Source organism: Curtobacterium sp. PhB190 (assembly GCF_004365385.1).
GTDB lineage: Bacteria > Actinomycetota > Actinomycetes > Actinomycetales > Microbacteriaceae > Curtobacterium.
The window spans coordinates 392,094-504,437 of sequence record NZ_SODN01000002.1 but is presented as its reverse complement, the minus strand read 5'-3'; the positions used below and the strand labels follow the sequence as shown (position 1 = coordinate 504,437).

The 112,344-nt window shown below is 71.7% G+C and carries 111 protein-coding genes and 2 pseudogenes (1 of these 113 cut by a window edge); 41 read left to right on the top strand and 72 right to left on the bottom strand.

Translation table 11 applies throughout. From position 1 onward, the window contains the following. Positions 1 to 292: the start of a 5-oxoprolinase subunit PxpA gene (locus tag EDF47_RS05190; protein ID WP_133937764.1), read on the bottom strand. It extends 470 nt beyond the left edge of the window; the window shows 292 of its 762 coding nt (coding positions 1–292); the start codon lies at positions 290 to 292; the stop codon falls past the left edge of the window. Positions 293 to 464: 172 nt separating this feature from the next. On the opposite strand from EDF47_RS05190, the gene EDF47_RS05185 reads away from it, so the two are divergent. Next, positions 465 to 647, top strand: a complete 183-nt coding sequence (locus EDF47_RS05185; protein ID WP_123939346.1) for a hypothetical protein — start codon at positions 465 to 467, stop codon at positions 645 to 647. A gap of 132 nt (positions 648 to 779) precedes the next feature. Here EDF47_RS05185 and EDF47_RS05180 read toward each other — a convergent pair whose 3' ends face one another. Continuing rightward, positions 780 to 1,364, bottom strand: coding sequence for a TetR/AcrR family transcriptional regulator (locus EDF47_RS05180; RefSeq protein ID WP_133937762.1), 585 nt, complete (start codon positions 1,362 to 1,364; stop codon positions 780 to 782). Positions 1,365 to 1,496: 132 nt separating this feature from the next. Here EDF47_RS05180 and EDF47_RS05175 point away from each other — a divergent pair, with 132 nt between their 5' ends. From EDF47_RS05175 to EDF47_RS05165, 3 genes are all read left to right on the top strand, one after another. After that, positions 1,497 to 2,861 carry an MFS transporter gene (locus tag EDF47_RS05175; RefSeq protein WP_123939344.1) on the top strand — a complete coding sequence of 455 codons (1,365 nt, stop codon included), beginning with the start codon at positions 1,497 to 1,499 and terminating at the stop codon, positions 2,859 to 2,861. Between the two features lie 99 nt (positions 2,862 to 2,960). Continuing rightward, on the top strand, positions 2,961 to 3,794 hold the full coding sequence (locus tag EDF47_RS05170) for a sugar phosphate isomerase/epimerase (protein ID WP_133937760.1): 834 nt from the start codon (positions 2,961 to 2,963) through the stop codon (positions 3,792 to 3,794). Next, positions 3,791 to 4,942, top strand: a complete 1,152-nt coding sequence (locus EDF47_RS05165; RefSeq protein WP_123939342.1) for a Gfo/Idh/MocA family oxidoreductase — start codon at positions 3,791 to 3,793, stop codon at positions 4,940 to 4,942. The genes EDF47_RS05170 and EDF47_RS05165 overlap by 4 nt, the downstream gene beginning before the upstream one ends. A 102-nt stretch (positions 4,943 to 5,044) precedes the next feature. Here EDF47_RS05165 and EDF47_RS20040 read toward each other — a convergent pair. The 4 genes and pseudogenes from EDF47_RS20040 to EDF47_RS05150 form a co-directional block, all read right to left on the bottom strand. Continuing rightward, positions 5,045 to 5,167, bottom strand: a pseudogene (locus EDF47_RS20040) (DivIVA domain-containing protein); the annotation flags it as partial. Between the two features lie 36 nt (positions 5,168 to 5,203). Beyond that, positions 5,204 to 5,299: pseudogene (locus EDF47_RS20035) on the bottom strand (DivIVA domain-containing protein); the annotation flags it as partial. Between the two features lie 75 nt (positions 5,300 to 5,374). After that, a complete protein-coding gene (locus EDF47_RS05155; RefSeq protein ID WP_123939340.1) occupies positions 5,375 to 5,719 on the bottom strand; it encodes a hypothetical protein in 345 nt (114 codons plus the stop codon). A 146-nt stretch (positions 5,720 to 5,865) separates the two neighbouring features. Further along, positions 5,866 to 6,696 carry an alpha/beta hydrolase fold domain-containing protein gene (locus tag EDF47_RS05150; protein ID WP_133937758.1) on the bottom strand — a complete coding sequence of 277 codons (831 nt, stop codon included), beginning with the start codon at positions 6,694 to 6,696 and terminating at the stop codon, positions 5,866 to 5,868. Positions 6,697 to 6,760: 64 nt separating this feature from the next. Here EDF47_RS05150 and EDF47_RS05145 point away from each other — a divergent pair, with 64 nt between their 5' ends. Beyond that, complete coding sequence (locus EDF47_RS05145) at positions 6,761 to 7,369, top strand: LppP/LprE family lipoprotein (protein ID WP_166673186.1); 609 nt, start codon at positions 6,761 to 6,763, stop codon at positions 7,367 to 7,369. On the opposite strand, the gene EDF47_RS05140 is transcribed toward EDF47_RS05145, so the two are convergent. After that, positions 7,360 to 8,025: a hypothetical protein gene (locus tag EDF47_RS05140; protein ID WP_133937754.1), complete on the bottom strand. Its 666-nt coding sequence runs from the start codon at positions 8,023 to 8,025 to the stop codon at positions 7,360 to 7,362. The two genes, EDF47_RS05145 and EDF47_RS05140, sit on opposite strands and share 10 nt — an antisense overlap. Beyond that, on the bottom strand, positions 8,022 to 8,705 hold the full coding sequence (locus tag EDF47_RS05135) for a hypothetical protein (RefSeq protein ID WP_133937752.1): 684 nt from the start codon (positions 8,703 to 8,705) through the stop codon (positions 8,022 to 8,024). Before EDF47_RS05135 ends, EDF47_RS05140 begins: the two co-directional genes overlap by 4 nt. 57 nt (positions 8,706 to 8,762) lie before the next feature. Here EDF47_RS05135 and EDF47_RS05130 point away from each other — a divergent pair, with 57 nt between their 5' ends. Next, on the top strand, positions 8,763 to 9,794 hold the full coding sequence (locus tag EDF47_RS05130) for a putative sulfate exporter family transporter (RefSeq protein ID WP_133937750.1): 1,032 nt from the start codon (positions 8,763 to 8,765) through the stop codon (positions 9,792 to 9,794). Positions 9,795 to 9,814: 20 nt separating this feature from the next. Here the strand turns inward: EDF47_RS05130 and EDF47_RS05125 are convergent, their stop codons facing one another. Genes EDF47_RS05125 through EDF47_RS05080 form a run of 10 tightly spaced genes read right to left on the bottom strand, consistent with a single transcriptional unit; the run spans position 9,815 to position 21,007 of the window. Continuing rightward, the gene (locus EDF47_RS05125) at positions 9,815 to 10,633 is read right to left on the bottom strand and encodes a GntR family transcriptional regulator (protein WP_131846589.1); all 819 of its coding nucleotides are present in this window, start codon (positions 10,631 to 10,633) and stop codon (positions 9,815 to 9,817) included. Continuing rightward, positions 10,630 to 11,274, bottom strand: coding sequence for a TetR-like C-terminal domain-containing protein (locus EDF47_RS05120; RefSeq protein WP_133937748.1), 645 nt, complete (start codon positions 11,272 to 11,274; stop codon positions 10,630 to 10,632). The genes EDF47_RS05125 and EDF47_RS05120 overlap by 4 nt, the downstream gene beginning before the upstream one ends. Continuing rightward, a complete protein-coding gene (locus tag EDF47_RS05115; protein ID WP_133937746.1) occupies positions 11,271 to 11,894 on the bottom strand; it encodes an isochorismatase family protein in 624 nt (207 codons plus the stop codon). Before EDF47_RS05115 ends, EDF47_RS05120 begins: the two co-directional genes overlap by 4 nt. A gap of 46 nt (positions 11,895 to 11,940) precedes the next feature. Beyond that, the gene (locus EDF47_RS05110; protein ID WP_165932389.1) at positions 11,941 to 13,398 is read right to left on the bottom strand and encodes an MFS transporter; all 1,458 of its coding nucleotides are present in this window, start codon (positions 13,396 to 13,398) and stop codon (positions 11,941 to 11,943) included. A 43-nt stretch (positions 13,399 to 13,441) separates the two neighbouring features. Next, positions 13,442 to 15,118 (bottom strand): amidase, encoded by a 1,677-nt coding sequence (locus EDF47_RS05105; protein WP_133937744.1) that lies wholly within the window; start codon positions 15,116 to 15,118, stop codon positions 13,442 to 13,444. Continuing rightward, on the bottom strand, positions 15,115 to 16,026 hold the full coding sequence (locus tag EDF47_RS05100) for a carbon-nitrogen hydrolase family protein (RefSeq protein ID WP_133937742.1): 912 nt from the start codon (positions 16,024 to 16,026) through the stop codon (positions 15,115 to 15,117). Before EDF47_RS05100 ends, EDF47_RS05105 begins: the two co-directional genes overlap by 4 nt. Next, positions 16,023 to 17,123, bottom strand: a complete 1,101-nt coding sequence (rutA, locus tag EDF47_RS05095) for a pyrimidine utilization protein A (RefSeq protein WP_133937740.1) — start codon at positions 17,121 to 17,123, stop codon at positions 16,023 to 16,025. The genes EDF47_RS05100 and rutA overlap by 4 nt, the downstream gene beginning before the upstream one ends. Before the next feature lie 55 nt (positions 17,124 to 17,178). Then, positions 17,179 to 18,216, bottom strand: coding sequence for an ABC transporter permease (locus EDF47_RS05090; protein WP_133937739.1), 1,038 nt, complete (start codon positions 18,214 to 18,216; stop codon positions 17,179 to 17,181). Continuing rightward, positions 18,216 to 19,829, bottom strand: a complete 1,614-nt coding sequence (locus EDF47_RS05085) for a sugar ABC transporter ATP-binding protein (protein ID WP_243834010.1) — start codon at positions 19,827 to 19,829, stop codon at positions 18,216 to 18,218. Before EDF47_RS05085 ends, EDF47_RS05090 begins: the two co-directional genes overlap by 1 nt. Further along, a complete protein-coding gene (locus EDF47_RS05080) occupies positions 19,826 to 21,007 on the bottom strand; it encodes a sugar ABC transporter substrate-binding protein (RefSeq protein ID WP_131921419.1) in 1,182 nt (393 codons plus the stop codon). The genes EDF47_RS05085 and EDF47_RS05080 overlap by 4 nt, the downstream gene beginning before the upstream one ends. A gap of 631 nt (positions 21,008 to 21,638) precedes the next feature. Here EDF47_RS05080 and EDF47_RS05075 point away from each other — a divergent pair. Further along, the gene (locus EDF47_RS05075) at positions 21,639 to 22,154 is read left to right on the top strand and encodes an NAD(P)H-dependent oxidoreductase (protein WP_133937737.1); all 516 of its coding nucleotides are present in this window, start codon (positions 21,639 to 21,641) and stop codon (positions 22,152 to 22,154) included. Continuing rightward, positions 22,151 to 22,654, top strand: a complete 504-nt coding sequence (locus EDF47_RS05070) for a flavin reductase family protein (protein WP_123673676.1) — start codon at positions 22,151 to 22,153, stop codon at positions 22,652 to 22,654. Before EDF47_RS05075 ends, EDF47_RS05070 begins: the two co-directional genes overlap by 4 nt. 120 nt (positions 22,655 to 22,774) lie before the next feature. On the opposite strand, the gene EDF47_RS05065 is transcribed toward EDF47_RS05070, so the two are convergent. The 5 genes from EDF47_RS05065 to EDF47_RS05045 form a co-directional block, all read right to left on the bottom strand. Further along, positions 22,775 to 23,851, bottom strand: a complete 1,077-nt coding sequence (locus EDF47_RS05065; protein ID WP_133937735.1) for an ABC transporter permease — start codon at positions 23,849 to 23,851, stop codon at positions 22,775 to 22,777. Continuing rightward, positions 23,848 to 24,729, bottom strand: a complete 882-nt coding sequence (locus EDF47_RS05060) for an ATP-binding cassette domain-containing protein (protein ID WP_123341174.1) — start codon at positions 24,727 to 24,729, stop codon at positions 23,848 to 23,850. The genes EDF47_RS05065 and EDF47_RS05060 overlap by 4 nt, the downstream gene beginning before the upstream one ends. 373 nt (positions 24,730 to 25,102) lie before the next feature. After that, positions 25,103 to 25,807, bottom strand: a complete 705-nt coding sequence (locus tag EDF47_RS05055) for a response regulator transcription factor (RefSeq protein ID WP_123291748.1) — start codon at positions 25,805 to 25,807, stop codon at positions 25,103 to 25,105. Then, positions 25,789 to 27,063: a sensor histidine kinase gene (locus EDF47_RS05050; protein ID WP_243834009.1), complete on the bottom strand. Its 1,275-nt coding sequence runs from the start codon at positions 27,061 to 27,063 to the stop codon at positions 25,789 to 25,791. The genes EDF47_RS05055 and EDF47_RS05050 overlap by 19 nt, the downstream gene beginning before the upstream one ends. 10 nt (positions 27,064 to 27,073) lie before the next feature. Further along, positions 27,074 to 27,748 (bottom strand): peroxiredoxin-like family protein, encoded by a 675-nt coding sequence (locus EDF47_RS05045; RefSeq protein ID WP_131880360.1) that lies wholly within the window; start codon positions 27,746 to 27,748, stop codon positions 27,074 to 27,076. A gap of 147 nt (positions 27,749 to 27,895) precedes the next feature. Between EDF47_RS05045 and EDF47_RS05040 the strand changes: the two genes are divergently transcribed. Next, positions 27,896 to 28,234: a YciI family protein gene (locus EDF47_RS05040; RefSeq protein WP_131880362.1), complete on the top strand. Its 339-nt coding sequence runs from the start codon at positions 27,896 to 27,898 to the stop codon at positions 28,232 to 28,234. On the opposite strand, the gene EDF47_RS05035 is transcribed toward EDF47_RS05040, so the two are convergent. Next, complete coding sequence (locus EDF47_RS05035) at positions 28,140 to 29,393, bottom strand: MFS transporter (protein WP_166673185.1); 1,254 nt, start codon at positions 29,391 to 29,393, stop codon at positions 28,140 to 28,142. The genes EDF47_RS05040 and EDF47_RS05035 overlap by 95 nt on opposite strands. 23 nt (positions 29,394 to 29,416) lie before the next feature. Here EDF47_RS05035 and EDF47_RS05030 point away from each other — a divergent pair, with 23 nt between their 5' ends. Further along, positions 29,417 to 29,977: a TetR/AcrR family transcriptional regulator gene (locus EDF47_RS05030; protein ID WP_131880366.1), complete on the top strand. Its 561-nt coding sequence runs from the start codon at positions 29,417 to 29,419 to the stop codon at positions 29,975 to 29,977. Positions 29,978 to 30,096: 119 nt separating this feature from the next. Further along, positions 30,097 to 30,990: a hypothetical protein gene (locus tag EDF47_RS05025; protein ID WP_207913263.1), complete on the top strand. Its 894-nt coding sequence runs from the start codon at positions 30,097 to 30,099 to the stop codon at positions 30,988 to 30,990. A 118-nt stretch (positions 30,991 to 31,108) separates the two neighbouring features. On the opposite strand, the gene EDF47_RS05020 is transcribed toward EDF47_RS05025, so the two are convergent. Genes EDF47_RS05020 through EDF47_RS05010 form a run of 3 tightly spaced genes read right to left on the bottom strand, consistent with a single transcriptional unit; the run spans position 31,109 to position 32,730 of the window. Next, the gene (locus EDF47_RS05020) at positions 31,109 to 31,591 is read right to left on the bottom strand and encodes a RimK/LysX family protein (protein WP_123939327.1); all 483 of its coding nucleotides are present in this window, start codon (positions 31,589 to 31,591) and stop codon (positions 31,109 to 31,111) included. Positions 31,592 to 31,624: 33 nt separating this feature from the next. Further along, positions 31,625 to 32,257: an RES family NAD+ phosphorylase gene (locus tag EDF47_RS05015; protein ID WP_133937733.1), complete on the bottom strand. Its 633-nt coding sequence runs from the start codon at positions 32,255 to 32,257 to the stop codon at positions 31,625 to 31,627. After that, on the bottom strand, positions 32,254 to 32,730 hold the full coding sequence (locus EDF47_RS05010; RefSeq protein WP_133937731.1) for a hypothetical protein: 477 nt from the start codon (positions 32,728 to 32,730) through the stop codon (positions 32,254 to 32,256). Before EDF47_RS05010 ends, EDF47_RS05015 begins: the two co-directional genes overlap by 4 nt. A gap of 349 nt (positions 32,731 to 33,079) precedes the next feature. Between EDF47_RS05010 and rimK the strand changes: the two genes are divergently transcribed. From rimK to EDF47_RS04990, 4 genes are read left to right on the top strand one after another with little or no spacing between them, the layout of a single operon-like run. Continuing rightward, complete coding sequence (gene rimK / locus EDF47_RS05005; protein ID WP_133937729.1) at positions 33,080 to 34,258, top strand: 30S ribosomal protein S6--L-glutamate ligase; 1,179 nt, start codon at positions 33,080 to 33,082, stop codon at positions 34,256 to 34,258. A gap of 53 nt (positions 34,259 to 34,311) precedes the next feature. Beyond that, complete coding sequence (locus EDF47_RS05000) at positions 34,312 to 35,418, top strand: 3-oxoacyl-ACP synthase III (RefSeq protein WP_111084764.1); 1,107 nt, start codon at positions 34,312 to 34,314, stop codon at positions 35,416 to 35,418. Continuing rightward, positions 35,415 to 38,129 (top strand): alpha/beta fold hydrolase, encoded by a 2,715-nt coding sequence (locus EDF47_RS04995; RefSeq protein WP_243834008.1) that lies wholly within the window; start codon positions 35,415 to 35,417, stop codon positions 38,127 to 38,129. Before EDF47_RS05000 ends, EDF47_RS04995 begins: the two co-directional genes overlap by 4 nt. After that, positions 38,126 to 39,112, top strand: coding sequence for an NAD-dependent epimerase/dehydratase family protein (locus EDF47_RS04990; RefSeq protein WP_133937727.1), 987 nt, complete (start codon positions 38,126 to 38,128; stop codon positions 39,110 to 39,112). The genes EDF47_RS04995 and EDF47_RS04990 overlap by 4 nt, the downstream gene beginning before the upstream one ends. On the opposite strand, the gene EDF47_RS04985 is transcribed toward EDF47_RS04990, so the two are convergent. The 11 genes from EDF47_RS04985 to EDF47_RS04935 all read right to left on the bottom strand — a co-directional run bounded on the left by EDF47_RS04985 (position 39,088) and on the right by EDF47_RS04935 (position 45,371). Further along, a complete protein-coding gene (locus EDF47_RS04985; RefSeq protein ID WP_243834007.1) occupies positions 39,088 to 39,738 on the bottom strand; it encodes a gamma-glutamylcyclotransferase family protein in 651 nt (216 codons plus the stop codon). The two genes, EDF47_RS04990 and EDF47_RS04985, sit on opposite strands and share 25 nt — an antisense overlap. Positions 39,739 to 39,811: 73 nt before the next feature. After that, entirely contained in the window at positions 39,812 to 40,003 is a 192-nt protein-coding gene (locus tag EDF47_RS04980; RefSeq protein ID WP_111084762.1) for a hypothetical protein, read from the bottom strand. A gap of 38 nt (positions 40,004 to 40,041) precedes the next feature. Further along, positions 40,042 to 40,458 carry an MFS transporter permease gene (locus EDF47_RS04975; protein ID WP_123291760.1) on the bottom strand — a complete coding sequence of 139 codons (417 nt, stop codon included), beginning with the start codon at positions 40,456 to 40,458 and terminating at the stop codon, positions 40,042 to 40,044. Then, complete coding sequence (locus EDF47_RS04970; RefSeq protein ID WP_133937725.1) at positions 40,455 to 41,537, bottom strand: Asp23/Gls24 family envelope stress response protein; 1,083 nt, start codon at positions 41,535 to 41,537, stop codon at positions 40,455 to 40,457. The genes EDF47_RS04975 and EDF47_RS04970 overlap by 4 nt, the downstream gene beginning before the upstream one ends. A gap of 76 nt (positions 41,538 to 41,613) precedes the next feature. Continuing rightward, positions 41,614 to 41,787, bottom strand: coding sequence for a CsbD family protein (locus EDF47_RS04965; RefSeq protein WP_133937723.1), 174 nt, complete (start codon positions 41,785 to 41,787; stop codon positions 41,614 to 41,616). A gap of 98 nt (positions 41,788 to 41,885) precedes the next feature. After that, positions 41,886 to 42,449, bottom strand: coding sequence for a hypothetical protein (locus tag EDF47_RS04960; RefSeq protein WP_133937721.1), 564 nt, complete (start codon positions 42,447 to 42,449; stop codon positions 41,886 to 41,888). Continuing rightward, a complete protein-coding gene (locus EDF47_RS04955) occupies positions 42,446 to 43,021 on the bottom strand; it encodes a DUF6286 domain-containing protein (protein WP_133937719.1) in 576 nt (191 codons plus the stop codon). The genes EDF47_RS04960 and EDF47_RS04955 overlap by 4 nt, the downstream gene beginning before the upstream one ends. Positions 43,022 to 43,030: 9 nt before the next feature. After that, positions 43,031 to 43,348, bottom strand: coding sequence for a hypothetical protein (locus tag EDF47_RS04950; protein ID WP_123291765.1), 318 nt, complete (start codon positions 43,346 to 43,348; stop codon positions 43,031 to 43,033). Next, on the bottom strand, positions 43,345 to 43,536 hold the full coding sequence (locus tag EDF47_RS04945) for a DUF2273 domain-containing protein (RefSeq protein WP_123291766.1): 192 nt from the start codon (positions 43,534 to 43,536) through the stop codon (positions 43,345 to 43,347). The genes EDF47_RS04950 and EDF47_RS04945 overlap by 4 nt, the downstream gene beginning before the upstream one ends. Then, complete coding sequence (locus EDF47_RS04940; RefSeq protein WP_133937717.1) at positions 43,533 to 44,000, bottom strand: Asp23/Gls24 family envelope stress response protein; 468 nt, start codon at positions 43,998 to 44,000, stop codon at positions 43,533 to 43,535. Before EDF47_RS04940 ends, EDF47_RS04945 begins: the two co-directional genes overlap by 4 nt. 162 nt (positions 44,001 to 44,162) lie before the next feature. After that, positions 44,163 to 45,371, bottom strand: a complete 1,209-nt coding sequence (locus tag EDF47_RS04935; RefSeq protein ID WP_133937715.1) for an AraC family transcriptional regulator — start codon at positions 45,369 to 45,371, stop codon at positions 44,163 to 44,165. Positions 45,372 to 45,485: 114 nt separating this feature from the next. On the opposite strand from EDF47_RS04935, the gene EDF47_RS04930 reads away from it, so the two are divergent. The 4 genes from EDF47_RS04930 (at position 45,486) to pgi (ending at position 50,153) form a co-directional block, all read left to right on the top strand. Next, complete coding sequence (locus tag EDF47_RS04930; protein ID WP_111084793.1) at positions 45,486 to 45,776, top strand: metal-sensitive transcriptional regulator; 291 nt, start codon at positions 45,486 to 45,488, stop codon at positions 45,774 to 45,776. A 65-nt stretch (positions 45,777 to 45,841) separates the two neighbouring features. Continuing rightward, complete coding sequence (locus tag EDF47_RS04925) at positions 45,842 to 46,030, top strand: heavy metal-associated domain-containing protein (RefSeq protein WP_133937845.1); 189 nt, start codon at positions 45,842 to 45,844, stop codon at positions 46,028 to 46,030. Beyond that, positions 46,027 to 48,264 carry a heavy metal translocating P-type ATPase gene (locus EDF47_RS04920; RefSeq protein ID WP_133937713.1) on the top strand — a complete coding sequence of 746 codons (2,238 nt, stop codon included), beginning with the start codon at positions 46,027 to 46,029 and terminating at the stop codon, positions 48,262 to 48,264. The genes EDF47_RS04925 and EDF47_RS04920 overlap by 4 nt, the downstream gene beginning before the upstream one ends. A 167-nt stretch (positions 48,265 to 48,431) precedes the next feature. Then, complete coding sequence (gene pgi / locus EDF47_RS04915; protein ID WP_123938439.1) at positions 48,432 to 50,153, top strand: glucose-6-phosphate isomerase; 1,722 nt, start codon at positions 48,432 to 48,434, stop codon at positions 50,151 to 50,153. Positions 50,154 to 50,337: 184 nt separating this feature from the next. Here the strand turns inward: pgi and EDF47_RS04910 are convergent, their stop codons facing one another. Next, positions 50,338 to 51,237, bottom strand: coding sequence for a LysM domain-containing protein (locus tag EDF47_RS04910; RefSeq protein ID WP_133937711.1), 900 nt, complete (start codon positions 51,235 to 51,237; stop codon positions 50,338 to 50,340). Between the two features lie 140 nt (positions 51,238 to 51,377). On the opposite strand from EDF47_RS04910, the gene EDF47_RS04905 reads away from it, so the two are divergent. The 4 genes from EDF47_RS04905 (at position 51,378) to EDF47_RS04890 (ending at position 54,922) form a co-directional block, all read left to right on the top strand. Continuing rightward, positions 51,378 to 51,932, top strand: coding sequence for a hypothetical protein (locus tag EDF47_RS04905; protein ID WP_132099831.1), 555 nt, complete (start codon positions 51,378 to 51,380; stop codon positions 51,930 to 51,932). Then, positions 51,929 to 52,732 carry a zeta toxin family protein gene (locus tag EDF47_RS04900; protein WP_132099832.1) on the top strand — a complete coding sequence of 268 codons (804 nt, stop codon included), beginning with the start codon at positions 51,929 to 51,931 and terminating at the stop codon, positions 52,730 to 52,732. Before EDF47_RS04905 ends, EDF47_RS04900 begins: the two co-directional genes overlap by 4 nt. Positions 52,733 to 52,772: 40 nt before the next feature. Then, positions 52,773 to 53,306, top strand: coding sequence for a hypothetical protein (locus tag EDF47_RS04895; RefSeq protein WP_123938435.1), 534 nt, complete (start codon positions 52,773 to 52,775; stop codon positions 53,304 to 53,306). A 158-nt stretch (positions 53,307 to 53,464) separates the two neighbouring features. After that, entirely contained in the window at positions 53,465 to 54,922 is a 1,458-nt protein-coding gene (locus tag EDF47_RS04890) for a sugar porter family MFS transporter (RefSeq protein WP_133937709.1), read from the top strand. Positions 54,923 to 55,074: 152 nt separating this feature from the next. On the opposite strand, the gene EDF47_RS04885 is transcribed toward EDF47_RS04890, so the two are convergent. The 3 genes from EDF47_RS04885 to EDF47_RS04875 are packed head-to-tail and all read right to left on the bottom strand — an operon-like array spanning position 55,075 to position 56,993. Further along, positions 55,075 to 56,049 carry a zinc-binding dehydrogenase gene (locus EDF47_RS04885; protein ID WP_166673188.1) on the bottom strand — a complete coding sequence of 325 codons (975 nt, stop codon included), beginning with the start codon at positions 56,047 to 56,049 and terminating at the stop codon, positions 55,075 to 55,077. Positions 56,050 to 56,075: 26 nt separating this feature from the next. Next, positions 56,076 to 56,498: an organic hydroperoxide resistance protein gene (locus EDF47_RS04880; protein WP_133937705.1), complete on the bottom strand. Its 423-nt coding sequence runs from the start codon at positions 56,496 to 56,498 to the stop codon at positions 56,076 to 56,078. 21 nt (positions 56,499 to 56,519) lie between these two features. Then, the gene (locus tag EDF47_RS04875; protein ID WP_185020884.1) at positions 56,520 to 56,993 is read right to left on the bottom strand and encodes a MarR family transcriptional regulator; all 474 of its coding nucleotides are present in this window, start codon (positions 56,991 to 56,993) and stop codon (positions 56,520 to 56,522) included. Positions 56,994 to 57,074: 81 nt separating this feature from the next. On the opposite strand from EDF47_RS04875, the gene mvk reads away from it, so the two are divergent. The 5 genes from mvk to EDF47_RS04850 are packed head-to-tail and all read left to right on the top strand — an operon-like array spanning position 57,075 to position 62,388. Further along, on the top strand, positions 57,075 to 58,070 hold the full coding sequence (gene mvk / locus EDF47_RS04870; RefSeq protein ID WP_123338490.1) for a mevalonate kinase: 996 nt from the start codon (positions 57,075 to 57,077) through the stop codon (positions 58,068 to 58,070). After that, entirely contained in the window at positions 58,070 to 59,095 is a 1,026-nt protein-coding gene (mvaD, locus tag EDF47_RS04865; protein ID WP_243648866.1) for a diphosphomevalonate decarboxylase, read from the top strand. Before mvk ends, mvaD begins: the two co-directional genes overlap by 1 nt. After that, positions 59,092 to 60,174, top strand: a complete 1,083-nt coding sequence (locus EDF47_RS04860) for a phosphomevalonate kinase (RefSeq protein WP_123291779.1) — start codon at positions 59,092 to 59,094, stop codon at positions 60,172 to 60,174. Before mvaD ends, EDF47_RS04860 begins: the two co-directional genes overlap by 4 nt. Continuing rightward, entirely contained in the window at positions 60,167 to 61,231 is a 1,065-nt protein-coding gene (locus EDF47_RS04855) for a hydroxymethylglutaryl-CoA reductase (protein ID WP_123291780.1), read from the top strand. Before EDF47_RS04860 ends, EDF47_RS04855 begins: the two co-directional genes overlap by 8 nt. Further along, positions 61,228 to 62,388 (top strand): hydroxymethylglutaryl-CoA synthase, encoded by a 1,161-nt coding sequence (locus tag EDF47_RS04850; protein ID WP_133937703.1) that lies wholly within the window; start codon positions 61,228 to 61,230, stop codon positions 62,386 to 62,388. Before EDF47_RS04855 ends, EDF47_RS04850 begins: the two co-directional genes overlap by 4 nt. Positions 62,389 to 62,559: 171 nt before the next feature. Here EDF47_RS04850 and EDF47_RS04845 read toward each other — a convergent pair whose 3' ends face one another. After that, on the bottom strand, positions 62,560 to 63,543 hold the full coding sequence (locus EDF47_RS04845) for an SRPBCC family protein (RefSeq protein WP_123938428.1): 984 nt from the start codon (positions 63,541 to 63,543) through the stop codon (positions 62,560 to 62,562). Then, positions 63,543 to 63,887 carry a metalloregulator ArsR/SmtB family transcription factor gene (locus EDF47_RS04840; RefSeq protein WP_123291783.1) on the bottom strand — a complete coding sequence of 115 codons (345 nt, stop codon included), beginning with the start codon at positions 63,885 to 63,887 and terminating at the stop codon, positions 63,543 to 63,545. Before EDF47_RS04840 ends, EDF47_RS04845 begins: the two co-directional genes overlap by 1 nt. A gap of 158 nt (positions 63,888 to 64,045) precedes the next feature. Here EDF47_RS04840 and EDF47_RS04835 point away from each other — a divergent pair, with 158 nt between their 5' ends. From EDF47_RS04835 to EDF47_RS04820, 4 genes are read left to right on the top strand one after another with little or no spacing between them, the layout of a single operon-like run. Beyond that, a complete protein-coding gene (locus tag EDF47_RS04835; protein WP_123938427.1) occupies positions 64,046 to 64,435 on the top strand; it encodes a hypothetical protein in 390 nt (129 codons plus the stop codon). Next, positions 64,435 to 65,340 (top strand): hypothetical protein, encoded by a 906-nt coding sequence (locus EDF47_RS04830; protein ID WP_133937701.1) that lies wholly within the window; start codon positions 64,435 to 64,437, stop codon positions 65,338 to 65,340. The genes EDF47_RS04835 and EDF47_RS04830 overlap by 1 nt, the downstream gene beginning before the upstream one ends. Positions 65,341 to 65,344: 4 nt before the next feature. Beyond that, entirely contained in the window at positions 65,345 to 66,487 is a 1,143-nt protein-coding gene (locus tag EDF47_RS04825) for an alpha/beta fold hydrolase (protein WP_133937699.1), read from the top strand. Between the two features lie 8 nt (positions 66,488 to 66,495). Continuing rightward, positions 66,496 to 66,891, top strand: coding sequence for an ATP-dependent DNA ligase (locus EDF47_RS04820; protein ID WP_123291787.1), 396 nt, complete (start codon positions 66,496 to 66,498; stop codon positions 66,889 to 66,891). A gap of 398 nt (positions 66,892 to 67,289) precedes the next feature. Here EDF47_RS04820 and EDF47_RS04815 read toward each other — a convergent pair whose 3' ends face one another. The 3 genes from EDF47_RS04815 to EDF47_RS04805 form a co-directional block, all read right to left on the bottom strand. Next, positions 67,290 to 69,080 (bottom strand): sulfite reductase subunit alpha, encoded by a 1,791-nt coding sequence (locus tag EDF47_RS04815; protein WP_133937697.1) that lies wholly within the window; start codon positions 69,078 to 69,080, stop codon positions 67,290 to 67,292. Beyond that, positions 69,077 to 74,644, bottom strand: coding sequence for a glutamate synthase-related protein (locus EDF47_RS04810; RefSeq protein ID WP_133937695.1), 5,568 nt, complete (start codon positions 74,642 to 74,644; stop codon positions 69,077 to 69,079). The genes EDF47_RS04815 and EDF47_RS04810 overlap by 4 nt, the downstream gene beginning before the upstream one ends. A gap of 328 nt (positions 74,645 to 74,972) precedes the next feature. Next, on the bottom strand, positions 74,973 to 76,259 hold the full coding sequence (locus EDF47_RS04805; RefSeq protein ID WP_228505851.1) for a bifunctional glycosyltransferase family 2/GtrA family protein: 1,287 nt from the start codon (positions 76,257 to 76,259) through the stop codon (positions 74,973 to 74,975). 131 nt (positions 76,260 to 76,390) lie between these two features. Between EDF47_RS04805 and EDF47_RS04800 the strand changes: the two genes are divergently transcribed. Next, positions 76,391 to 77,221 carry a helix-turn-helix transcriptional regulator gene (locus EDF47_RS04800; RefSeq protein WP_133937691.1) on the top strand — a complete coding sequence of 277 codons (831 nt, stop codon included), beginning with the start codon at positions 76,391 to 76,393 and terminating at the stop codon, positions 77,219 to 77,221. Positions 77,222 to 77,274: 53 nt separating this feature from the next. On the opposite strand, the gene EDF47_RS04795 is transcribed toward EDF47_RS04800, so the two are convergent. The 9 genes from EDF47_RS04795 to EDF47_RS04755 form a co-directional block, all read right to left on the bottom strand. Beyond that, positions 77,275 to 77,763: a hypothetical protein gene (locus EDF47_RS04795; RefSeq protein WP_133937689.1), complete on the bottom strand. Its 489-nt coding sequence runs from the start codon at positions 77,761 to 77,763 to the stop codon at positions 77,275 to 77,277. 273 nt (positions 77,764 to 78,036) lie between these two features. Next, the gene (locus EDF47_RS04790; protein ID WP_133937687.1) at positions 78,037 to 78,306 is read right to left on the bottom strand and encodes a hypothetical protein; all 270 of its coding nucleotides are present in this window, start codon (positions 78,304 to 78,306) and stop codon (positions 78,037 to 78,039) included. Positions 78,307 to 78,414: 108 nt separating this feature from the next. Further along, positions 78,415 to 79,989, bottom strand: coding sequence for a HAMP domain-containing sensor histidine kinase (locus EDF47_RS04785; protein ID WP_133937685.1), 1,575 nt, complete (start codon positions 79,987 to 79,989; stop codon positions 78,415 to 78,417). Next, positions 79,986 to 80,708, bottom strand: coding sequence for a response regulator transcription factor (locus EDF47_RS04780; protein WP_131880413.1), 723 nt, complete (start codon positions 80,706 to 80,708; stop codon positions 79,986 to 79,988). The genes EDF47_RS04785 and EDF47_RS04780 overlap by 4 nt, the downstream gene beginning before the upstream one ends. Positions 80,709 to 80,743: 35 nt before the next feature. Beyond that, the gene (locus EDF47_RS04775) at positions 80,744 to 82,924 is read right to left on the bottom strand and encodes a glycosyltransferase family 39 protein (protein ID WP_243692414.1); all 2,181 of its coding nucleotides are present in this window, start codon (positions 82,922 to 82,924) and stop codon (positions 80,744 to 80,746) included. A 189-nt stretch (positions 82,925 to 83,113) separates the two neighbouring features. Further along, positions 83,114 to 83,926: a fructosamine kinase family protein gene (locus tag EDF47_RS04770; RefSeq protein WP_131880415.1), complete on the bottom strand. Its 813-nt coding sequence runs from the start codon at positions 83,924 to 83,926 to the stop codon at positions 83,114 to 83,116. Between the two features lie 45 nt (positions 83,927 to 83,971). Next, positions 83,972 to 84,538, bottom strand: a complete 567-nt coding sequence (locus tag EDF47_RS04765; protein ID WP_132099842.1) for a PIN domain-containing protein — start codon at positions 84,536 to 84,538, stop codon at positions 83,972 to 83,974. Positions 84,539 to 84,566: 28 nt separating this feature from the next. Then, positions 84,567 to 85,001, bottom strand: a complete 435-nt coding sequence (locus EDF47_RS04760) for an excisionase family DNA-binding protein (protein WP_133937683.1) — start codon at positions 84,999 to 85,001, stop codon at positions 84,567 to 84,569. A 74-nt stretch (positions 85,002 to 85,075) separates the two neighbouring features. Next, entirely contained in the window at positions 85,076 to 85,924 is an 849-nt protein-coding gene (locus tag EDF47_RS04755; RefSeq protein WP_131880419.1) for a LysR family transcriptional regulator, read from the bottom strand. A gap of 71 nt (positions 85,925 to 85,995) precedes the next feature. Between EDF47_RS04755 and EDF47_RS04750 the strand changes: the two genes are divergently transcribed. Both EDF47_RS04750 and EDF47_RS04745 read left to right on the top strand, forming a co-directional pair. Further along, complete coding sequence (locus tag EDF47_RS04750; protein WP_111084731.1) at positions 85,996 to 86,919, top strand: DMT family transporter; 924 nt, start codon at positions 85,996 to 85,998, stop codon at positions 86,917 to 86,919. Beyond that, entirely contained in the window at positions 86,916 to 87,785 is an 870-nt protein-coding gene (locus EDF47_RS04745; RefSeq protein ID WP_243692415.1) for a UbiA family prenyltransferase, read from the top strand. Before EDF47_RS04750 ends, EDF47_RS04745 begins: the two co-directional genes overlap by 4 nt. Before the next feature lie 30 nt (positions 87,786 to 87,815). Here EDF47_RS04745 and EDF47_RS04740 read toward each other — a convergent pair whose 3' ends face one another. Next, entirely contained in the window at positions 87,816 to 88,997 is a 1,182-nt protein-coding gene (locus EDF47_RS04740) for an NAD(P)/FAD-dependent oxidoreductase (RefSeq protein ID WP_131880421.1), read from the bottom strand. 35 nt (positions 88,998 to 89,032) lie between these two features. After that, positions 89,033 to 89,605: a TetR/AcrR family transcriptional regulator gene (locus tag EDF47_RS04735; RefSeq protein ID WP_131880423.1), complete on the bottom strand. Its 573-nt coding sequence runs from the start codon at positions 89,603 to 89,605 to the stop codon at positions 89,033 to 89,035. Between the two features lie 109 nt (positions 89,606 to 89,714). On the opposite strand from EDF47_RS04735, the gene EDF47_RS04730 reads away from it, so the two are divergent. Continuing rightward, positions 89,715 to 90,620 (top strand): SDR family oxidoreductase, encoded by a 906-nt coding sequence (locus tag EDF47_RS04730; RefSeq protein WP_131880425.1) that lies wholly within the window; start codon positions 89,715 to 89,717, stop codon positions 90,618 to 90,620. A gap of 265 nt (positions 90,621 to 90,885) precedes the next feature. Here the strand turns inward: EDF47_RS04730 and EDF47_RS04725 are convergent, their stop codons facing one another. The 3 genes from EDF47_RS04725 to EDF47_RS04715 form a co-directional block, all read right to left on the bottom strand. Then, positions 90,886 to 92,184 carry an NAD(P)/FAD-dependent oxidoreductase gene (locus tag EDF47_RS04725; protein WP_111084726.1) on the bottom strand — a complete coding sequence of 433 codons (1,299 nt, stop codon included), beginning with the start codon at positions 92,182 to 92,184 and terminating at the stop codon, positions 90,886 to 90,888. 103 nt (positions 92,185 to 92,287) lie between these two features. Then, positions 92,288 to 92,836, bottom strand: coding sequence for a dihydrofolate reductase family protein (locus EDF47_RS04720; protein WP_132099845.1), 549 nt, complete (start codon positions 92,834 to 92,836; stop codon positions 92,288 to 92,290). Between the two features lie 19 nt (positions 92,837 to 92,855). Beyond that, a complete protein-coding gene (locus EDF47_RS04715; RefSeq protein ID WP_133937681.1) occupies positions 92,856 to 93,350 on the bottom strand; it encodes a hypothetical protein in 495 nt (164 codons plus the stop codon). 83 nt (positions 93,351 to 93,433) lie between these two features. Here EDF47_RS04715 and EDF47_RS04710 point away from each other — a divergent pair, with 83 nt between their 5' ends. Further along, on the top strand, positions 93,434 to 94,180 hold the full coding sequence (locus EDF47_RS04710) for an alpha/beta hydrolase (RefSeq protein ID WP_347812765.1): 747 nt from the start codon (positions 93,434 to 93,436) through the stop codon (positions 94,178 to 94,180). A gap of 169 nt (positions 94,181 to 94,349) precedes the next feature. Here the strand turns inward: EDF47_RS04710 and EDF47_RS04705 are convergent, their stop codons facing one another. Together EDF47_RS04705 and EDF47_RS04700 are read right to left on the bottom strand one after the other, a co-directional pair. Next, the gene (locus EDF47_RS04705; protein WP_243834006.1) at positions 94,350 to 94,736 is read right to left on the bottom strand and encodes a VOC family protein; all 387 of its coding nucleotides are present in this window, start codon (positions 94,734 to 94,736) and stop codon (positions 94,350 to 94,352) included. A gap of 117 nt (positions 94,737 to 94,853) precedes the next feature. Continuing rightward, positions 94,854 to 95,861 (bottom strand): LacI family DNA-binding transcriptional regulator, encoded by a 1,008-nt coding sequence (locus EDF47_RS04700; RefSeq protein WP_132099846.1) that lies wholly within the window; start codon positions 95,859 to 95,861, stop codon positions 94,854 to 94,856. A gap of 164 nt (positions 95,862 to 96,025) precedes the next feature. Between EDF47_RS04700 and EDF47_RS04695 the strand changes: the two genes are divergently transcribed. From EDF47_RS04695 to EDF47_RS04685, 3 genes are read left to right on the top strand one after another with little or no spacing between them, the layout of a single operon-like run. Continuing rightward, positions 96,026 to 97,015 (top strand): ABC transporter permease subunit, encoded by a 990-nt coding sequence (locus tag EDF47_RS04695; RefSeq protein ID WP_243834005.1) that lies wholly within the window; start codon positions 96,026 to 96,028, stop codon positions 97,013 to 97,015. Next, complete coding sequence (locus EDF47_RS04690; protein ID WP_133937679.1) at positions 97,012 to 97,938, top strand: carbohydrate ABC transporter permease; 927 nt, start codon at positions 97,012 to 97,014, stop codon at positions 97,936 to 97,938. Before EDF47_RS04695 ends, EDF47_RS04690 begins: the two co-directional genes overlap by 4 nt. A gap of 5 nt (positions 97,939 to 97,943) precedes the next feature. After that, positions 97,944 to 99,566, top strand: a complete 1,623-nt coding sequence (locus EDF47_RS04685; protein ID WP_131880433.1) for a hypothetical protein — start codon at positions 97,944 to 97,946, stop codon at positions 99,564 to 99,566. A 158-nt stretch (positions 99,567 to 99,724) separates the two neighbouring features. Here EDF47_RS04685 and EDF47_RS04680 read toward each other — a convergent pair whose 3' ends face one another. Further along, on the bottom strand, positions 99,725 to 100,378 hold the full coding sequence (locus EDF47_RS04680; protein ID WP_131880435.1) for a CatA-like O-acetyltransferase: 654 nt from the start codon (positions 100,376 to 100,378) through the stop codon (positions 99,725 to 99,727). Then, a complete protein-coding gene (locus tag EDF47_RS04675) occupies positions 100,375 to 101,067 on the bottom strand; it encodes a maleylpyruvate isomerase family mycothiol-dependent enzyme (RefSeq protein ID WP_131880437.1) in 693 nt (230 codons plus the stop codon). The genes EDF47_RS04680 and EDF47_RS04675 overlap by 4 nt, the downstream gene beginning before the upstream one ends. Positions 101,068 to 101,107: 40 nt before the next feature. Between EDF47_RS04675 and EDF47_RS04670 the strand changes: the two genes are divergently transcribed. Continuing rightward, complete coding sequence (locus tag EDF47_RS04670) at positions 101,108 to 101,662, top strand: YbaK/EbsC family protein (protein ID WP_131880439.1); 555 nt, start codon at positions 101,108 to 101,110, stop codon at positions 101,660 to 101,662. Here the strand turns inward: EDF47_RS04670 and EDF47_RS04665 are convergent, their stop codons facing one another. The 7 genes from EDF47_RS04665 to EDF47_RS04635 form a co-directional block, all read right to left on the bottom strand. Then, entirely contained in the window at positions 101,663 to 102,031 is a 369-nt protein-coding gene (locus EDF47_RS04665; RefSeq protein WP_123292292.1) for a VOC family protein, read from the bottom strand. Positions 102,032 to 102,050: 19 nt separating this feature from the next. After that, complete coding sequence (hrpA, locus tag EDF47_RS04660; protein ID WP_131880441.1) at positions 102,051 to 105,908, bottom strand: ATP-dependent RNA helicase HrpA; 3,858 nt, start codon at positions 105,906 to 105,908, stop codon at positions 102,051 to 102,053. Between the two features lie 18 nt (positions 105,909 to 105,926). After that, on the bottom strand, positions 105,927 to 107,771 hold the full coding sequence (locus EDF47_RS04655) for a DUF255 domain-containing protein (protein WP_131880443.1): 1,845 nt from the start codon (positions 107,769 to 107,771) through the stop codon (positions 105,927 to 105,929). Positions 107,772 to 107,861: 90 nt separating this feature from the next. Further along, positions 107,862 to 108,401 (bottom strand): ATPase, encoded by a 540-nt coding sequence (locus tag EDF47_RS04650; RefSeq protein ID WP_131880445.1) that lies wholly within the window; start codon positions 108,399 to 108,401, stop codon positions 107,862 to 107,864. 2 nt (positions 108,402 to 108,403) lie between these two features. After that, a complete protein-coding gene (locus tag EDF47_RS04645; protein ID WP_131880447.1) occupies positions 108,404 to 109,471 on the bottom strand; it encodes an NAD-dependent epimerase/dehydratase family protein in 1,068 nt (355 codons plus the stop codon). Positions 109,472 to 109,502: 31 nt separating this feature from the next. Next, positions 109,503 to 110,375 carry a rhodanese-like domain-containing protein gene (locus tag EDF47_RS04640; protein ID WP_165932391.1) on the bottom strand — a complete coding sequence of 291 codons (873 nt, stop codon included), beginning with the start codon at positions 110,373 to 110,375 and terminating at the stop codon, positions 109,503 to 109,505. A 344-nt stretch (positions 110,376 to 110,719) separates the two neighbouring features. Continuing rightward, complete coding sequence (locus tag EDF47_RS04635) at positions 110,720 to 112,261, bottom strand: MFS transporter (protein WP_123291813.1); 1,542 nt, start codon at positions 112,259 to 112,261, stop codon at positions 110,720 to 110,722. Positions 112,262 to 112,344: the final 83 nt, after the last annotated feature.

Below are 112,344 nucleotides of genomic sequence, written 5' to 3'. Positions count from 1 at the left end.
TGGCGGCCATCGCGCCGAGCTGGTGCACGACGTCGGCGTGGAGTTCGTCCGGGGTGACGTGCACCGGACGGCGGCCGAAGCCGGCGAGGTCGCGGTAGGCGACGTGCGCACCGATCGCGACCCCGCGCTCGGCGGCAGCGCGGGCGGTGGCGAGCATGATCGTCGGGTCACCGGCGTGGAATCCGCAGGCGATGTTGGCGCTCGACACGACGTCGAGCATCGCGGCGTCGTCGCCCATCGTCCAGGCGCCGAACCCCTCGCCGAGGTCGCTGTTCAGGTCGATCGTCGTCACGGGGACTCCCTGTCGTCGCGGGTTGTTGAACAATCTACCGAGCGGCGACTCCGCTGTCGACCGATCGGGGCACGCGGCTGGTGGGTGGATTCCGAGCAGCGGCACGTAGCGTCCGAGGTCAGCACCTGCCGGGGGCGTCGCCCTCGGTTCGACCACTGCACTGGAGCAGACCATGACCGACAGCAGCAACACGCACGACGACGACGCCAAGGCCCCCGTGAACGACTCCGAGGGCACCGAGAAGCCGGGCGGGCTCGGCGACGACAACACCATCCCCAACGACCCGGACGGCCTCGCCGCTGGGCACGTCGGGGACGACTCGCACTTCAACCCGGAAGAGGACGGCGAGGAGTAGGGGTCGTTCGTCGACTCGGAACGACGTCCTCGTTGTCGTACGACGACGAGGACGTCGTTCCACGTCGACCCGGTGTCGTTCCGAGTCGACCCGGTGTCGTTCCACGTCGACCCGCGACCGCCCGAAAGCCCCCTACAACACCCGCTCCAGCAACCGCAGCGTCCCCGCGATGTCCACGTTCCGGTCCAGCAGCCACTGCACCTGCAGCCCGTCGAACGCCGCGATGATGAGCGACGCCACCTGCTCGAGGTCGGCGTCCGAGTGCCGCCCCGACGCCGCGAGCTCGTCGTGCAGCTGGGCGACCAGGTTCCCCCGTGCCTCGGCGAACCGTGCGGCGAAGAACTCCCGCGCCGTCTCGTTGCCGGACTCCACCGACGCCCCGAGGAGGGTCGTGTAGAGCGTCACGAGTGCCGGCTCGCTGACGTTCCGGTCGGCGACGAAGGCCAGCCGGGTGAAGACCCCGGCCGTGTCGCCGAGTGCCCGGTCCGAGGCGGCATCGCGTTCCCGCAGGACCTCGACCAGCAGCGCTTCGCGGGACGAGAAGTAGTGCTTCAGTGCCGCGTGCGAGACCCCGATCGCATCGCCGATGGCGCGCAGCGAGGTGCCGTCGATCCCGCGCGAGGCGACGACGTCGAGCGTCTGGTCGAGGATCTCCCGCCGACGCTGCACGCCCTTGGCGTAGGGGCCCCTGGTGCCGATTCCATCGTTGGAGGTCACGAGTGCCAATGTACCGGCGCAACAATCGGGCCAAAAACTTCCGGTCGGAGGTTTCCGGTGCTACAGTCCCGATCACCTAGCAGCACTAGGTATTCGAGGGCCCCGAAGCCCCCTATGACTCGAGGAGGAGTCATGTCGACACCGACGTCGAAGGAAGAACCCACCCGCGGCATCGCCGGGACCGCATCACCAGCGGTCACCGCAGCCGCCGGTGCCACCGCCTCGGACGCCGCGGCGCCCCGAGCGTTCTCGGTCGAGGGGATCACGCAGTCCGTCAGCACGATGCGTGTGGGCCGCGGCTACCTCTGGGGCCTCAGCTTCGCCCAGTTCGGCCTGTTCGTCGCCCTGCTCACGCCGGTCTTCGTGAGCATGTCGATCAAGGCGACCGAGCTCAACCCCACGAGCCCCGAGACCGTGGTCGGCTCCGTCCTGCCGTTCGGTGCCCTCGGCGCGCTGTTCGCCAACCCGCTGTTCGGTGCGATCTCCGACCGCACCCGCAGCCGGTGGGGACGCCGACGCCCGTGGATGCTCGGCGGCGTCATCGTCTTCGTCGGTTCGCTCGCCTGGCTCGCGTTCTCGCCGAACGTCCTGCAGCTCACGCTGGCCTGGGTCCTCGCGCAGGTCACGGCGAACGCCGTCCTCGCCACGCTGACCGCGAGCTTCGCGGACAACGTGCCGGAGTTCCAGCGCGGCAAGGCCTCGAGCGTCATCGCCCTCGCGCAGAACATCGCCATCCTCGCCGGCCTGTACCTGGCCGTGTACCTGGTCGGGAACCTGCCGGTCCTCTTCATCGCCCCCGGCGTCCTGGCGATCATCGCGATCCTCGTCTACTGCTTCGTGGCACGCGACGACCTGCCGACGACGCCGGTCAAGCCCTTCAGCTGGATCAACCTGATCAGCTCGTTCTGGACGAACCCGTTCAAGCACCGCGACTTCGGACTCGCCTGGTGGGGTCGCTTCCTCATCACCTTCGGCACGTTCATGTTCACGACGTACCGCCTGCTCTACATGCAGGACCGCATCGGTCTGCCGCAGGCCGAGGCCGTCGGGGTCGTCGCGTTCGGCGTCCTGCTCTACACGGTCGCCCTGCTCGTCAGCGCCGCCGTCTCCGGTTGGGTGTCGGACCGCGTCCAGCGCCGCAAGGTCTTCGTCTGGGGCTCCACCGCACTGACCGCGGTCGGCCTCGTGATCCTGGCCCACGTCGACACCGTCGGCGGCTTCTACTTCGCCGAGATCGTCCTCGGCTTCGCCTTCGGCATCTACGCCGCCATCGACACCGCCCTGATCGTCGACGTGCTGCCCGACCCGGAACGCCCCGGCAAGGACCTCGGCGTCATCAACATCGCGAACGCCCTGCCGCAGTCGCTCGCTCCGGCCGTCGGCCTGTTCCTGCTCGGCATCGGCGGTGGTCAGAACTACACGCTCATGCTCTGGGGTGCCGGCGTCGCCGTCATCCTCGGCGCCCTCGTGATCCTGCCGATCAAGTCGGTCCGGTAGGCAACGCACCAAACCAGCGGCCGGGAGGCGCGACTCGCGTCCGCAACGCGAGTCGCGCCTCCAGGCAGTCACCTGTACCACCCCCGGAAAGGACCCGACATGGCTCCCGCCATCTCCCTGCAGCTCTACACGGTGAACGCCGCGCTGGAGCCCGACCTCGACGGCGGCGTCCGCCGCCTGGCCGAGATCGGCTTCGACACCGTCGAAGCGTTCGCGTTCGTGGACCGAGCAGCGCAGCTCAAGTCCGCGTTCGACGCCCACGGCATCACCGCGAAGACCGGCCACGCGTTCCTGGTCGAGGAGACCATCCCGCTGCCCGACGGCACCGTGATGACCGCTCCGTCGCACGCCCACACCTTCGCCGCGGCGAAGGAACTCGGCCTCGAGATCGTCATCGACCCGTTCGTCGGGCCCGACGCGTGGACGACCCGCGAGGGCGTCGAGCGCGTCGCCGCACGGCTGAACGCCGCCGCCGTCGAGGCCGCCGAGCACGGTCTGCGCGTCGGCTACCACAACCACGACCACGAGCTCCGGCCGCAGATCGACGGCCAGCCTGCGCTGCAGGTGCTCGCGTCGCTGCTCGACCCGGCCGTGGTGCTCGAGCTCGACCTGTACTGGGCATCGGCTGCGGGCATCGACGTCGTCGCGTTCATCGAGGAGCTCGGTGACCGCATCGTCGCCGTGCACGTCAAGGACGGTCCGATGCGCGACGACATCTCCACCGCGACGATCCCCACCGACCAGACCCCGGCCGGCCAGGGCGACGTCCGGCTCGCCGAGGCCCTCCGTGCGGCGACGGCGCTCGAGTACGCCGTGATCGAGTTCGACGGGTTCGACGGGGACGTCTTCGACGGTGTGCAGCAGTCGTACGAGTGGCTCGCGGCGCAGCTCGCGCCGGCCGGTTCGTCGTCCGCATCGGAGGTGTCCGCATGACCCGCACCGGACGCGTCGGCATCGGCTTCATCGGCGCCGGCATGATCAGCGAGCAGTACCTGGCGAACCTCACGACGTTCCCCGACGTCGAGGTCGTCCGGATCGGTGACATCGACACGGAGCGCGCCGCGGCGTCGGCTTCGAAGTGGGGTGTCGCGGCCTCGGGCGACGGCGCATCCGTGCTCGCAGACCCCGACGTCGAGATCGTCATCAACCTGACGCTCCCCGCCACGCACGTCGCCGTCTCGATGGACGCACTGCGTGCCGGCAAGCACGTGTGGAGCGAGAAGCCGATCGGCGTGGACCGTGCCTCGGCCGCGTCGCTCGTCGAACTCGCCGACTCCCTCGGCCTGAAGCTCGGCATCGCGCCCGACACCGTGCTCGGCCCGGGGTGGCAGACCGCCAAGCGCGCTATCGAGGCCGGTGCGATCGGCACCCCGCTCACCGCGGTCACGAGCATGCAGTGGCAGGGGCCGGACGTGTTCCACCCGAACGCGTCGTTCCTCTACGCCAAGGGCGCGGGCCCGCTGTTCGACATCGGCCCGTACTACTTCACGGCGCTCGTGCACCTGCTCGGACCGATCGACTCCGTCGTCGCGACTGGGTCTCAGTCGCGGTCGACGCGGCAGCTGGTCGTCGGACCGAACGCGGGCGACTCGTTCCCCGTCGAGGTGCCGACCCACGTCTCCGTCCTGACCTCGTTCGAGCAGGGCGGCAACGCGCAGTCGCTGCTGTCGTTCGACACCCCGCTGTTCCGGCACGGCGTGTTCGAGGTCAACGGGACCGAGGGCACGATCGTCCTGCCCGACCCGAACACGTTCGGTGGCGGGCACCCGATCCGGATCGCGCGACCGCTGACCGCGGACGCGACGTTCCCCTTCTCGCAGGAGTGGGACGTGCTGCTCGACGAGGAGCCCACCGTCGGCCGTGGGCTCGGCGTGCTCGACATGGCGCGGGCCATCCGTGGTGGTGGCTCGCACATCGCGACCGGTGAGGTCGGGTACCACGTGCTCGACACCATGGTCGCGGTCGAGGAGTCCATCGCCGCCCGCTCGTTCATCGAGGTCGAGTCGACCGTCGCGCCGATCGCGTCGCTGCCCGAGGACTTCGACCCGCTCGCGGCGACGCTGGAGGGCGCGCAGGTCTGAGGGCTGGATCGACTGCCGGGATCGACCCGGAACGACATCCCCGTTGTCGCACGACGACGGGGATGTCGTTCTGCGTCGGTGTCGGTCTCAGCGCACCGCGTGTTGGCGGAGGGCGATGACGACCTCGTCGAGGAAGTCGTCGACCTGGTCCTGGTCGTAGCCCTCGCGGAACTTCGTGGGCTGGAACCGGGCGGCGGACACCTGCTCCGGTGTGAGCGGATCCACCGGCCGCCCCTGCTCGTACCCGGCGAGGGTGGTCTGGATCCGGTCGAGGAACGCATCGACCTCGCCCTGGTCGTAGCCCTCCCGCCACTTCGTCGGTCGGAACCGCTTGTCGGACACGTCCTTCGCGAGCATCTGCTCCCCCTTCTGCATGCCCGTCATGCTCTCACGGGCCTGCGAACGGGCAGGGGCAGCGGCGGTACTGGCAGCTCAGCGCTGTGGGAGCCGGCGGCCGAACACGGCGTCGAGGAACCGCGCGAAGCGGGACTCTGACGGCGGCGCGGTCGGGACCGCGCGCGTCGGCGACCGGAACGCCAGGTCGTGCAGCATGTTCCGCTTCGAGCCGTCCCAGTTCGCGAACAGGTAGGTGCCGCCGATGAACGACATGCTCCGGACCGGTGTGCGCTTCCAGGAGTCGGCAGCCACGTAGTAGCCGGTGTGGCCGGAGCGGATGTGCTGGATCACGGTGTCGACGTCGATGACGCTGGTGGTCGTCACGACGGCGGTGATGCCCGTGCGGTCACGGGCGACGTACTCGATGAGGTGTTCGGTCACAGTAGGACTCTTCGTCACAGAGGCGGGACGCCACGACGGTGAACGTGGCGAAGGGTGTTCGGAACCGCCGTTGCTTCCGACAGCAGAATACGTCCGGTTCGTCGTGGCGTCACCGGAATGTCCGACGGTCGCACACGCTCGAACGTTCAGACGGGCCGACGGACCATCCACGAAGCGATCAGGTCGACGGCAGCCGCGAAGTCGATGCTGTCCGGTCGGTTGAGGAAGGCGTGCCGGCTGTCGGGCAGGACGTGACGTTCGAGATCGACCCCCGCGGCACCGAGTTGCCGTGCGAACCGGTCGCCGGATGCGCGCATCGTGTCCCGCTCGGCGTCGAGCATCAGGGCGCGCGGGAACGTGCTGAGGTCCTCCGGTGCCGGGAACGCTCCGGCGCCGAGCGGCCCGGCGTAGGTGCGGTTCGCGGCGTCGAGCAACAGTGGAGCGTGCGTGATCCGCCGGTGCCCGCGCACGAGACGCTGCACCGCTGGGTCGCAGGGGATCCGCGCGTGGAAGAACCCGTACGCGAGCACGGCGCCGGCCAGCGCGGGTCCGGACGGGATCGCGGTGGTGGCGAGGCACGCTCCAGCGCTCGCGCCACCCAGCACCAGACCGGCCGGACACTCCTCTGCGAGCGAGTGGAGCACCGCCACGACCTCGTCCCGCGCGTGCGGTGCACGTCGGCGTGCTCGTGGACCCGTCCGCCCGATCCAGGGCATGCCGGGCAGCGGACCGAGGCGGTAGTCGACGGTGACCACCGGGATGCAGCGGGCGCTGAGTGCCCGGGCCACAGCGTCCGACTCAGGCAGGTCCAGGTCGCCCCGGAAGAACCCACCCCCGTGCAGCCAGACCAGGGTCGAAGCGGCTGCGGGTTCCTGCGGGCGGTAGCGCCGGATCGGGACCGGTCCGTGCGGGCCGGGGAGCACGTCGTCCATGACGTCGACCGTCCCCACCGACGCCCCGATGCCCTCTCCCCGCATGCCAGCAGACTACGGGCCGGTAACGATGCGAGCGCCGACACCGCCGCCGGTGCACCGTGGAGTGGTGCGCACCTCGAAGACTGCTCTGTTCCTGACCGGCGCGGCCGTGGCCGCCCTGCTGACCGGCTGCTCCGGTGGCGGGGACGGTGGCGACGCGACCCCGACCGTCACCGAGACCGTGACCGCGGCGCCGACGGACACGGCAGCCACCCCGACGCCGACGAGCACGCCGACACCGACGCCGACCCCCACCCCGACCTGTGGTCCCGCGACCGGCTCCGAGGCAGCAGCCGCCGGGATCGCTGCGCTGCCGTCACCCGCCGGCCTCGAGGACACCAAGTGGGACGCCGCGAACGCCGACTACACCGGCTACGACGCCTGCGCCTCACTGTCCTGGTCCGTCGTCGCGCCCGAGTTCGGCACCGCTGGCTCGCCGTACGCGATCCTGCTCTTCCACCAGGGCCGGTACCTCGGCACCGCGACCTCCGAGCAGTACGCGTTCGAGCCGGTCGTCGAACGATTGGCCGACGCCTCGATCAAGGTCACCTACACGTACGCGAAGGAGAACGAGGCGAACGCTGACGCCTCCGGTCGCACCACCGCGACGTACATCTGGAACGACGGCACCGAGCGCGTCGACATGACCGGCGAGGTCCCGCCCGCTCAGGGCTGATCGGCGGCAGCACCCCGACCGCCGAGCTCGCGCTGCAGTGAGCGGAGGACCCGAACGATCGTCGCGAGTTTGTCCGGGCCGCCCTCGAACCCGCGTCCGAGCGCTGGTCGTGGCTCCACCACGACGTCCTCGCCGACCGTCGTGCTGATCCAGACGCCGAAGTCGACCCGTTGTCCGCGTGCGTCCTTCGTGGCCACGGAGAACTTCCGGATGTGGGTCCAGGGCAGGTCGAACACCGGCTCCGCCCGCGACGGCGCCCACGCGTGCAGACCGGACGCGTCGACGGTCCAGATCTCGGGTCGGGGGCCCGGCAGGTTGTCGGTTGCCCGAAACCCCGACGCGGAGACCGGCAGGTGGAACCGGGGCGTGTGGCGTTCCCGGATCCGTGCCAGGGTGCGGCGATCGGTCCGACCGGCGCTCCAGGTCACCACCGCCAGCAGCAGGCCGAACCCGGCGACGAACAGCGGCCACAGGACGAAGTTGGCCTGTGTGCGGGCGCTGTCGAGACCGCGCAGGAAATCCGGCGACGCGAACTCGGCGACGAGCACGCCGAGCCCCGCGGCCGTCGTCACCGCGGCCACGAGCAGGACCGGCCCCCGCTTCGGCATCTCGCCGTCACGCAGCCGCTGCACCCACTGCTCGTCGGGTGTCGTCATCGATCGGCCGGGGCTCGACCGGAGCGCCCGGTGTCGTGGCGCGGATCGAACTCCCGCCGCAGCGACCGGAGCACCTGCATCAGGATGTGGATCTTCGTCACGCTCGCGCCGAACGGCCGCCCGATGACTGCGCGCGGCAGCAGCACGAACCGGCCCACCGCCTCGGTGACGATCCAGATCCCGGTGTCGGTGCGTTGTCCGCGGACGTCCGTCGAGGCCAGCTCGATCGTCCTGACGTCGTCCCACACCAGGTCGAACACGGGATCGTCGCGCTCGGGGGACCACGCGTGGAGGCCCGCCGCGTCGACCGTCCACAGCTCCGGCCTCGGGTCCGGGAAGTCGTCGGCGGCGTACGGGCCCGTGCGGAGGACGGGCAGGTGGAAGCGCGTCGTGGTCCCGTTCCGGCGGATCCGGTCCAGCACCACGCGGTCGCGCCGCCCGCGCAACCAGGACAGCACAGCGGCCACGGGCCCGAACCCGAGCAGCAGCACCGAGAACAGCGGGACGGCGAAGGGGCGTCGGGCGTCCGAGTGCAGGATGCCGTCGAGGTGGGTCGCCGAGAAGTACACCCCGATCCCGCCGGCCACCGTGACGATCGTGAGGCCGACCAGGAACGGCCACCGCTTCGGGGTCTCCCCGTCGCGCAGCCGCTGCACCCACCGCTCGCCCGAGTACTCCACCGCACCATCCTGCCCGGCTGGACCGCACGACGGCCGCGAGCACGAGATGCTGTTCCCATGCAGTTCGCCCGCACCGCCGCACCCGGTGTCGCCCTCGCCGTCGCGATCGGCCTCGTCGCGACCCTGATCGGATCGGTCGTCCCGGTCGTGGGCGGACCCGTCCCCGCCGTCCTGATCGGCGCGGTGCTCGGTTGGCTCGTCCGTCGGCGCACCGGCGGCACCCTCGCCGTGCTCGCTCCCGGCGTGAAGTTCTCGTCGAGCCGTGTGCTGCAGTTCGCGGTGGTGCTGCTCGGCGCGCAGCTGTCGATCGGCGAGGTCCTGCGCATCGGCGGCGAGACCCTGCCGGTCATGCTGACGACCCTCGTGGTGTGCCTCGGTGCCGCCTGGGGGATCGGCCGGCTGCTGCGGGTGTCGAGCGCCCTCCGCACCCTGATCGGCGTGGGGACCGGCATCTGCGGGGCGTCCGCGATCGCGGCCGTCACGCCCGTCATCGGTGCGGTCAGCGCGGACGTCGCCTACGCGATGTCGACGATCTTCCTCTGCAACATCGCCGCGGTGTTCGCCTTCCCCCTGCTCGGCCACGCCCTCGGCCTCAGCCAGCACGCCTTCGGCGTGTTCGCGGGCACTGCGGTGAACGACACGTCGTCCGTCGTCGCCACCGCGACGGTCTACGGTCGCCAGGCGACCGACACGGCGGTCGTCGTGAAGCTGGTGCGGACCCTGATGATCATCCCGATCGTCATCGGGCTGGCCGGACTGGAGGCCCGACGCGCCTCCCGCGAGCAGCTCGCGCCCGACACGGGGTCGCGCAGCGGGTTCCGCCTGTTCCGGTTGGTCCCGTGGTTCCTGATCGGGTTCCTCGTGGTGGTGCTGCTCCGGACCGTCGGGGTGCTGCCGGCTGACGCTGCACCGGGGTTCTCGACCGCGGCGTCGTTCCTCATCACGGTGGCCCTGGCGGCGATCGGGTGCTCGACGGACTTCGCGGCGCTGCGACGTGCCGGCTTCCGTCCGATGCTGCTCGGCATCGCGCTCTGGGTGCTCGTGGCGGGCACGAGCCTCGGCGCGCAGGCGGTCTTCGGCCTGCTGTAGGACGCGGAGCCGCGCCGGGGTCAGATGATCCGCGAGTCGATCACCGCCCGGTCGCCGCGGTACCGCGAGAACCCGTACTCGACGGGCGTCCCGTCCGCCAGGCACATCAGCCGCTCGATGTGGAAGATCGCCTGCCCGGGGTCGATGTCGAGCAGGTCGGCCGTCCACTGGTCGGCGTTCACGGTGCTCAGCAGCAAGCGTCGAGCCTCCGGACGCGCACCGGCCTTCCGGACCAGCACGTCCGGCACGTACTCGGTGAGCGGTTCGGCGACCAGGTCGGGGAAGCGCTCGTGCGGGACCCAGCTCGTCCGGACCCGGCTCGGTTCGCCGTCGAACGAGATGAGGCTCTCGACGAAGAACGCGCTGCTGCCGGTCATCTGCAGGTTGCGTCGGACGGTCTCCGGCGCGGTCACCTGCTGCACGCACAGGTGCACGATGCTGAGCCGGGGTGACTCGAACACGCTGCCGCCGGCCGTCTCGCCGTAGATCGTGACCTCGTCGGACGTGCGGGCCAGGCTCACCGAGGCGACGGGCCGGACACCGAACGTGCCGGATCGCGGTGCACGGGTGAGCAGTCGCTGTTCCTTGAGCAAGGTCAGCGCAGCCCGCAGGACGTTCCGCGTCGTGCCGTACAGGTCGAGCAACTCCCACTCGTACGGCAGCGGGCCGGTGAACCGGCCGGCGACGATGTCGGCCCGGATCAGATCGGAGACCTGGCGCGCTGCGTCGGAGCGTCGGTTGAACCCGATCCAGTGCCCCGGCGCCGACGGGGTCGTCCCGACGCCCATGTCGGTCCAGGCCGCGGTCGGGGCGAACTCCTCCGGCACGATCCCCGTCACGAGGCCACCCCCACCGTCGAGACGTCGCCGGTCCAGCCGGCCCAGCGCAGGAACTCCCGGGCCAGGCGCACCGGGTAGTCGGGCGCCTGGATGTCGAGTGAGACGAACACGCGTCGGTAGAACGTCGGTCCGCCGAGCAGGTCGACGGCGATGCCGAGGTCGACGTCCGGACGCAGGTCGCCGGCGTCCATCGCCCGCTGCAGCATCGCGTTCACCCGCAGCCGCCGGTCCAGGTGCCACTCGGTGACGGCTTCGGCGACGCGCGGCTCGTGCGACGCGGTCTCCACGATGAGCGGGAGTGCGCGGCCGACCGGCGTCGCGACCAGGGCGTGCACCCACCCTCGGGTGAGCCCGAGGACCCCCTCGGCGATCGGGGCGTCCTGGATCGTGGGGATGTGCTCCTCCATCAACCGGATGACGGTCTCGGTGAGCAGCACCTCCTTGCTCGACCACCGCCGGTAGATCGTCGCCGCCCCCACCCCGGCCGCGTCGGCGACGGCCCGGATCGTGAACGCGCGCGGGTCGCCCTCGGCCAGGATCTCCACGCACGCCGTGTAGACGGCCTCGCCGACGGCGGCGCTCCGGGGCCGACCGCGGGCCGGCGCCTCGGTGCCCGTCGCGGTGCTCGTCGCGGGGCTCATACCGCGTCCCAGTGCTCGAGGACCCGGTCCATGCTCCAGACCTCGCCGATCTTGGCGGCGATGTCGAACAGGTTCGCCTCGTGCACGCTCGGCAACCGGTCGCCCACCGCCTCGCGCACGACGATCGGGACGAACCCGTGCTGCATGGCGTCCGTGGCTGTCGCGCGGATGCACCCGCTCGTCGACAGCCCCGCGATGAACAGGGTGTCCACACCGCGGGCGACGAGGTCGGCAGCCAGCGAGGTGCCGAAGAACGCACTCGGGTACTGCTTGGGCACCAGGGTGTCCCCGTCCTGGGGCTCGAGCCCGTCGACGAACGCCCCCGTGGACGCCCCCGGCAGGTACGCGGCGAGCGCCGGCACCTTGCGGAAGAACACCCCGGCGTTCGACCCGTCGGCGGACAGCGCCATGGTGGTGATCGCCACGTGCACCCCGGCGGCGCGGGCAGCGGTCGTGAGCTCCCGCATCCGCTCGACGGGTTCCTCGACCCCGGCGTAGAGCCCGCAGTCGGGGTCGACGTAGGCGCGGACCGGGTCGACGACGACGAGCGCAGCGCGTCGTCCTGGCTGCAGCGCGCCGGTGAACCCGGACGCCGCGTAGTCCTGGTGGTCGTCGGTCATGGGGTCCTGCTTCCGTCGTGGGTGGTCGTTGCCAGGGTGGGGACGGTCACGTGGACGCCCCCGGCTCGGGGACCGGACCCGACCTGTCGGGCCGGAGTGGTGCCTCCCGGTCGGGTGGTCCGAACGGACCGAACGCGACGATGAGCGCACCGAGGGCCGCGCAGCCGGCGAAGGTGAGCGCTGCGGCGCGGACGCCGTCGACGAACACCTGGACGTCGCCGGCCGGCAGGCCGAGCAGGCTGCCGTCGTAGGCGGCTGCCGCCTGGGAGGCGGACAGGCCGCCCGTCGCGATCGCGAGTCCGAGGGCCGTCGAGAACAGGAAGCCGGCGTTCTGCAGGGCGGAGCGGATGGCGTTGGCGATGCCGCGTCGGTGTTCCGGGACCCGGGTCATCAGTGCGGACGTGCTCGGCGTCATGAACACGCCCGTCCCGACCCCGACCGCGCCGAGGCCCGTGGCGGTGACGACGTAGGCGCTGCCGTCGGCGAGGGAGACCGCGAGCACCGCGGCGCCGAGGGCGATGAGGAGCATGCCGATGGTCGACAGGGTCCTGGCGGCCACGCGACGGGCGAGGAACCCCGCGGTCACGGCGGCGACGGTCGTGCCGATCGGGGTCGGGAGCACCCAGAGGGCGGCCTCGACGGCGTCCTTGCCGTCGACGGCCTGGAACGACAGGGACGCCAGCAGCACCAGTGCGTAGCTGGACAGGGCGCAGAGCCCGGCTGCGGAGAACAGGGTGATGGTGGCGCGGTCGCGGAAGATCGCCGGGTCGACCAGGGGGTGCGCGACCCGGCGCTGGGTCCACACGAACACGCCGCCGAGGACGACCGCGCCCGAGGCCATCGCCACGACGGGCACGGCCGACCAGCCGATCGACCCACCCATCGAGACGGCACCGACGAGCAGGCCGACGGCCGCGACCGACAGGATCGACCCCGGCACGTCGAGGCGCTCGCCGGAACGGGGGCGGGTGCTGTGCGGGATCAACCGGAGCGACCAGACGAGTCCGGCGAGCGAGATCGGCACGCCGGCGAGGAAGATCCAGCGCCACCCGAAGGACTCGGCGACCAGCCCGCCCACGACCGGGCCGATGACCTGCCCCACCGCGGCGACGGTGGCGTTCAGGCCGAGGCCGAGCGACAGGATCGACTCCGGGAAGACGTCGGTGAGCAGTGCGGTCGTGTTCGTGACGATGGCGGCCGCACCCACGCCCTGCACGAGCCGGGCACCGAGCAGGACGGCGGCGTCCGGGGCGAACCCGCACGCGAGCGAGGCGAGCAGGAAGACGAGGATGCCGGCGATGTACAGGCGGCGCCGACCGACGAGGTCGGCGATCCGTCCGAAGACCAGGATCAGGGTGGTCGTGGTGAGCATGTAGCTCAGGAGCACCCAGCTGGACTGCACCGCGCTGGCGTCGAGGTCGCGGCTGACGTCGGGGAGCGCGACGAGCAGGGCGCTCGAGGAGATGAAGACGAGGACGACGCTCAGGCTCGAGGCGCAGAGCACCTGCCAGGCGCGTCGGCGGGCGGCGCCCTCGTCGATGGTGCGGCTACTGATCGGTCGGCCCTCGCACGGCGGACGACGGCGGCACCAGGCGGTGGTGCGTCGTGACCCGCTGGAAGGCGGCGGCCGCGGACAGCACCAGGCGGTCGTCCCACGGCCGCGCGACGAGCTGCACGCCGACGGGCAGACCGTCGGGCGCGGTGCCCGCCGGCATCATCAGTGCCGGGAACCCCACGTAGTCGAACAGGCGGGTGTTCCGGGGGATGACGTCGTGCAGGTTGAACTGCTCGCCGTCGACGGACATCGTCAGGTCGTCGAGTCGCGGAGCGGTGGCCCCGATGCCGGGGGTGAGCACCACGTCCACGCCGGCCTCGTCCATCCGGGCGACCATCGCGGCCTGCACGAGCGGGCGGCGGCGGAGCGCCCGGAGGTAGTCCGCCGCGGTCGGGAGGAACGACACGTCGAAGCGCGCTCGGGTCCCGGCGTCGAACAGGTCGGCCGTGGCGGCGTTGGCCTCCTGGTTCGCGGCGAGTTCGCCGTAGAAGACGGTCCAGCACTCCGCGTCGATCGACTCGAGGTCGTCGAACTCGATCGGCACGAGGGTCGCCCCGAGGTCGCGGAACTGCTCGGTCGCGGCGGCGTGGGCGTCGAGCACCGCGGTGTCGACGCGTTCGGTGAACCAGCCGCGCGGCACCCCGATGCGGAGCCCCTCGACCCGTTCCGGTTCCGCCTCGATGAGCGGGACGGCGGTGAACGTCGTCGGGTCCTCGCCGTCGGACCCGGCGATGACCGCCAGGACGAGCGCGAGGTCCTCGGCGGAGCGGGCCATCGGTCCGACGTGGTCGAGGGTCCACGACAGGCTCGCGACCCCGGTGCGCGGCACGAGGCCGTAGGTCGGCTTGATCCCGGTGGTGCCGCAGAGTGCGGACGGCACGCGGATCGACCCGCCGGTGTCCGATCCGAGCGCCAACGGGACGATCCGGGCGGCGAGCGCCGAACCCGACCCGGTCGACGAGCCACCGGTCCAGCGCTCGGGGTCCCAGGGGTTCCGCACGGCACCGTAGCGGGCGTTGTGCGGCCCCCCGCAGGCGAACTCCGTCGTGGCCGCCGTGAACACGGGGATCGCGCCGGCTGCACGGAGTCGGGCCACGACGGTCGCGTCGGCCGGGGCCACACGGTCGCCGGTCTGGAGCGAGCCGCTCGTGACGATCGTCGCCGCGACGTCGATGATGTCCTTCACTGCGAACGGGATGCCCTCGAGCGGCCGGGCCTCGTCGTCCGCCCAGCGGCGGGTGGACTCGGCGGCGGCTGCCTCGGCTCCGTCCACCAGGCGCAGGACCGCGTCCGACCAGACGTCGTCGCTCGTCCAGTGCGGAGCGAGTGCGGCCAGGACGGCGGACGGGGTGGTGGTGCCGGAACGGTAGGCGTCGAGGAGCTCGACGACCGTGGCAGCGGCGGGGTCGGCGGCGGCGGGGCGGGACGCCGACGGCGCGTCTGCGGGCCGGGCCGGGGTCGTGTCGGCGCCCGTGCCCGGTGTCGCCGCCACGGCCGGCGCCGCGTCGATCGCTGCGCCCAGGAGCCGACCGAACAGCTGCGCACTGTGTGCCGGTTCCGCGCGCAGCGCCGACGGGGCTGCCGGCAACGGGTTCGCGCGGCTGACGGCCAGCGCCCGGTCGAGCTGCGGGGCGATGGTGCCGCGGACCACGGCGGCGACGTCCGTCACGCGGGGACCGCCGCCGGTGCGTGGGCGTCGGCGAGGTACCGGAACACCCCGGGCTGGCGGTCGCGTCCGAGCGGGAAGTCGTGGCGTGCCGCGGCGACCTCGCCGACGTCGACGGTGGCCCGGATGATCGGCCCCGCCTGGTGGGCCGGTGCCGAGACGACCAGGTCGCCCCGCGGTGAGACGACCGACGACCGACCGAAGTAGCTCACGGTCTTGCCGTCGACGGTCTCCTCGCCACCGCGGTTCGGGGCGACGATCCACGTCTGCGTCTCGAGCGCGCGGACCTGCAGTTCCTGGGTGAACAGGGTCTCGCGGAAGCCCATCGACGACACGAGCACGAGCATCACCTCGGCACCGGCGGCCCGCGATGCGAGCCAGTACTCCGGGAAGCTCCGGTCGTAGCAGATGAGCATCCCGAAGCGGGTGCCGAGCGCGTCGAACACGACCGGCCCGGAGCCGGCGGCGAAGTAGTGCTTCTCGTCGACGTCGGAGATCGCGTTGGTCGGGATCGAGGTCTTGCGGTACGACGCCACCTGCTCGCCGTGCACGTCGGTGCCGTGCACGAGCGTGCCGTCGGCGTCGATGAGCACGGCGCTGTTGTACTGCGCGTCGCCCGCGTCCTCGTACAGGCCGAAGGCGACGGCGGTGCCCAGACGCTTCGCCGCGGCGGCGAACCGTGCGGTCGCGGGACCGGGGACGGGCTGCGCCCAGGCCTTGCGGCTGTCGTTGACCACGCCGCAGAAGTAGGGCGTGGTGCAGAGCTCGGGGAACACGACGAGGTCGGCGCCCTCGGCCGCCTGTTCGAACAGGGCGATGAGTTCGTCGAGCGCGGCGTCGCCGTCGGCCGGGGTCTGTCCGGCCTGGACGACGGCCACCTGGATGACCGGTCGGCTCGCTGCGGAGTTCATGCGGTGACCGAGCTCGGAGCAACGGACTCCACGCCCTCGCGGGTGCGCATCAGCGGCTGGATGCGGGTGCCGAAGTCGTCCATGCCCTGCAGGAAGTCGTCGAACACGACCATGATGCCCTTCGTGCCCTCGACGACGGCGGCCTCGTCGAGCATCGCAGCGACCTGCTCGTACGAGCCGACGAGCGTGCCCATGTTCATGTTCACGGCGCCTTCGGGCAGGGAGATCCGCTTGGCGGTGTTGCCCTCCTCGCCCTCGGTGTCGGTGAGTGCCTGGCCCGTCATCCACGAGATCGCCTCGACGTCGACGCCGTCGTTGTAGAGCGCCCACTTGGCCTGGGCGGCCTCCTCGGTCTCGTCGGCGATGATCATGAACAGCACGTACGAGCCGACGTCGCGACCGGTCTTCGCCCGCGCCTCGATGAGGGCCTTGTTCTGGTCGGCGTAGGCGGTCGGGGTGTTCACGCCGACGCCCATCGAGAAGTTGTAGTCGGAGTACTGGGCGGCGAACGCCATGCCCTGGGACGACTGGCCGGCCGAGACGATCGGGATGTGTCCGGTCGGCTTCGGCAGCATCTTGCAGTCGTTCATCGTGAAGTAGTCGCCTTTGAAGTCGGACTCGCCGTGCTCCCACAGCTCCTTCATGACCTGCATGTACTCGGTCTGGTAGGCGTAGCGGCGCTTGAAGTGCACGTCGTCGCCGGGCCACAGACCCATCTGGTCGTACTCGGCCTTCTGCCACCCCGCGACGAGGTTCAGGCCGAAGCGACCGTGCGAGATCGAGTCGACCGTCGCCGCCATGCGCGCCGCGATCGCCGGGGGGATCGTCAGGACCGCGGTGGTGGCGAACAGGCGGATCCGCTCGGTGCGGGCGGCGAGACCGGCCATCAGCGTGAACGACTCGAGGTTCTCGTCCCAGAACCCGCTCGGGCCGCCGTACCCGTGCAGCTTGATCATCGACAGCGCGAAGTCGAAGCCGTACGCCTCGGCCTTCTGCACGATCTCGAGGTTCAGGTCGAAGGACGGCTTGTACTGGGGCGACGTGGTGGAGATGAGCCAGCCGTTGCTGCCGATCGGGATGAAGACTCCGATGTCCATGGGGGACTCGCTTTCTGTGGTGGGTGTCGAGCAGGGAAGGGGAGGACGAGGTGGGTCAGGAACGCTTCGCGGCGGCCTTGGCGGCGGTCGCGACGGAGTGCCGCCGGATGGTCTGCGACACGGCGACGGCGACGATCAGGGCGCCGCCGTAGAACAGCTGCTGGACGAAGTTGTCCGCGCCGAGCATCTGCAGGCCGACGACCCCGGAGAACAGGAAGTACACGGCGATGAAGGTGCCGATCGCGTTGAACCGGCCGGGGATGATGGCGGTCGCGCCGAGGTAGCAGGCGGCGAACGCGGGGAGCAGGAACGACTGTCCGCTCGACGGGTCCGCGCCGCCGAGCGTGCCGGCGTAGACGACCCCGGCGACCGCGGCGGTGAGGCCGGCGCCGACGAACGCACCGACCCGGAGCCGTCGCACGTTCAGCCCGGACAGTTCGGCGACGGTGCGACCGGTGCCGACGAACAGCAGCCGTCGGCCGACCGGGGTGGCGCTCAGCACGACCAGGACGACGACGGTGGCGATCAGGCCGTACACGAACGCCAGCGGCAGGCCGGCGAGCCCGCGCCACCCGACCGTGGCCTGCACGAGCGCGGGGTCGATGCCCGTCACCGACGACGAGGCGCTCATCCACTGGATGATCCCGATCATGAACGTCGAGGTGCCCAGCGTGACGATGAACGAGTCGATGCGGAACCCGACGGTGAGCAGGCCGTTGACGAGCCCGACCACGACGCCGATGACGAGACCGGCGGCGATCGCGGGCGCGAGCGGGACGTCCATCTTCGCGTTGAGCACGGCGATGGTCATGGCGGAGAGCGACATCGTCGAGGCGCCGGACAGGTCGAACTCGCCCGCGGTCAGCGGGAAGAGGAACCCGAGCGCCAGGATGAGCAGGACCGACTGGGACCCGAGGATGTTCTGCAGGTTGCCGAGGGTCGGGTAGGTGTCGGGCAGCGCGATGCTGAACGCGATGACGATGACGAGCCAGGCACCGAGCAGGGCGTACCGCTCGGTGTGCCCCCACGAGAAGCGCGGGCGGGTCGGACGGACGATCGAGGTCTCGAGGACGGGGTCGGCGGTGGTGGACATCAGGCGTTCTCCTTGACGAGGGAGGGAACAGCAGCAGGGGACGGAGCAGCGGCGGACGGAGCAGCGGGTTCGGCCGCGTCGACGAGGCTGGCCACGACCGCGGCCGCGATGACGTCGCGGTCGACGCGCTCGTCGGTCAGCACGTCGTGCACGCGGCCGTGGGCGAGGACGACGACGCGGTCGCACAGCTGCGCGAGCTGGTCGTAGTCGGTGGACGCGCAGACGATGGCGACGCCCTGCTCCGCACTCCGGCGGAGCATCGAGAAGATCGCCGCGCGGGCGCCGACGTCGATGCCCTGGGTCGGTTCCTGCAGCAGCACGAGCCGGGGGTCGTCCTGCATCCACTTCGCCAGGACGGCCTTCTGCTGGTTGCCGCCGGACAGCGTGCCGAACAGGGCGGACGGGTCGGCGGGTCGGACGTCGTAGTCACGGACCAATCCCGCGACGTGTGACCGTTCCCGTGCGGGGGAGAGGCCGAGCAGTCCTCGGAGCTTTCCGAGGACGGGGAGCGTGACGTTCTGCTCGACGGACAGGGTGAGCGCCCCGCCCTCGCGCTTGCGGTCGGCGGGGACGTACACGACACGGCGGGCGATCGAGGAACCGGGCGACACCCGGGTCAGGTCGATCGGGGCGGCCTGCACCCCGTCGTCCCGCACGGTGAGCGATCCGGTCGCGGGTCGTGCGCCGTACAGGCCGGGCAGCACGTCCTCGACCCCGGAGCCGGCGAGGCCCGTGATGCCGACGACCTCGCCGTCGGCGACGTCGAACGACAGGCCGTCGACGACACCGACCCGGAGGTCGCGGACCGCCACGACGGCGTCACCGGTGGTCGCCGGCCGAGGGGTCCTGGCGGCGGCGCCGTCGAGCCCGCGCCCGACGATGAGCGCGACGAGTTCGTCGGCCGTCGTCGTGGCGGTGTCACGGTGCGCCTGGACCCGGCCGGCCCGCAGGACGGTGACCCGGTCGGCGTGCTCGAGGACCTCCGACATGTCGTGCGACACCAGCAGTGCCGAGGTGCGGCCGTCCGCCACCAGGTCCTTGACGACCCGGAACAGCAGGTCGGCGTCCTCCTTCGGCAGGAACACCGTCGGTTCGTCGAGCACGATGAGCGCGCGGTCGTCACCGAGTTCGGCGACGGCCCGCAGGATCGCGACGAGCGCCTTCTGGGTGTCGGAGAGCTCGTCGATCCGTGCGCGGGGGTCGATGTCGACCCCGTACCGCGCGAACAGCTCGGCGGCGGCGCGGTGCTCGGCGCCCCAGCGGACGAAGGGGCCCCGGCCGGCCACGACGGTCGCGAGCCGCAGGTTCTCGGTCACGCCCAGGGACGGGACGAGCGCGAGGTCCTGGTGGACGAAGCTGATCCCGACGCGGCGGAAGTACCCGGGCGGCACCGGCAGTGGCAGTCGGGCGCCACGGACCTCGATCGTCGCTCCCGGCTCCGGCGCGTAGGTGCCGGACAGGATCTTGATGAGGGTCGACTTGCCGGAGCCGTTCTCGCCGAGGAGCGCGTGGACCTGGCCCGGCAGGACCTCGAGGTCGACGTCGTCGAGTGCGGTCAGTCCGCCGAAGCGCTTCGTGAGTCCGCTGATCCGCAGCACCGGCACGGCGGTCACTCGGCCGCGCCCCAGATGGCCTCGTACCCGGTCTTGTACGCGTCGCCGTAGCCCTTGCTCGGCGCCGGCGGGGTGCCGGTCTCGTCGACGTTGTCCTTCGTGAAGACCTTGAGCGGGGTCTTCTCGTCGCCGTCCTCGATGATCGGGGTGTCGGTCAGGACACGGCCGGCCTGGTCGAGCGTGGCGTACGCGAGCCACTCCATGTTCTCGCCGATGTCCATCGTGAGGACGCTGCCGTCCTGCAGGATCTTCAGCACGGCGGGGGTGCCGTTGTACGACGAGGTGAACACCTGGCCGGTCTTGCCCGCCGCGGTCACGCCGGCCTCGACGTAGAGGGTCATCGAGTCGTAGACCGGCAGCACGTAGTCGAGGTTCGGGTTGGACTGCACGGCGGACTGCACGGTCGACGAGATCTTCGTCGCCCAGTCGGCGACCGGCACGTTCGTCACCTTGACGCTGCAGCCGTCGCACTGCGCCTCGAACTCGTCCTGCATCGCCTTGACGATGCCGTCGGACGGGGGGACCTCGGAGGACGTGATGATCAGGACGTCGCCCTGGCCCTTCGTCTCCTTGATGGCCCAGTCGGCGTTGAGCTTCGCGGCCTCGTGGAACGGGGCGGTCACCTGCGCGGCGACGAGGTCCTGCAGCTGGTCCGGCAGCGCCTCGCCGGTCTGGTAGGTGTGGCTGATCAGCACGGGGATCCCCGCGGCCTTCGCACGCTTCAGTGCCGGGACGATGAGCTCACCGTTGACGCCCTGCGCCAGCACGATGATGTCGGCGCCGCGGCTGATCGCCTGGTCGATGCCGGCGGAGTGCTCGGTGGGCGTGCCCTGGTTCGTGTACTCGATCCACTTCGCGCCGTACTGCTCGGCGACCTTCTCGCCGGCCTCGTCGACCGCGGTGATGAAGGGGACGGCGGACGAGTTCGGGATGTTGAAGATCGTCTTGCCGGCGATCCCCGACATGTCGAAGGGCTCGCCCTCGAAGGTGAACTCGGGGTCGACGCTGGCCGCCTTGATCTGGCTCGTGGCGTGCTCGACCCCGGCGGTGTCGTCGCCGGAGGTCGTCGACGCGGTCGAGGTGGCCGAGCAGGCGGACAGGAACAGCACGCCGGAGAGTGCGGCGGCGAGGAGCGCGGGGCGGGAGAGACGCGTTCGGGACGGTGCGGGGGACGACATCGGTCGGGGACCTCCTGGACGGGTGGAGCAGGGAAGGTGCGGGGAAGCTGCAGCGGGTACGACGAACACCCCGCGGCGCGGGGTGGCGTGTGCAGGGAGCCGGGAGACGTTCACCGGCGGCGGGGCGTCGGGGTGACGCCGGCCGCTGCAGTGGGGCTGATGCGAATGTAACGGCAGCGGGGAGCCAGCAGGCGGTCGCCCGGTAACGGTCCTGTTAGGCGTTTGTTTCGCTGGTGTTAGGCCACCCGCCGCGATGGTGCGCGCGGGGCGTCCGCCGCGTGGTTCCGCGGGGGACGACTGCGCCACCGAGGCCCGTGCACGCGCGGATCCGGGCGGTGACGGGGCGGCGACGGCGGGGCGAAACACGCCGGACGCATCCGAGGCGACTTCCGGCAACGGCGCTCTCACAATTCGGTGCGACGGCCGCGCACGGCGGCTGGCGGAATGCCCGGGGCCCCCGGACGCACAGCCCGGCTGACCGGGACATTCCGGCGTTGCCGGTCCGGGGGTCGCTGGCGTAACCCAGCCGATACGGATCCGGCACGGCGGCGAAACGAACGAGCGGTGGACTGCACCAACGACCCGCAGCACCAACGACCGCAGCACCAACCACCACGACAGGAGCACCCCGATGATCACCACCGTCGTCGCCGGCAACCCCAAGCCGGCCTCACGGACGCTCGACGCCGCGACGGTCGTGCTCGAACGCCTCACCGGTCGCGCCCCCGACCACGTCGTCGACGTCATCGACCTCGGCGCCGGCCTGCTCGGCTGGGGCGACACAGCGGTGTCCGACGCCGTCCGGACCGTCGCCGGCTCCGACCTCGTGGTCGTCGCGTCGCCGACGTTCAAGGCGACCTACACCGGCGTGCTCAAGCTGTTCCTCGACCAGTTCGGCACCGGAGACGGGCTCGCCGGCGTCGTCGCGGTACCGCTCATGCTCGGTGCCGGCCCGGCCCACGCGCTCGCCCCGGAGGTCTTCCTCAAACCGGTGCTGGTCGAACTCGGCGCGACCGTCCCCGCCCCCGCCCTGTACCTGAACGACAAGCAGTACTCGGAACCCGCATCGACCGACGGCTGGCTCGCCCGCTGGCGGGACGTCGTCCTCGGTGCGACCGCCAGCCACCAGGAAGGAACCGCGTCATGATCAGCCCCTACTCCACCGAGGCCCCTGACCTCTCCGCGCTCAAGCAGGCGTTCTCGGGTTTCCCGTGCGGTGTCGCCGCACTGTCCGCCGTCGTGGACGGCGAACCGACCGTGCTCGTCGCGTCGTCGTTCACCGTCGGGGTCTCGCAGGACCCACCGCTGGTGATGTTCGCCGTGCAGCACACCTCGACCACGTGGCCGGTGCTCCGCGACGCCGGCACGATCGGCGTCTCGATCCTCGGCGAGGGGCACGCGCAGGTCACGCGGCAGCTCGCCTCACGCGACAAGTCGGTCCGGTTCGTCGGGGTCGACACGACGGTCGCCGACACGGGAGCGGTCTTCCTGCAGGGGGCCCCGATCTGGCTGGAGTGCTCGGTCGAGCACACCTACCCGGCCGGCGACCACGACATCGTCGTGCTCCGCGTGCTCGGACTCATGTCCGACTTCGCGCACAGCCCGCTGGTCTGGCACCGGTCCGCCTTCGCGACGCTGAGCGCCTGACCGGCGCTGCGTGCCGGACCGACGCTGCGTGCCGGGCCGGCACCGGGCAACGGACAGGAGGCCCGGATCACGTGAGCCGACCTGCTCACGTGATCCGGGCCTCCCGTCCACACCGCGGCGTCAGCCGCGCAGCGCCTCCGTCAGCTTCACGCGACTGCCCGTCCGCAGCAGCGCGTTCTCGTAGACGCGGGCGCCCACCAGCACGACCACGATCACCGCGGCGACCACGATCAGGAGCGACAGGATCGGCTCCCACCACTCGGCCGTGCCGAGGAAGATCCGCATCGGCATGCCGATCGGTGCACTGAACGGCACGTACGACATGATGCCGAGCACCGTCGGGTTGTTGTACGCGACGATGATCAGGATGTACGGGATCATCACGAGCATCATCACCGGCGTGGTGACGCTGCCGACGTCCTCCTGACGCGACACCAGCACGGCCGCCGCGGCGAACAGCGACGCGATGAGCACGAAGCCGACGGCGAAGAACCCGACGAACCACAGGATGCTCGGGCCGAGCATCGAGAACATGTTGTCCTGCCCGGTGACCGCCAGGGTGACGACGGCGGCGATGGCCACGGCGACGATCTGCGCGAACGCCATCACGCTGTTGCCGAGGACCTTGCCGGCGAGCAGCGCCCTGGCCGAGATCGCGGACATCAGGATCTCCACGACCCTGGTCGACTTCTCCTCGACCACGCTCTGCGCGATCGACTGGCCGAAGGTCACGGCCGAGGCGAAGTACACGACGCCGAACGCGATGGCGATGAGGTAGACGAGTCCGCCGGGCAGCGCGTCCGGGTCGAGCAGTTCGATCCGCGGTGTGACGCTCAGCGCGGCGACGACGTCAGTCGGGGCTTCGTCGAGGCCGACGACCTTGTAGCCGAGCGGGTCGTCGGACGGCACGATCGCCGCGTCGACGTCGCCGTTCTGCACGAGTCGTTCGGCGTCCGCCACCGAGGTGGAGTCCGTGACGTCGAGGCCCGCGGTGGTGGGCAGCGAGACGCCGTCGACCACGGCGACCGGCGTGGTGTCGTCGGCGGTGGCCTTGCCGACGATGCCGCCGACGACGATGGACGCGACGACCATGCCGATCAGGATGAGGGCGGAGACCACGAAGGCCTTGCTGCGGATGCGTGCCTGGATCTCGCGTGCGGAGACGAGCCGCACGGCCTGCACGAAGGAGTCGTTCATCGGATGACCTCCCGGAAGACCTCGCTGAGCCGCGGGACCCGCGGGGCGAACGAGCCGACGGTGCCCTGCTGGACGGCCCGCTGCAGGACGTGTTGGGCGGTGGACGGGTCGGCCTCGAAGACGGCGTAGCCGCCGTCGAACTCGCGGACCGTCACACCGGGCTCGTCGCGGAGCCAGGCGACGTCGCCGTCGACCAGCAGCTCCCAGGCGGCGGGCCCGGCCTGCTTGCGGAGTTCGTCCTGCGGGCCGGCGGCACGGATGGTGCCGCCCGCGATCACGACGACGTCGTCGCAGAGCCGTTCGACGACGTCGAGCTGGTGGCTCGAGAACAGCACCGGGACCCCGCGCGCCGCGGTCTCGCGCAGGACGCCCAGCACCGTGTCGACGGCCATCGGGTCGAGGCCCGAGAACGGCTCGTCGAGCACCAGCACCTCGGGGTCGTGGGCCAGGGCCGCGGCGATCTGCACCCGCTGCTGGTTGCCGAGCGACAGCTTCTCGACGGCGTCGTCGGCGTGGCCGGTCAGCTCGAGTCGTTCGAGCAGCTCGGTGGTCCGCGTGGTCGCCGCGCGCTTGTCGACGCCGTGCAACCGGGCCATGTAGGTGATCTGCTCGGCCACCGGCATCTTCGGGTACAGCCCGCGTTCCTCGGGCATGTAGCCGAAGCGGCGGCGGTCGGCGGGCCGGACCGCGGTGCCGTCGATCGAGACGGATCCCGCGTCGGCCTGCAGCACGCCGAGCATGATGCGCATGGTGGTCGTCTTGCCGGCGCCGTTGCCGCCGACGAACCCGGTGAGGCGGCCGTTGCCGACCGTGAACCCCACGTCGTCGAGCACCCGGCGGTCGCCGAAGTGCTTGGTCACCCCTTCGATGGTGAGCATGTCGTACCCCTCTCGCGACGGCCTGCGCCGCCTGCGTCGACGCTATTGGCCGGGAGGCACGGGGCGCCTCCGCCATCCGGCGGGACTTGGGTGGGTGGTCGGCTCCACCGCGCGGGGGAGGGGGCGGGTGGGCTGCGTCGTCCCGCGGTGCCGTGGTGTGGCTCGGTGCGGTGCGGTGCGGTGCGGTGCGGTGCGGTGCGGCGCGGTGCCGGATGCATGTGCATCTTCCGACGTTCCACGCGTCGAACGACTCACGTTCTGTCGGAACATGCACCCGCACGCAATGCGTGTGCATCTTCCGACGTTCCACGCGTCGAACGTCTCGTGGAACGTCGGACTTCGCGGCGGCGGCCGGTCGGCGAGTCGGCCTCGGTCAGCCGGCGACGCCGTGCTCGAACGCCCAGACGACGGCCTGGATGCGGTCGCGCAGCGCGAGCTTCTGCAGCACGTTCGACACGTGGGTCTTCACGGTGGCGTCACCGACGTACAGCTCGGCGGCGATCTCGGCGTTGCTGAGGCCCCGGGCGAGCAGCCGGAGCACCTCGGTCTCGCGCTCGGTGAGTCCGGCGGCTGCCAGCGCGCCGTCCGCGGTCCGCGCGCTCGCCACCGGTGCGGCGGTCGCACGGCTGATCACCCGGCGCGTGACGTCGGGCGCGAGCAGGGCGTCCCCGGCGGCGACGGTCCGGACGGCGTCGATCAGCCGTTCGGGGGAGGCGTTCTTCAGCAGGAAGCCGCTGGCACCCGCCTCGAGTGCCTGGAACAGTGCGTCGTCGCTGTCGAACGTCGTCAGGATGAGCACCGCCGGCGGGTCCGGCAACGCTGCGATCCGCCGAGCGGCCTCGAGTCCGTCGACGCCGGGCATCTGCACGTCGAGGCAGACCACGTCGGGGCGCAGGGCCCGGACGGCCTCGACCGCACGGGCACCGTCGGGGGCCTCGCCGATCACCCGGAACCCCGGCTCGGACTCCAGGATCACGCGGAACCCGGCCCGCACCAGCTCCTGATCGTCTGCGAGCACGATCGTCAGGTCGGTCGCGCCGTTCGGGTCGTTCGTCTCGTTCACGTCGTCGGCAGCCATGCCCGCACCAGGTAGCCTCCCCGGGCGCGTGGCCCGATCTCGATCCGTCCGTCCACGGCTGCGACCCGCTCCCGCATGCCGATGTGCCCGAGGCCGCTGCCCGACGGGTTCCGCGCAGCACGGTCACCGTGCCCGTCGTCGGTGACCTCGACCTCGAGCCCGTCGTCGAGGTACCTGAGCCGGACGTCGGCGCGGGCGGTGGGCCCAGCGTGCTTCAGGACGTTCGTCACGGCCTCCTGCACGATCCGGTACGCGACGGCGGCGACCGTCGGCGGCACGGGACGCTCGTTGCCCACGACCACGTACTCGGTCGGGTGACCGGCGACCCGAGCGGACTCGGCGACCTCGACGATGCGTGCGATGCCCTCGGTGCTCGGAGCGTCCCCGACACCGCGGTCATCCGTGCCGGGTTCGTCCGCCGACCGCAGGGTGCCGAGCATCCGCCGGAGTTCCTCGACAGCCGTGCGCGCGCTCTCCTCCACCACGCCGAGCGATGCCGTCGCCTGCTCGGGATCACGGTCGATGACCCGTCGGGCAGCGCCGGCCTGCACGCCCATCAGGGACACGTGGTGCGCGACGACGTCGTGCAGTTCACGGGCGATCCGGACCCGCTCGATCGTCACGGCCTGGGCAGCGCTGCGCTCCCGTTCGGCTGCCAGCTCCGCGGTGCGCTCGTCGAGCTGGTGTCGGGCGACGGCCGAGGCCCACGCCCGGTTGCCCGCGTACCAGGCAGCGCCGAAGTAGACGACGTTGATCACGATGTTCAGCAGCGAGTAGGCGATGTACGGCGGGATGAGCGAACCCTCGTCGTTCGGCAGTGCGTTCGGCACCGCCCACCCGAACGAGATCGCGAGGAACAGCCACGCGAACATCCCGCCGATGACGACCCACCGGACCGCCTCGGCACGGACCCGGTCGGAGCACCACGCGCCGACCGAGTACAGCGAGATGAACAGGGTGAAGTTCACGACGAACAGCTCGGGGACGTGCAACAGCTGGGTGGCTGCGAACGCCAGCGCGGACACCACGGCGGCCGACATCGGGAACCGGCGGCGGAACGCGATCGGGACCGCGTTCGCGACGATCATCAGCGCGGAGACCCACCAGGCCGCCTGGTCGTCGCCGTAGATGCCGGACGCCCCGTACAGGACTGTGGTGATCGTCAGGCCGGCGGCGAGCACCAGGGCGAGCACGGCGTCCTGCCGGTGCTCGCGGCGCCCCACGGGCAGCCGTGACCACTCCGCCGTCGTCCCCATGCAGCAAACGCTAGCGGGTGCCGCCCCCGTCCAGGCCGTCGAGGGTCGCGAGGACCGTCGCGACCTCGGTGCGCGTCGTGTAGTCGACGTGCACGTCCGCGAACCGGACCACACCGTGCTCGTCGATGACGAAGACCGACGGGAACGGGATCGCGGCGGTTCCGTCGGCGTTGCTGTCGGCGACGTCGAACCCGAGCTCCGTGTGGGCTGCTCGTGCCTCGGCGCTCGGCGCCGTGACGACGCCGAACCGACCGGCGAGCACGTTCTCCGGGTCGGACAGGACCGGGAACGCCAGCTCGCCGTTCGCGATCGACTGCTCGGTGCCCTCGGGTGTCTGCGGCGAGACGGCGACGAGGCGTGCCCCGCGTCCCTGCAGCGCGGGGAGCAACTCCTGCTGGTAGGTGCGGAGCGTGAGGTTGCAGTACGGGCACCAGGCGCCGCGGTAGAACACGAGCACGGTCGGCGTGTCACCACGCGCGGCGCCCAGCGACGTGGCGGCGCCGGTCGCGTCCAGCAGTGGAGCGTCCGGCGCGTCGTCCCCGACGGCGAGGACGCCGTCCGGGACACCGTCGGTACGCAGGTCGGCCTGTTCCCGGTCGAACACGGCGCTGAGGTCGGGGCCGATCTGCGCGGTGAAGCCGGCGTTGAACTCGTCGACTCGACGAGCGATGGTGTCGTGGGGCATCGGGTACTCCGTGGTCGTGGTCGGCCGGGTCGCCGTCGGAGGGAGCGTAGGCACGTCCCGGGGTTCGCGGTGCCGTCGGTCGTCACGGAGCGTCACGGAACCGGGCGGTCGCGGAGTAGCCTCCGGCCACCGAGCAGGGGAGTCGCCATGCAGTTCCTCGTCAACGTCATCGACGACGGGCAGGCCGTCGCAGCCGGTCGGACGGAGTCCGCCACCCAGGCCGAGGCCACTGCGGTCGATGCCCTGAACGAACGCCTGGGTGACGCCGTCGTGTTCGCCGCCGGGGTGTCCGCCCCCGCCGACGGCACCGTCGTCGACGCCCGCGGTGGCGGTTCGGACACCACGCCCGGACTGGTGGCCGACAGCGCCGAGTTCGTCGCGGGCTTCTGGGTCATGGAGCTGCCGGATGCCGAGACGGCGCTCCGTGTGGCGCACGAGGCGTCGCAGGCGTGCAACCGGAAGATCGAGCTGCGTCCGCTGCTGTGACGCGGGTACCGCTCCCCGGCCCGCTCCGCTTCCCGACCACGGCGGGCACGGCGCTCGCCGCCGTGACGAGCGCCCCGACCACGAACGTCGCCGCGTAGCCCGCCGTGCCGACGAGTGCGCCCGATGCCGCCGATCCCACGGCCTGGCCGAGCACGAGCGCGACGAAGAGCATCGACGTCCCGGCCGACGACCGCGCAGCGTCGAGTTCGGTCGTCCAGGCGATCAACGCGCCGGTGGCCGCTGTGTAGCCCCAACCGAACACCGCACACGCCAGCATCGCGACCGCCGTGGACTGCGGCGCGGTACCGAGTGCGACGACGGCCACCGCCACGGCGCCCGCGGTCACCGCCCAGAGCGTCCGCGCGCGGAGTCCGCTCGTCCACCGAGCCGTCACGGCGACCGCAGCACCGCCGACCCCGAGCGCGATCCACGCCGACACCGACACCGCGACGGGCGCGCCCGCGTCGACCAGCGCGGAGCGGCCGTAGGTCCACACGACCGCCGATCCGGCACCGAAGAGCAGCGCGAGCGCGATGACCCGTCGGTGCACCGCGAACCACGCCGTCCCCGGTGCGGTTGGTCGGTCACCGCCGGACCCGCTCCCACGGGACACCACCAGCAGCACGACGCCGACGACGAGTGCGAAGACCCCGGACCACGCCCAAGCCGTCCGCCAGTCCGGCAGGAGCACGAGTGCGAGCGCCCCGGCGGCGATCAGCCCCGGGCCGGTCCCCGAGTTGACGACCGCCTGCGCCGTCCCCTGCACGGACCCCGGCACCGCGCGCGACACGAGCTGCACGAGGGCTGGTGACGCGAGCCCGGCCCCGGTCGAGGCGACCACCGCAGCGATCCCGAAGGACCACGGCCCCGGCGCCGCTGCCATCGCGAGCGCACCGACCCCGGCGACCCCGGCGGCTGCGGCGACGAGCACCCGGGGGACGCGTGCGGCGACCAGGAACCCGACCACCGCGCCGACGCAGTACATCGCCGAGGCCCCCGAGGAGACCCATCCGGCGGCGTCCGGGCGCAGGCCGAGGTCGCGTTGGACGTCGGGCAGGAAGAGGCCGAACGCCAGGCGCACCAGCCCGTACGTCGCGGCGATGAGCGCCAGCCCGCTACCGAGGAACACCCACCGTCGCAACAAAAACGATCGTTTCACTTTTGAGAGCCTAGGGTGCTTGCATGGCGATGCGTCCAGGAACCGAGCAGCGGCTGCTCGACGCGGCCGAGGAGCTCTTCTTCACGCGCGGCATCGCCGCCACCCCGATCGACGCCGTGCTCGACCGTGCCGGGATCTCGAGCGCCACGCTCTACCGCGGGTACGCGAGCAAGGAAGCCCTGGTCGCCGCGGCACTGGATCGGCGGCACGACGACTGGCTCGCCACGTGGGACCGCGCGGTCAAGGCCGCTCCGGACGACCGTGGCCGCCTGCTCGCGGTGTTCGACGCGCTCGACGACTACCGGTCGACCGCCGCTGGTTCACGCTGGTGCGCGTTCCTCGGGACCGCTGCCGAGTACGCGGACGCCCCAGCCGAGGTGCACGAGGTGCTCGACCGCGAGACCGGGGCGCTCCGGACCCGGCTGACCGAACGTGCCGCGCCCGTCGTCGGCGAGCGCGCCGGGGCCCTGGCTGACCAGCTGTTGCTCGTCGTCTCCGGGTACCTGGCGATGCGCCTGCGCGATCCGTCGGTCGGCACGGCGACGGCGCGCGCGGTCGCTGCGGCGCTCGTCGCAGCAGCCTGACCGCTCGTCAGCGCCCCGGGGTTCTCCGACGCTGCGCTGGGTATCTTGCCCGGTGTGCAGCGACTCTCCCCGATCCTCGTGATGAAGCGCGTGACCTCTGACGGAACGGTGCCCCTCGGATGACCCGTTCGCGTGCGTCGACGATCACCCGTCGGTCGCTGCTGATCGGGGGAGTCGGCATCGTCGCCGCGGGGGCAGCCGCCGAGGCGGTGAACCTCGACCTGCTGCCGGGTCGGTCGACGATGTACCGCGTGCTCGGGCTCAACGGTGCCGACGGCACGATCCCCAACGTCGACCCGGTCCCCTCGGTCTCCGGCACCTTCGTGTCGACCGCGCGGAAGGGACGGACCGTCGGGTGGACCATCGCCGCTCCGGAGTCGGACACCCCGCTGCCGGTGGCCGTCGCGTTGCACGGCTACGGCGACGACCACTCGGCGTTCTTCGGGCGGGCGCTCGGCTGGGACCGGTTCCTCGCGGCGCACATCACGGGTGGCGGCGCTCCGTTCGCGATCGCCTCGATCGACGGCGGCAACCGCTACTGGCACCACCGTTCCGACGGGGATGACCCCGCAGCGATGGTCGTCGACGAGTTCCTGCCCCGGATCGCGCGGCGCGGATTCGACACCGACCGGCTCGCGCTGACCGGGTACTCGATGGGCGGGTTCGGCGCCCTCCGGCTCGGCGGGGTGCTCGGTGCGTCCCGCGTCCGCGCCGTGTCGGCGATCAGTCCGGCGCTCTGGACGTCAGCAGCGGACACCGCCCGCGGAGCCTTCGACGACGCGGCCGACTTCCGTGCGAACACGGTCCTCGGTCGGCAGCGCGCGCTCGACGGGGTCGCCGTCCGTGTCGACTGCGGCAACGGTGACGGGTTCGCTCCGGCGGCGCACGCCTACGTCGACGGTTTCGCGACGCCGCCCGCCGGGGGCTTCGAGCCCGGCGCCCACACGCACGGCTACTGGCGCCGCCTGGCACCGCAGCAACTCGCCTTCCTCGGCCGTCACCTCGGTCGCTGACCCAGCCCGCGCCCTGGGCGGTCGCCGAGGCGGACGGGAGGCCCGTGGCGTCCCCGCACCGCGCCTCCAGGCCGCCGATCGGTCGCGCCCACGGCCCGTGCCGCGTGGCGAGCAGCGCTCAGGCTCGCCCGCGGTTGCGGCGCCGGATCTCCTTCGGCGCCCGACCGGCCATGAAGGACCTCGCAGGGTCGACGAGGAAGCCCTGTCGGAGGGCCTCGCGCCCGACGAGCATCCGGAACCCCATCTGGTCGCGGTTGCTCAGGGTGACCTCGGACACGACGGCGCGCCCGGCCAGGGTGATCGTGGTGAGCACGACGATGCGCTCCTGGGTGTGCCCGGTCGAGCTGCGGATGATGCGCCGGTCGTGCACGTCGCACTCGATCGTGACGGCGTCGGCATCGGTGTCCTGCCACGGGTGGACGGAGAACCGGACCCGGTCGCCCGGGAGTTCTTCGAGGTCGAACGCGTGCAGTGCCGAGCTGCGTGCACCGGTGTCGAGCTTGACCTTGATCCACGGCAGACCGAGGTCCGGCAGGCCGGCCCACTCGCGCCAGCCGGCGACGACGAGTCCGCCGTCGGGGGACTTCGGAGCACGGGCCATGTGCCCATCCTGTCCCATGCGCGACTGTGCCGGTCAGGCGGGCGGGTTCGGCACCATCCGGACGGCGCTCTTCCGCGGCGGCCCGGGCAGCACCGAAACGCCGGCTGCCTCGGCCGCACGTGCTCCGTCGATGACCGCGGTCGCGCCGCCGAGCGACGGTGCCGGCCCCGCGGTCCCGAACAGTGCCCACGCCTCGCCCCCCGGGTCGAACCTCGAGTCGTAGCGGAGTGCATCGACCCGGTCCTTGAACAGCTCGGCCCATGCCTGCGTCACGGCGTAGTCGCCCATGGTCGTGAGTTCGCTCGTGACCCCGAAGCGTGCAGCGCCCGCGCCGCTGACGTGGGCGGAGCTCGCATCGGACGGCGGGGTGATCGTCGAGACGCGGAGGACGGCAGCGTCGGCAGCGCTCACTTCGTTGCGGCGGACCTTCGGGCCGAAGAACTCCCGGACAGCGGTCGAGGCCGCGGCTGCGAAGCAGCACGTGCCGTTCGGTTCCCGGAGGTTGAAGCGGCCGTGGGGGTGGCTGGCGAAGTACCAGGGCGCGAACTCGGCGAGGTGCGCGCGGAACACCTCGGCGGGGAGTCTGCCCCCGTCGGGGAAGCCGGTCAGGTCGAGACCGGCCTGTGGTGCGGTCTGGACGACGTCGGTGCGTGCGACGGTGGTCATCCGAGTCGGAACGCTCCGGCGAGTGCGGCGAGACGGACTGCTTCGTCCGCGCGGTCCGTCCGGAGCGCCCGGGCCGGCGTGAGTCCGTCGAGTTCGTCCGCCGGCGCGTTCAGCCACACGGCATCGCCCCAGGGGTCGACCCGGTCGGGGTCCAGGCCGGCCAGGACGTCGCGCAACCGTGGGAGCAGGATGCCCCGTGCATCGAACTGGAACGACGGGTAGAGCCGGAAGCCGTCGGCCGACAGCACGCAGAGCACGTCGCCGACCTTGGCCTGCGCGTCGAGGGTCTGGCGGCTCATCTGGAACCACTTCCGCAGGCCGGCAGTGTCGTAGAACGGTCCGACGCGGTCGTCGAGCACATCGGCGCCGGGGATGCTGGCGAGCATCCGCTCCGCGACGGCGTCCATCGATCCGTTGACCCGCTCGACCTCGGCGAGGTCGATCAGGTCGACGTGCCGCAGGAGCGCGGCCACGAGGCGATCCCTGAGGTCGTCCGCCGGACCGGTGGAGGTGGTGGTCGGCGGCGCGACCGCCTCGGTCGAGGAAGGTCTCCGCGATCGGACACGCCACTCGGACGACGCGGGTCGCCGCGACGTCGACCGTCCGGACCCTGCGAGTCGAGGGGTCCGGTTGCTCCGGGTCGCCCGGAGACCGTGCTGGTTCTTCGTCATTGCTCGCACCGTCCGATCAGTCAATCTAGCGTACCGCACATGCGTCAAAAGAGTACAACGCGCTCGCTCTCCAAGGCGGTCGGCGGCATCGCGGCGCGGGCGTGCTTGGATGGACCGTCGCCGTCGATCCCACCCCGCGGAGAACCCCTCGATGAAACTCGCCATCCTGTCCCGCGCCCCGCAGGCGTACTCGACCCAGCGCCTCCGTGCAGCGGCGCGCGACCGCGGCCACGACGTCAAGGTCCTGAACACCCTGCGGTTCGCGATCGACCTGTCCGGCGAGGACCCGGACCTGCTGTACCGCGGCAAGCTCCTGTCCGACTACGACGCGGTGCTGCCACGGATCGGCAACTCGATCACCTACTACGGCACCGCGGTGGTGCGGCAGTTCGAGCAGATGGACGTGTACACGCCGAACACCGCGACGGGCATCACGAACTCCCGCGACAAGCTCCGGGCGAACCAGATCCTGTCCCGCCACCACATCGGCATGCCGGCGACGACGTTCGTGAACAGCCGGGCCGACGTCCGCGGCGCGATCGAACGGGTCGGCGGGGCTCCGGTCGTGATCAAGCTGCTCGAGGGCACGCAGGGGATCGGCGTGATCCTGGCGCCGGAGGAGAAGGTCGCCGAGTCGATCGTCGAGACGCTGCACTCGACGAAGCAGAACGTCCTGATCCAGTCGTTCATCTCGGAGAGCCGCGGTCGTGACATCCGCGCGCTCGTCGTCGGCGACCGGGTGGTGGCCGCGATGCGCAGGACGGCGTCGGGGGACGAGTTCCGGTCCAACGTGCACCGTGGCGGCACGGTCGAGAAGGTCACGCTGTCGCCCGAGTACGAGGCGGTCGCGGTCCGGTCGGCGCAGATCATGGGGCTCAAGGTCGCCGGTGTCGACATGCTCGAGGGCAACGACGGTCCGCTCGTGATGGAGGTCAACTCGTCACCGGGGCTCGAGGGCATCGAGCGTGCGACGGGCCTGGACGTCGCCGGCGCGATCATCGACTTCATCGGCAACCAGGTGGCCTTCCCCGAGATCGACGTGCGCCAGCGGCTCAGTGTCTCGACGGGCTACGGCGTCGCCGAGCTGCTCGTGCACACCAACGCCGACCTGGTCGGGAAGACGATCAAGGAGTCCGGACTGTGGGACCGGGACATCACCGTGCTGACCCTGCACCGGGGCGCGACCGTCATCCCGAACCCGCGCAGTGGCGTCGAGCTGCAGGCCAGTGACCGGCTGCTCTGCTTCGGCAAGCTCGAGGAGATGCGCTCGATGGTGCCGGACCGTCGACGCCGTCGCAGCAAGATCCGGAAGCTCCCGAAGGACGCCTGACACCGCGCGTCCAGCCGAGCCGGACTGCACACACAGGTGAAATGAGGAAGTATGTGTCGGTGACGATCATGACGGAACGGCCGGTCGACCGGGCAGCGAGCAGTGACCGGGCGCCGAGCAGTGAACCCGAGCAGCCCGGCAACGCCACGGCGAAGCACCACAACGTCTCCCTGCTGTCCGTGGCGACGACGACCGCCGAACGCGTGACGACCTCTGCGGACATCGAAGCGCGGCTGCGCGGCGTGCTCCGCCGCCTCCGCCTGCCGATGGGACTGCTCGAGCGGGTCGCCGGTGTGATCGAGCGCCGCAACTGGGGCGAGGGCCAGACCTTCCAGGACGCCGCCATCGACGCCGGCCGTCGTGCCATGGCCGAGGCGGGGGTGCGTCCGGACGAGATCGGGCTGCTGATCAACACCTCGGTGACCCGTCCGCACCTCGAGCCGTCGGTCGCCGTGCGCCTGCACCACGGGCTCGGTCTGCCGTCGTCCGCGATCAACTTCGACATCGCGAACGCCTGTCTGGGGTTCGTCAACGCCATGAGCGTCGCCGCGGGCATGATCGACTCCGGTCAGATCAAGTACGCGCTCGTCGTCGACGGCGAGGACGCCGACCAGGTGCAGCTCAACACCATCGACCGCCTGAACCAGGGTGGTCGGAACCGCAAGGACTTCATGAGCGAGTTCGCGAGCCTGACCCTCGGGTCCGGTGCCGCGGCCGCCGTGCTGGGCCCGGCGGACCTGCACCCCGAGGGACACCGGATCGTCGGCGGCGTCACCCGCGCGGCGACCCAGTGGTACGACCTGTGCGTCGGCAGCGTGGACGGCATGTTCACGGACGCCAAGATGCTGCTCAAGGGCGGCATGGAGCTCGTCGTCGCGGCCTGGACCGAGGCCCGTGCCCACTTCGACTGGGCCGACATGGACCGCTACGTCCTGCACCAGGTCTCCGACGTGCACACCAACGCGTTCGTCGAGGCAATCGGCATCCCGCGCGACAAGGTCCCCACCACCTACCAGCGCTTCGGCAACGTCGGCCCGGCGTCGATCCCGATCACCCTGGCCGACGAGGTCGAGTCCGGCGGCATCCGTCGCGGTGACCGCGTCTTCCTGGGCGGCGTCGGTTCCGGCATCAACACGGCGATGATGGAACTCCACTGGTGAGGTCTCGGCTGCCCCGCGTCGCCGCGAGCACGGCTCCGGCGACGCAGCCGCGCTCCCTGCCCGGACTCGACCCGGCTTGGTCACGCCTCGTCACGGTCCCGGAATGGTCCGAGAACCGGTCGGGAGGCACCGATCGCGCCGCGCGCACATGGCACCTCCTCGACACGGCCGGGTCCCTGGCGGCGCTCGGCGTGGAACCGGTCGGCACCATCCTGTGCGTGCACGGCAACCCCACGTGGTCGTACCTGTGGCGGTCGGTGCTCCGCACCTCGCTCGAGGTCGCACAGGCCGGTGGCCCGGCCTGGCGCGTGGTCGCCGTCGACCAGCTCGACATGGGCTTCTCGGAGCGCACCGGGGTGGAACGGGGGCTGCCGCAGCGCGTCGCGGACCTCGGTGCCCTGACCGACGAACTCGGGCTGACCGGCCCGGTCGTCACCCTCGGCCACGACTGGGGTGGCGTGGTGTCGCTCGGCTGGGCGGTCGACCACCCCGAGGTCCTGGCAGCCGTGATGACGTGCAACACCGCCGTGCACCAGCCCGACGACGCCTCGATCCCGGCGCCGCTGCGGCTCGCCCTGGGCCCAGGGCTGCTCGGCCGCGCGACCGTCGTGACGCCGGCGTTCCTCGAGACGACGCTCGGCATCGCGCACCCGAAGCTCGACCGTGCGGTGGCCGACGGCTACCGTGCCCCCTACCGCGGTGCGGCACGTCGTGGCGGCATCGGCGGGTTCGTGGCGGACATCCCCGTCGACGCCCGGCACCGGAGTGCCCCCGAGCTCGACCGGATCGCCGCCGGGGTCGCGGCGCTCGACGTCCCGGCGCTGCTGCTCTGGGGTCCCCGCGACCCGGTGTTCCTGGAGCGCTACCTCGACGACCTGTCCGAGCGGCTGCCGCAGGCCGACGTCCACCGCTTCGAGGGGGCCGGTCACCTGCTCCCCGACGACGCCGACGTGGCGGGCGCGGTGTTCGACTGGATCGGCGACCGTCTGCCGGGCGGACACGTGCCTGCGTCAGTCACCACGGGCCTCCCGGCTGAAGTGCCGCACACGAGCAGCGTGAGCCGCCCGCTCGGTGCCGCGCTCGAGGACCTGCGCGACAGCGACGAACCCGCCCTCGTCGAGATGGCCGCGGCCGGCGGCCCCCGGACGATCACGTGGCGCCTGCTCGCCCGTCGGGTGGACGAGATCGCCGCCGGGCTGGACGACCTCGGTGTCCGGAGCGGTGACCGTGTCTCGCTGCTCGTCACCCCGGGAGCCGACCTGACGGCCGTCCTGTACGCCTGCGTGCGGATCGGCGCGGTCGTCGTGGTGGCCGATGCCGGACTGGGGCTGCGCGGTCTGACCCGTGCGGTCCGCGGAGCCCGGCCCGACTGGATCATCGGCGCGCTGCCCGGCCTCGGAGCCGCTCGTGCACTCGGCTGGCCGGGTCGGCGCATCGCGACCGTCCCGCTGCCCGCACCCGCACGGCGTGCGCTGCGCGTCGAGCACACGCTCGTCGACGTCGCCCGGCGGGGTGCCCGTCGGCTCGCGCACGGTTCCGTGCTGCCCACGGTGCCGGCGTCCGATGCTCCGGCCGCGATCCTGTTCACGTCCGGTTCGACCGGCCCGGCGAAGGGCGTCGTCTACACGCACGAACAGCTCGGTGCCGTCCGCGACGTCCTGGCGGCCCAGTACGACATCGGTGTCGGCACCGGCCTCGTCGCGGGCTTCGCACCCTTCGCGCTGCTCGGCCCGGCCCTCGGGGCCCGGTCGGTGGCGCCGGACATGGACGTCACCGCGCCCCGGACCCTGACCGCGCGCGCCGTCGCGGCCTCGGTGGCCGCTGCCGACGCGACCGTCGTGTTCCTGTCGCCGGCGGCGCTGGCGAACGTCGTGGCGACGGCATCGGTGCTGACCGACGCCGACCGTGCGGCACTCGCGCGCGTCCGGTTGTTCCTGTCGGCGGGCGCCCCGGTGTCGGCCGCGCTGCTGACCGCGGCGACCGAGCTGATGCCGAACGCGAGTGCGCACACCCCCTACGGCATGACCGAGGGGCTGCTCATGACCGACGTCGACCTGGACGGCGTCCGTTCGGCGGCGGCCTCGGACGACGAGGGCATCTGCGTCGGGCTCCCGGCGGCGAACGTGCGGGTGCGGATCGCGCCGCTCGACGCCGCGGGTGCAGCGACCGGTGGGCTGACCGACGCGGCGGGCGTCACCGGCGAGATCGTCGTCGTGGCACCACACGTGCGCGACCACTACGACCGGCTCTGGCGGACGAACCGCGTCGCGCGGCTCGGCGTCGAGGACCCGCGCGGACACCGCACCGGTGACGTCGGACACCTGGACGCGTCCGGGCGCCTCTGGGTCGAGGGGCGGATGCAGCACGTGCTCACCACCCCGGACGGTGTCGTCACCCCGGTCGGACCGGAGCAGCGCATCGAGGGCGTACCCGGAGTCGGCCGTGCCGGCGTCGCAGGGATCGGCCCGCGCGGGACGCAGCAGGTCGTGGCCGTCGTCGAGACCACCGGCGGGCGACGTGTCCGACGGACTGCCCTGGCTCCGCCGGCGTTGGCAGCTTCGGTCCGTGCCGCGGCCGGGGTCCCGCTCGCAGCGGTGCTGACCGTGCCCGTGCTGCCGACCGACATCCGGCACAACTCGAAGGTCGACCGCGCCCGGCTGTCCCGCTGGGCGACCGCGGTGCTGTCGGGTGGACGGATGGCCCGCCCGTGACGGTCCTGGTCACCGGCGCCAGCGGGTTCCTCGGACAGGCGACCGCCGCAGCCGTGCGGGACGCCGGACACGAGGTCCGCACGTTCCAGCGACGGCCGTCCGGGGTCGCGGGCGTGCAGGACGTCGCCGGTTCGATGACCGATGCCGCCGCGGTGGCACGCGCGGTCGACGGGGTCGACGCCGTCGTGCACCTCGCCGCGAAGGTCTCCCTGGCGGGTGACCCGGCCGACTTCGTCCGTGTGAACGTCGACGGCACCCGAGCACTCGTCGACGCCGCACGCCGTGCCGGCGCCCGGCGGTTCGTGTTCGTCTCGTCGCCGTCGGTCGCGCACACCGGATCGTCGCTCGTCGGCGCCGGAGCCGGTGTCGCCGAACCCGATCGTGCTCGTGGCGACTACGCCCGCACGAAGGCCGCGGCCGAACTCCTCGCGCTCGACGCCGACGCTCCTGGGTTCGCCGTCGTCGCCGTCCGGCCGCACCTGGTGTGGGGGCCGGGGGACACGCAGCTGATCGGCCGGATCGTCGAGCGGGCACGGGCCGGGCGCCTGCCGCTGCTCGACTCCGGTGCCGCCCTGATCGACACCCTGTACGTCGACAACGCCGCGTCGGCCATGGTCGCGGCGCTCGAGCACGCGGCCGACGACGACGTGCACGGCAACGCCTACGTCGTCACGAACGGCGAACCCCGGCCCGTCGCGGACCTGCTCGCCGGGATCTGCGCGGCCTCGGGTGTGCCTGCACCGCGGTGGCACGTGCCGGCTGTCGTGGCCCGGGCCGCGGGGTCGCTCGTCGAGGCCGTGTGGCGGGTGCGTCCGGGGCAGGACGAGCCGCCGATGACGCGGTTCCTCGCCGAGCAGCTGTCGACGGCGCACTGGTTCGACCAACGCCGCACCCGAGCCGACCTGCAGTGGTCCCCGTCGGTGTCGATCGACGAGGGTCTCGCGCGCTTGGCGGCGGCTCAGGCCTCGTCGGCCGCCACGTAGACCCAGGCGGACAGACCCGAGGTGAGCTCGACCCGGATGCGCTGGTAGTCAGCGACCTCGTAGTCGTCGACCGCGCGGAGCTGCCACTCGTAGCCGAGGGTCAGAGCGACACCTTCGACGACGTCGTCCGGTGCACCCCGGCGGAGGATCGGGTGCAGGTCCGAGCCGCTCGTCCGGACCACCTCGGGGTCGGTGATCGCCACCCAGTCGAGCCGCCACCCAGGCAGCGTGTCCGGGGTGGTCGGGACGTGGCCGCCGAACAGCGACTCCTGCACGAGCGGCTGCCGCAGCGTGCCGTACGAGAACACCCGGTGCGTGGTGCCGGGCCACGGCGCGGGGCGCCGGATCGGCTTCGGGCCGATCGTCGGGGTCGATGTCCACACGAGTGCTCCGGCGACGCCGGTCAGTCCGAGGTGGAGCAGCCCGACGACGCCGACCACGCTTCCCCAGACGATGCCGGAGGTGTCACCGGGGCAGGCTTCCCAGAACTCGTCCTCGGACGAGCCGCACATCGCGTGTCCGTTCGCGACGCCGACGGCGATCGCGATGATGCCGACGACGAGACAGACGAGCGCGAACGCGCCGAGACCGATGACCCAGCGCTGGCCGGGGGAGAGACGCTTCACGTCGCGAGGGTAGCGGACGCGGGGCCCGGATCACGCGCGCCGATCGGCGCAGGTGATCCGGGCCTACCGGTCGTCAGCTGTGCCGCTTGGCGGCCTTGGCGATCTTCTTGCCCAGCTTCTTGCGGGCCTTGCGGGCGTGCGGGTCGTTCCAGGCCTTGCGGACGGTCTCGCCCTTGGACGTCTTGATGACCGGGCGGTTCGCGCGAGAGCCGAACCAGAACCCGATCAGGACGATCAGGCCGATGACGATGATGCGGTTGCGCATGGAGGGACTCCTTGGTCGGTGGTGCAGGTGCCGGCGGATCAGCCGGTGAAGCGTTGCCAGAGCTCGGTGACGATCGGCCACACGTCCCCGGCGCGGTCGGCGGACCCGACGGCCACCAGGACCACGGGGACGATCGTGACGGCGATGCTCACCAGGACGGCGAGCACGACCGAGATCGTCGCCGTCGTGGTGTGCCGACGAGTGAGGGCCATGGCGAGGAGCGCCAGCACGACGATCAGCCCGAGGACCGCGACAACCGTGACCCGCACGAACGGGAACGGCACGAGGCCGGCGGTGGTGGCGGTGACGCCGCCGAGGAACCCGACCAGGGGCAGGAACGCCCCGAGCAGGACCCCGGCGACCAGGACCACGCCGATGCCACCGGCGATCCACACACCGCGCGGCCGGGGCCGACGGGTGCGGGGCCGACGACCGCCGGACCAGGCGGTGGTCACGGTCGGTCCGTGGTCGGGTCGGTCGGCTGGTCGGCGTCGCGGGCTGCTGCCCGCGCTGCCTCGCTGGCGTCGGCTGCGGCGTCGGCGGCGTCCCGCGCTGCGTCCTCGGCGGAGTCGGCGGCACGCACCGCTGCGTCGGCAGCCGTCTCGGAGGCGACAACGGGGGTGGCAGCGTCCTCGTCGACGACGGCCGCACGTGCGCGGCTGGCCGCGTCGCGCGCGGTGTCGGCGGCGTCCCGTGCGCCCTCGGACGCCCGGTCGAGCGCGTCGGACGCGGCTTCGTGCACGCGGCCGGCGGTGGCGGTCGTCGCGTCCACGGCCTGTTCGGCGGCGTCCGCGGTGACGTCGGCCGCACGCTTCGTGGCATCCGCGGTGGCGTCGGCTGCCTGCTTGGTGGCCTCAGCGGTGGCCGAGGCAGCACGCTTGGCGGTGTCGACCGTCGCGTCGGCGGCACGCTTGGTGGCGTCGGCGGTGACCTCGGCTGCCTGCTTCGTGACGTCGGCGGTGGCGTCGGCGGCACGCTTGGTCGCCTCGGCCGTCGCGTCGGCCGCCTGCTTCGTGGCGTCGACGGTCGCCGTCGCCACGCGCTTCGTGGTCTCGCTCGTCGCCTTGGCGGCGTCCTGCACGGCATCGCCGACGGCGGTGGCCGCGCGCTCGACGGGCGAGGGCTCGTCGTCGAACGGTCCGTGCACGTCGAGGACGCGCACGTCCACGGTCGTCGGCACGGATGCGACCTGGCCGGCTGCTGCGGCGACCTGTCGTTTCACCTCGTCGGCGACCTCGCGGACGTTCTGCGGATAGGTCACGATCACGGAGACCTGCACCGCGAAGGTGCCGTCCTCGTCGTCGACCTGCACGCCGGCGGTCCCTGCGGAGCGGCCGAGCCGCTTCCGGAGTTCGTCGGCGGCTCGGGACACGGTCCCGCCGAGGTGGTGCACGCCGGGCACGCCGAGCGCCGTCTCCGCCGCGGTTCGCGCGATGAGCATCGCGGGGGTCGCGTCGTCGGGCAGCGGCTCCGTCAGTTCTGCGGGCAGGGCCACCTCGGTGACCTGCGTGTGCGCATGGGGGTCGTGCTGCATGGTTCCTCCTCGTTCGGGTCCGCGGAACGCATCGGGGCACTCGACGTCGCGAGTGCCCCGACACGCATCGAGCGTCCTAGTTCTTGAAGACGTCCTTGACGTCCTCGCCGGTCTTCTTGACGCTCGCGGAGGCCTGTTCCTTCTGGCCCTCGGCGACCTTGGAGTCGTCGTTCGTGGCCTTGCCCACGGCTTCCTTCGCCTTGCCGGCGATGTCCTGAGCAGCGTTCTTGATCTTGTCGTCGAGTCCCATGACGGGTCCTTTCATCGGTGGGGCGTTCGCCCGGTGGTGGGTGTTGCGTGGGTCTTCGGTGGGCCGGGAGGCCCGGGGTCGCGTCCGGCTGACGGGTGTCAGTGGACGCGGGTCGACTTCGCGAGCGCCGAACGGGTCCCACCGGTGAGGTGGACCAGGACGGGCACCTGCTGGCCGAGCGTGCGGTCGAGGACCGCGACGGCGCGGTCGACGGCGTCGAGCACCGAGACGGCGTCCCCGCCGCGGCGGACCGCGACGCGGATGCGAGCAGCGCGCTGCTTGCGCACCAGGTAGGTGTCGACTCGGGAGCCGACGACGTCGCGGACCCCGGCGAGCTCGTGCTCGACGACGTCGCGGACGAGTGCGACGTTCACGGTGACGGCGTCCTCACCGGAGCGTTCGCGGACGGCGACGGACGTGCCGCCCCCGCCGCGGGTGAACACCCAGACCAGGGCGAGCACGATGACGACGGCGCAGGCGGCGGCGACGATCCAGAGCGAGGACGCGGGGACGTCCAGGCTGCTCGGCAGGTCGACGGTGGGCTTGATCGCGTCCTGCACGGCGGGCACGACGCCCGCGCCGATCGTGAGACCGACGACGACGGCGACGAGGCCGAGGACGAAGAGGATGATCCGGTTCATGGTCCGGTTGCTCTTGGTCATGCGAGGGTCCCCTTCTCGTCGATGCGGACGCGGATGTTGTGGCCGAACCGTTCGTCGAGACCACTGAGGCGGTCGCGGACGGCTGCCTGCACGGCCTGCTCGTCGACCGGGATGCCGGTGACGGGCACGATGCGGACGTCGGTGCGGCGACCGCGGGCGGTGGCCGAGGCGTTGCCCTCGGGGACGCCTGCTGCCGTGCCGGCGGCGTTGGCCGCGGTCGAGGCGACGATGCGGGTGTCGATGACGACGGCGCCACGGTCGTGCTGGACGACGGAGCGGTGCTGGCGACCCGGCTTCAGGGCCAGGACGATCAGCACGATGCCCAGGACCACGAGCACGACGGCGATGACCTCGGCGATCGTGACGAAGGCGGCGTCGGGCTGCAGTGCGGCGTCGACGGCGGTCTGCGGGTCGGCGAGGAGCGGAGGCCGCCCGATCGCCCGCAGGACCGACTCCGTGCCGATCCACGCGGCGACCAGTGCGAGGACCACCAGCGCCACCGCCACTGCGGTCGAGCGGGAGCGGTGCACGCTCCGACGACGGATGCGTCGTTCGACGGAACCGTTGCTCATGATGGTCTCCTACCGGGTTCGGGACTCGCGCTCGCGCACGATCCCGGTGAGTTCGATGTGGGCACTGCCGACGCGGCGGCCGGTGAGTTCACTCACGCGGCGCTTGACCTCGTCGGCGACCTGGGCCGAACGGGCGACGAGGTCGTCGCCCGCGGCGATGGGGCCGGTGACGTCGAGGGCCATCGCTCCGGCCGCGTCTCCGAGACCGACCCTGACCCGCTTGGCGGGGGCGCCGAGCCGTTCGGCTGCGACGGCCCGCGCCAGCGAGGTCAGTGCACGAGCGGTGATCTCGACGCGGCCCGGGACGACGTCCGGGCCGGCGTTCACCGGGAGCTCCGGCGCCCGGTGAGCACGTCGGTCAGGGCACCACGGTCGATCTTGCCGGTGGCGAGGGCGGCCACGAGGGCCCCGATCGCACCGAAGACGATGACCAGGACGAAGCCCCAGAACCCGAACTGCAGTGCGACGACTGCGAGGACGGCACCGATGAGGGCACCGATCAGTGTGTTGCTCATGCGACTCGCGCTTCCTTCTTCTCGTCGTTGTCGTTGTCGTCGTCGTCGCCCGGGATGAAGACGTCCTGGACGGTCACGTTGATCTCGGCGACCTCCATGCCGACGATCTGCTCGAGGGCACGGGCGACGCTGCTGCGGACGCCGTCGGCGACCTGCTGGAGCGACACCGGGTACTCGGCGACGATGACGATGTCCGCGGCGACCTGCTTCTCGCCGACCTCGACCTTGACGCCCTGACCGAAGTCGCGCTGGCCGATCGCGTCGCGGAGGGCGCCGATCGCACGGGCAGCGCCGCCGCCGAGCGAGTGCACGCCGTTGACCTCGCGGGCCGCGATGCCGGCGACCTTCGACACGACGGTGTCGTCGATGACGGTCTTGCCGGTGACGCCGCTGTTCGAGCCGGCGTGCGAGGTGGCACGGGCCGCAGCGGTGGTTGCCGGGGTGGTGGTGATGGAGTCAGCCATGGTTCGTTCCTTCCGAGTGACCCGCCGGGCGTTCCCAGCGGTTGCTGTTCACGGATGAGACGGGCTGCACCAGAGATTCGTCACACATGACTTTTCGCATTCGGCAGAAATCCAGGAATCCGCGGGAACACGGGGATGTGGCTGTACCCCCTGGCCGTCCGCTCAGGCGGTTTCGCGTGTTCCGTCCGCCGCGTTGCGTTCTGCAGCGGCGCGGATCGCCCGGGCACACGCCATCGGGGACTCGCCCCGCTCGGCCCGGAAGAGCTGCTGCAGGCGTCGCGGCAGGACCCCGGCGGCGTCGGCGATGTCCTGCAGGGAGAGGTCCTCGGCGGCGTGCTCCTCGATGAACGTGACCGCGCGGCGGACGCGCCACGACGCCCGGCCGCTGTCGGGGCGTGCGGACAGCGACGTGCGGAGCGTGGCGGCGGGGTCCTCGCCGAACCGCTCGCGGTAGGCGGTGGCGAACCGGCCCGGGTTGGTGAAGCCCCACCGACGCGCGACCACGGCGACCCCGTCGGCACCGGGGGCCCGGTCGTCGCCCGCGCGCAGGAGTTCGCTCCGGGCACGGTCGAGCCGGTGCTCCCGCAGGAACCGGTGCGGCGTGGAGTCGAGGGTGCGGGCGAACACGTCCTGCAGTCCCCGCTGGCTGAGCCCGCACGCCGCGGCGATGTCCGACACCGCCGGACGTTCGGCCGCGTGCTGTTCGACGTAGCGGATCGCGTCGCGCAGGCGGTTCGCGACGGGGACGTCGTCGCCGCGGTTGCGGATCGGGAAGGTGTCGAGCACGACGATCGCCAGTCGACGGTTCAGGGCCGTCCGCATCGGACCGACCACCCGGTCGTCCACGAGTGCCGGGCCGAGCTCCCCGATGAGGTGGCGCAGTGGTTCGCGGCGGGCGATGACCTCGTCCTGCTGCTCGAACAGCAGTGGGCCGTCCGGCAGCCGGTAGCCGAGGTCGCGCCCGACGGTCCGCAGGAACGAGTCCGCGATGTGCACCCCGTTGTAGACCGTGCCGTCGGACTCGAAGCGGTACGCCTCGGACGCACTCGCGATGTACGGGCTGCCCGGCTCGACCACTCGCGTGCGGTCGGCGAAGTGCATCTCGAGTCGGCCCCTGGTGAGCCAGAAGACCACGTGGTCCTCCCGCGCCCCGATCATCCCGCCGCGCCGACCACCCTCGGCGCGCATGGTCCGCAGCGTCAGGTCGTCGTCGCCCACCACGGTGTACTCGTAGCGGGCGTCGTCGGTCGCGTACGTCTCCGAGGCGAAGTCGGACCCGTGGTACTCCGCCTCGAAGATGTCGGAGTAGTCGGAGCCGTCGCCGTCGGCGAACCGCAGTCTGCGGAAGCCGTTCGTCGCCGGATCGGTCATGGTCGAAAGCATGACATCGACGGCACGGCGAGGTGAATACCCTCGTTCGTGTCCGCGCGTCCACCGGAGGGAATACCCTAGGGGGGTACCGTATTGAGGACCGTGGAGGCCACCATGCACGAACACGTCGGGTACATCGGCGACAAGGACGACCTGCTCAAGCGGCTCCGTCGCGCCGAGGGCCAGGTGCGCGGCATCGCCCGCATGGTCGAGGACGAGACGTACTGCATCGACGTCCTCACCCAGATCTCGGCGGCGAACCGGGCGCTCGAACGCGTGGCGCTGTCGCTGCTCGAGGACCACCTCAAGCACTGCGTCGCCGAGGCGGTCGCCGAGGGTGGCGACGCCGCGGACGAGAAGGTCCGCGAAGCCAGCCAGGCCATCGCCCGGCTCGTGCGCTCGTGACCGCCGCCCGCACCCGAACCACAGGAGGAGACACCGTGACCACCGAACTGCTGCTCGTCGAGGGCATGACCTGCGAGCACTGCGTGCTGAGCGTGACCGAGGAACTCACCGAACTCGAGGGGGTGTCCGACGTCGCCGTCGCGCTCGTCCCCGGCGGTGCCTCGTCGGTGACCGTCACCTCGGACGCACCCGTCGACGCCAGTGCACTCCGCGGTGCGGTCGCCGAGGCGGGGTACGAGGTCGTGCCGTCGTGACTGACGGCATCGTCGAGCTCGACATCACGGGCATGACCTGCGCCTCGTGCGCGAACCGCATCGAACGGAAGCTGGGCAAGCTCCCCGGGGTCACCGCCACCGTCAACTACGCCACCGAGAAGGCACAGGTGCAGGTCGCCGCGGACGGCCCCGCCGACCCCGCTGCCCTCATCGCCGCCGTCGAGTCCGCGGGCTACGGTGCGACCGTCCCCGCGCCGCCGGCCGACACGACGGCGCCGGACGACGACGCCGACGACCCGGCCGGTGCGCTGCGCCGACGACTCGTCGTGTCGACGGTCCTGGCCGTGCCGGTCGTCCTGCTCTCGATGGTGCCGGTCCTGCAGTTCCCGAACTGGCAGTGGCTCGCCCTGACGCTCGCCGCGCCCGTCGCGGTGTGGGGCGCTCTCCCGTTCCACCGTGCCGCGTGGGTGAACGCCCGACACGGTGCCGCGACCATGGACACCCTGGTCAGCGTGGGTGTGCTGGCGGCCTTCGGCTGGTCCCTCTACGCGCTCTTCTTCGGCGACGCCGGCACCACCGGCATGCACATGACGTTCTCGTGGATCGCGACCGACCCCGAGGCGACCGACCTGTACCTCGAGGTCGCCGCGGCCGTCACGGTGTTCATCCTGGCCGGCCGGTACATGGAGGCCCGCGCCAAGAAGCAGTCCGGGGCAGCACTCCGCGCCCTGCTCGAACTCGGCGCGAAGGAGGCCATGGTGCTGCGCGACGGCGTCGAGCAGCGTGTGCCCGCGTCGGCGCTCGTCGTCGGGGACGTCGTCGTCGTGCGGCCGGGGGAGCGGATCCCCAGCGACGGCCTCGTGCAGGACGGGTCCTCGGCCGTGGACCGCAGCATGGTCACCGGCGAATCCGTCCCCGTCGAGGTCGGACCGGGCGACCGGGTGACCGGCGCGACGATCAACGTCGGCGGCCGGCTCGTGGTCGCCGTCACCCGCGTCGGCGCCGACACCGAGCTCGCCCGGATGGGACGGCTCGTCGAGGACGCGCAGACCGGCAAGGCCGACGTCCAACGCCTGGCCGACCGGGTCTCCGGCGTCTTCGTGCCGATCGTCATCGGGCTCGCCGTGCTGGCGTTCGTCGGCTGGCTCGTGCTCGGCGGCTCGGTCACGGCGGCGTTCACCGCGGCCGTCGCCACGCTCATCATCGCCTGCCCGTGCGCCCTCGGACTCGCGACGCCGACCGCCCTGCTCGTCGGCACCGGCCGCGGGTCCCAGCTCGGCATCCTGATCGGTGGTCCGCAGGTGCTCGAACGGACCCGTGGCGTCGACACCATCGTGCTCGACAAGACCGGCACCGTCACCACCGGCGAGATGACCCTGCGCACCGTGACCTCGACGGACGCGACCCTCGACGCGGACGCCGTGCTGCGGCTCGCCGCCGCCGTCGAGCAGGGTTCCGAACACCCCGTGGCACGTGCGGTCGTGCGGGCCGCGACGGCCCGGCAACTCGACGTCCCGACCGCCGAGCAGTTCGACTCCACCCCCGGCGCCGGCGTACAGGCCGTCGTGGACGGCGACGTCGTGCTCGTCGGCGGGACCCGCTGGCTCGCAGCGTCCTGGGCGGTCGTCGTGCCCGACGCGGCCTCGGCCGCGGTCACCGCAGCCGAGGCCGAAGGGGGCACCGCGGTCGTCGTCGCGCGGAACGGCCGCGTGCTGGGCGTCGTGGTCGTCGGCGACACCGTGAAGCCCGAGGCAGCCGACGCGGTCGCGCGGTTCGTGGCGCTCGGCCTGCACCCCGTCCTGCTCACCGGCGACAACGACGGCGCCGCACGGGCCGTCGCCGCACGGGTCGGCATCGACGAGGTGCACGTCCGCGCCACCCCGGCCGGCAAACTCGACGCCGTCCGTGCCATGCAGGCGCAGGGACGGACCGTCGCCATGGTCGGTGACGGCGTGAACGACGCTGCGGCGCTCGCCGCGGCCGACCTCGGCATCGCGATGGGGGCCGGCACCGACGCCGCGATCGCGGCCAGTGACATCACGGTCGTGAGCGGTCGGCTCACCGTCGTCGCCGACGCCGTCCGGCTGTCGCGCGCCACGCTCGGCATCATCAAGGGCAACCTGTTCTGGGCGTTCGCTTACAACGTGGCGGCGATCCCGCTCGCGATGGCGGGGCTGCTCAACCCGGTGCTCGCCGGCGCCGCCATGGCGTTCTCGTCGGTGTTCGTCGTGACGAACAGCCTGCGGCTGCGGCGTTTCGCACCCCGGCCCTGAGGCCGACCACCCGCCGGACGTGACGCGCGCAGCGAACGTGCCCCGTGCCTCCCGTCCGGCGGTGCGCGCGACGGTGCCGACGGCACTACGCTCGAAGACGGTCCGCGACGCACTGGTGCGGTGACCTGCGGGCTGTACGTCTCGAACGTGATCCCAGGAGGACCGAAGTGACCGAATCCGCTCCCGTCGACCCCACATCGACCGAAGGCTGGAAGAAGCTCGACAGCATCGCTGCCGACTTCACCCCTGACCTGCGCGGGTGGTTCGACAGCGACCCCGGCCGTGCCGAGCAGTACACGTTCCAGGCAGCCGACCTGACCGTGGACCTGTCGAAGGGCCTCGTCACCGAGGACGTCCTCGCCGCCCTGCTGCAGGTCGCGAAGGACACCGGCGTCGCCGAGCGCTTCCAGGCGATGCTCTCCGGCGAGCACATCAACGTCACCGAGGACCGCGCTGTCCTGCACACCGCGCTCCGCCGTCCGAAGGCGACCGAGGGGCTCGTCCCGGCGGCGCCGCTGACCGTCGACGGCCAGGACGTCGACGCCGACGTGCACGCCACGCTCGACAAGGTCTACGCGTTCGCGTCGCAGGTGCGTGACGGCTCGTGGACCGGTGTCACCGGCAAGCGCATCGAGACCGTCGTCAACATCGGCATCGGCGGCTCGGACCTCGGCCCCGTCATGGTCTACGAAGCACTCAAGCCGTACGTCCAGCCCGGCCTCGAAGCCCGCTTCGTGTCGAACATCGACCCGGCGGACATCTACGAGAAGACCGTGGACCTCGACCCCGAGACCACGCTGTTCATCGTCGCGTCGAAGACCTTCGGCACCCTCGAGACCCTGACGAACGCGCGACTCGCACGCCAGTGGCTGTGGGAGCGGCTCGGCCTGACCGACGCCGCCGACGACGAGAAGAAGAACGCCGTCGCGAAGCACTTCGTCGCCGTGTCCACCGCACTCGACAAGGTCGAGGCCTTCGGCATCGACCCCGAGAACGCCTTCGGGTTCTGGGACTGGGTGGGCGGCCGCTACTCCGTCGACTCCGCGATCGGCACGAGCGTCATCGTCGCGATCGGCCAGGAGAACTGGGAGCAGTTCCTCGCCGGGTTCCACGCCATCGACGAGCACGTCCGCACCACGCCGCTCGAGCAGAACGTCCCCGTCCTGATGGGCCTGCTCAACGTCTGGTACACGAACTTCCTCGGTGCGCAGAGCCACGCGGTCCTGCCGTACACGCAGTACCTGCACCGCTTCGCCGCGTACCTGCAGCAGCTCACCATGGAGTCGAACGGCAAGCGCGTCCGCTGGGACGGCTCGCCCGTCACCACCGAGACCGGCGAGGTCTTCTGGGGCGAGCCCGGCACGAACGGCCAGCACGCGTTCTACCAGCTCATCCACCAGGGCACCCGCCTGATCCCGGCCGACTTCATCACGGTCGCGAACCCGGCCCGTCCGCTCAAGGACGAGACCGGTGACGGCAAGGGCGTCGCACCCGGCACGGACGTGCACACGCTGTTCCTGGCGAACTTCTTCGCGCAGACCAAGGCGCTGGCGTTCGGCAAGAGCGCCGACGAGGTCCGGGCCGAGGGCACCACCGACGAGGGGATCGTCGCGGCGCGCACCTTCCCGGGCAACAAGCCGACGACGTCGATCCTGGCGCCGGAGCTCACCCCGAGCGTGCTCGGCCAGCTCATCGCGCTCTACGAGCACATCGTGTTCACCGAGGGCACGATCTGGGGCATCGACTCGTTCGACCAGTGGGGCGTGGAGCTCGGCAAGCAGCTGGCGCTGCAGGTCACGCCCGCCGTCGAGGGTGACCAGGCCGCGCTCGACGCGCAGGACGCCTCGACGAAGGCGCTCATCGCGAAGTACCTGGAGCTGCGCAAGTAGCGACGCACCCACCTGACGGACGGGAGGCCCGTGGCGGATTCGCCACGGGCCTCCCGTCCGTCTGTCGGTCGCTGCCAAAGCGACAATTGCGCCCCACGGGGCGCCGTCAGGCCCGCGAAAGCGACAGATGTGCGCCGATGTTCCGCGGAAGAGTGTCGCTTTCGTGGAGGGGTCACCGCCGCGGTCAGCGGGCGAGCGGGTCGAGGTTGAGCGTCGTCCCCTCGTAGAGGTGCTGGTCCGTCCCGAACACCTGCACGCCCTCGTTGAGCCAGACGAGCGCTCGCACGCTGATGCCGAACCGCGCGGCGACGTCCCCGATGAGGTCGTCCGGCGCGACCGTGTACGACCGCGGCGCCCCGCCCGTCGTCGCGGTGACCGGACCGGTCGCGTTCGCCCGGGCACCGGCGTCCTCCGGGTGCACGTTCGTCTGCCGCGCCGGGACGGACCACCGTACGGTCGTCACCGCGAGCACCTTGCCGGCCCCGATCTCGACCGGGGCCTCCTGCCCCGGAGCCGCCGCGGAGTAGGTCACGAGCGTGGTGAGGTGCGACGGGTCGACGCCGGAGCCGCTCAGCGGGACGTCCACCGCGGTCGCCGTGCTGGTCGGCCCACCGAGCGTCCGGTCGCCGACGCCGGGGTAGGTCAGGCCGTCGCCGACCGCGCGCGGCAGGTCGAACAGGCCGACCCCGACCGGCACCGGCAGGGTCGAGGTGAAGCCGGAGTACTGCGCGGTGAACGTGTCGTCGCCGACCGCGACCACGCGGAACCGGAAGTGCACGCTGCCCTTCGGTGACGCGATGTCGCCCTGGGCGAGGACGGTCCCGGCGGGGATCGGCGTCAGCGTCGGAGCCGGAGCCGCCGACTCGGTCGGTTCCGGAGTCGGCGTGCGGGGGTGCGCCGACGACTCGAGGAGGTCACCCTCCGGGTCGTCGTCCGGCGTCGGTGTCGGGTCGGCCGACGAGGTCGGCGTCGTCGCCGGGGTGGACGGGGCGGGGAGGGCTCGGTCCGACCCGCGCAGCAGCGAGCACCCCGAGAGCGCCACGGTGGCCGCGACGACGACCCCGATGGCGAGCGTCCGGTTCATGATTCCCCCTCAGCTCGATGCTAACGGCGCGGTGTCCCCGGGGCGAACGCAGCGCCTCCGTCCTGTGTCTGCAGACGTACCGCGGATCCTCCGTCGTCCACGACGAGTGATACCGTCGGTATCAACGAGAGCAGGTGGTCATGGGCGTCAGGGTGGTCCCCGGGCAGCGCGGTGGGTCGGACCCGCGTCGACCCGACACGGAAGCCGTCGTGCGCGCGTTGGCCGGTCGGACCGACAGTGCGCCCGCGACCGTCCGTGCGGCGGTCGAGCACGTCCTGCACAGTCGTGAGCAGCAACACCACGCCGAGATGGAACTGCGGCGCGGGATCTTCAAGCTCGCCGACCTCGGCGTCCCGCAGCGCGAGATCGCGAAGCTCGCCGGGATCTCCCAACCCGAGGTCTCGCGGCGGCTCTCCCGCCGGACCCTGACCACGAAGCGGCCGTCTCCGCGTGAGGTCATCTCCCGGCGCGAAGGCGGCCAGATCGACTCGGAGACGATGCTGCGCGAGCTGTCCTCGATGGCGTTGACGCACCGCACCCCGAAGCGTGGTGCGGCGTTCGACGGTGCCGCCTCGGCCACCGGCACCACGAAGGAACTCGCGGCGGCGTTCCAGGACGGCCTCCTGTCCGAGGTCGAGTACGAGACCGTCCGCCGGGCGATCGCCGAACGGCAGACCCGCAAGCGCACCCGGTGACGGAGCTCCGCGACCGGGTGGCCGTCGAGCTGGGACGTGCGCTCCGGGCCGACTCGCTCGACAACCCCTGGTCGGACACGGCAGGCGCGAGCACCAGGACGATCTACGCACCGGACGGCTTCCTGTACCAGGCGAGCCGCCTGCGGTTCCACGAGTCCGTGCTCGAGGAGCACCGCGCGCTGACCCCGTCGCCGGTCACCGACGGCTCGCTCGCGGTGGTCGTGACGGCCGGACCGCCGGGGTCGGGGAAGTCGACCGCCCTGGAGCGGATGCCGGAGCTGTGCGGCTACCGGTCGATCGACGCCGACGACTTCAAGGACCCGCTGCTCCTGCGCGCACAGGCGGACGGTCTCGTGGACCGGTGGACGGCTCGTCGCCTGGCCGACGACCGGCCGGTGCAGCTGCGTGAGATCGCCGGGTTCGTGCACGCCGAGTCGACCACCGTTGCCGACACGTTGCGCCGCCGCGCCCTTCGCAACGGCGAGAACGTCGTCGTGCACGGCACCCTGTCGAGCGTGGACTACCTCGACGACCTCCTCGCCGAGCTCGACGACGCCGGGTACGAGAAGCTGCGCATCGTCACCGTGGAGGTCCCGCTCGAGACGGCGATCGCGCAGGCGACCGATCGGTGGTGGAGCGTGCGTGATGCCGCCACGGATCCGCTCGGTGGTCGGTTCGTTCCCGAAGCAGCCATCCGTCGCTACTACCCGACCGGGTCGACCGAGTCGGTGTGCGGCGCGAACGCCCGGGTCCTCGGTGACCGGGCCGCCGACCTCGGCTGGGACGTGTCGATCGTCTGAGCGGTCGCCGGTGTCGGTCGGAACGGCTACCGTCGAGGCCATGGAGCGTTCGGAGATCCTCGCCGCGGCTGCCGCCGCGCACGCCGCCCGCATCGCAGAAGAAGGCGGTGACGACGGTGCTGCTCGTGAACGGGCGGAGAGTGTCCGGCGCCGGGCCGACGGCCTCACCGACCGGTACGACACGGTCGAGGGCGCGAGCGAGTCCGCTGCACGCGACGCCGCGCGCCGTCGAGCGGGCGAGGCCGACCGCGCGGCGTCCCGGACCGAGGGCGTGCTGTCCGACTGGCACCGCATGGGCACCCGACGCGGTGTGACGCCGGACGCCCAGGTGCGCACAGCGTGGACGGTCACCGGGGTGCCCGAGCGCGGCGACGCCCGGGCGCTGGCGAACGTCCTGCTCTCGACGGCGGGGCACGCGGGCCGGGTGGCCGATGCCGCGCGACGCAACCCGGCGCTGTCCGGTGCCGCGAGCGCAGCTGCCCGACGGACCGTCCGGCGCTACACCGACCACGGCGCGGACATCGCGTCGCTCGGTGACGTGCTGGGGGACAGCCCGACGCCCGACGAGTCCTGACGGTCGAACGGGGGCCGTTGGACCGCTCCCGTCCTGATCAGGCGTTATGTGGACCGATCCAATCGTCCTGACGACAGAATGTCCAATTGACAGGACATGGAATCGGGTTACCATCGGTGCACGCACTGAAGCGCGATCACTGACGAAGGAGTCACCGAATGGTCGACATCAAGCCGACAGCCCTGACTGTCGCACTGCCCCCGATCGGGACCGGACCGCACCGCCGACGCCTCGGCGTCCTGGCCCTGGTCGCCACGTTCGGCGGGCTGCTCTTCGGGTACGACACCGGTGTCATCAACGGTGCCCTGAACCCGATGAAGGCCGAGCTCGGCCTCACGAACTTCACCGAGGGCGTCGTCACCAGCTCCCTGTTGTTCGGTGCCGCGATCGGTGCCATGCTCGGCGGCCGCATCGCCGACGGCTGGGGGCGTCGCAAGACGATCATCGCCCTCGCCGTGACGTTCTTCCTCGGCACCCTCATCTGCGTCTTCGCACCGACGTTCGGCGTCATCGTCGTCGGCCGTGTCCTCCTCGGCCTCGCGGTGGGTGGTGCATCGACCGTCGTCCCGGTGTTCCTCGCTGAACTCGCGCCGTACGAGATCCGGGGTTCGCTGTCCGGCCGCAACGAGCTCATGATCGTGATCGGGCAGCTCGCCGCGTTCGTGGTCAACGCCATCATCGGCAACCTGTGGGGTGAGGGCAACGGCGTCTGGCGCGTCATGCTGGCCGTCTGTGCACTCCCCGCGATCGCCCTGTTCGTCGGCATGCTCCGGGTGCCGGAGTCGCCGCGTTGGCTCGCGTCGAAGGGGCGCTACGACGAAGCGCTGTCCGTCCTGCAGCAGGTCCGCACCACGGAGCGTGCGACCGCCGAGCTCGACGACATCAAGCGGAGCAACGACCTCGAGGCGAAGGCCGATCGAGTCAGCGGGTGGCAGACGCTGCGCGGCAACAAGTGGCTCATCCGCATCGTGCTCATCGGTGCCGGGCTCGGCGTCGCCCAGCAGCTGACCGGCATCAACTCGATCATGTACTACGGGCAGACCGTCCTCATCGAGTCCGGGTTCCAGGCATCGGCGGCCCTCATCGCGAACATCGCCCCCGGCGTGATCGCCGTGGTCGGTGGCGTCATCGCGCTGTACAACATGGAGAAGATCAACCGCCGGACGACCCTGATCATCGGCTTCTCGTTGACGACGGTCTGCCACTTCCTGATCGGCATCGCCTCGGTCGCCCTGCCCGAGGGCAACCCGGCTCGCCCGTGGGTGATCCTGTTCCTCGTCGTCGCGTTCGTCGGCTCGATGCAGACCTTCCTCAACATCGCCGTGTGGGTGGTGCTGTCGGAGATCTTCCCGACCCAGATCCGCGCGCTCGGCATGGGCATCTCGGTGTTCTGCCTCTGGATCGCGAACGCGTTCCTCGGGCTCTACTTCCCGACGATCGTCGCCGCGACCGGCATCACCGGGACGTTCTTCGGCTTCGGCATCGTCGGTCTGCTCGCGCTGCTCTTCATCTGGAAGTTCGTGCCGGAGAGCCGCGGTCGCACCCTCGAAGAGGTGGAAGAGGGCGTCACCACCGGCAACATCTTCACGGTCCCGCAGAAGGCGTCGCGCGGCTAGGTCGCGCACGTGGCGCGGTGATCGCGCGCACGGACGGCGAGGGAGGACGGTGCCAACTGGCACCGTCCTCCCTCGCAGGCTCGGTCGGCGCGCCCCGCGCAACGCTTCGCGTTGCCGTTGAGCGGGGCGCGCCCGTCCGTCGTTCTGTCGCGCTACGGGCGCAGGAGCACCTTGCCGACGCGGCCGGCGGTGTCCGAGGCGCGCACGGCGTCGCGGACGTCCTCGAACGCGAAGGTCTCCGCGACGGGGAGCGTCAGCGAGCCGTCGAGCACGCGGGTGATGAGCTCGCCGAAGAGCTGGCCCTTCGTCTCGGCCGGCATCGTCTTGCTGACCACGCTGCCCCAGAAGCCCTTCACGGTGAGCTGGCCGAAGATGACCTTGCCGGAGGGGATCTCGAGCGTGGGCGAGGCCATCGCGCCGAAGACGACGAGGGTCGCGTTCTCGCCGAGCACGCTGGCGATGTCGCCGGCGGCCTTGCCGCCGACGGACTCGACACCGGCGACGATCGGGGCGCCTCCGGTGATCGCGGTGACCTGGTCCTTCCAGTCGTCCGCGTCGGTGGCGACGATGCGCTCGATGCCCTGCTCGCGCAGCTCCTCGACACCGGCGGCGCGACGCACCAGGCCGATGACGTTGATGCCGCGGGCCGCGCCGAGCTGGGCGACCATGCGCCCGACGGCACCGTTCGCGGCGTTCTGGATGAGCCAGTCGCCCTCGTGCAGGTCGAGCGAGTGCAGCAGGCTGATGGCGCTGAACGGCATCGAGACGAGCTGTGCTGCGGCCTCGTCGGTCATGGCGTCCGGCACCGGGACGAGCCCGGCGGCGTTCGCGGTGTAGTACTCGGCCCAGACGCCGAAGGCACCGCCGGCGACGCGCTGGCCGACCGTCAGGTTCGTGACGCCCTCGCCCAGGGCCTCGACGACGCCGAGCGCCTCGGTGCCGGAGGCTGCGGGCAGCTCGGGCTTGAAGCCGTAGGTGCCGCGGACGGTCCACAGGTCGTGGTTGTGGATGGGGGAGAGCACCGTGCGGACGAGGACCTCGCCGGCGCCGGGCGTGGGGACCGGGCGCTCCTGGACGCCGAGGACCTCGGCGGGCTCGGCGAAGGTCTCGTGGACGACGGCGCGCATGGTGGTGGGGGTGGTGTCGGTCATGCTCAGTCCTCCGAGACGGTGATGGTGACGTCGATGTTGCCGCGGGTCGCGTTCGAGTACGGGCAGACCTGGTGCGCAGCGTCGGCGAGTGCCTGGGCCTGGTCGTGCTCCAGGCCGGGGATGACGACCTCGAGCATGACGGCGAGCTGGTAGCCGCCGTCGCCGTTCGGGCCGATCTGCACGCGGCCGCCGACGGACGAGTCGGTGATCTTCACCTTCTGGCTGCGGGCGACGCCCTGCAGTGCGGAGTGGAAGCAGGCGGCGTACCCGGCGGCGAAGAGCTGCTCGGGGTTGGCGCCGTTGCCGGAGCCACCCATCTCCTTCGGGATGGCGAGGTCGAACTCGACCGTGCCGTCGCTCGTGGCGACGTGGCCGTTGCGGCCTTCGCCGGTGGCCAGGGCCTCGGCGGTGTAGAGGGCTTCCATGGTGTTCCTTCCTTCGTGGGGTCAGTGGTCCGCGGCGGCGCGGTCGGGCGTCGCGGCGGTGTCGTTCGTGGCCGCGGCGTGCATCGTCTCGGTCAGCCGGTGCAGGGTCGCGATGAGCTCCGTGGCGGCCTGCTCGTCGGGGAGCCCCATGCCGGCGGCGATCGTCGCCGGGATGTGCGCGAGGTCGGCACGGATGGTGCGGCCGCGGTCGCCGAGCGTGATCGTCACGACGCGCTCGTCGGCGCTGCGGCGCTCGCGGCGGACGAGCTCGGACTGCTCCATGCGGCGGAGCAGGGGCGACAGGGTGCCGGAGTCGAGCTGCAGGTGGTCGCCGAGGCTCGAGACGGTCTGGTCACCCTCGATCCACAGGGTCACGAGCACCAGGTACTGCGGGTAGGTCAGTCCCCAGGGTTCGAGCAGCGAGCGGTACGCCTGCGTGGTCGCGCGGCTCGCTGCGTAGAGGGAGAAGCACACCATCTCGTCGGTCACGGGCATGCCACCAGGATCGCACGCAACTCGGTTGTGCACAACCCAACACGTGCTCCGGCCCGGACGGTTAGGCTGACGTGACCCACGATGACCAGCAGCGACCTCGACTCCACCACGACCCCCGGCTCCGGGACCGCGTCGTCCCACGGCAAGACGATCCTGATCGGTGAGCACGCCGTGGTCTACGGCGCACCCGCACTCGTCCTGCCGGTGCTCGACGCCCGGGTCGTCGCGACCGTGAGCCCCGTCACCGCCGGCGTCGACGAGGCCACCGGCACGGTCGTCGGGCACACCCTCGAGTCCACGGTGCACACCGGCCCCCTCGACCTCGCACCTGCTGCCGTGATGCCGACCGTCACCGCCGTCACCGCGACCCTGCGGCACTTCGGGGTGACCGACCGGCACTTCCACGTCCGGGTCGACAGCGAGGTCCCGACCGCCCGGGGCATGGGGTCGAGCGCAGCGGTCGCCGCCGCCGTGACGGCAGCCGTCGCGGACGCCCTCGGCGAGACCCTCGACGCCGAGACCCACCACGACCTCATCCAGGAGTGCGAGCGGGTCGCCCACGGCCGTCCGTCGGGACTCGACGCCCGCGGTGTCGTCGCCGCGGTGCCGGTCTGGTTCGAGGGTGGCCGCATCGAGCCCGTCGCCCTCGGGGCCCGCTTCACCTTCGTCGTCGCCGACACCGGTGTCCCCGGCCACACCCGGCAGGCGGTCGCGGCCGTGCGGGAACGGCACGACCAGGACCCGGTCGCCGTCGACGCGGTCATCGACCGGATCGGCGCGCTCGCACGGCGGGCACGGGGGACACTCGAGGCTGGCGACGCACAGGGGCTCGGTGCCACGATGGACGCCGCGCACGACCTGCTCAGCGCACTCGACGTGTCGAGTGCCGACCTGGACCGGCTCGTCGACGCCGCACGTGCTGCGGACGCCCTCGGCGCGAAGCTGACCGGCGGCGGGCGGGGCGGGTGCGTGCTCGCACTCGCCGCGGACGACGACCACGCGGACCGCATCGCGGCCGCACTCCGCGGCGCAGGGGCCGCAGCCACCTGGACCACCACGATCGGAGCCCGCGCTTGATGACCGCCACCGCCGTCGCGCACCCCAACATCGCCCTCGTCAAGTACTGGGGCAAGGCGGACGCGCAGCTCGCGCTGCCCGCCACGGGCAGCGTCTCCATGGGCCTCGACGTGTTCCCGACGACGACGACCGTCACGCTGGACGGCGGGTCCGGCACCGGCCAGGAGGCCCGTGACCGGTTCACGCTGAACGGTCACGTCGTCGAGGACGGCGCCCTGGTGCGCGTGCAGCAGTTCCTCGACCTCGTGCGGGAGCTCGCCGGCAGCGACGCCCGCGCGTCCGTCGTGTCCGAGAACACCGTGCCGACCGGTGCTGGACTTGCCTCGAGCGCGTCGGGGTTCGCGGCGCTCGCCACCGCGGCCTCGGCGGCGTACGGCCTCGACCTGTCCCCGCGCGACCTGTCCCGCCTGGCCCGACGCGGCTCGGGGTCGGCCACGCGGTCGATCCCCGGCGGTGTCGCCGTGTGGCACGCCGGCGACGACCAGGGGTCCTTCGCCGAGCCGATCCCGGCACCGCCGATGGCCATGGTGGTCGTGACGATCGACGCCGGACCGAAGCCCATCGGTTCGCGCGAGGCGATGCGCCGCACCATCGCCACGTCGCCGTTCTACCCGGCCTGGGTCACGTCGACCACCGAGACCGTCGGCGACATGCTCGACGCCTGCGCAGCCGGCGACTTCACGCGCATCGGCGAGATCACCGAGAGCAACGCGCTGCGCATGCACGCCACGATCGAGGGCGCCTTCCCGCCCATCCGCTACCTCAACGCGCGCAGCGTCGCCGTGTTCGACGCCGTGGGCGAACTCCGCGCCGCCGGGCTCGAGGCCTACGCCACCGCCGACGCCGGCCCGAACGTGGTCGTGCTCTGCCGGCCCGAGGACCGCTCCGCCGTGGCCACCGCGCTGGCGTCCTTCGGCGACGTCATCGAGTCCGGCACCGGACCTGCCGCTCGGGTGCTCCGCTCCGAAGAGATCGGGGTCGCCGCAGCGAGCGACAGCCCCGACCAGAAGGAGTCCGTGCAGTGATCGAGTTCCGCGCCCACGGCAAGCTGTTCGTCGCCGGCGAGTACGCCGTCGTCGAGCCCGGCCAGCCGTCCGTCCTCATCGCCCTCGACCGCGCCATCACGGCACGCGTGTCCGAGGCGCACGGTGCGGGCAGCGTGCACTCGGAGGAGTACGGCCACCTGCCGCTGACGTGGACGCGCGACGAAGACGGCCTCGCCCTGGACCGCGAGCACCACCCCTACGACTACGTGATGGCGACGATCGACCTCGTCGAGAAGCTCCGCGCCGAGCGGGGGATCGCCCCGCGCTTCCACGACCTGCGGATCGAGAGCCAGCTCGACGACGCCAGCGGCCGGAAGTTCGGGCTCGGGTCCTCGGCGGCGGTGACCGTCGCGACCGTCGGTGCCCTCGACCGTTTCTACGGCATCGGCCTGACGCAGCGGCAGCGCTTCCAGGTCGCCCTGCTCGCCACCATCCGGGTGAACCCGCGGGCGTCCGGCGGGGACCTCGCCGCGAGCACCTTCGGTGGGTGGCTGCGCTACAGCGCCCCGGACCGCGACCACCTCGCGTCGTTCGTCGACGAGCGCCGCGTGTCCGACATCCTCACCGACGCCGCCGCGTGGGCGGGCTTCGACGTCCAGCGGCTGCCGGCCCCCGAGAACCTGCAGCTCCTGGTCGGCTGGACCGGCTCGCCGGCCTCGACCACGAAGCTCGTCGGTGTGGTGCGTCGGCACCGCAACGGCGGGTACCAGGCGTTCCTCGACGAGAGCCGCAGCTGCGTCGACGACCTGACCACGGGCCTCCAGACCGGCGACGCAGAGCAGACGCTCGACGCGCTCCGACGTGCCCGGGTGCTGATGCAGCGCCTCGGCGACTCGGTCGGGTCGAAGATCGAGACCGAACGCCTCGCGACCCTGTGCGACGTCGTCGAGGCGGCCGGCGGAGCGGCGAAGCCGTCCGGCGCCGGCGGCGGCGACTGCGGCATCGCACTCGTCCCCGCGGACATCGACCCCGCCGGCATCCACCGCGCCTGGGAGGCGCACGACATCAGACACCTCAGCGTCGCGGTGCGAGCACCAGAAGGAGCCCTCGATGAGTGACCTGCTCACGCCGATCCCGACCAAGTGGGTCGGACCGATCCGCATCAGCGGCAACGCGGTCCAGGGCGAGCACGAGGTCCCGCTCGCCACGTACGAGTCGCCGCTCTGGCCGTCCGTCGGCCGCGGCGCCCGCATCTCGCGCATGGTCGACGACGGCATCGTCGCGACCGTCGTCGACGAGCGCATGACCCGCTCGGTCGTCGTCCGCGCGGCCAGTGCCGCCGCGGCGCACGTCGCTGCGGGGCAGATCCTCGCGCGACAGGACGAGCTCGAGGCGCTGGTCGCCGGGCAGAGCCGGTTCGCGAAGCTCATCGAGGTGCACCCCGAGATCGTCGGTGACCTGCTGTTCCTGCGGTTCGCGTTCACGACCGGTGACGCCTCCGGTCACAACATGGTCACGCAGGCGGCGGACAAGCTCCTGCCCGCGATCCTGGCGTGGCAGCCGGGCCTGCGCTACGTGTCCGTCTCGGGCAACTTCTGCACCGACAAGAAGGCCAGCGCGGTGAACGGCATCCGTGGTCGTGGCCGCAACACCATCGCCGAGATCGTGATCCCCGGCGAGATCGTCGAGAAGCGCCTGCGGTCGAGCACCGAACGCATCGTCGAACTGAACATCGCGAAGAACCTCATCGGCTCGACCATCGCCGGGGCGCTCCGCTCCGCGAACGCGCACTACGCGAACATGCTGCTCGGCTTCTACCTGGCCACCGGGCAGGACGCCGCGAACATCGTCGAGGGCTCGCAGGGCATCACGAGTGCCGAGAACCGCGACGGGGACCTGTACTTCGCCACCTCGCTGCCGCACCTGATCGTCGGCACGGTCGGCAACGGCAAGGGCGGGGACCTGCCCGTCGTCGAGGATGCCCTCGTGCGCCTCGGCTGCCGCGAGGACCGCGAGCCCGGTGCGAACGCCCGTCGTCTCGCCGCCCTGTGCGCCGCCACGGTGCTGTGCGGGGAGCTCTCGCTCCTCGCCGCCCAGACGAACCCGGGTGAGCTGATGGCCGCCCACGTCGCCATGGAGCGACGGGGCACGAAGCCGGCCGGGGGCGCAGCATGACGCGCATCGGCATCCACGACATCGCCATCGCGACCGGGCACCACGTGCTCGAGCTCGACGACCTGGCCGAGCGCCTCGGCGTCGACCCGGCGAAGTACCACGTCGGCATCGGCCAGGACGCCTTCAGCGTGCCCGCCCCGGACGAGGACATCGTCACGATGGGGGCCGCCGCGGCCAAGGAGGTCATCGACCGCCACGGTGTCGAGGGCATCCGCACCGTCCTGTTCGCCACCGAGTCCGGCGTCGACCAGTCCAAGGCCGCCGGCGTCTTCGTGCACGGGCTGCTCGGCCTGCCGAAGAACGTCCGCGTCGTCGAGCTGAAGCAGGCCTGCTACGGCGGGATGGCCGCCGTGCAGCTCGCCCTCGGCATCATCGCCCGGGCACCGCACGAGCGTGTGCTCGTGATCGCCGCCGACGTCGCCCGCTACGACGTCGACACCGCCGCCGAGCCCACGCAGGGTGCCGGTGCGGCCGCGATCCTGGTGTCCGCCGACCCCGACCTCATCGAGATCGAGCCGGCCGCCGGCGTCTTCACCGCGGACGTCGACGACTTCTGGCGCCCGAACGACCGCTCCACCGCGCTGGTCGACGGCCGCCTGTCCGTCAGCGCCTACGTCGACGCCTTCGTGGGCGCGTGGGACGACCTCGCCGAGCAGGGCGGGCCGGCATACGAGGACATCGTGCGCTTCGTCCACCACCAGCCGTTCACGAAGATGGCGCTCAAGGCACACCGGAAGCTGACGCAGCACGTGGGCGTGCCGTTCGACGAGTCGGAGCTGTTCGTCGGATTCACGTACAACAAGCAGACCGGCAACACGTACACGGCGTCGCTCTGGATCGGGCTCGCCGCGCTCCTCGACCTCGACGAGGACCTGGCGGGTGAGCGCATCGCCCTGTTCAGCTACGGCTCGGGCAGCGTCGGCGAGCTCCTCACCGGCATCGTGCAGCCGTCCTACCGTGAGCACCGTCGCGTCGGCCGCGTCCGGCAGCTGCTCTCGGCCCGCGTTCCGCTGACGGTGGACGCGTACCGCGAGCTGCACGCGACCGGCGCCGCGACGAGCGACGACGTCGAGCGTCCGCGCGTCACGGCAGGGCCGTACCGCTTCGCCGGGGTGCGCGGCGGCGCGCGCCACTACGAGGCGACCGCGCAGGCCTGACCCCTCCGCGCAGGCCTGACCCCTCCGCGCAGGCCTGACCCCTCCGCGCAGGCTTCACCCCTCCGCGAAAGCGACAGATCTGTGCGGAACGTTCGCAGGGATCTGTCGCTTCCGCGTGACGGACGGGAGGCCCGTGGCGGGGCCGCCACGGGCCTCCCGTCCGTCCGCTGGTCACGTGGCGGACAGGACCTCGCGTTCCAGACGCTGGTAGCTGGTCTCCATGCCGTCGGTCATGCCGGTGGCCAGGATCATGTCCCGCTGCGTCCGGTCGGGGTAGGTGATGCGCAGCGTCAGCAGGGTGACGCCGTCGGCCTCGTCGAACTGCAGGTCGTTCGTGTTCGGCGGGAACGGCGCACCGGTCATCCGCTCGGTGGACACCATCCGCCGCTCCGGTTCCACGACGAGGTTCTCGCCCTCGAACCCGAACGGCTCGCCCTCGGTGTCACCCGTCGGCGCCCACGCCTGCCGGAACGTGCCACCCGGCGTCAGGTCGTTCTCGTACACCGTCATCTCCCACCCGTCCGGTCCGAGCAACCACTGCCGGACGAGTTCGGGCTCGGTGTGCGCCCGCCACAGCAGGTGGCGTGGTGCCGCGAAGGCCCGCGTGATGCGGACGTGGGTGTCGTCGACGAGCTCGGTGACGGTGCCGTTGCCCAGGGCGTACTCGCGCAGGTCGGCGAGGACGGCGTCGAGCTGTCCGAAGGCCTGCTCGTAGCCCTCGACCATGCCCATGTCCACCATGGTCTCGAGGTCGGCGGTGGACCCGAACGACGACCGGACGGTCACCCGCGACCCGGTTCCGACGGTCTCGAACGACAAGACGGTCTCGCTGGCCGGCAACCCGTCGTCGACCTCGCCGTCGGCGTCGGTGAAGAGGTCGCGGAACACGATGCGGTGTGGCTCGTCGACCGCGGTGACCTGCCAGACCGCGTGGAACCGCTCGCCCTGTGGTGACGTCATCCGGTAGTCGGCGCGGCCGCCGGGCCGCAGGTCGAACGAGGTGAAGGTGGCGGGGAAGCCGGGTGGGCCCCAGAAGCGTTCGAGCTGACGGGGATCGGCGAAGGCGCCCCAGAGGCGCTCGACCGGGACGGGGAACTCGGCGACGAGCGTCAGCGCGAGGGCCTCGGGATCGGTGTGGACGGACGTGGTGGGCATCATTGCTCCTTGTCGGTGTCGAGCAGGGTGTCGAGGCGGTCGAGCCGGCCCCGCCAGAGGTCGCCGTAGGCGTCGAGCAGGTCGCGGACCCGGGCGAGCTGCCCCGGTTCGGCGCGCACGATGCGGGTGCGGCCGCGTGCTTCCTTGCTCACGAGTCCGGCTCCTTCGAGGACGGCGACGTGCTTCTGGACGGCGGCGAACGACATCGAGTACGCGTCCGCGAGGTCACTGACGGACGAGGACCCGACGAGCGTGCGTCGGACGATGTCACGACGGGTCGCGTCGGCGAGTGCGTGGAACACCCGGTCGACCTCGGCGTCGGACAGTGCAATTCGTACAACCATTTGGTTGTACGTTACGACTGTCCACCCTCGTGCGCAAGGGGGACGTGCAGGTAGTCTGTCCGCGGAGATCGAAAGGGGCGATGCCAGTGGGCTCGAGCGCGTCGGACACCGTCAGTGCCCTCGTCGCGACCCTTCCTCCGTCGCCGAGGCTCCCGGACGTGGTCGCCGGGGTCGGTCGGTTCGTCGGCAAGCCGACCCGCGTGGTCGACGTCGACGGTCCGAGCTGGGGGCCGCTCACCGCGCTGGTGTCGCAGTTCGAGCACGAGAACCTCGTCCTGGTGCCGGCCGGCGCCCCCGAGCTGTACCGGATGCACTGCGTCCTGCACGAGCTCGGACACCTCGTGCACGGCGACGCCGGAGCCCCGACCACCACCTCGATCGCCGAGTTCGCCTCGGGCGGGCACGTGTGCCGCCGCGCCCTCGACGGCGACACCGGACTGGTGAGCATCTCGGACGACGACGAGCACTTCGCCGAGCGGTTCGCGTACGAGCTGGCGACCGTGCTGCTCGCCGGCAGCGCGAGCGCGGACGAGCGGGCCTACGGCTGATGGCCGTCCTGCACGCCGCCGCCTTCTGGTGCGCGGCGCTGATCTTCCTCGCCCGCACGCCCTACGTGTTGCGGAACCCACGTGGCCGCGCCGCCTGGGGCGCGACCGGCGTCGGTGCGCTCGGGCTGCTGACACTCGGCAGCGTCGTACCGCAGACCGTGCTCGACGGTGCCCTCGGGGGCACGAACCTCATCAACCTGGTGCAGAACGTGTGTGCCACGGCGGCCTTCTGGCTGATGCTCCGGGCGAGCACGTCCGACCTGCCGAAACGGCCGGGGTTGGCGAGCCCGCGCGCGCTCCTCGTGGTGGTCGTGGCCTTCGCCGTCCCGTTCTTCGCCGTGCGCGACCGGGGCGGCACCGACTTCCACTTCATCGTGCGGGAGATCCACCAGCCGGCGATGTGGCTCTACGGGTCGGTCTACATGGTCGGTGTCGGCGTGATCGCCGCCGCGACGCTCCGGTACGGCGTGCTGCGCAACCCGGTCGCGCTCGTGGTCTTCCGGGTGGGCCTGTCGCTCGTGGTCATCGCGAGCATCGACGAGCTCCTCTCCCTCACCGCCGACCACTTCGGGTGGTTCCCCGCTCCGCTGCGCGACGGACTCCGTCTGGGCTTCGACCCACCGTTCTACCTGGGCATCGTCCTCATCGTCGTCGCAATGGCGTCCCTGACGTTCCGCCGGTGGTGGCGGGACGTGACGTGCCGTCGGCACCACCGACGGCTCCGCCGCATCGCCCGGCGCCACGAACTGCGCGCCGTCGAACGGGACGGCGACGTGCAGGCACGGACCTACGACCTCGTCATCGCGATCCGCGACGCCGAGGTGCAGGGCCGTACCCTCGACGACGCCGAACTCGCCCAGGTGCGCTCGGCGGAACTGACCCTGACCCGCAGTCTCGGAGGCTGATGCGATGACGATCGTCTGGTGGGTGCTCGGCGTGCTCGTCGTGCTGGCGGCGGCGTTCCTGCTCGTGGTGCGGAAGGTCGTCGGCAAGATCGTGCTGCCCGGCGGCGACCGCTGGACCCCGGTGCTCGAGACGACCGACGACTCGATCCGGCTCCCGATCACCGACGACACCGTGCGCCCGGGGGAGTACGGCCTGTGGCACGACGGTACCGGGCACACCACGGTCGGACCGGTGCTCGACGTCGACGAGGCCGCCGGCACCGTGCGGCGTGCGGTGGTCCGGACGACGGGCGACGTGTCGACACGGGTGCGGTGGAGCGGGCACGTGCACCCGGACCCCGCCGCGATGGACGTCGACTGGGCGGAGGTCGACCTGGCGACGCCCGTGGGACCCGCGCCGGCCTGGGTCATCCGGCCCGGCGGCCCCGAGGCCGCGCCCGCCGCCACCTGGGCCGTCCACGTGCACGGCATCCGCACCACCCGCGTGACGGCGCTCCGGACCGTGCCGGCGGCGCTCGAGGCCGGCTGGACCTCGATCGTCCCGTCGTTCCGCGGCGACGGCGAAGCGCCCTGGCAGGGCCGTGCCTCGCACCTCGGCGCCCGGGAGTGGCCCGACGTCGAGGCCGCACTCGACCACGCCGTCGCGAACGGGGCCGAACGGCTCGTCATCGTGGGGTGGTCGATGGGCGCGACGATCACCCACGAACTGCTGGCGCGGTCGGCGCACCGCGACCGGTTCGTCGGACTGGTCCTCGTCTCGCCGGCGCTCGACTGGGCGACCACGGTGCGCTCCCAGGCCGGTCGTGCCGGGCTCCCCGGGTTCGTCGTCGGTGCCGCGCTCCGGGCGATGGCGCTGCCGCTCGTGTGCCGCCTCGTCGGGCTCCGCTCGCCCGTGGACGTCCGCGCGCTCTCCTGGTTGCACGCGCCGCGGAGCCTGCCGCCGACCCTGCTCATCCACTCGTCGGGGGACACCACCGTGCCGTTCGCCGTCAGTCGGGAGTTCGCCGACGCACACCCCGACTCCGTGACGTTGGCGGTCAGCGAGCCCGCCGAGCACGCCTGGGAGCGGAACGTCGACGCCGTCTGGTTCGACACCACGATCACGACCTGGGCGAGATCGCTCGACCACACCGGCACCATGGAGTAGAAGGGGCCATGGGTCAGCTCATCTACGACGGCCAGCCGCTCGACCTCCGCATCGACGACCGTGCCATGACACACCTGCAGATCGTGATCGTGAACATGCTCCGGCGTGATCACCGGTTCGCGTTCTCGTGGAAGGACGACGTCGTCCACGGCAACGGCCGCAGCACGATCTGGTTGAACCCCAACGTCGGCCTGCACTTCAAGTTCTCCGGCAGCCGGGTGCCGTCGATCAACCGCAGTTGGCTCGAGGACCTCTACGCCTCAGCCACGTCCGGGTCGGGGCTCGTCCTGACGCCGGAGCCGCCGGACACGAGCACGGCGGCCGACTCGGCGTGGTCGCGAGCGGTCGCACCGGGGGACGCCGACGACGCTTCGGGGACACCGAGCGGTAGCACGGCTGAGTGATTCCCGTCAACGGGTTCCGAAGATCCGCCGATCGTCGTAGCGTTTCTGTACCGCGGATCAGAGTCGTCCCTTCGGGCCGGCATCCAGGGAGCCGGTGACGGCAACGAACCGCGGCAGGAGGGGGACCCGAATGACCGTGACGCAGTGCGCGCCCGGCGCCGACCAACCATCGGCGATCGAGTGGCGAGCACGACGGGAGTCCCGGATCAGGAGACTCGTCGTCCAGGAAGCCGGGTCATCGCACCCGGGTCCTTGCGTCACGCCACTGGGCTCGTCGGTCAGGTCTCACTGACCGGCACCCTTCCACAGGACGCCCCGGCTGTCGGATTCGGGTTCCGCTGCCGGGGCGTTCTGCTGCCCGGGCGTTCTGCTGCTCGCATCGGGCGGGGGCTGCTGGCTCAGTAGACGTCGCGGACGTACCGCTTCGTGCGGCGCAGGTCGGCCAGGTACGACAGCGCGTCGTCCTCGTCCCGCCCGCGGCCGGTGCGGATGACGTCGAGCAGCGCGGCCTCGACGTCCTTCGCCATCCGCGAGGCGTCGCCGCACACGTACACGTGGCCGCCGTCCTCGAGCCAGGCGAACAGCTCGGCGGACTGCTCGCGCATCCGCGTCTGCACGTAGACCTTCTCGGCCTGGTCGCGTGAGAACGCCAGGTCGAGGCGGTTCAGCACGCCCTGCTCCTGCAGCTCGGTGAGCTCGTCCTGGTAGACGAAGTCGGTGTCGCGGTGCTGGTCGCCGAAGAACAGCCAGTTGCGCCCCGTCGCTCCGGCCGCGGCCCGCTCGTGCAGGAACCCGCGGAACGGGGCGATGCCGGTGCCCGGACCGATCATGATCATCGGTGCGGACGCGTCGGCCGGCACGCCGAACGACGCGTTCGGCTGCAGGTAGACGTCGACCGTACCGTCGGGGTCGACCCGGTCCGCCAGGAACGTCGACGCGACACCGGCGTACATCCGGTGCGGGTCGCCGTACCGGACGGACGCGATGGTCAGGTGGATGCGGTCCGGGTGCGCCAGCGGGCTCGACGAGATCGAGTACTGGCGTGCCTGCAGCGGGCGCAGGTTCGGCAGCAGCTCGTCGAGTCCGGGAGCGGCCGGTCCGGCGTCACGCAGCAGGTCGAGGACGTCACGGCCCCACAGCCAGCGGTCCAGTTCGTGCTTGTCGCCGTGCGAGACGACCGCGGCGAGTTCGCTCGCCGGGGCGCGCTGCACGAGGTCCGCGATGAGGTCCTTCGACGGCGTGCGGACCTCGCGGTCGCTCCGCAGGACCTCGGTGATCGGTCGGCCGTCGAACGACTCGCCGCCGTTCGCGCCGACCTGCTCGAGCAGCTCCGCGACGAAGACCTCGTCGTTGACCGGCACGACCGCCAGGGCGTCGCCGGCGGCGTACTCGATGCCGGAGTCGCCGAGGTCGAACTCGTAGTGCCGGATCTCCTTCGCGCTGCGCGGCGAGGAGAGCAGCCGGTTCTCGGCCAGCCGCGACGGGTAGGGGTTGCGCTTGTTCCACTGCGACCCCGGCCGGGAGGCACGACCCGCGCCCGCCCCGCCGGTCGCGGTGGCACCGCCGTCGGCACCACTGCCCGTGGTCGCGCCGGGTGCGCCCGTCGCGCCGGCCTCAGCAGCGAGCCGGTCGAGCACGGCGGCGCTCCAGAGTGCGGCGGCGTCCTCGAAGTCGACGTCGCAGTCCACGCGGTCGTGCACCCGGGTCGCGCCGAGCTGCTCGAAGCGGGTGTCGAGGAGCTTGCCGGCCTGGCAGAACTCGTCGTAGCTGGTGTCCCCGAGGCCGAGGACGGCGTACTGCAGCCCCTCGAGCCGCGGCACGGTGGACGCCTGGACCGCCTCCCAGAACAGACCGGCGTTGTCGGGCATCTCGCCCTCGCCGTACGTCGAGGTGACGACGAGCACGTGGGTCATCCCGGCGAGCTGCTCCGGGGTGACGGCGTCGAGTGCAGCGGCACGGCCACCGAGCCCGCGGGCCTTCGCCCCGGCGACGAGCTCGTCGGCCAGGAACTCCGCGTTGCCGGTCTGCGTGCCGAACAGCACGTCGATCGTCGTCGTGGGGGCGGCGCCGGACGCCTTCTTGCCGGCGGCGGCGATGCCCGCGATGAACCCGGCCAGCCAGGACTCCTGGGCAGCCGAGAACGGTGCGCCGACGGGGATCAGCGATCCGGTCGGGGGGAGCAGGCTCACGCGGACACCGCCTCGGTCGGCGCCTGGGGTGCACGGCGGGCGATGTCCTCGAGCGCCGCGGTGGCGAGCAGCTCGTCGAAGCGGGCCTCGCGGACGCGGCCGTCGTTCTTGGCGTTCTGGTGCATGATCCACCCCGTGGTGCCCGGTGCGTCCATGCTGCGGTTGTTCCGCTGCGTGAGCGCACGCTTGTAGTCGTCGAGCCGCTTGATCGCGATGAGCGTCGCGAGCTGGTCGTCCGCGAACCGGTCGAGCGTGCCGCGCAGGTACTTCACGACGCGCTGCTTCACCGAGAAGTCCTCGGTCAGGACGAGGTTCTTCACCGCTTCGGTGACGCGGGGGTCGTTCGGACCCGCACCGGGGACGCGCTCGAGGGCGACGTCCTGGGCGACACCGAGCACCGTGTACGACGACAGCAGCGAGAACATGTCGTCGCCCTGGTCGCCGAGGGCCGGGGCCCGGCCGTCGAGGACGGTGCGCTGGTCGCGGTAGTCGACCTTGAACGCACGGAGCTTGTCCGTGGCGATCGAGGACGCGAGCTCGTCGAGCAGCTCGGGGCGCGTGGCCGCCGCGAGGATCTCGCCGGCGTCCTGCGAGAGCAGCAGGGCGCGCGGCATGCCGACGAAGACGTGCTGCCGGGTGGTCTCCCAGTCGGCGAGCAGCCGCTCGGCCAGCGCCGACCCGGTCGCCTCGAGATGCCACTCGAGCAGCAGGCGCGCGCCGGCCTCGTGGAACGCGCCGCGCTCGGTGTCGGTGACGGGGAACACGAGGAGCGAGTCGGTGCTGGCGCGCTGGGCGACCTGACCGGACGGGTCGTACTGGTACAGGAACCCGCCGGACATGCCGTTGCCGAGCCCCTTGCCGAACGCGCCGAGGTTGAACACGGCGCCGCCCGTCATGTACTCGCACCCGAAGTCGCCGACGCCCTCGACCACGGCCGTGGCGCCGGAGTTGCGCACGGCGAAGCGGTCTCCGGCCTCGCCCTCGACGAACGTGCGGCCGCCGGTGGCCCCGAAGAGCGCGAAGTTGCCGATCAGGACGTTCCCGCCCTGGTCGGCACTGCCGCCGCCCGGAGCGCGGACGATGATCCGACCGCCGCTCTGGCTCTTGCCGACGCCGTCGTTCGCGGTGCCGGTGTGCTCGAGCACGATGCCGTCGTTGTTGAACACGCCGTACGACTGACCGGCCGAGCCCTGGGTACGGATCGTGACCGCACCGTCGACCAGCCGGCGGCGCCCGCGGTCGTCGGTCGCCACGGCGGGCAGCCCCTGGACGTCCTCGGCGCGGAGCTCGTGGTTGAGCAGGCGCTCGACGTCGATGCCGAGCTGGCCGCCGACGGACTTGTCGCTGTTGCCGAGCAGGACCCCGTGCACGAGCACGTGCTCCTGGGCGTGGTCGACCAGAGCAGTGCGGATGCGCTCGAGCAGCGCGTCGTCGGTGTGGAAGTCCTTCTCCAGGTACTCCGGGTCCGTCACGACCTTCTCCGGCACCTGCGCGAGCAGGGCGCGGGCGTCCAGACGCCCGACGCTCGCAGGGTGGTCGAGGAGCTGCAGCAGGTCGGTGCGACCCCGTGCCTCGCGCAGCGAGCGCAGACCGAGGCGAGCGAGGATCTGCCGGACGTCGTGGGCGATGTTGAGCAGGTACTGCGCGAGGGCACGCGGGTCGCCCTCGAACGCCTCGGCGTTCGTGGTGAGGCCGGCCGGGCACTTCACGTTGCAGTTCTTCGCCATGACGCAGCCGAGCATCATGAGCGCGGTCGTGCCGAACTCGAAGCTGTCGCCGCCGAGCAGGGCGCTCGTCACGACGTCGGACCCGGTCTGGTGCGCACCCGAGCACCGGAGCGTGACCTTGGAGCGCAGGCCGTTCGCGACGAGGGCCTGGTGGACCTCGGCGACGCCGATCTCCGCCGAACGTCCCGCGTACTTCAGGCTCGTGACGGCCGCGGCACCGGTGCCACCGGTGTTGCCCGCGACGTTGATGACGTCCGCACCGGCCTTGGCGACGCCGACCGCGATGGTGCCGATGCCCTCGGAGGACACGAGCTTCACGATCACCCGGACACGGGCGGCCTTGCAGTCGTGGATGAGCTGCGCCAGGTCCTCGATCGAGTACGTGTCGTGGTGCGGCGGCGGCGAGATGAGCTCGACGCCGGGGGTGCCACCACGGGCCGCGGCGATGTCCACCGTGACCTTCGGCGCGGGCAGCTGACCGCCCTCGCCGGGCTTCGCGCCCTGACCGATCTTGATCTCGAGTTCCTCGAGCATGGGGTCGGCGAGGTAGCCCGCCCAGATGCCGAAGCGACCCGAGGCGAACTGCTTGATCCGCGAGCCGCGGATGGTGCCGTAGCGGGAGTGGTGCTCGCCGCCCTCACCGCTGTTCGACATGCCGCCGACCATGTTCGTGCCGTGCGCCACCGCCTCGTGCGCGGTGGCGACGAGGGCGCCGTGGCTCATCGCGCCGGACGCCAGGGTCCGGGTGATCTCGTGCGCCGGCTGGACCTCGTCGAGCTCGACGCTGTCGGGCGCGCTCTCGAGCAGGGCGAGCAGCCCGACGGCCGCGCCGGTGGCGCGGAGCGTCACCTGGGTGGCGTCGACGGCGTCGACGTCGACCTGGCCCGGGTAGAGCAGCGCGAGGCCGTCTGCCAGGGCCTGGTGGCGCAGTGCACCCGTGGTCCCCGTGGACGCGAGGGCGAGGCGGAACCGCTCCGTGCCTCCCGGCAGGTCCTGGTCGTCCGCCGGACGCGAGCCGGACAGCCCGCGCACGGTGACGCTGGCGTTGCCGGTCGTCGAGGACCGACCCAGCTCGCGGGCGAAGTCCTCGGCCGTGTCGATGCCGGTGACGTCCGCGGGCAGCGCGAGCACGTCGCGGAGCGCAGCGGGACGGCGCGACCGCTCGTCGTGCGTGGTCTGCAGGAACGTGACGTAGCCCGGCGTGATCCGGTGCTGGTCGATCTCGGTGTCACTGAGGCGGTCGTAGCCGGTGTTGCGGTACGCCGCGTCGGTGATGCCGAAGGAGTCGTCGAGCTGGCCGAGCGTCAGCAGGCGCAGTGCGTCCGAGTCGCCGGAGCGCTCGAAGGCCGGACGCTCCTCGGTCATGCCGCCGAACCCGCGGACGCTCGCGACGCCGAACGAGTGGCCGGCACCGTCCGAGCGCTCCTTGAAGAGGCCGAGCAGGGGGACCTGGCCCTCGGCCGCGACCGAGCGGGCACGCTCGTGCCAGTCCGTCGCCGCCTGGGCGATGCGGGCGAAGCCGACGCCGCCCACGGGAGCCTGCATGTGCGGGAACACCCGCGCCAGGACGTCGTCGCCGGTGTCCAGGTAGTTCGGCTCGAAGAACGCGCCACCGATGTAGCTCTCGGCGGTGCACAGACCGACGCGGCCCATGGTCTTCGCCAGCGCCTTCTCGGCGGCCTTGCGGAACTGCTTCAGCGCGAGGTCCGTCGCGGTGAGCTCACCGGCGGGTGCCGGCGCGGCGGGGTACTTCTCCTCGGCACGCAGGCGCGCGCTCAAGCTGTACACAGCCGAGGCGCCGAAGCCGAGGGCCGTCGCCACGTGGTGTGACGATGGCAGCTGACCGCTCTCGGCGACGACGGACACCCGTAGGCGCAGCCCGGTCTCGATGAGCCGCTGGTTCACGGCGGCCACGGCCAGGATCACGGGCAGGGGCGCACGGGCCGACGAGACCTCGCGGTCGGTGAGCACGGCGATGCCGCCGGACGTCCCCGCGAACTGCTCCACGGCGTCGCACAGGGCGTCCACGGCGTCGCGCACGGCGTCGGCGTTCGCCTGCTCGTCGCCGAGCACCGGCACGTAGAGCATGTCGAAGCGCTCGAGCGGCACGATGTCCTGGTCGCGCAGGCGCACCATGTCCAGGTGGCCGAGGATCGGCGACTGCACGACGAGCTGTCGGCTCGTCGAACCCGTGCCGTCCGGCTTCGCGCCGAGCGCCACGCGCATGCTCATGCCGTCGGCTTCACGGATCGAGTCGAGCGGCGGGTTCGTCACCTGGGCGAAGCGCTGCGAGAAGTACTTCGCCATGCCGCCCTCGGTGTCGCTCAGGGCGTTGATGGCGTTGCCGTAGCCCATCGCCGAGATCCGCTCCGAGCCGTTCTGCAGCATCGGGTCGAGCATGAACCGGAAGCTCTCCTGGTTCAGCGAGTACGCCACGTACCGGCCGGCGAGCGACAGGTCGCCCTCGTAGCCCAGGGTGGTCGTCGTGCGCTCGTAGTCCGGAGCGGGCAGGTCGTCGAGGTTCACACGCGCAGCGTCGAGCAGCGTGCCGTAGTCGCGGCGGGCCGCGAGCATGCGCAGCACCTCGTCCGTGCGCATCCGGGTGCCGGTGCGGTGGTCGACGACGAGCATGCCGCCGGCCTCGATGCGGCCGCGGTGCACGACCTCGTCGGCGTCGAACGTGACCTGACCGGCCTCGGACGACACCATCAGGTACTCGGTCGTCTCGACGGTGCGCAGCGGACGCAGCCCCAGGCGGTCCAGGCGCGCGCCGACCACGTCGCCGTCGCTGAAGATCACGGCGGCGGGGCCGTCGTTCTTCTCCTCGTACAGCGAGAAGTACTCGAGCATGTCCCGCACGTCGGCGGTCAGCGTGCGGTCGTTCTCCCACGCCGGCGGCATGAGCGAGACCACGGCCTCGACGATCTCGAGTCCGTCGTCGAACACGCGGCTCTGCAGCGTCTGGTCGAGGCGGCTCGAGTCCGACTGCCCGGGCGGGCGGACGATGCTGCGGGTGCGGGCACGCGCCAGCGCCTCGTCCGACAGCCGGTTCTTCCGGTCGGTGTTCAGCTCGCCGTTGTGCGCCATCAGCCGGAACGGCTGCGCCATCGTCGGGTGCGGCTCGGTGTTCGTCGAGAACCGGGTGTGGAAGTACAGCGTCCGCACCGAGTGCCGCGGGTCACGCAGGTCCGTGAAGTACCCGATGACCTCACCCGAGTTCAGGCGGCCCTTCAGGATCTGGGTCCGGGCGCTGAGCGACAGCGGGTACAGGGCCGCGTGCTCGGCGCGCTGCTCGGCGGCCTCGCCGTAGGACACCGACTCGATCGCGAGCAGGGCGCGGTTCGCCGCCGCGTCGACCTCGGTGCGGTCCCACTGCTCGGGCGCGCGGAAGACCCACTGCACGATCGGCAGCTGGTACTGCTCGGCCTCGGGCCGGGCGACGGAGTGGTCCACCGGGACGTCGCGGACGACGAGCAGCTCGAAGCCCTGCTGCTCGATGGCGTCCGTGACGGTCTGCCGCGCACGGGCGCGCTCGGCGTCCGCCGCCGCACCTGCGCCGCTCGGCACGAAGCAGTTCGCGACACCGAAGTGACCGGCGCGGAGCTCCTGGCCGGTGATGGCGCTGAAGAACTCCACCGACAGGTCGATGCTCACACCGGCGCCGTCACCGACACCCTCGGCGGACTTGCCGCCGCGGTGGGGGATGGCGCAGAGCGCTTCGTCACCCTTGCGGATGACGTCGTGGTGGGGCGTGCCGTCGAGTCGGGTGATGAAACCGACGCCGCAGTCGCTCGATTCGCGGGCAGGGTCGTAGAGACCGAAAGATGTGGGGTTCACGTGTGCGGGTCCAGTGGGGCGTTGCCGGCAGCGGACGGCCAGGCTGCATCGATGGAGCGCTTGCCGCGGGCAGACCGGTGTTGGCAGTCGGGCCCTGTGGGATTGTGGTGCGGTACGGCGATGCTACGGCGCGGTATACCGCCCACGCAACACCGCGCGGTGCGGCGCACCGTGCGCGCCTGTTCGGCTGGTGCGAGGTTGCCCGCTCGGTGCGCTGTTGTTGCGCTGCACAGAGCGTGCAACCTCGCACGGGATGGGCCACACCGCACGGTGCGACGGGCCGCGCGGGCCGAACGACCCCGCACCGAGTGGCCAGCCTCGCACGGTGTCAGGCCGCGCGCTCGCCGGTCCGTTCGTCGACGGTGATCGGCTCCGTCACCGCCGTGCTGGCGTCGGCGGCGGGGGTCGTGCCGGGGCGGATGAGCTCCGGGCGACGGCGGCCGCTGCGGAACACCCACGCCTTGAACAGCACGAACCGAACGCAGGTCGCGACCAGGTTGGCGGCCGTCAGCACCAGGATCTCGGCACCGTGCGATGCTCCCGGCACGCTGCTGTGGAGCACGACCAGCGACCCCGAGGTGATCGCCCACGCGATGCCGAACACCACCAGTCCCTGCACGTGATGTCGCCCGGCTCCGGCACGCCCCCGCACACCGAACGTGAACCGCCGGTTGAGCGCGGTGTTGCCGATCGCCGTCAGCAGCAGGGCCAGGAAGTCCGCGGTCTGCGCCCCGATCGCCGGACGGAACAGCGCGTACAGCACCGCGAACGCGACGGTCGACAGCACCCCGATGGCGCCGAAGCGCAGCACCTGCCCGAGGAACCCGACGTGCGGTGGCGTGAACGGACGGCGGCCGATGGTCTCGTACACAGCACCCACCGGTACCCGCCCGCTGGCGATGCCCCGCGAGACGCGCCACATGCCCTTGAGGTCCTCGGTGGCCGTCGAGGCGATCTGCACGGACGAGTTCACGTCGTCGACCCAGTCCACCGGGACCTCGTGGATGCGCAGTCCCGCGTGCTCGGCGAGGACGAGCATCTCGGTGTCGAAGAACCACGCGTCGTCCTCGCACAGCGGCAGCAGCTGGTCGGCCGCTCGTTTCGTGACCGCCTTGAACCCGCACTGCGCGTCCGAGAACGACACCCCCATCGTCGTGCGGAGCAGCAGGTTGTACGAGCGGGAGATGAACTCGCGCTTGCTGCCCCGAACCACCCGCGACGAGTCCGCCAACCGCGTGCCGATCGCCAGGTCGGAGTGCCCGGAGAGCAGCGGCGCCACGAGCGGCTCGAGTGCCGCGAGATCCGTCGACAGGTCCTCGTCGACGTACACGAGCACCGTCGCCGGAGATGCACCCCACACGGCCTTGAGCGCCCGTCCACGACCCTTCTCGGGCAGGTGGACCGCGTGCACGCCGGGCAGCATGGCGGCCAGGTCGTCGGCAATCCGCGCGGTGTCGTCGGTCGAGGCGTTGTCCGCGATCGTGATCCGCCAAGAGTGGTGCAACGACGTCCGGCAGAACGTGTGCAGGCGTCGCACGTGGGCCGCGAGCGTGTCCTGCTCGTTGTAGCAGGGGACGACGATGTCGATGTCGAGGGTCTGGTTCGTCTCCGTCATGCCGCTCATGCTCGGCAGCGGGCACATGCGGACCGAGGCAGTGCGCTGTGCTCCCGGTAAGAACGGCGTTCGGCGACCGTTCACGTCACGGCCGAACACGACAGGTGTCGCGCGGATACGGTCGACGGACGATGACGACCGAGCGCGACGACGCACACCGATCGGCGGTGCTGCTCCCGGGGGAGCGGCTCGGCCTGGCGCTCGACGAGCGGTGTCCGGAGTTCGAGGAGCTCCTGCTCACGCCTCCGCTGCACGGCATCCGACCGGACGGCCACGACTGGCTGCGACGCCGGTACGCCGAGATCGTCCCGCTCGTGCTCCCCGCCGCGCTGCGTGCCGTCGAGCGCGGTGAACCCGTCGACCGCGAGTGCCTCGACCAGCTGCGCGCGGTGGCGGCCGCGAGCGCGGAGGACCCCCGCGTCGACGTGTCGGTCGTGCTCCGCGGGGCCCTGCCGGCGATCCGGGTCTTCGCCCTCGTCATGCACACGGCCACCCGCGACCACGCCGTCACGCTCGACCACGCCGGCCGGACGATGCTCGCGATGAGCCGCGCCTCGCTCGTCGCCCATGAACTCGGCTCGTGCTGGGCCGAGGCCTGGGCCGAGCAGCGACGGCGATCGGCGGGCGAGTCCGCGGCGGCGGTCACCACCGGGGAGATCGACCTCGTCGCCCGTGCGCCCGGCCTCGACGAGACCGAGGAACAGATGCTCGCGCTCGCCGCGCAGGGGCTCTCCAACGACGAGATCGCGAAGGAGACGGCCTACAGTCGCCAGGCCGTCGCGTGGCACCTCGGACGGCTGATGAAGTCGTGGAAGGCGCCGAACCGGACGGCGCTGGTGTCGGTCGCCTTCGTGAAGGGGTGGATCCGTGCACGGCGCGAGGTCCGCGGTGCAGCACGGACCTGGCCCCCGGCGATCGAGCCCGCCGCCGAGCGTCCCGCCACCCACGACGACGCCCCCTGAGACCGTGGTCCCCGGGGGCGTCGGTGCGGCGCCGACGGATCAGCGCGGGCGGATCAGCCGCCGTTCACGTGGATGACGTTGTCGATGCGTTCGATGTTGCCGAACGCACCCCAGTTCAGCCAGCCACCGTCACCGTTGTTCGTGATCGAGCCGGGGCCCTTGAACCAGTAGATGACGTAGTTGCCGCCCTTGATGTCGATCGACTGCGCGTCCGCGACGTCGCCGGACACCATGATGTCCTGGTTCTTGTTGACCACCGCGACGGTGAGGCGGTCGGGGTTGCCCGCGTTCCAGTAGCCGACGTCGAGCGCGGCCTGCACGGCGCCGCCGCGGTCGCTCTGGTCGTTCACGGCGTCCTTGATCGCGTTGACGATCGCGACCGGGTCGAGGTTCACGTTGACGTTGCCGCCGACGGAGGCCGAGGTGCTCGGTGCGGGCTCGGCGGCCTGTGCCGGTGCCGCGACGAACGCCCCGGCGATGACGGCGCCACCCAGTGCGGTGCCGGCGAGGAGCTTGACGGACTTGCGCTTGAACGAGTTCATGATCGTGTTCCCATCTCTGCGGTGGTGACCCGTGTGGGTCGTCCAGCTCGGACAGGACCCAGCCTGCGTCGCCGGGTGCCGGGTTGCACGCGTTCGGCCCGGACGTTGGACGATCGTCTGATGATGCGGACGGTTGCGCCGGGCGCGTGCCATCCTCTGGCGCGGGTCCCATCCGGACGGTTGGGCGCTCGGGTCTCGCGCTTTCCCGGCGAGTTCTGCGGATCAGACGTCGACGTCCGTGACGACTGACCAGCAACGAGCACGCGGGTACCGTCAGGGTTGCAGCAGGATCTGCACGACCGCGATGACCGCGAGGACCGCGATCGGCACGCCCGCGATCCACATCCCTGCGCGGACCTGGGTCCGGCGGATCGTCGGCGGCGCGTGGGAACTCCGGGCGAACTCGGTCGCTGCGACGAGCTCCGGTGCGGCCGCCGGCGGTGCAGGTTCGGGCTGCGGACGGTCGTCTTCGAACGCGGGCACTTCGACCACGAGTTCCGACGGGTCCGGGCGGCCCGGCAGCTCGCCGTACTCCTTCGTCATGCGACCAGTATGCGTCGCCGTCGGGGTCGGCGTCCTTGGTGAGCAGCAATGGTCGAGTCGCGCCAGAGGACTCGACCATTTCTGCTCACGAAGCGGGCGAGGCGGACGTCACGAAGCGGGCACAGGCACCACGTCCGGCAGGTCCACCGTGAACGCCGTCCGACCGGGGCCGGAGGCCACCCGCACGCTCCCGCCGTGCGCCGACACCACGGCCTGCACGATCGCCAGGCCGAGGCCGCTCGTCCCCTGTCCCTGCGCACGGGTCCGCGAGGCCTCACCCCGGGTGAACCGGTCGAACAGGGTCGGGAGGGCTTCCGAGGGGATCGGCGGCCCGTCGTTGGCCACGACGAGGCGAGCGGCCGCACCAGCACCGGACGGCCCCATCCGCTGCAACGACACCACCACCGCGGTCCCGGCCGGGGTGTGCGTCCGGGCGTTCGCGAGCAGGTTCGTCACGACGCGGCGCAGCTGCTCCGCGTCGCCCGTCACGGTCAGCGGGTGGTCGTCGACGATCTGCAGGGTCCACCGGTGCCCGGGCGCGGTGGCCCGGGCGTCCATCGTCGCCTCGACCACGATCGAGGTCAGGTCGACGGGTTCGCGCGCGAGCGGGGACACCGGAACCCCGGACGCCAGGGCCGTCGCGTCGAGCCGCGCGAGCAGCAGGAGTTCCTCGACGAGGTCGCCCATCCGCACGGCCTCCCGGCCGATCCGGTCGACGTTCCGGTGGATCGCGTCGAGGTCCGACGAGCGCGCGGTCAGCTCGGCGTAGGCCCGGACGGTCGCGATCGGCGTCCGCAGCTCGTGCGAGGCGTCGGCGACGAAGGTCCGCATGCCGGCCTCGGCGTCGCGGCGCACCGTCAGGGCTCGGGCGACGTGCCCGAGCAGCCGGTTCAGTGCGGTACCGACCTGCCCGACCTCGCGGTTCGCGGCGAGGTCGGCGTCGGCGACCCGCACCGGGATGTCGGTGTCGCCGCGTTCGAGGTCGAGGTCGGTCACCCCGGAGGCGACCGCGGCGACGCGTTCGAGCGGTCGGAGGGACCGCCGCACGAGCAGCGCGAGGGCCCACGCTGCGACGACGAGGCCCAGCACCGTGACGATCCCGATGACGAGCAACAGGCGGGCGATGGCGGCGTTCAGGTCACCGAGGGGGAGTGCGGTGACGAACTCGTCGCCGTCGTCCCCGACCGCCTGCACCCGGTAGGTGCCGAGCGAGCCGAGGTCGATCGTCGCCGGGTCGGCGCCGCTGTCGACCGCGGTGAGCGTCCGCCGTTGCGCCGACGACAGCCCGTGCTGGTCGCCGTCGCTGTCGGTGTACCCGCCGAGCACCACGGTGCCGTCGCGGACGATCGCGACGACGGTGCCGGCGGACTGCCCCGGCGCCCCGATGAAGGCGTTATCCGGATCCGGACGGTCCGACGACGATCCCGACGACGACCCGGGCGGCGGGCCGGTGGGTGCGTCCGCGCCGTTCCGGCCACCGACGGTCCGGTTCGCCGCCGTCGACAGCTCCGCGTCGAGGCGGTCGACCAGGTACCCCCGGAACGCGACGACGGTCACCGCTCCGACGACGACGTTCGTCGCGACGAGCAGGAGCGCGACGGCAGCCACGACCCGCCACCGCAACGACGGCACCCGTCCGGCGCGGGTCGGACGGGCCCGGATCGCCTTCGTCGATCGGCTCACGTCGTCGGCCGCAAGACGTACCCTGCCCCGCGCACGGTCTGCAGCATCGGCTCGCGTCCGGCGTCGAGCTTCTTCCGCAGGTACGACACGTACATGTCGACCAGGTTCGACGACGACCCGAAGTCCATGCCCCAGACGCCCGCGAGCAGCTGTTCCCGCGAGAGCACCCGGTTGGCGTTCCGCGCCAGGTGCCGCAGCAGCTCGTACTCGGTCGGTGTGAGCTCGATCGGTTCGCCGGCACGGCTGACGGCGCGGGCGTCCTCGTCGAGGCGGAGGTCACCGACCACCACCTCGGCGCTCCCGCCCACCGCTGCGACCCGAGCGGAGGTCCGTGCGAGGATCCGCGCCCGGACGAGCAGCTCGTCGATGCCGAAGGGCTTCGTCAGGTAGTCGTCCCCGCCGCCGGTGAGTCCGGCGAGCCGGTCCTCGGGGGCGTCGCGCGCGGTGAGGAAGAGCACACGGACGGCGTCGCGGGAGTCGCGGAGCCGCTCGAGCACCTCGAACCCGTCGATGTCCGGCAGCATCACGTCGAGGACGATGACGTCGGGTTGGAACTCCCGCGCGGCGAACAGGACGTCGCGTCCTCGGTGCACCGCCCGCACGGCCCAGCCGTCCCCCTCGAACGCGAGGGCGACGGCGTCGGCCAGGGCGTGCTCGTCGTCGACGACGAGGGCGCGGACGGGTGAGCCGTCGGTGCGCTGCAGCGGTTGGCCGGTCACGTCCGCGAGCCTATCCACCGCGCCCTCGTCGTCGATCACTTCGTGCTGCTCAGGTCGTAGACGGTCTGCCCGCCGACCGTCGTCGACTCGTAGTTCGCCGCGACCCACTCCTGGATCGCCGATGCGGTGGACGACCCGCCGCCCATGCCGCCGCCACCGGAGCCGGAGCCGGAGGAGACGTAGTACCCGATGTCCCCGTCGGCGACGTACGCCTTGAACTGCGCGAGCGTGGGTGCCGGGTCGCTCGACCAGCCACCGATCGCCATGACGGCGGTGTCGGTGTCGAGTTCGAGCTGCGCGGCCGACTGCGATCCGTTGACGGCGGCCGCCCACTTCGCGTCGGACGCCTCGAGCAGCTTCTGCAGTGCCGACGAGGTCGACGCACCTTCGCCACCGCCCCCGGTCTGGAGGCCCGTCCCCGACCCACCCTCGGAGGTCGCGTCGTCCGTGCCGTCCTGGCCACTGCCCGGTGCCGTGCCGGACGTGCCGTCCGGCATCTCCGGCGCCTCGCCGGACGCGCCCTCCGGCGGGGTCCCGCCGGGACCCTGCTGGGAGTCGGACGTGCTGTCGGAGCCGCCGTCGTCGGAGCCGGAGGTCGACCCACCCGGTCCGCCCGTGCCTCCCGGGAAGCCGCCGGTGCCGCCGCCCATCCCACCGGAGCTGCTGCCCGCCGGACCGACGCTCGGGATCGAACCGGAGTGCGCGACGGTCGTCGTGGCGAGGGCGTAGGCCGTGGTGCCGATGAGCCCGAACAGGGTGCCCGCGAGGACGCCGACCGTGACCAGCTTGCGGAGCGACGGGACACTGCCCATCACCACGAGCGCTGCGGACAGCAGCCCGCCGGCCAGCATCACCCAGCGGAGCCACGGCAGCCACGTCGGGTTCTCATTGAGGAGGCACCAGCCCCAGAAGGCGGTGATGCCGATCATCGCGGCCAGGCCGAGCCGGCCGACGAACCGCGCTCGTGCGTGCCAGAGCAGCGCGCCACCGGTGCCGACGAGCCCGGCGATCGCCGGTGCCAACGCGACCGTGTAGTACGGGTGGATCGTGCCGGACATGTACGAGAACACCAGGCCGGTGACCAGGAGCCAGCCGCCCCACAGGACGAGTCCGGCGCGGGCCGGGTCGGCCAGGTGACGGCGTCCGACGACGACCAGACCGACCACCAGTGCGATGAGCGCTGCGGGCAGGAGCCACGAGATCTCGAGCCCCATCTCGGACGAGAACAGCCGGTTCAGGCCCGTCGAGCCACCGAAGGAGCCACCCGCTGTGCCGCCGGTCATGCCACCGCCTCCGCCACCGTTGCCCGAGCCGCCGAAGATCCGACCGAGGCCGTTGTAGCCGAACACCAGGTCGAGGACGGTGTTGTTCGTCGAACCGCCGATGTACGGGCGGGACTCGGCCGGCCACAGCCACACGGCGACGATCCACCAACCGGCCGACACCACGAGGGACCCAGCGGCGATGAGCAGCCCGATGACGCGCTTGCCCCAGGTGGTGCGGGCGGCGAACAGGTAGACGAGGCCGAAGGCCGGCAGGACGAGCAGCCCCTGCAGCATCTTCGTCAGGAACGCGAAGCCGAGGGCGACCCCGGCGAGGGCGATCCACTTCCAGCTGCCCCGCGGCAGTGCCCGGACCGTGCAGTACGCGCCGACGGTCATCAGGAACACGAGCATCGCGTCCGGGTTGTCGAAGCGGAACATCAGGGCCGCCGCCGGCGTGGCCGCGACGACGAAGCCGGCGAGCAGGGCGCCCACGTTCGCGGTGGTGGTGCCGACGCGGGCGAGGGTGCGACGGACCGTGCCCCACACCAGCGCGACCGAGCCCACGGCCATGAGTGCCTGGGGGAGCAGCAGACTGAAGCTCGAGAAGCCGAACAGCCGGGCCGACAACACCATCACCCAGAGCGACGCCGGGGGTTTGTCGACCGTGATGAAGTTCGACGAGTCGAGGGAGCCGAAGAAGAACGCCTCCCACGACTTCGTGCCGGCCTGCACGGCGGCGGCGTAGAAGCTGTTGGCGTACCCCGAGACGCTCAGGTCCCAGAGGTACACCACGGCGGTCACGGCGAGGAGCGCCCAGAACGCCGGCCGGAGCCAGCGGGCGTCCTCGCGCTCGCCGAGGAACAGGCGGGCGAGCGGCTTGCGACGCCGATCCTGCGCGTCGGTCAGCGCGGGGCCCCTTCGATCGGTCACGGGTATCGGGTACGTGGTCATGTCGATGAGCATCCGGGGCGTTCCCCGAGCGCGGCACTGCGCCGGCTGTGCGCGGCCTAAGGATGCACGGTGCGAGGTTGGCTGACTCGGCGCCGGCCGGGCTGGCGGGGCTGGGGCGGCGCACGGTGCGGCGCCGGTCCCCGGTCGAGCAACCTCGCACGGGCCGAGCGAGCCCGCACCGTGCGCGGGTCAGGCGTACCGCTGCGCCGCGTGCAGGGCCGCCCCCGTGTACGACCCACCGAACAGGAACACGTGCAGCAGCAGCGGCGCGAGCTGGTGGAGCTCGACGCGCTCCTGCCAGCCGTCGGCGAGCCGCGACTCCCGGTCGTAGGCGGCGAGCACCGTCTCCAACCGAGGCAGCCCGAACAGTCCGAGCAGCGCCAGGTCGGTCTCGGCGTGCCCGCCGTGCGCGATCGGGTCGATGAGCACCGCGCCGGTCGGTTCGGACGCGTCCGTCGGCCAGAGCACGTTGCCGGCCCACAGGTCGCCGTGCAGCCGCGCGGGCCGGTCCCCGACGAGTGCGGGCTGCGGCGACCCGAGCGTGCCGTCCTGCACCCGGTCGGCGACCCGCTCGAACACGGCCGCCTGGGCGTGGTCGAACCCGCCGGCGTCGACGATTCGGCGGACGAAGTCGCGGATCCGGTACTCGGCGAAGAACGCGCCCCAGGTACTCGGTGCATGCGCTGCGTCGACGAACGGGGTGCGGGAGCGTCCCATCCGGAGCGCGGAACCCGTCGTCCAGCCGGCGGGCGGTGCGCCCCAGTGGTCGGCGCCGGCGGCGTGGGTGTGCGCGAGGGAGCGTCCGAAGCGCTCGGCCTGTGCGGCGGTGGGGGAGCCGTCAGTGATCAGCTCGAGGTCGAGCACGGTCGTGGCCGGCCGGTCCAGCACCCGCGCGATCCTGGTGCCGCCAGCGTCTTCGGCCTCGGCGAGCCAGCCGAGGCCGGCGGCTTCGGCTGCCGCTTCGTCCGGGGTGGTGAAGGTCTTCACGTGCGTCTCGGCCATCGGTCCATCCTGCCGAGGGGTCCCCGTCGTCCGTTCAGCGCACGGTCATCCGGCGAGGAACCGCAGATGTCGTTCCACCCGCCCGGCGAACGTCGGACAATCGGCGTCACGGAGCGCCCCGGGCAGGCTCTTCCGTGCGCCGCGGGGACGGCTGGACCAGTACCGCGCCTGCTCGCGCACGACGTCGCGCACGATCCACGGCGCCGAGTCGTCGACCAGGCTGAAGAACTCGTCACAGCGGTACACCTCGTACATCGCTGCATCCGTCGCGCGGAGACCACGGTCCTGCGTGAGGAGGACGTGCGCCCCGCAGGCGATCGCGGCGGCGTGCACGTGCCGGTCGTCGGGATCGGTTCCGTGGTACTCGACCGTGGCGTCGAAGTCGTCGACGAGCTCGTCGATCGAGTCGAGGATCGCTGCTCGCAGCCGGGAGACGGCCGACCCCGGCCTGTCGGGGTGCAGTCGGCGGAGGGTGTGCGTGGTCTCGGCCAGTACGTCCTCGGTCGTGTGGAGCTGGAACATGCCGTCCGTGTGGAGTCGGAGCAGGCACGTCCAGTCTCGCAACGTCCGGCTGCAGAAGACGTTCGCGTCGACGAAGACCCGCTGAAGCATCACATATCAAGCCTACCTTGACCGGGTGTCAGTCGAAGGCCTCACCGGACTCGAGCAGTTCGTGAGCTGCCGCAGCGCGGGTGACCCGTCGTGCGTCTCGGGCTGCGAGGACGTCCGCGCGCCGGAGCCGGTGGTGGGTCCCGACAGTGTGTGCAGCGATCTCACCTCGGCCGATGGCCTTCATCAAGGTGGGTCGGGAGATCCCGATGACGTCGGCGGCGACGGTCGTCGTCATCTCGTCGGGGAGGATGCTCGTCGACACGCCAGCCCCGTCGGCCATGCTGCGGACGAGGTTCGCGACGAAGCCTCCGAGTCGCTCCGGGAGCACGAGTTCCGTGCCGTCGTCGAGGTGGAGCTCGACGGTCGCGACCTGTCGATCGCCAGCGCGCTCGACGAGGTCGACGGCCTCGGCGCGAGCGACCTCGTCGACGCGGAGGGGCCGTGGCGTCGTGGTCTGGCGCATCGGGTCTCCGTCTCGCGTCCGTTGGTGGGCAACTGGCTCAACGGTACCGGGGTTGCACTTGCAAGTGCAACCCGTCAGACCGCGTCGACCAGCGCCCTCGCCAGCGGGTGCCACTCGCGCGACGACGGGCCGCTCAGCACCAGGGTCCGCTCGAGTCGCCGGGCCATCGGCACCATCACGAGGTCCGGCGGCAGCATCACCCGGCCGAGCGTCGGCACGATCGAGACGCCCTCGCCCCGTTCGATCATCCCGAACATGGTGCTCATCTCCCGCACGCGGTGGGCGTACCGGAAGGGGCGTCCGTCGAGCTCGTGCAGCTTCTGGATCTGGTACTCGCACCCGCCGCCGCCCGCGACCAGGCCGTCCTCGTGCAGGTCGTCGAGCGTGAGCGCGGGCAGTTCGGCGAGCGGGTGGTCGCGTCGGACGACGGCGGCCATCTCGTCCCGGGCGACGACGACGCCCCCGGCCGGCACCGGCGCGGGGTCGACGAGCACGGCAGCGTCCACCGTGCCGCTCTCGAGCCACTCGGGCATCTCGTCGTCGTCGCCCTCGTAGACCTGCACGTCGACGTCGGGCAACGTCACCGCCCACAGCTCGCGGAGCCGCGGCAGCAGGCCCTGGCAGACGGTGGGGACGGCCGCGAGTCGCACGGTGCCGCGCGCCGTGGCGGGCCGGACCACTGCCTCCAGGGCGTCGACCGAGGCGAGCACGCTGCGGGCGTGGGCGAGCAGGCGGTCGCCCAGGGGTGTCGGGACGGCGACCGCACCGCGCCGGACGACCGGCCCGCCGACCTCGCGCTCGAGCCCGGCGACGGCGTGCGAGACGGCCGACTGGCCGACGCCGAGCACGGAGGCCGCGGACGTGAACGACCCGGCGTCGAGCGTGGCGACGAACGCACGGAGCTGGGGGACCGAGACGGTCATGCGTGCTCCTCATGTCGGCATGAACCCCATGCGTTTGCCGCATGGGCGTTGGTGGTTCGACACTAGGCCACATGAACGCCCTCCTCTACGGTCTCGTCGCCCTCACCTGGGGCTCGAGCTTCCTCTTCGCGAAGATCGGCCTCGACGGACTCGCACCGCAGCAGGTCGCCACCGTGCGGACCGTCCTGGGCGGCGTGACGCTCGTCGTGCTGCTGCTCGCGACCCGTCGACGCTGGCCGCGGGAGCCCCGCGTGTGGGCGCACCTGGCAGTCGTCGCGTTCTTCCTGAACGCCCTGCCGTCGTCGCTGATGGCGTGGGCCGAGCAGACCGTGCCGTCCGGGCTCGCGAGCATCTACAACGCGACGACCCCGATCATGACGCTGGCGGCGCTCGCGGTGCTCGTGCCCTCCGAGCGGCTGCGGGGCCGGCAGGTGGCCGGGATCGTGGTCGGCATCGTCGGCGTGCTGGTGCTCGTCGGTCCGTGGGACCTGCTCGGCGACCCGGCCGTCCTGGCGAGCGTCCCGGGGCAGGTGGCGTTGCTCGGCATGACCGCGTCCTACGGCATCGGCCTCGCTTACCTGCGCCGCGTGGCGGTGGGCAGCGCGTACGACCCGGTCACGATCGCGACGGTGCAGCTCACGCTGGCGTCGGGCATGCTCCTGCTGGTCGCGCCCGCCATCGCCACCGGCCCGGTACAGCTGGACGGGAGGATCGTGGCCGCGATGGTCGCGCTCGGTTGCGTCGGCACGGGGCTGGCCTACGCGTGGAACACGCGCCTGGTCCAGGCGTGGGGCGCCGGTCGGGCGTCGACGGTCACCTACCTGACGCCGGTGGTCGGCGTGGCGCTCGGCGTGCTCGTGCTCGGTGAGCGCGTGCGGTGGAACGAGCCGGTGGGCGGACTGGTCGTGCTGCTCGGCATCGCGCTGGCCTCGGGGGTGCTCGGCCGTCGGAGTCTGCGTCGCCCGGCACGCCCCGCCCGTACGCTGGCCGGGTGACTTCCGGCCAGGACCCCCACGTGGTGCGACTGCTGTTCGCCTCGTCCCACCCCGGCCCGACCGTCACGGTCACGGTGCTCGCCGCCGTCATCGCCGCGGCGGTCGGACACCCGGTGTGGCTCGTGGTCCTGGTCGCGCTGACGGTGGTCGCCGGCCAGCTGTCGATCGGCCTGGCGAACGACTGGATCGACGCCGACCGCGACCGTGCCGTCGGCCGGAGCGACAAGCCCGTCGCCCGCGGGCTCATCGCGGTCGAGACGGTCCGCACGGCGGCGTTCGTGACCGCCGGGGTCGCCGTGGTCCTCTCGCTGTTCCTCGGGCCCGTCGCCGCCGTCGCGCACCTGGTGCTCGTCGCCGCGGGGTGGGCCTACGACGCCGGGCTCAAGCGCACCGTGTGGTCGGTCGTGCCGTTCGTCGTCGCGTTCGGGCTGCTGCCCGTGGTCGCGGTGTCCGCCGGTCCCGAGCAGCTGTGGCCGGCGTGGTGGGCGATCGCCACCGGCGCGGTGTTCGGCGTCGCGATCCACTGCACGAACGTCCTGCCCGACCTGGTCGACGACGCCGCCACCGGGGTCCGCGGGTTCCCGCACCGCCTCGGGCTCCGGGGAGCCGGGATCGTCGCGTTCGGGTCGCTCGTCGTCGCGGCCGGCCTGGTGCTCGGCGGACAGGTGCTCGGTGACGACCCGGTCCGCGGCGGCGGGGTCGTACTGGCCGTGGTCGGAGCGGTCGTCGTGCTGGCGCTCGCCGTGGTGGGGGTCCGGCTGGTGCTGGCGGGACGGGCGTCGCGGACCCTGTTCCGGCTCGTCATCGCGTCGTCCCTGGTGCTCGTCGTCGAGCTCGGTGTCGCCGGGGCGCGACTCGTCGCCTGACGCGAGCCGGCCGCGCGCCGACGCGAGCCGTCAGGCCCAGCGCATGGCGTAGAGCCGAGCCAGGCCGTGCGCGGTCGGCAGCGACAGGACCGTCCGGAGCAGCGCCTCCCGTCCGATGGTGGAGGCGGCACCGAGCGGACGACCGAGCCCCATGTTCGCCTCGGCCTGCCGGGCCGCACGGCGGGCGGCTGCCTGGCGGCGGGCGGCGTAGCCGGGCCACGGTCCGGCCACGCCGGTCCGGACCGCACCGGCGAGCAACGGCGCGAGCTCGGCCGCGTCGAGCCAGCCGAGGTTCATGCCCTGCCCGCCGATCGGGCTGATCTCGTGGGCGGCATCGCCGACGAGCACGACCCGGCCGACCCCGACGCGGTCGGCGACGCGGCGCCGCGCCCGGAAGCCGCTGAGCATCGTGCAGGAGGACGGATCCGGGACGACGCCGGTGCGTGCGGCGACGATCGCGGCCAGTCGTGCGGCCGTCTCCGGGTCGGGGGTCGCGCCGCTCGGGGCGAACGCCAGCGAGTCCGGCACCAGGGCGACGTACCGGCGCCGACTGTGCGGCAGGGGGAAGGACTCGACGACGCCTCCGGGGCCGACGTCCACCAGGGCCGCGGTCCGGGCGTCGGCGCCTTCGGGGTCGGCGAAGTCGCCCATCACGTAGCGGTCGGGGTAGTCGCGTCCGGTGGTGCCGATGCCGAGCAGGTCACGGACGATGCTCCGTGCGCCGTCGGCCCCGACGACGAACGCCGCTCGGACGGTGACCGGTGCGCCGTCTGGGCCGGAGCCGACCGCGTCGACGTGGTCACAGTGCCGGGACAGGGCGGTCACCGTCGTCCCGGTGCGCAGCGCTGCCCCATCGGCAGTGGCCAGCCGATCCCGCAGCAGGGACTCGGTGCGGTGCTGGTCGAGCGTCGCGACGTACGGGTGGGTGTCCGAGGCGCGGTCGAAGGTCAGCGTGCCGAGCGTCCGCCCGCGGCTCCGCGCGACGCCGGTGCGCACGAGAGTGGCCTCGGCGAGCACCGGGACGTCGAGCCCGATCGCGGCGAAGGCGTCGAGGGACGGCGGGTGGATGCCGATGGCGCGCGACCCCTCGGGTGGACCGGGGCGACGCTCCCACACCTGCACGGCGATGCCCTGCGCAGCCAGCAGCGCGGCGAGGAAGAGGCCGACGGGACCACCGCCGACGACGAGGACGTCGGTGCGCTCCGTGGTCACGGGCCGAGCCTACGGTCGGGCGTGCTCCGGGGCACTCAGCGAGCGGGGTGCACCAGCGTCGCCAGCGCGTCCAGCCGTTCGTGCACGATCGCAGCGAACGGACGCTCCTCACCCGGAGCGATCCACTGGGCGAAGGACAGGTGGAACACCGTCACGGCGGTCTCGGCGGCCATCGTCGCCGCTGGTTCGGGGACGCCGCGCTCGCGCATGACCTCGCCCAGGCGCGCCTTCAGGGTGGCGAGCTTGCCGAGCTCCCGTTCGCCGAGCGCTGCGTTCGCGTCGATGATCGTCTGCCGGGCCCGCGACCACGACCGGCGGTCCTCGGGGAAGAACCCGGCGGCGGCGTCGAGGGCGCGTCCGACCAGGTCGAAGGGCGCCGCGTCGGCCGGGGCGGCCGTGATCGGGTCGACGAACATCGCGAGGAAGTCGTCCTGGCCGGCGAACAGGACCTCGCGCTTGTCCGCGAAGTGCCGGAAGAAGGTGCGCTCGGTGACCTGGGCCTCGGCGGCGATCCGCGCGACCGTGGTGCCGTCGTAGCCCTCGGACGCGAAGAGCTGCAGCGCGACCGCCTGCAGTCGTTCACGCGTTCCGGGTTGCCAGCGAGCCATGTGGAGAGTCTACTGATCAGAACAACTTGATGACAGCGGCTGACATCGAGTGCTACGGTGATGTCAGTTCATGACATCACCGCCGTGGACGCCTGCGAAAGGACCACTCATGCACGTGTTCGTCACCGGGGCCTCCGGCTGGATCGGCTCCCACACCGTCGACGACCTGCTCGCCGCCGGACACACCGTCACCGGACTCGCCCGGTCCGACGCCTCGGCCGCAGCGCTCGACGCGAAGGGCGTCGACGTCGTCCGGGGCGACCTCGACGACCTGGACGCCATCCGCCGCGGCGCTTCCGAGGCCGAGGGCGTGCTGCACCTCGCCAACAAGCACGACTGGGCGAACGCCGCCGCCACCAATGCCAGCGAGCGGGCCGCCGTCGAGACCATCGGTGCAGCGCTCGTCGGCACCGACCGCCCGTTCGTCCTCGCATCGGGCGTCGCCGGGCTCGCCCAGGGCCGCCCCTCGACCGAAGGGGACGCCAACCCGTTCGTCGGCCCGGACAGCATGCGCGGCGGCAGCGAGAACCGCGGCTTCGACTTCGTCGGCCAGGGGGTACGCACGATCGCTGCCCGGTTCAGCCCCACCACGCACGGCACCGGTGACCACGGCTTCATCGCCGCGATCGTCGGCGCCGCCCGGCAGCGCGGCGTCTCCGGCTACGTCGGCGACGGCACCAACAGCTGGTCCGCCGTGCACGTCACCGACGCCGCCCGGCTCGTCCGCCTCGGTCTGGAGCAGGCGCCGGCCGGCACTCGGATGCACGCCGTCGCCGAGACCGCGATCCCGACCCGGGCGATCGCCGAGGCCATCGGCGAGGTCCTCGGGCTGCCGGTGACCTCGATCGACCCGGCGGACGCGGACGCGCACTTCGGGTTCATCGGCCGGTTCTTCGGCATGGAGATGTCCGCCACGTCCGACGCCACCCGCGAGCTCCTCGGGTGGGAGCCCACCGGCCCCGGACTGCTCGAGGACATCGCCGCCGGCGCCTACTCCGGCGTGCGGGTCGCGTAGGCGACCGGTCCCTGCGAGACTCCGAACGACGAGTTCGATGTCGCACGACGTCGACATGGTCGTTCCGAGTCGGCGCCAGCCCCACGCGCCCCGGCAACGGACGGGAGGCCCGTGGCGGCCCCGCCCCGCGCCTCCCGGCCGTCGCCGGTCCGAACCACGGCGCATGGTGAGCAGAAATGGTCGGGTTCAGTCACCGGACCCGACCATTTCTACTCACGAAGCGAACCGCGAAGCGACGCGCGACGCGCGAGCGCGTCGGCGCCGACTACTCGGACTTCTGCATCTGCCACGGCTCCGGCTCGCGGTCGCCGTTCGGGCGCACGGGCCGGACGTCGCCGACGATCGGGATCGCACGCTTCCGCATGAACCACAGGTAGCGGACGAAGAAGTGCGACAGCGTCGACAGCCGGTTGCCGTTGCCGAGCAGCGACGCGATGTGCACGGCCACCCACGCCAGCCACGCGACGGGCCCGACGAGCGTGATGCCACCCCGCAGCTGCGCGACCGCGGCGTTCGTGCCGATGGTCGCCATCGTGCCCTTGTCGAAGTACTTGAAGTGCTCGGTGGGCTTGCCCTCGAGCAGACGCTTGATCTGCTTCGCGACGTGCCGTCCACCCTGCAGCGCCGGCTGGGCCAGCTGCGCGAGGGCCTCGGACTGCGCCGCGATGTCGCCGGCCGAGAAGATCCGCTCGGCGCCGTTGACGCGCAGGTCGTCGCCGACCTGGATGCGTCCGCCGCTGGTCTGCGGCAGGCCCCAGCCCGAGACCTCCTTGTGGGCGGCGACGCCGGTGGCCCAGATGACCTGCGAGGCGGGGATGAACTCGCCGTCGGCCGTCATCACGCCGTCGGTCTTGACCTCGGAGACGCCGGTGTTCAGCCGGAGGACGACGCCGCGCTTCCGCAGGACCTTGGCCGCGTACCGGCGCAGGCGCGGAGCGAACGGCTTGAGCAGTTCGCCACTGCGGTGCACGAGGGTGATCGTGATGGCACCCTTGTCCAGCTCGGGGTACGCCCCCTCGAGTGCCTGGTCGCGGAGCTCCGCGAGTGCGCCGGCCATCTCGACGCCGGTCGCGCCGCCGCCCACGATGACGATCTTGATCTCGTCGGGGCCCTGGTTCGCGGCAGCCTCTTCCAACCGGGTGAACAGCTCGTCGCGGATCCGCAGGGCCTGCGAGCGGGAGTACATCGAGTACGCGTACTCGTAGGCGCCCGGGGTGCCGAAGTAGCTCGTGTTCACGCCGTTCGCGAGCACCAGGTAGTCGTAGTGCAGGTGCTCCCCGTCGGACATCTCGGCGATGCGTTCGTCGGTCCGGATGCCGGTGAGCAAGCCGTGCCGGAACTCGGCGTTGTCCTGCTTGGCGCGCAGGCTGCGCAGGAAGTACGTCACGTCGCCGGCGTTCAGCCCGCCCGTCGCCACCTGGTACATGAGGGGCTGGAACATGTTGTAGACGTGCCGGTCGACGAGCGTCACCCGGACGGGAGCGTCCGCCAGCTCGCGCATGGCAGCGACACCGGCGAATCCACCGCCGACGATGACGACGTGCGGGCGGGTGTCCTGGGGCATGCTGATCCGGCTTTCTTCGGTTCGTGAGGTGGTCACCCACGAGGGTACGCGCGCTGTGGACCGCTCCCGTCCACTGCCGACCGGGAGGCCCGGGTCGGCTCCGTCAGGCGTCGAGCCGTGCGTAGGTGCTCACGACGTTCCCCTTGCTCGTCACGGTGCTGCCGACCAGCCGCAGGCGCGTGGCCGGGTCGGTCGGCTCGAAGAGCTTCCGGCCGGCGCCGGCGATCGCCGGGTGCACCATCAGCTGGAGCTCGTCCAGGAGCCCCGCGAACAGCAGGTGCCGGACGACGCTCACGCTGCCGCACACCGCGATGTCGGCGCCGTCGCGTTCCTTGAGCTCGCGGACGAAGGTGTCGAGGTCGCCCGGGATCCTGGTGGTGTTCTGCCACGTCAGGTCGTCGCCGAGCGTCGTGGAGGCCACGTACTTCTCGATCGGGTTGATCCACTGCCCGAAGCCGTCGTCGGGGTGCGCCGGCCACCACTCGGACCACTCGAGGTAGCTGTTCCTGCCGAGCAGGACGGTGTCGGTGCGGGCCATGAACGCGCCCATCCCGGCCCCGAGCTCGTCGTCGAAGCTGTCGTACTGGAACTCGTACGGGTCCTGCACCACGCCGTCGACCGACGTGAACAGCCCTGCGGTGACCTTGCGCATGGCCGGAGCGTACTGCGGATCAGCTGCCGGTGCCGCTGTCGCTGCTGCTGCCGTCCGTGCCGCTGCCGGATCCGTACCCGGGGAGCTGCCCGGTGCCGTTGCCCGGGAACTGGTTCGTGCCGCCGTTCGTGCCGGGCACCTGCGTCGTCGACTGGGACTGGTCCCCACCGATCGCATGCCCGATGGCGAAGCCGATGCCACCGCCGACGAGCAGCGCCGCCAGCCCGACGATCGCAGCCAGGACGGGCCAGAACCACGGCGGCTTCGGTGCGCTCTTCCGGCTCGTCGGGGCCGAGGCGCCGTACCACGGGGTGGCGCCGTTCGGGTCGCCCGCGTTCCAGGATCCGGCGTCGGGGCTGTAGGGCTGCTGGGCGTACTGGTTCGGTGCGGGTGCGTCGAGGGTCGCCGTGGAGGTCGGCGTGGGTGCCGAACCCCAGCCGGCCGGTGCCGCTGCCGAGGGAGTGCGGGCGGCGTTGCCCGGCTCGTGGCCGTTCGTGGGAGTGGTGTCGCTCATGGAAGGCAGTGCACACCGCGCCCCTATGTGCAGCCGATGACGAGCCTGACGCAGTGCTGCGAACCGCCGCGTACCCTCGGGGCGTGCGCGATGAGCTGGAGACGGACCCGACCACGTTCCGCACGGAGCCGGCGCGCACGGGCCGACCCGTGCCTCCCGGCATCCCGCTGGTGCGACGCGCGAGGTGGGCCGCACTCGACTGGTGGTACGCGATCTCGTGGCAGGTGCGGAGCCTCGGGCCCACCACCGCTGACGACTACCGGACCGGCGACGGCCAGCCCGTCGTCGTGATCCCCGGCGTCTACGAGACGTGGCACTTCATGCGGCCGCTCATGGACGCCCTGCACGACCGCGGGCACCCGGTGCACGTGCTGCCGGTGCTGCGGCACAACCTGCGGCCGGTGCCGGACTCGGCGCGCGACGTGTTCGCGTACCTCGAGGAGCACGACCTGCGGAACGTGCTCGTGCTCGCGCACAGCAAGGGCGGGCTCATCGGGAAGTACGCGATGACCCAGCTCGACGACCACGGCCGCATCGACCGCATGGTCGCCGTTTCGACGCCGTTCGCCGGGTCGGGCTACGCGCGACTGGCTCCGGTACGGCACCTGCGGGTGTTCCGGGCGGCCGACCCCGTGCTGGCCGGACTGGCGCGGGAGCTCGACGCGAACGCCCGCATCACCTCGGTCTACGGGGTGTTCGACACGCTCATCCCCGAGGGCAGTGAACTGTCCGGGGCGACGAACGTGCGGCTGCCGGTGGGCGGGCACTTCCGGATCCTCGGTGACGCCCGCACGCGCGCCGCGGTGCTGGCAGCCGCCGCCCCGGCCTGAGCCGCGCCCGTCCCGTCTCGTCCCGTCCGTCCCGTCTCGTCTCGTCCCGTCTCGTCTCGTCCCCGAGGTTCCGAAATCTCGGCATGTCGGCGCTCGGATCGCCGCAGTTCGGAACCTCGGCGGAGATCATCCGGCATGTTGTGGAACCTCGGGGCGCGGCCAACCTGCCTCAGGCCCCGGGCAGGAACAGGCAGAACGGGTGCCCGTCGGGGTCGAGCAGCACCCGGACGTCGTCCTGCGGTTGGAACGCGGCCTGTGTGGCACCGAGCTCCTCGGCGCGGGCGACGGCTGCCGGCAGGTCCTCCACCTGGAAGTCGAGGTGCAGCTGCATGCCGGGGGGATCGGCGGTGCCGGGCCAGGTCGGCGCGACGTACTCGGGCTCGTACTGCACGGACAGACCCGCGCCCTCGGCGGGGCGGATGCGGGCCCAGGTCGGGTCGTCCTCGTACACGGTCCACCCGGTCAGGGCGCCGTAGAACCGGGCGAGGGCGATTGGCTCCGGGGACTGCAGGACGGTCGCGGCGAGCGTCGGCATCGAGGCGTCTTCGCTGGTCATGCCGCGGAGCGTACGCCGATCAGCGATCAGCGATCAGCGATCGCCGATCGGCGATCGGCGATCGGCGATCGGCGATCAGCGATCAGCGATCAGCGACCACCGATCAGCGACCACCGATCAGCGGTCGGCGACGCTCGCGCGCTCGACGATGCGGTGCGGCACCACCACGGTCTCGGGTGGCAGGCTCCGGTCCTCGATCCGTCGGGTCAGCAGGTCGAGTGCTGCCGTCGCGAACGCCCGCCGGTCGAACGACACCGTGCTGAGCGCGGGGATCGCGTACGCCGCACCGTCGATGTCGTCGAACCCGATGACGCTGACGTCCTCGGGGACGCGGACGCCTCGGGCGGCCAGGACGTGCAGCACGCCGAAGGCGATCGAGTCCGTGAACGCGAACACGGCGTCGGGCAGGGGGTGCTCGTCGAGCCAAGCCGCGAACGCCGTCGCCGCCGAACTCGTCGTCCAGGACGGCAGCGGCACCCGCAGCGCCGCGTCCGGTTCGATCCCGGCGGTGGCGAGCGCGGCGAGGTACCCGCGCTCCCGTAGCTCGCTGGTGGCGGTGGGCTCGGACGCCCGGGCGGCACCGGCGACCGCGATCCGACGGTGCCCCCGGGACACCAGGTAGGCGGTGACCTGCTCGGCGGCGGCCCGGCTGTCGACGTGCACCTGGTCGACGTGCTCGGGTTCGACCTCGCCGATCACGACGGTCGGCGGCAGCCCCTCGGTCGAGGCCAGGACGCTCGCGCTGAGCGACACCGGGTTGAGCACGAGGCCGTCGACGAGGTGGGCGCGGGCTCGTGAGACGAGTTCGCGCTCGCGGGCCGGGTCGTTGCCGGTCTGGTCGAGCTGGACGACCCATCCGCGCTCGCGGGCGAGTTCGACGAACCACTGCGCGAGTTCGGCGGAGTAGGCGCTGCCCATCTCGGGCAGGGTCAGGGCGATCGCACCGGAGCGGCCGTTCCGCAGCCCGCGGGCGGACAGGTTCGGCACGTAGTCGAGTTCGGCGACGGCCCGCTCGACGCGCTCGCGGGTCTCCGGGCGCACCACCACGCCGCCGTTGATGACGTTGGAGACGGTCTTCGGCGACACCCCGGCGAGGGTGGCCACGTCCCGCACGGTTGCGCGCATCGGGACGAGCGTAGCGCGGCCGGTCTCCGGTGGAGTCGTCGTGCGGGGCTGCGGGTGTGCGCTCACTGGAGCGTTACAACGATGGAAACGTTTGGCAACGGATTGCCACGTTGTAACTCAGCACGCCAGGGTCGCTGCAGGAATCCAACGGAGGAGGCCACCGAGTGACGAAGCTCGACGTCCGCGCGATGACCACCGCGCACACCGCACCACCACCCGACCCCGGGCTCCGCCGACGGAGCACGTGGCAGCGGATCCGCCGCGACCGGGTGCTGCTGCTGATGGGCCTGCCGGGAGTCGCCCTGCTGCTCGGGTTCCACTACCTGCCGCTGCTCGGCAACCTCATCGCATTCCAGGAGTACCTGCCGTTCGTCCCGCTCGGCCGCAGCCCCTGGGTCGGGTTCGAGAACTTCTCGGTGGTGTTCGACGGCAACGGCGAGTTCCTCGGCGCGCTCCGGAACACCCTCGTGATCACCCTCGTGCAGGTCGTGTTCGTGTTCCCCGCGCCGATCATCCTGGCGCTCATGCTCAACTCGCTGCTGTCCGAGCGGATCAAGGGCGTCGTGCAGTCGATCCTGTACCTGCCGCACTTCCTGTCGTGGGTGATCGTCGTCGCGGTGTTCCAGCAGATCCTCGGCGGCTCCGGGCTCGTGAACAACGCGATCCGTGCCGCCGGCGGTGACGCGATCGACTTCCTCGGCAACCCCGACGGGTTCATCGCCCTGCTCACCAGCCAGGTGATCTGGAAGGACACCGGCTGGGCGACGATCCTGTTCCTCGCCGTCCTCAGCTCGATCGACGCCAGCCTGTACGAGGCGGCGAAGATGGACGGCGCCTCGCGCTGGCGCCAGCTGTGGCACGTCACCCTGCCCGGCATGCGCGGCATCATCATCCTGCTGCTCATCCTGCGGCTCGGCGACTCGCTCACCGTCGGCTTCGAGCAGATCATCCTGCAGCAGCAGGCCGTCGGTCGTGCCGCCAGCGAGGTCCTCGACACCTACGTCTACAACAACGGCGTGCTCGGTGGGCAGTGGGGTGTCGCCGCGGCCGTCGGACTCGTCAAGGGCGTCGTGGGCGTGCTGCTCGTGCTCGGCGCCAACAAGCTCGCGCACGTCTTCGGTGAAGCGGGCGTCTACCAGAAGGAGTCGCGATGACCGCCACGCACACCGTGACCGTCCCACGGGCGAAGAAGCGCAAGCGCGGTGGCCCGGACGCGGCTCCGCTGCCCGGACGGCTGCTCACCGGAGCGGTCCTGCTCGTGATCTGCCTCGTGGTGATCCTGCCGTTCGTCGGCATCGTGTCGACGAGCCTCGCACCCACCAGCCAGGTGAACGACGCCGGCGGGTTCGTGATGTGGCCGAAGGGCTTCGACCTCAGCGCCTACGAGAGCATCTTCGCCGGCGGTGTCGTCACCCGGGCCCTGGTCGTGAGCATCGGCATCACCACCGTCGGCACGCTCATCAGCCTGTTCGTGAGCGCGATGCTCGCCTACGCCCTCAGCCGTCCGGGCTCCTACGGGTCGGGCGCCGTGCTCGGCCTCGTGCTCGTCAGCCTGCTGTTCGCGCCCGGCCTCATCCCGAACTACCTCGTCGTCAAGCAGTTCGGGCTGCTCGACTCGTACTGGGCGCTCATCCTGCCCACCGCCCTGAGCGCCTTCAACGTCATCGTGATGCGGTCGTTCTTCATGGCGATCCCGCAGGAGCTCCTCGAGTCGGCACGCATCGACGGTGCCGGGGACTTCGCGGTGTTCTGGCGGATCGTGCTGCCGCTGTCGAAGGCCGTCCTCGCCGTCATCGGCCTGTTCTACGCCGTCGGGTACTGGAACGCGTTCTTCAACGCGCTGCTCTACATCAACGACGCCGCGAAGTGGCCCCTGCAGCTGGTGCTCCGCACCTACGTGATCAACAACGCGCAGCTCGGCGGCGCCGACCTCGGGGCGTCCGCCGATGCCCTCCCACCCCAGGCCTCGATCCAGATGGCGATCCTCGTCGTCTCGATCGTGCCGATCCTCATCGTCTACCCGTTCCTGCAGCGGCACTTCGCCAAGGGTGTCCTGACCGGTGCGGTGAAGGGCTGACCAGCGTGACGAACAACGGAATCACCCGCCGCGCGCTCATCGCGGGCGGTCTCGGGGTCGCAGCCACGGGCCTCCTGGCCAGCTGCTCCACCGTGACCCGCTCGACCGACGTCAAGGCGATCAACCAGGCGGTCACGCTGCCGGACTACGTGCCGTGGGCCGGCGGGCCGGAGCCGGCGTTCCCGAAGACGAGCGCCCTCATGCCGAGCGCCTTCCGGAAGATCCCGGCGTCGCTCGTGCCCACCGACGGCAAGCCCGGCGACGGCTCGACCGTGCACGGCAGCGTGCCGACGAACTCGCCCGTGCCGCCCTCGAAGGGCAGCAACCCGTACTGGCAGGGGCTCGACCAGCGGATGGGGATCGACCTCGACCTCACCATCACGCCGAACGCCGACTTCGGCAACAAGTTCGCCACGCAGGTCGCGGGCGACACCCTCGGCGACGTGTTCACGGTGTTCGGGTCGTTCCCGTACCTGCCGCAGTTCCTCGAGGCCAAGGCCGCCGACCTCAGTCCGCACCTGTCCGGCAGTGGCGTCCGCGACTACCCCTACCTCGCCAACCTGCCGACCGCGTCGTGGCGCGGCACCGTCTTCTCCGGCGGCATCTACGGCGTCCCCGTCCCGCGCGGACCGTTGACGTCGCAGGCCCTGTACCGCCGGCAGGACCGGTTCGAAGCCCTCGGCGTCGACCCCGCGTTCTCGAGCGTCGACGAGTTCGTGCAGGTCTGCCGCGACGTCTCGGACCCGCACAGCAACCGGTGGGCGCTCGCCTCGGTGCCGACGAACATCCTCGGTCCGATGCTCGGGCTGCCGAACCAGTGGCAGGTCGAGGGTGGCCGGTTCACCCACATGTACGAGCTGGACGAGTACCAGGACCTGCTCGAGGTGTCGCGGAAGCTCATCGCCGAGGACCTCGTCCACCCGGACAGCATCACCGCCTACAACGGCAAGGTCTGGTTCGTGCAGGGCTCCGCCCTCATGCTCTCCGACACGTACAGCGCCATCCCCGGACTGCTGCAGCAGGCCACCCCGGGCAGCGGTTTCGAGCTGACGATCGCCCCCTTCGTCGGACCGTCCGGAGCGGAGTCGAAGCCGTGGCTCGGCGACCCGAACAACGCGATCGCGGCCGTCGCCGCCGGTGGTGAGGACCGCGTGAAGATGCTCCTCGAGGTCCTGAACTGGTGCGCGTCGCCCTTCGGCACCGAGGCCTGGATGTACCGCAAGTTCGGCATCGAGGGCCGCGACTTCGAGTACCGCGACGGATCGCCGGTCCTCACCAAGACGGGCAACAGCGAGACCGCGCTCGGCGAGTTCCCGTTGCAGTACTTCACCGAGTGCCCGTTGCCGCTGTACTACTCGGGCAACCCGACGATGACGGACACCGTCTACGAGTCGCTGTCGTCGTGGGTCGACCGCGGGCTTCCGAACCCCGCCTACGGCCTGTACTCGCCGACGAACTCGACGACCGGGCCGGCCCTCGGCACCTTCGCGACGAACGCGATCAACGACGTGCTGCTCGGGCGGGCGAAGGTGTCGTCGTGGAAGGGGACCGTGCGAGAGTGGCGTCGCCGGGGCGGTGACGCGATCCGCCGCGAGAACCAGCAGGCGTCGGCAGCGCGGTCGTCCTGACGCGCTCGTCGTCGCGTGGTGTGGCGCCCAGACGCCGCGCCGTTTGCCGGCGTCTCGCGCACACGACGGCGTCCTGCGCGGCCCTGGACTCGGGGCGAGCGGACGGGAGGCCCGTGGCGGGGTCCGCCACGGGCCTCCCGTCCGTCAGCGCGGCGCGCTCACACCAGCCACGACGGATCGGCGAACAGGTCCTCGAGCTCCTGGACCAACCGCGAGGTGTGGAAGCCGTCGGCCGCCGCGTGGTTGATCTGCAGCGCCAGCGGCATCACGGTGCGGTCACCCTCCGTCCGGTACCTGCCGAGCGTGATGATCGGCAACAGGTGGTCGTACCCGTCGCGGACGTGCAGCGCGAACCCGGTGAACGACGTGCGGGGGAAGGTGGAGACGTCGAACACGTTCCGGGGCCGGTCGTCCTGCGGGAACATCCGGACGTCGTCCCGGTACCGCTCCATCGTGTCGACCGCGGCGGCGTGGAACCGGCCGGGGTCCTCGTCGTAGGGCACGACCAACGCCGAGAAGGTCTCCGTGTCCGGGTGGAACACCGTGAACATCGGGTGCACGACGTCCCAGACGCCGGGGGAGCCGTCGTCGAGCAGCTGCATCCGGAACTCGGCGTGGCGGTTGACGACGGTCGCGATCGCCCAGATCTGGGACGCGTAGGTCTTCGCCGCGCTCGTGCGGACCGCTGCGACGAAGGCCGTGACGTCGACGTCGACGGTCACCTCGTAGGTGCACTGCACACGCTGCCGGTAGTGCTCGAAGTGCTCGCGGCGGGGCCAGGTGTCCAGGTCGATCGGTCGGATCTCCGTCATGGCACCAGTCTGGTCGCGAGTGCGGCGTCGAGTGCTGCCCGCTCACCGTCGATCGTCAACGCGACCTCGACGAGCGCCCGTCGCTTCCACAGGAGGAGCAGCACGTCCTCCGCCCGACCAGTGACGATGACGGCGGCGTCGCCACCGTCCGCGCCGTCGAGCGAGGCCTCGCCGGGTGCGTCGGAGAACGCGAACACGACGGTCCGCGCCAGCGCCGCGATGCGGCCGAGCCGCACCTGACGCGGGTACAGGTCACCGACGACCTCACGAACGCCGTCGGTCGCCAGCTCGACCGGGAGGCCCGGCTCGACTCCCAGCGCCCGCTGCGCATCCCACAGGTGGATCGCGGTCTCGTGCGCCTGGCGACGTGCCCAGGTCGCGGCCGTGTCCGGCGGGTAGATCGCCGAGCACGGGGTGTCCGAGGAGCGTGCCCGGAGCGCCGCGACGAGTTCGTCGGCTCCCGTGCGGAAGCGGTCCGCGAGGTCGTCGTGCGCGAGCGGTGCGGGCTCCGCACCGGTCAGCTGCCCGAGCGCCCACCGGTGCACGTCGGTCAGATGGACCCCGAGGTCCTCGACGGACCAACCAGGGCACGACGGCACCGGTGCCGCGCGGTCGCCGGACCGCAGGACGTCGTCGAACCGTTGCGCTGCTCCGGCGAGGGCGGTGAGGTGGGTGTCGTACGTCGACATGGAGCCAGCATGGTCACGAGGTGCTCCCTAGGGTGGAGCCATGCCGACGCTCGAACGGGTTCCTGCCCTGACCGCCCCGGAACTGCTGGCCGCACCGGTGGCCGCAGCGCTCGCCGCGTTGCCCGCCGATGTCGCCGCACGGATCGAGGCAGCTCCGATCGACCCCGACCTGGCCGACACCGCCGCGTTCTCGGAGGCCTACGGCTTCCCGCTCGACGGCGGGGCGAACTGCATCGTCGTCGCGGGCAAGCGCGGCGAGGACGTCCGGTTCGCCGCGTGCGTCGTGCTCGCCCACACCCGCCTCGACGTGAACCGTGTCGTCCGGAAGCTGCTCGACGTGCGGAAGGCGAGCTTCGCGCCGATGGACCAGGCCGTGGAGCTGACGGGCATGGAGTACGGCGGGATCACCCCGATCGGGCTCCCCTCCGACTGGCCGGTGTACGTCGATTCCCGCGTGCTCGATGCACCGGACGCGGTGATCGGAGCCGGACGACGCGGCGCGAAGGTGTTCCTGCCCGGCACCGTCCTCGGAGCGCTGCCGGGTGTGCAGGTCGTCGAGGGCCTGGCGACCGAGGGGCTCGCGACCGAAGCCTGATCAGTCGTTCGGGCGGATGAGGCAGAACGGGTGGCCCGCCGGGTCGAGGTACACGCGGAACGTCGGGGTCGCCGAGCCCGTCGCGGTCGCACCGATCGCCAGGACCGCTGCCTCGCCGTCGTCGAGGTCCTCGACCTTCACGTCGAGGTGGCTCTGCTGCGGGACGAGCTGGCCGGGCCACTCGGGTGCGCGGTAGTCCTCGACCTGCTGGAACGCCAGGAGCGGCCGCTGGTCGGTGAAGGGGAGCGCGACCTCCGCCCAGTCCTCGTCGAAGCCGACGATCTCGCCGCCGAGCAGCTCCGCGTAGAAGCGCGCGAGGCCGCGAGGGTCTGCGCAGTCCAGGACCACCATGTCGAGTGTGCCGATCATGGCCGTCACGGTAGACCGATCAGCGCGCTGCGGTCAGGGCCTTCGTGATCCGCTGCAGCGACACCGTCTCAGCGGTGCCGAGTTCCTGCGCGAACAGGCTGAGGCGGAACTCCTCGAGCATCCACCGCGCGTGCACGAGCTCGGGGTGCGAACCGACCGACGGCGGGAAGGCCCCGCCAGCGTCGACGTAGCGGTCGGTCGCGACGGTGACCTCGCGCATCCACGTGGCATCGCGCCCGGGGTTCTGCAGCAGCTTCTGCACGCGCGCCTCGATGCCCTGCAGGTAGACCCGGATGCGCCGGAGCCGGTCGGTCCCGGCGACGGAGACGAACCCCGGGGAGACGAGACGCTCCATCTGCTGGCGCATGTCCGTCAGCGCACCGAGCAGGGACATCGAGTTCGCCTGCTTGAGTGCTCGTTCGGCGGACCGTTGGGCGAGGAGCACGGCAGCGAGCTCGGACACTGCCGTGAACATCGTGTCGACGACCGTCGCCGACACGGCGTCACGAACCGCTTCGAACGCGGCCTTCGTGAACACGAGCCCGTCCGGGTGAGCGCGACGGATCACCGCGTCGACGACGGCCGCGAGCACGTCGTCGAAGAGTGCGTTCGTGGAGACGTACGGGCTCGCCGCGAGTGCGAGCTTCTCCTGCGCGGTCAGGTGCGACTGGATGTACGACACCGGCGACGGCACCGCGAGCATCACCAGGCGACGGACCCCGGCGGGCATGCGCACCTGCCGGTCGGACGGCGTCGCGAGCAACTGCACGCCGACGGTCGCCTTCGGGCCGGAGCCCTCCTCCACCAGGGACGGGTAGGCGCGGATGACACCACCGGCCTGCTTGGTGTCGAGGGTCTGCGGCAGGTCCTGGGCCGGCCACGTGGTGAGGCCGGACTGTTCCACCCCGGCACCGCCACCGGCGGCGGCGACGCGAGCCGCGCCTCCTGGCTGTCCCGCAGCCCGCACCGTGGCGGAGGCGACACTCTGCTGCGTGCGGTCCTTGAGCTTCGTCTGCAGGACCGACAGGTCCTTGCCGGCCTCGACCCGCCGACCACGTTCGTCGACGACCGCCCAGGTCGGCAGCAGGTGCGACGGCACGCGGGCCAGGTCGAAGTCGGACTCCGACACCGGGACGTAGGTCATACGCTGGATCGCCTTGGCCAGGGTCGCGCGGAACGACTCGGTCGGCTCGGTCGGGGCGTCGTCCGGCAGCTCGGCGACGATCTTCTCGGCCCAGTCGGCGGCGGGTACGACGTTCTTGCGGATCTGCTTCGGCAGCGACTTGATGAGAGCGGTCACGAGCTCCTTGCGGAGGCCGCGGACCTGCCAGTCGAAGCCCTCTTCGCGCATGCGGGGGAGCAGCGCGAGCGGCACCTGCACGCTGACGCCGTCGTCCTGCGCGCCCGGCTCGAAGCGGTACTGGATCGCGAGTCGCTGGTCGCCGCTCCGCCACTGGGTCGGGTACTCGACGTCGTCCTCCGCTGCCTCGGCAGCGGATTCGTCCAGGAGGTCCGCCCTGCGCATCGTGAGCAGGTCCGGCTGGTCGCGGCGCGTCGTCCGCCACCACCCCTCGAAGTCGCGGGTCGTCGCGATGTCGGCGGGGATGCGGGCGTCGTAGAACTCGTAGACGTTCTCGTCGTCGAGCAGGATGTCGCGCCGGCGCGTGCGCTCCTCGAGCTGCTCGAGTTCCTTGCGGAGCTTCCGGTTGGCACGGTCGAACGCCTGCTGCGACTCCCACTCGCCCTCGACCAGGGCGTGGCGGATGAAGAGCTCGCGCGAGTGCTCCGGGTCTATCCGGGCGTACTGCACGCGGCGCCGCTGCACGATCGGGACGCCGAACAGGGTCACCCGCTCGTAGGCGACGACCGCGCCCTGCTTCTTCTCCCAGTGCGGTTCGCCGTAGGTGCGCTTCAGCAGGTCACCGGCGAGGGGCTCGACCCAGGCGGGGTCGATCCGGCCGACGGTCCGTGCGAACAGTCGACTGGTCTCGACGAGTTCGGCCGCCATCACCGCGTCGGGCTGCTTCTTCGCGAGCACACTGCCCGGGAACACCACGAACCGGGTGTTCCGCGAGCCGAGGTAGTCGCGCTTCTCGCGGTCGCGCAGCCCGATCTGGCTGAGCAGACCGGCGAGCAGGGACCGGTGCACCGCGTCGCCGTCCTCGGAGCGGGACTGCCCCACGCGGACGTCGACCTGCTTCGCGGCGCGGGAGAGCTGGCGGTAGAGGTCCTGCCACTCGCGGATGCGCAGGTAGTTGAGGAACTCGGCCTTGCAGAGCCGGCGGAACGCGCTCGACGACAGCTCGTCCTGCTTGTCCTCGATGTAGTTCCACAGCGCGAGCAGGGTGAGGAAGTCGCTCGTCGGGTCGGCGAAGCGGGCGTGCATCTGGTCGGCGTGGGCGCGCTTCTCGAGCGGGCGTTCGCGGGGGTCCTGGATGCTCAGGGCACTGACGACGGCGACGACCTCGCGACCGACGCCCTGGCGCCCGGCCTCGAGCACCATCCGGCCGAGCCGCGGGTCGATCGGCAGCCGGGTGAGCTGTCGTCCGGACTTGGTGATCCGGCCGTCCTTGTCGACGGCACGGAGTTCGCGCAGCAGGTCCAGGCCGTCCTTCACGCCGCGGGAGTCCGGTGGCTGCAGGAACGGGAACGACTCGATGTCGCCGAACCCGAGCGAGATCATCTGCAGGATCACCGCGGCGAGGTTCGTCCGCAGGATCTCGGGGTCGGTGAACTCGTCGCGACGCTCGAAGTCGTCTTCGGAGTAGAGCCGGATCGCGATGCCGGCGCTCGTGCGGCCCGCTCGACCCGAACGCTGGTTGGCGCTGGCCTGCGAGATCGCCTCGATCGGCAGCCGCTGCACCTTGGCGCGCGGGGAGTACCGCGAGATGCGCGCGGTGCCGGTGTCGATGACGTACTTGATGCCGGGCACCGTCAGCGAGGTCTCGGCGACGTTGGTGGCGAGCACCACGCGTCGGCGGATCCCCGGCGTGGTGCGTCGGTCGAAGACGCGGTGCTGGTCGGCGGCGGAGAGCCGGCCGTACAGGGGCAGGACCTCGGTGCCCTGGTAGCGCTTGCCCTCGATCGCGTCCTGCGCGTCGCGGATCTCGTTCTCGCCGGACAGGAACACGAGCACGTCGCCGGGTTCTTCCCGCGCGAGTTCGTCCAACGCGTCGGTGATCCCCTGCAGGGTGTCGCGGTCGTCGGCGCCGTTCGCCCCGCCGCGGTCGGCCGTGCGCGAATCGGTCTCGTCGTCCTCATCGGTGTCGTCGGCGTCCTCGGACACGAGCGGGCGGTACCGGATCTCGACGGGGTAGGTCCGCCCGGAGACCTCGATGATCGGGGCGTCGCCGAAGTGCTTCGAGAAGGACTCGGGGTCGATCGTCGCGCTCGTGATGATCAGCTTGAGGTCGGGTCGCCGGACCAGGAGCCGCTTGAGGTAGCCGAGCAGGAAGTCGATCGTGAGCGACCGCTCGTGCGCCTCGTCGATGATGATCGTGTCGTACCGCTTCAGGTCGCGGTCGAAGTGGATCTCGTTCAGCAGGATGCCGTCGGTCATCAGCTTGATGCGGGTGTTCGACGACACCTTGTCGGTGAACCGGACCTGGTAGCCGACGAGGTCGCCGAGCTCGCTGCCGAGCTCTTCTGACACGCGCTCGGCGATGGTGCGAGCGGCGATCCGGCGGGGCTGGGTGTGCCCGATGTGCTCACGCCCCAGCTCGAGGCAGATCTTCGGCAGCTGGGTGGTCTTGCCCGAGCCGGTGGCACCCGCGACGATGACGACCTGGTTGTCACGGATGGCAGCCGCGATGTCGTCCCGCCGCTGCGAGACCGGCAGCTCGGGCGGGTACGTGATGACTGGCGGCGTGGGAGACATGAGCATTCCAGGATACCGTCACGCCGCCGGTGCTGCGAGCCCGGCGGCCAGGTCTCCTGCGGACCGAGCGGGCAGGGCGCACACGCGGTCGTGGCAGACGTACGCAGCCGGGTCGAGTGCGTCCCGTGCCTCGAACAGTTCGAACCCCGCAGCTGACCACTCCGCAGCCTGCGTCGGGGTCACACGAGCGATGACCGTGCCGGGTCGGCGCGCGGCGCGGACGGCATCGCGGAGTGGGTCGTGCGGGTCCGACGTCACGACCACGACCTCGCGCGAGGGCCGTTGCAAGCCGAGTGCGACACCGAGGGCGTCGGCGTGCCCGAGCGGTCGCTCGGTACCCGTCGTCGCGCGGTCGGCCACCAACCGCGCCGCCGCTGTCCGGTACGCGGAGTCCCCGGTCAACGCCGCGAGGCCGGCTGCCGCTGCGGCCAGCGCCACCGTGCCGGAGCGCATCGCGGTCTGCGGCTGTTCCCCGGTCGCCGTGCCCGCTCCGGCGAGCACGGCGTCGACGTCGAACCGGTTCGCCAGGCCGTCGTCGACCAGGGAACGAGCCGTCACGGCGTAGGTGACCTCGCCGGTCACCAGGGCGAGCTCGAGCAGACCCTCGGCCAGCAGTCCGACGTCCTCGATGGTCGCCGGTGCTGCTGACGCGCCGCGAGGCGTGCTCGAGCGGACCACGACGTGCCCGTCACGCACGTGCGACCGCAGCAGCGCATCGGCCGCATCCCGGGCGAGGCAGATCATCTCGGGGTCGTCATGGCGGTCACCGGCGATCGCGAGTCCGCGGATCGCCAGGCCGTTCCAACCGGTCAGGACCTGGTCGTCGAGTGGTGGCGGCTCGAGGAGCGCGCGCTCCGACAGCGGCCGCCGGTACCACTCGCCCTCCACCCGCTGGCCGTCGATCGTGGACTCGCTGTCCTGCGCGGCGACGAACGCCCCGTCGTCCTGGCGCAGGGTGTCGCGCAGGAAGTCCGCGATGCCGCGCGCCTGTTCGGCGCCGGCGACCGCGAGGAGTCCGGCGTTGTCGTAGAGCATCCGCTCGTAGTGCGGCACACTCCAGTCGCGCTTGGTGGCGTACCGGAAGACACCGCCGTCGGCATCGGTCAACTCGGAGGCCCGGATCGCGTGGAGCGACCGGTCCAGCAGGCCGTCGGCCTCGGCATCGCCGTCGCGTGCTGCGTCGGCGAGGAACTCCAGCAGCGGCGTGCTCGGGAACTTCGGAGCACCGCCGAAACCACCGTAGGTGGTGTCCTCTGCCTGCGACAGCTGACCGGTGACGGCCCGGATGCTGTCGGCGGACGGGAGGCCCGTGGCTGCTCCGCCAGCACCCTCGCCAGCGCGGGCGGTCGCGTCCGCCTCGGCCCCCTGCCGGATCGCCGTCGCGATGGCCGCGGCGTTCGCGTCGACCTCGTGCCGCCGCTCGGTCCACGCATCGAGCACCGCCGCCAGGATCTGCCGGAACGCGGGCACCTGACCGACGGGGGTCGGCGGGAAGTAGGTGCCGGCGAAGAACACGTGGCCTTCGGGCGTCAGGAACGTCGTCAGGGGCCACCCGAGCTGCTGCGTGAACGCGCTCGCGGCGGCCATCAGGCTGGCGTCGACGTCGGGACGTTCTTCGCGGTCGACCTTGACGGCGACGAAGTCCTGGCGGAGCAGTGAACCGATCTCCGGATCGGCGAAGCTCTCACGCGCCATGACGTGGCACCAGTGGCACGTGGCGTAGCCGACCGACGCCAGGACCGGGACGCCGCGCTCACGTGCCTCGGCGAAGGCTTCGGGGCCCCACTCGCGCCAGTCCACGGGGTTGTCGGCGTGCAGCCGGAGGTACGGGCTGACCGAGGTGCCGAGTCGGTTGTCGTTCATGGCTCCAGCGTGCCCCGTGGCGACTGAGCGGGCCAGCGACGGAGGCGATCTGTGGACGGATCGCGGAGTCCACAGGCCGCAGCGGGACGGTCAGCGGGGGAGCCACCCCGTCAACGCGGCGAGACGCTGTGCGACCTGGGTGGGGGTGAGACCGTCCGTGTCCACCCGGGTGACCGTGTCCCCGGAAGCCGAGTCGAGCCTCCCGGCCGTCCGCGTGCTGTGCGCGAGCTGCGCCTGCGGGACCTCGCCACCCGACCGTCGGGCCAGCCGCTCGGCGGTGGGACCGTCCGCCGCGCGCAGCAGGACCGTCGTGACCACGGGGTCGTCGCCCATGGCGGCCGCCAGACGCTCGTGTTCGAGCACGGAAACGGTGTTCGTGTAGACCAGCCGGTGGTGGCCGAGCTCGCGGTAGGACGTCCACAGGGCGGCGAGGTTCCGTTCCGCGAGCCGCGCCTCGGGGTGCTCGACGTGCGGTGCCGGGTGCGCCAGGTCGAGCAGGTCGCCCTCGATCACCGCGTGGCGCACGTCCGCGGCGACGAGCAGGTCGTGCAGCGCCTCGGCAGCGGTGGACTTGCCGACACCGGACCGCCCGCCGATGAACAGGACCTCGGAGCGGGGCGTGCTCGGCACCGTCACCCGAGGCCCAGCGACAGGAGCGCGAGGGCAGCGTCCTCGGGGCCGTAGTCGAACATGCGCTCCCAGAACGGGTCGTCGGCCCACGGCACGTCACCGTCAGCCGGTGTGGACTGCGCCGTCTCCACCAACCAGTCGAGTTCGGGCAGGACCGCGGCCGCGAAGGTCGGCGGCTGCCACCCGAGCGCGCGTGCCGCCGTCGTGTCGAGGACGAACGGTGACGGCGACGACCAGGGGGTGGTGCCGACGAAGGCAGGGGCGTCGGCGTCGAGCAGGACCTCGTCGAACCGGTGGTCGAGGTGTCCAGCGATGGTCCGCACGATCTCGAGCGCCGTCGGAGCGGTGTCGTCGGCGACGTTGAGGATGCGCCGGTCCGGAGCGTCCGCGACCAGTCGGACGAGCGAGCCGATGCCGCTCGCCGCCGTCGTGTGGTCCACACCGCGGCCGTGGTCGGCGAGCAGGATGCGTTCCCGGCCGTCGAGGACCCGGCGGACCACGAACCACTCTCGCGGTCGACCGATGCCGACGCCGTAGACCTTCGACGGGCGCAGCACCGTGACCGGGGCGCCGTGGTCGAGCAGCACTTGCTCGGACGCCACCTTCGCCGCGCCGTAGCCGTCACGGCTGGTCGGGTCGCCGTCGCCCGCCGTGACGGTCGGCTGGATCTCGGTGACCGCGGCGCCGAAGACCGGCTTGTCCGTCGAGTTCGCGTGCCGGCCCTGGTCGTCGACGTAGACCGCACGCGAGGAGACGAAGACGCTGGAACCGACGTCGTCGAGGAACGGCAGGAGCTGCGTCGCGTCGTCGCGGGTCAGCCCCACGGTGTCGACGAGCAGGTCCGCGCCGGGGCGGAGGAGGTCGCGCAGGGTGCTCGTGTCGCGGCGGTCACCCGCGGTGAAGGTCGCGCCGCGGGCGGTGAGGGAATCGGCTGCCGGGCCACCGCGGCGCGCGATGACGTCGACCTGCCAGTCGTCGCCGCCCCGCCCGGAGGCGTCGAGGAGTTCACGCGCGACGGCCGAACCGATCCCGCCGGTACCGCCGAGGATGACCGCGCGTCTGGAGCTCATGCGCCAACGCTAGCCGGGGCGCGCGTCGTCGTCAGGACGCCATGGCCTCGGGCTCGTGCCGCCACCAGTCCAGCAGCGAGCCGTCGTACACGGTGACCTTGTCGTGGCCGAGCACGGTCAGCGCCAGGGCATCGACGCACGCGGCGCTGCCGACCCCGCAGTACGTCACGATCTCGTCCTCGCCGACGACCGCGGCGAACGCCTCGGCGAGCTTCGGCCCGCGCAGGTACGCGTTGGTGTCCGGGTCGACCAGGGTGTCCACGGTGATCGGGGTGCTCCCCGGGATGATCGGCGGGTGGTCGTCGCCGAGGGCCGCTGCGGGCGCCGCGAACACCAGTGCCGCGGGCTGTTCACCCGTCACTGCTCGGCGGACACGGGCGTGGTCGGCCCAGAGCGGGCGTTCTTCACCGGCGAGGAAGGCGCTGTCGTCGTCGGGCGCCTTCGCCGGCGATGGTGAATGGCGCAGTGCACCGACGCGGACCGGCCGGCCCTCGTCGCGCCACTTCGTGAACCCGCCGTCGAGGACCGCGACGGAGTCGAAGCCGAACGACCGGAAGATCCACCACAGCCGCGCCGACCACTCGCCGATGCTGTCGTCGTAGACCACGACCGTCGAGGTGTTCGTGACGCCGAGGTCGCCAGCAGCTGCCTCGAACCGCTCGGCACTCGGGCGGGTGAAGGGCACCTCGGCGCCCGGCGTGGAGAACGCGTCGACGAGGTCGGCGAAGCGGGCGCCGGGGACGTGCCCGCGCTGCTCGTAGGAGGCGACCGCGGAGTGCCACATCGTCTCGAGGCCGGTCCCCACCGTGTGCACGGAGGCGTCGAGGACGACGAGCTCGTCACCACCGAGGTGGTCGGCGAGCCACTGCGTCGACACGAGCGGCGAGGTCAGGACGGGGGCCATGCCGCACACGATAATGCGGACCACTGACGGGTGACAGGGAAACCGACACACTGCGCAACCGGGGCGCGTGTGGTGGCTGGTGCGTGCGCATGTTCCGCCGATCCACGAGTTGTTCGACCGGTGGTTCGTCGCAACATGCACACGCAATGACTGCGGGTGCATGTTCCGACGATCCACGCGTTGAACGACTCGTGGAACGTCGCAAAACCCGTGCGACCCGGCACCCGCCCCCGCCCGCAACCGCCCCCGCCCGCACCCCAGCCCCACCCTGCCCCGCCACACACACACGCACGAACGGCCCGCCCCGGCAGAACCAGGACGGGCCGTTCGGACGAGCTGAGGCGTCAGTGTGCGGCGGCGGGGATGCTCCCGGTCGTCGTGGACGCGGCGTGGGCGAGCCGGTCGAGCCGCACCGACTGCCGGTTGATGAGCAGGCCACCCGCCAGGGCGACGAGCACGAGCACACCGGCCGAGATGCCGAACGCCACGTGGTAGCCGTCGAGCGTGGCCTGCGCCTGCTGCAGCTTCGTGGGTGCCGCCGACAGCCCGGTCAGGCTGTTCTTCACGACGTCGGCGAAGATCGTCGACAGCAGCGCCGTGCCGATCGAGCCACCGATCTGCTGCATGGTGTTCACCGTCGCCGAGGCCACACCGGCGTCGGCTCGGGCCACCCCGGTGGTCGCGGTGTTCATCGCGGACGAGAAGATCGTGCCCATGCCGAGCCCGATGACGATCAGCGCCGGCAGGACGGTGCCCGCGTAGGAGCTGTCCAGGTCGGTGCGCAGCAGCAGGAGCAGGCCGATCGCGGCGACGAGGCCACCGGCGAAGATCAGGATCTTCGGGCCGATGCGCGGCAGCAGTCGCCCACCGATCTGCGTCGCCGAGATCATGATCGACAGCGGCATCGGCAGGAAGGCCAGACCGGTCTGCAGCGAGCTGAACCCGAGGGTCTGCTCGAGGTAGTAGGTCAGGAACAGGAAGATGCCGAACATGCCGATCGCCACCAGGCCGATCGCGATGAACGACCCGCCGCGGTCACGGTCGAGCACGACCCGCAGGGGCAGCAGCGGGTGCGCCACACGGGTCTCGATGAACACGAACGCGGCGATCAGGACGACGCCACCGGCGAGCATCGCGATGGTGACGGGGGAGTCCCAGCCGTTGGTCTCGGCGTTCGAGAACCCGTAGACGACACCGACCAGACCGGCGGTGATGGTGATGACGCCGGCGACGTCGATGCGCGGCCGGTCGACCTTCGGCGGCTTCTCCATGAACACGAGCGCGCCGATCACGCCGAGCACGGCGAAGACGACGTTGACGTAGAGGCACCAGCGCCACGACGCGTACTCGGTGAGCACGCCGCCCAGGAGCAGGCCGATGGCCGCACCGGAACCGGCGATCGAGCCGAAGATGCCGAACGCACGACCGCGCTCCTTCGGGTCGCGGAACGTGGTGGTCAGCATGCCGAGCGCGGACGGTGCGAGCAGGGCGCCGAAGACACCCTGCAGGGCGCGGGCCGCGACGAGCAGGCCGAACGAGTCGGCGAGGCCGCCGAGCACGGACGCGACCGCGAAGCCGACCAGGCCGATGATGAACGTGTTCTTGCGGCCGAACAGGTCGCCGAGGCGCCCGCCGAGCAACAGGAGCGAGCCGAACGCCAGCGAGTACGCGGTGACGATCCACTGGCGCTGGTCGGTGCCGAACCCCAGGTCGGCCTGGGCCGAGGGGAGCGCGATGTTCACGATGGTGGCGTCGAGCACGACCATCAGCTGGGCGAGGGCGATGACCGCCAGGGCGATCCAGCGGTGGTTGCTCTTGGCGGGGGTAGTGCCAGAAGTCGTGGGTGCTGCCCCGGTGGGGGTCGGCACGGTGTGTTCTGCCGTCACGGCAGCCTCCTTCGAGAAGGTTGGAGGGGGAGCACGAAGCGCGCACCGTCGGGCGTTTCGAAGAGGAGAGGTGTCAAACGGAT

Coding starts and splice junctions, on each gene's coding strand:
- EDF47_RS05185 (WP_123939346.1), top strand. CDS start 465: ATGACCGACAGCAGCAACACGCACGACGACGACGCCAAGGCCCCCGTG.
- EDF47_RS05175 (WP_123939344.1), top strand. CDS start 1,497: ATGTCGACACCGACGTCGAAGGAAGAACCCACCCGCGGCATCGCCGGG.
- EDF47_RS05170 (WP_133937760.1), top strand. CDS start 2,961: ATGGCTCCCGCCATCTCCCTGCAGCTCTACACGGTGAACGCCGCGCTG.
- EDF47_RS05165 (WP_123939342.1), top strand. CDS start 3,791: ATGACCCGCACCGGACGCGTCGGCATCGGCTTCATCGGCGCCGGCATG.
- EDF47_RS05150 (WP_133937758.1), bottom strand. CDS start 6,696: ATGCGGGGAGAGGGCATCGGGGCGTCGGTGGGGACGGTCGACGTCATG.
- EDF47_RS05140 (WP_133937754.1), bottom strand. CDS start 8,025: ATGACGACACCCGACGAGCAGTGGGTGCAGCGGCTGCGTGACGGCGAG.
- EDF47_RS05130 (WP_133937750.1), top strand. CDS start 8,763: ATGCAGTTCGCCCGCACCGCCGCACCCGGTGTCGCCCTCGCCGTCGCG.
- EDF47_RS05120 (WP_133937748.1), bottom strand. CDS start 11,274: ATGAGCCCCGCGACGAGCACCGCGACGGGCACCGAGGCGCCGGCCCGC.
- EDF47_RS05115 (WP_133937746.1), bottom strand. CDS start 11,894: ATGACCGACGACCACCAGGACTACGCGGCGTCCGGGTTCACCGGCGCG.
- EDF47_RS05100 (WP_133937742.1), bottom strand. CDS start 16,026: ATGAACTCCGCAGCGAGCCGACCGGTCATCCAGGTGGCCGTCGTCCAG.
- rutA (WP_133937740.1), bottom strand. CDS start 17,123: ATGGACATCGGAGTCTTCATCCCGATCGGCAGCAACGGCTGGCTCATC.
- EDF47_RS05090 (WP_133937739.1), bottom strand. CDS start 18,216: ATGTCCACCACCGCCGACCCCGTCCTCGAGACCTCGATCGTCCGTCCG.
- EDF47_RS05080 (WP_131921419.1), bottom strand. CDS start 21,007: ATGTCGTCCCCCGCACCGTCCCGAACGCGTCTCTCCCGCCCCGCGCTC.
- EDF47_RS05075 (WP_133937737.1), top strand. CDS start 21,639: ATGATCACCACCGTCGTCGCCGGCAACCCCAAGCCGGCCTCACGGACG.
- EDF47_RS05070 (WP_123673676.1), top strand. CDS start 22,151: ATGATCAGCCCCTACTCCACCGAGGCCCCTGACCTCTCCGCGCTCAAG.
- EDF47_RS05065 (WP_133937735.1), bottom strand. CDS start 23,851: ATGAACGACTCCTTCGTGCAGGCCGTGCGGCTCGTCTCCGCACGCGAG.
- EDF47_RS05060 (WP_123341174.1), bottom strand. CDS start 24,729: ATGCTCACCATCGAAGGGGTGACCAAGCACTTCGGCGACCGCCGGGTG.
- EDF47_RS05055 (WP_123291748.1), bottom strand. CDS start 25,807: ATGGCTGCCGACGACGTGAACGAGACGAACGACCCGAACGGCGCGACC.
- EDF47_RS05050 (WP_243834009.1), bottom strand. CDS start 27,063: ATGGGGACGACGGCGGAGTGGTCACGGCTGCCCGTGGGGCGCCGCGAG.
- EDF47_RS05045 (WP_131880360.1), bottom strand. CDS start 27,748: ATGCCCCACGACACCATCGCTCGTCGAGTCGACGAGTTCAACGCCGGC.
- EDF47_RS05040 (WP_131880362.1), top strand. CDS start 27,896: ATGCAGTTCCTCGTCAACGTCATCGACGACGGGCAGGCCGTCGCAGCC.
- EDF47_RS05030 (WP_131880366.1), top strand. CDS start 29,417: ATGGCGATGCGTCCAGGAACCGAGCAGCGGCTGCTCGACGCGGCCGAG.
- EDF47_RS05025 (WP_207913263.1), top strand. CDS start 30,097: ATGACCCGTTCGCGTGCGTCGACGATCACCCGTCGGTCGCTGCTGATC.
- EDF47_RS05020 (WP_123939327.1), bottom strand. CDS start 31,591: ATGGCCCGTGCTCCGAAGTCCCCCGACGGCGGACTCGTCGTCGCCGGC.
- EDF47_RS05015 (WP_133937733.1), bottom strand. CDS start 32,257: ATGACCACCGTCGCACGCACCGACGTCGTCCAGACCGCACCACAGGCC.
- rimK (WP_133937729.1), top strand. CDS start 33,080: ATGAAACTCGCCATCCTGTCCCGCGCCCCGCAGGCGTACTCGACCCAG.
- EDF47_RS04980 (WP_111084762.1), bottom strand. CDS start 40,003: ATGCGCAACCGCATCATCGTCATCGGCCTGATCGTCCTGATCGGGTTC.
- EDF47_RS04970 (WP_133937725.1), bottom strand. CDS start 41,537: ATGCAGCACGACCCCCATGCGCACACGCAGGTCACCGAGGTGGCCCTG.
- EDF47_RS04965 (WP_133937723.1), bottom strand. CDS start 41,787: ATGGGACTCGACGACAAGATCAAGAACGCTGCTCAGGACATCGCCGGC.
- EDF47_RS04960 (WP_133937721.1), bottom strand. CDS start 42,449: ATGACCAAGAGCAACCGGACCATGAACCGGATCATCCTCTTCGTCCTC.
- EDF47_RS04955 (WP_133937719.1), bottom strand. CDS start 43,021: ATGAGCAACGGTTCCGTCGAACGACGCATCCGTCGTCGGAGCGTGCAC.
- EDF47_RS04945 (WP_123291766.1), bottom strand. CDS start 43,536: ATGAGCAACACACTGATCGGTGCCCTCATCGGTGCCGTCCTCGCAGTC.
- EDF47_RS04940 (WP_133937717.1), bottom strand. CDS start 44,000: ATGGCTGACTCCATCACCACCACCCCGGCAACCACCGCTGCGGCCCGT.
- EDF47_RS04935 (WP_133937715.1), bottom strand. CDS start 45,371: ATGACCGATCCGGCGACGAACGGCTTCCGCAGACTGCGGTTCGCCGAC.
- EDF47_RS04930 (WP_111084793.1), top strand. CDS start 45,486: ATGCACGAACACGTCGGGTACATCGGCGACAAGGACGACCTGCTCAAG.
- EDF47_RS04925 (WP_133937845.1), top strand. CDS start 45,842: ATGACCTGCGAGCACTGCGTGCTGAGCGTGACCGAGGAACTCACCGAA.
- EDF47_RS04910 (WP_133937711.1), bottom strand. CDS start 51,237: ATGAACCGGACGCTCGCCATCGGGGTCGTCGTCGCGGCCACCGTGGCG.
- EDF47_RS04905 (WP_132099831.1), top strand. CDS start 51,378: ATGGGCGTCAGGGTGGTCCCCGGGCAGCGCGGTGGGTCGGACCCGCGT.
- EDF47_RS04895 (WP_123938435.1), top strand. CDS start 52,773: ATGGAGCGTTCGGAGATCCTCGCCGCGGCTGCCGCCGCGCACGCCGCC.
- EDF47_RS04890 (WP_133937709.1), top strand. CDS start 53,465: ATGGTCGACATCAAGCCGACAGCCCTGACTGTCGCACTGCCCCCGATC.
- EDF47_RS04885 (WP_166673188.1), bottom strand. CDS start 56,049: ATGCGCGCCGTCGTCCACGAGACCTTCGCCGAGCCCGCCGAGGTCCTC.
- EDF47_RS04880 (WP_133937705.1), bottom strand. CDS start 56,498: ATGGAAGCCCTCTACACCGCCGAGGCCCTGGCCACCGGCGAAGGCCGC.
- EDF47_RS04875 (WP_185020884.1), bottom strand. CDS start 56,993: ATGCCCGTGACCGACGAGATGGTGTGCTTCTCCCTCTACGCAGCGAGC.
- mvk (WP_123338490.1), top strand. CDS start 57,075: ATGACCAGCAGCGACCTCGACTCCACCACGACCCCCGGCTCCGGGACC.
- mvaD (WP_243648866.1), top strand. CDS start 58,070: ATGACCGCCACCGCCGTCGCGCACCCCAACATCGCCCTCGTCAAGTAC.
- EDF47_RS04855 (WP_123291780.1), top strand. CDS start 60,167: ATGAGTGACCTGCTCACGCCGATCCCGACCAAGTGGGTCGGACCGATC.
- EDF47_RS04850 (WP_133937703.1), top strand. CDS start 61,228: ATGACGCGCATCGGCATCCACGACATCGCCATCGCGACCGGGCACCAC.
- EDF47_RS04845 (WP_123938428.1), bottom strand. CDS start 63,543: ATGCCCACCACGTCCGTCCACACCGATCCCGAGGCCCTCGCGCTGACG.
- EDF47_RS04840 (WP_123291783.1), bottom strand. CDS start 63,887: ATGGTTGTACGAATTGCACTGTCCGACGCCGAGGTCGACCGGGTGTTC.
- EDF47_RS04830 (WP_133937701.1), top strand. CDS start 64,435: ATGGCCGTCCTGCACGCCGCCGCCTTCTGGTGCGCGGCGCTGATCTTC.
- EDF47_RS04825 (WP_133937699.1), top strand. CDS start 65,345: ATGACGATCGTCTGGTGGGTGCTCGGCGTGCTCGTCGTGCTGGCGGCG.
- EDF47_RS04820 (WP_123291787.1), top strand. CDS start 66,496: ATGGGTCAGCTCATCTACGACGGCCAGCCGCTCGACCTCCGCATCGAC.
- EDF47_RS04805 (WP_228505851.1), bottom strand. CDS start 76,259: ATGACGGAGACGAACCAGACCCTCGACATCGACATCGTCGTCCCCTGC.
- EDF47_RS04800 (WP_133937691.1), top strand. CDS start 76,391: ATGACGACCGAGCGCGACGACGCACACCGATCGGCGGTGCTGCTCCCG.
- EDF47_RS04795 (WP_133937689.1), bottom strand. CDS start 77,763: ATGAACTCGTTCAAGCGCAAGTCCGTCAAGCTCCTCGCCGGCACCGCA.
- EDF47_RS04790 (WP_133937687.1), bottom strand. CDS start 78,306: ATGACGAAGGAGTACGGCGAGCTGCCGGGCCGCCCGGACCCGTCGGAA.
- EDF47_RS04775 (WP_243692414.1), bottom strand. CDS start 82,924: ATGACCACGTACCCGATACCCGTGACCGATCGAAGGGGCCCCGCGCTG.
- EDF47_RS04770 (WP_131880415.1), bottom strand. CDS start 83,926: ATGGCCGAGACGCACGTGAAGACCTTCACCACCCCGGACGAAGCGGCA.
- EDF47_RS04765 (WP_132099842.1), bottom strand. CDS start 84,538: ATGCTTCAGCGGGTCTTCGTCGACGCGAACGTCTTCTGCAGCCGGACG.
- EDF47_RS04760 (WP_133937683.1), bottom strand. CDS start 85,001: ATGCGCCAGACCACGACGCCACGGCCCCTCCGCGTCGACGAGGTCGCT.
- EDF47_RS04755 (WP_131880419.1), bottom strand. CDS start 85,924: ATGACCGTCTCGGTCCCCCAGCTCCGTGCGTTCGTCGCCACGCTCGAC.
- EDF47_RS04750 (WP_111084731.1), top strand. CDS start 85,996: ATGAACGCCCTCCTCTACGGTCTCGTCGCCCTCACCTGGGGCTCGAGC.
- EDF47_RS04735 (WP_131880423.1), bottom strand. CDS start 89,605: ATGGCTCGCTGGCAACCCGGAACGCGTGAACGACTGCAGGCGGTCGCG.
- EDF47_RS04730 (WP_131880425.1), top strand. CDS start 89,715: ATGCACGTGTTCGTCACCGGGGCCTCCGGCTGGATCGGCTCCCACACC.
- EDF47_RS04725 (WP_111084726.1), bottom strand. CDS start 92,184: ATGCCCCAGGACACCCGCCCGCACGTCGTCATCGTCGGCGGTGGATTC.
- EDF47_RS04720 (WP_132099845.1), bottom strand. CDS start 92,836: ATGCGCAAGGTCACCGCAGGGCTGTTCACGTCGGTCGACGGCGTGGTG.
- EDF47_RS04715 (WP_133937681.1), bottom strand. CDS start 93,350: ATGAGCGACACCACTCCCACGAACGGCCACGAGCCGGGCAACGCCGCC.
- EDF47_RS04705 (WP_243834006.1), bottom strand. CDS start 94,736: ATGACCAGCGAAGACGCCTCGATGCCGACGCTCGCCGCGACCGTCCTG.
- EDF47_RS04700 (WP_132099846.1), bottom strand. CDS start 95,861: ATGCGCGCAACCGTGCGGGACGTGGCCACCCTCGCCGGGGTGTCGCCG.
- EDF47_RS04690 (WP_133937679.1), top strand. CDS start 97,012: ATGACCGCCACGCACACCGTGACCGTCCCACGGGCGAAGAAGCGCAAG.
- EDF47_RS04680 (WP_131880435.1), bottom strand. CDS start 100,378: ATGACGGAGATCCGACCGATCGACCTGGACACCTGGCCCCGCCGCGAG.
- EDF47_RS04675 (WP_131880437.1), bottom strand. CDS start 101,067: ATGTCGACGTACGACACCCACCTCACCGCCCTCGCCGGAGCAGCGCAA.
- EDF47_RS04670 (WP_131880439.1), top strand. CDS start 101,108: ATGCCGACGCTCGAACGGGTTCCTGCCCTGACCGCCCCGGAACTGCTG.
- EDF47_RS04665 (WP_123292292.1), bottom strand. CDS start 102,031: ATGATCGGCACACTCGACATGGTGGTCCTGGACTGCGCAGACCCTCGC.
- hrpA (WP_131880441.1), bottom strand. CDS start 105,908: ATGTCTCCCACGCCGCCAGTCATCACGTACCCGCCCGAGCTGCCGGTC.
- EDF47_RS04655 (WP_131880443.1), bottom strand. CDS start 107,771: ATGAACGACAACCGACTCGGCACCTCGGTCAGCCCGTACCTCCGGCTG.
- EDF47_RS04645 (WP_131880447.1), bottom strand. CDS start 109,471: ATGAGCTCCAGACGCGCGGTCATCCTCGGCGGTACCGGCGGGATCGGT.
- EDF47_RS04640 (WP_165932391.1), bottom strand. CDS start 110,375: ATGGCCCCCGTCCTGACCTCGCCGCTCGTGTCGACGCAGTGGCTCGCC.